Here is a 111,832-nt window from a genome sequence, read left to right as displayed (position 1 = left end):
TGCAGGCAGTCGGCGAGCGGACCGGCGGCGCTCGGGTCGCTGGCCACCCGGCCCTGGTAGACCCCGCGCACCATCCAACGCGGCCCGTCGATGCCGACGAACCGCAGGTCGGTCAGGCCCTCCGGGGTACGGACCCGGGCCCGCAGCTCGACGCCGTACTCGCCGTCGCTCTCCTCGGCCGCCGTCCCCTCCTTGAACAGGGACTCGCGGATCTCCTGGCGCACCTCGTCCCAGATGCCCTCGGACCGGGGAGCGGCGAAGACACCGAGTTGGAGGGCGTTCTCGCCGTGCAGGAGCACCACCTGCTGGACCACGCCCTCCGGGTCCGCCTGGACCCGGATCTCGACGTCGGCGACCGCGGGGATCTTCAGGCTGCCCAGGTCGAGACGCTCCACCCCGGCCGGGGCCTCGGAGATGTCGTACGGGCCCCGGTCACGAACCGGAGCGTCGGACGAGTCGTCCGCCGGCTGGTCGTCCGCCGGCCGCTCGGACCGACCGGCCCGCTCGTCACGGGCGTGCCGTCCGCCGCGTCCTCGGGAAAAGATCACCGTGCCGACCTTTCTGCCTGCTGCTCGCTTGCGTCGCGCGGCGGGACCAGAGCCGCGTGCCCGCCGGTCGAACCGTGTCCATTCTCGCCCCGCGCGGTGGCGGGCAGGTCGTCGACAAGGTGGAAGTGGGCGTGTTCCACCCGCTGCACCACGAGTTGCGCGATCCGGTCGCCACGAGAGATCTTGGCAGGGTTCGCCCGGTCAAGGTTGATCAGGTTCACCAAGATCTCGCCGCGGTAGCCGGCGTCGACCGTACCGGGCGCGTTCAGCACCGTCACACCCAGCCTGGCCGCCAGTCCCGAACGCGGGTGGACCAGTCCGACGAAGCCCTCCGGCAGGGCGATGGCGATCCCGGTGGGGACCAGTGCCCGCTCCCCCGGGGCCAGCTCGACGTCCCGCGCGGCCAGCAGGTCGGCGCCCGCGTCACCGGGATGGGCGTAGGCCGGCAGCGGCAGGTCCGGGTCGAGCTGTCGGACGGGTACGGGCACGGCCTGGGTCACGGTGTCACTCTTTCCGATCCGTCGGGTACGGGGCTGCTGGCCTCTATCCTGCCGGGTCACCCCGCCGCGCCGCGCCGTACCCTCACACTGTGGCACCAACTCGTCTCACCTCCGCCGCCGCGCCGGTCGTACCGGATGTCGACGGTTACCGCGAACGGCTCCGTCTGCCCTGGTGGTGGTGGCTGGCCGGCGGGGCAGCCGGCGCGCTGCTGGCGATGGAGGTGTGGATGGGCTCGGACGGCATGCGGGCCTGGCTGCCGTTCGCCGTGCTGCTGCCGCTGACCGCCGTCGGCCTCTGGTGGCTGGGCCGGATCAGCATCCGGGTACGCGACGGCGAGCTGCTGGTCGACGACGCCCGGCTCCCGGTCGGGTACGTCAGCGACGCGATCGCCCTGGACGCCGAGGGACGCCGCGAGGTGCTCGGGGTCGGTGCGGACCCGCTCGCCTTCGTGGTGCAGCGGCCGTGGGTGGCCGGCGCGGTCCAGGTGGTGCTCGACGACCCGGCCGATCCGACCCCGTACTGGGTGGTGAGTTCCCGGCATCCGGTGCGCCTCGCCGAGGCGATCATGACGGCCCGATCCGGGTCCGCGGCCGACGGGTCGACCGATGGTGGCCCGGCCGGGACGACCGGTCGGTCCGGTGCCGGCACCGCCGCCGACGCCGCTCCGACGGCCGGCTAGGCCCTGCCCGGCCGATCCGGTGCCGGTCCGGGTCCCTCGTCTCCGGTTCCCTCGTCGATGATCCGCGGGTCCGGCGGGCCGGTGATGGCCCGGAACTGCTTGCGCAGGTCGGTCCGGATCGCGTCGCCGAGTTGGAGGGTCGCCCGCCGGTTGAGGTAACCGGCCACCGCCGCGCCGGTCAGGAACGGGCCGAGGGTGGTCAGGTTGCGGCCGAACCGCCGCAGCAACGTCTCCCGGAGCTGCTTGCGGACCGCCGGGCCGAGTACGGCGCTCACCCCCATGCCGGGCAGGAACGGGTTCACCCCGCGCCGGCTCGCCCAGGACTGGATCATGGCGCTGGCCCGCTGGGTGGTGCTCCCCGGCAGCGGCACCCCGTACGCCTCGTGCAGTTCGCCGATCAGCTTGATCTCGATGGTCACCACCGCGACCGTCTCGGCGGCCAGCAGCACCGGCGCGGAGAGCAGGGTCGGCGTGACCGCCCATTCCACCGCCGCCACCCCACCGCCGGCCGCACCCACCCCGGCGGTGGCCCGGGCCGCGTTGCGGATCAACCGCTCGGCGAGCGCGTCGCCGTCGAGCCCGTCGTAGTGCCGCCGGAGTGTGTCCCGGTCCCGGATCGGGATGTGCGGAACCACCTCGCCGACCACGTCACTCATCCAGCGGATCGCCGCCCTGGGCCGGAACAGGTCGCCCAGACCACGGGCACGAACCTGGCCGACGAGCCGGCCCAGCAGCCGGCGACGCCGCGCCTGACCGATGTCGTCCTCGGTCAACGCGGCGATGGTCGCACCGAGGTCACCCTCGGCGCTCTCCAACTCGGTGTCCGGTGGATTTTCCACCGGACCAGTCCCCCCAGTCGGCGCCGGCACCCCCGCGGGGGTTTCCGGCGCCTGCTCGGAGCGGGTCATGCGCTGACCTCCAGCCGTGGCGATCCGTCCAACGTCGAGTCGGTCGGATCGAGTCAAGCAGGTCGGTGCCACCCGCGCATCTCGAATCGAACGCGGCCGCTACCCTCGCCGCGCCCCACCGCCGCCCCCCGGCGTCGGTGTCGAACTCAGGCGCACTCGCGGCAGATCAGCTCGCCGTTGCGCTCCACCGCGAGTTGACTGCGGTGGTGTACGAGGAAGCAGCGAGCGCAGCGGAACTCGTCCGACTGCATCGGCAGCACCTTCACCGTGAGCTCTTCGTCGGCCAGGTCGGCACCCGGAAGCTCGAAGCTCTCGGCGACTTCGGCCTCGTCGACGTCCACGGCGCCCGACTGTGAGTCGACGCGCCGGGCCTTCAGCTCTTCCAGGCTGTCCTCGCCGAGGTCGACCTCGTCGCGACGCGGGGCGTCGTAGTCGGTGGCCATCGGTTTCACTCTCCCATATCGATATAGTCGCTTCCGGTTGTAACGCCGGAAGACACTGTTTCGGTTCCCGCTGGCCGGTCATCTTTTTCCGGTCGCCGACCCGGGCTCGGTGCCTGGGCCACGGCCGCCAGGGGAACACCCCCGGCGAGCGCGGTACCTTACCCCCCATCGGGCGAGGCATGTATACCGCCCTCGCGGCATGCATGTACGCCCGAGCGGCCAGAGTTGTTCCCAATGTGACTCAGGCGACACGAAGATAGGGGTAGCGGTAGTCCGAACGGCGTCGGCACGCCGGCAGGTTTGCCGGTTTCCGCGCCGGGCCGGACAACGGCTAGCCTCACCGGCATACTCGGTAGCCAACGGCGGCCCGGTTCTCACCAGCCGACCGGCACCACCGGACCACACCTGTACGGGAGCCAACCAGATGAGTTTTGCCCGGGTGCGCGCGCTTGTCGTCGTCGGGGTACTGGCGGTGCTCGCCCTGGTCTTCGTCGGTACCGCCCTGCTGCGTGACACGCAGCGCGGCTCCGCCGCCGACGACGCCTGCCCGGCCGGGTTCAAGCGGGCGAACATCGCGCTGCGTGAGGCCAAGGACGTCAAGATCGCTGTCTACAATGCGACCGACACCCCCGCCCTGGCCGCCAACGTGGCGACGGACTTCAAGAACCGCAAGTTCCAGGTCGTCAAGCAGGGCAACGACCCCAAGCGCGTCGACTCGGTGGCGGTGCTGCGGTACGGCCCCAAGGGGATCGCCTCGGCGCACCTGCTGAAGGCGTACTTCCTGGACGAGGCCGAGCCGGAGTACGACCCCAACCGCGAGGACGACACCGTGGACGTGGTGATCGGCGCCAGCTACACCCAACTCGCCACCACAACGGAGGTCAACCAGGCCCTGACCGGGCTCGGGTCACCGAAGCTGGAGCCGGGCACCTGCCCGGCGAAGGAAGGGGAGAACTGACCCCGTACCCCCGGATCGTCACCGGCCCCGACCCCGCGACCTGCGGGTTCGGGGCCGGTTCGCGTTCCACCGAAGGGTGCGAAGGTCTCAGCCGTTCAGGTGGATTGATACATCCGGCAGGTCACGCTCCGCCACTGGTCACGCCCCCGGCGGCGCCGGTCACGGTCCCCCGGCGGCGTCGAGCCGGGCCAGCCGCTCGTGCAGGGGTGCGAACAGGGCCGGCGGTGCGGCGATGACCAGATCCGGTCCGGGAGCCGCGTCGGCCAGCCCGGCGACCCGCAACCCCGCCTCGGCCGCGATCAACCCGCCGGCCGCGTGGTCCCAGTGCTGGAGCCCCTTCTCGTAGTACGCGTCGACGGTGCCCTCGGCGGCCAGGCAGAGGTCGAGGGCGGCGGCGCCGAACCGGCGGATGTCGCGTACCGAGGTGATCAGTCCGGCCAGCACCCCGGCCTGGTGGGCGCGGCGGGCCGGGTCGTAGCCGAAGCCGGTGGCGACCAGCGCCTGGCCGAGATCGGTCACGGTCGAGCCGGCGAGCCGGCGGCCGTCCCGCCAGGCCCCGCCGCCCCGGGTGGCGGTCCACTCGTCCCCGGTCGCGGCGTTGCGCACCACCCCCGCGACGACCTCGCCGTCCAGCTCGGCGGCGAGCGACACGGCGTACTGCGGCAGGCCGTACAGGTAGTTCACGGTGCCGTCGATCGGGTCCAGGATCCACCGGACGGCGCCCGGACCGGAGGCGGTGCCGTACTCCTCGCCGAGCACCCCGTCGTCCGGCCGGGCCGCCCGCAGGGCCGCCACGACCTGCCGTTCGACCGCGCGGTCGGCGGCGGTGACGACGTCGGTCGCAGTGCTCTTGGTGGCCACCGCGGACACCCCCTCGGCGCGCATCCGGCGGGCCGTTGCGGCGGCCTCGCGGGCCACCTCCAGCGCCAGCTCCAGCAGTTCCTCGGCGGTCGGCCGGCTGCTACCCATCGCGTCCCCTTCTCGCACGGCTGCGACGTCCGCGCCGGACGCGAGTATCATCCTTACAAAGTCCACATGCGCTCCGAGTCGGCGGCCTCCAGCCGCCGTTTCGGCGTGCGGCGCGGGAGGAACCCCGCAGACGGCGTTACAATTCACGCCTGCCCACGCGCCACGGACCGCCGACACCGGCTGGCCCGGGACTCGGGGGTCCCTCAACCACATCGGTCCGGCACGACGCCTAGCGCTGCGCTGGCCGAATCGGCCGTGCTCGCTCATCGCCTCCGGAAGGTCATTCGTGACAGAACCCCGCCACACCGGCGCCGACGTACGCTCCCTCACCGACACCCTGATCGCCCACGCGCAAAACGCCGGCGGCCAGCTCACGTCGGCTGAGCTGGCGCGCACGGTCGAGTCCGCTGAGGTGACTCCGGCCCAGGCCAAGAAGATCCTACGGGCGCTCTCCGACGCGGGCGTGACCGTCGTGGTCGACGGCTCCGCGAGCACCCGTCGCCGGGTCGCCGCGGCCCGATCGGCCACTCCCGCCTCGCGGGCCACCACCGCCAAGGCCACGGCCAAGAAGGCGGCGCCCGCGCCCAAGCAGGCCTCGGCCTCGGACGAGGCCACCCCGGCCCGCAAGGCGGCCGCCGCCCCCCGCGCCGCCGGCGAGGCCGGAAAACCCGCTGAGACGGCCGCCAGGCCCGCGGCACGGCCGGGTAGGGCCACGAAGGCGGCCGGCGCCGCCACGGGCGCGACCGGGGCCGCGAAGGCCACCAAAACCGCGGTCAAGCCGAAGTCGGCCGAGGACGGCGGGGTCGATGGTGAGATCGATCCCGAGGAGCTCGCCGCCGAGATCGAGGACGTCGTCGTCGAGGAGCCGGCCGAGCTGGCCCAGGCGGCCGAGTCGGACGCGGCCAGCGCCGCCACCGACAACGACTTCGAATGGGACGACGAGGAGTCCGAGGCGCTCAAGCAGGCTCGGCGCGACGCCGAGCTGACCGCCTCCGCCGACTCGGTCCGGGCGTACCTCAAGCAGATCGGCAAGGTCCCGCTGCTCAACGCGGAGCAGGAGGTCGAGCTCGCCAAGCGGATCGAGGCCGGCCTCTACGCCGCCGAGCGGCTGCGCGCGGCGGAGGAGGGCGAGGAGAAGCTCGTCATCCAGATGACGCGTGACCTCGGCTGGATCTCCCGCGACGGGGAACGGGCGAAGAACCACCTGCTGGAGGCGAACCTCCGGCTCGTGGTCTCGCTGGCCAAGCGGTACACCGGGCGTGGCATGGCCTTCCTCGACCTGATCCAGGAGGGCAACCTCGGCCTCATCCGCGCCGTCGAGAAGTTCGACTACACCAAGGGCTACAAGTTCTCCACCTACGCCACCTGGTGGATCCGCCAGGCCATCACCCGCGCCATGGCCGACCAGGCCCGCACCATCCGCATCCCGGTGCACATGGTCGAAGTGATCAACAAGCTGGGCCGGATCCAGCGCGAGCTGCTCCAGGACCTGGGCCGCGAGCCCACGCCGGAGGAGCTGGCGAAGGAGATGGACATCACACCTGAAAAGGTGTTGGAGATCCAGCAGTACGCACGGGAGCCGATCTCGCTCGACCAGACCATCGGCGACGAGGGCGACAGCCAGCTCGGTGACTTCATCGAGGATTCCGAAGCGGTCGTCGCGGTCGACGCGGTCTCCTTCTCGCTGCTGCAGGACCAGCTCCAGCAGGTGCTCCAGACCCTCTCCGAGCGGGAGGCCGGGGTGGTGCGGTTGCGCTTCGGGCTCACCGACGGGCAGCCTCGCACCCTGGACGAAATCGGTCAGGTGTACGGCGTCACCCGCGAGCGGATCCGGCAGATCGAGTCGAAGACGATGTCGAAACTACGCCATCCGTCCCGTTCCCAGGTACTCCGGGACTATCTGGACTGAGCCAAAACGTCAACTAGTTGTGTCGCTTTGATCACCAGGTGTACAACACCCGATAGCGATGGGCCGGTTTCCCGGTTGTGATCGTTGACGTGGCACCCTTGGTGGACGGCACACTGTCTCTACCACGTGTGACCTCGGTCCCCCGCGGGCACACTGGGAAGGCCACACCCCGCCAGGGTGTTGCAGGATAGGTGAGCAACGACCGAAGAGAGTGTTCATCGGTGACGACCCGAGGAGGAAGGCGATGACCCCGACCCTCACGCCGCCGCCCGCAACGGTGGCTCCCCCAGCCGCCGATGAACGGTGCGACCGCTGCAACGCCGCCGGCAAGCTCCGGATCACCCTCGCGGGTGGGAGCGAGCTGGTGTTCTGTGGACATCACGCGAACAAGTACGCCGAAGATCTGGTGAAGATCACGGTCCGGTTCGCGGCTGACCCAGATTTCACGTGGCGTGGCGCCGATCTGATGGCGAACTGATACGAAACCCCATATAGACGACCGGAGGGGCCCCTGACGGGCACCTCCGGTCGTCTATCTCATCCCCGCCCGCGCCGGTACGACCGGCACGGGCGGGACACAGCACCCCACATCGTCTCCGGCTGCGCCCGTACCACCCGATCCGGGTGGTAGGGCCACGGCCGGCACGGTCAGAGGGTCTGGATCGTGGCGATCCGCTCCTCCAACTGCTCGATCGTGGCCTGCGCGCTCGGCGGGCCACCACAGAGCCGGCGCAGCTCCGCGTGGATCTTTCCGTGCGGCAGGTTGGTCCGGTGGTGGTGCGCCGCGACCAGGGTGTTGAGCTGGCGTCGCAGCGCGACCCGATGTTCCGCCGCGCTGCGGGGCTTCACCGGCTCGCGGGGCGCCGGCACCGGCTCCTGCGCCGCCCGCCGCCGCTTCGCCGCCAACTGCTCCGCCTGACGCTTGTTCAGCAGCACCGACACCTGGTCGGCGGTGAGCAGGCCGGGCAGCCCCAGGTACTCCTCCTCCTCCGGCGTACCGGCCTGGGCCGTGGTGCCGAAGGAGGCACCGTCGAAGATCACCTGGTCCAGGTGGGCGGTCGCCTCCAGCACCTCGAACCGCTTGTCCAGCTCACCGCTGGCCTTCTCCTCGCGCTGGGCCCGCTCCAGCAGGTCGTCCTCGAAGCCCTCCCGCTTCTTCGGCTCGCCGAGCACGTGGTCCCGCTCGGCCTCCAACTCGCTGGCCAGCCCCAGCAGGTGCGGCACGCTCGGCAGGAAGACCGAGGCGGTCTCCCCGGGCCGGCGGGCCCGGACGAACCGGCCGATCGCCTGGGCGAAGTAGAGCGGGGTCGAGGCGCTGGTCGCGTACACGCCGACGGCGAGGCGGGGGATGTCGACCCCCTCGGACACCATCCGGACGGCGACCATCCAGCGCTGGTCCGACTCGGCGAAGGAGGCGATCCGGGCCGACGAGCCCACGTCGTCGGAGAGGACCACGACGGCCTTCTCCCCGGTGACCCGCTCGATCAGCCGGGCGTACGCCCGAGCCGCCTGCTGGTCGGTGGCGATCACCAGCCCACCCGCGTCGGTCATCCCGCCGGCCCGGAGCACCTGGAGCCGGGCGTCGGCGGCCCGCAGCACCTGCGGCATCCAGTCGCCGGCCGGGTCCAGCACCGTCCGCCACGCCTGCGCGATCAGGTCCGGGGTCATCGGGTCACCCAGCCGGGCGGCCAGCTCGTCACCGGCGTTGGTTCGCCACCGGGTCTCACCCGAGTAGGCAAGGAAGATCACCGGGCGCACCACCCCGTCGCGCAGCGCGTCGGCGTAGCCGTAGACCGAGTCGGCGCGGGAGCGGGGCAACCCGTCACCGCCGCGCTCGTACGTCACGAACGGGATCGGGTTGTCGTCGGAGCGGAACGGCGTACCGGTGAGCATCAGCCGGCGTACGGCCGGTTCGAAGGCCGCCTTGACCCCGTCCCCCCAGGTACGGGAGTCACCGGCGTGGTGCACCTCGTCCAGGATGACCAGGGTGCGCCTGGTCATCGTCCGCCGCCGGTGCACCTGCGGCGCCATGCCCACCTGCGCGTACGTCACCACGGCGCCGTGGAAGTCGGTGGCCGAGTGCAGGTCGGCGTTGCGGAACGCGGAGTCGAGTTGGATCCCGACCCGGGCGGCGGCCAGCGACCACTGGGTCTTCAGGTGCTCGGTCGGGGCGACCACGGTGACCGCCTCGACGGTGCCGTCGGCGAGCAGTTCGGCGGCGATCCGCAGGGCGAAGGTGGTCTTGCCGGCGCCGGGCGTGGCGACCGCCATGAAGTCCTCGGACCGCCGTCGCAGGTACCCCACCAGCGCCTTGCGCTGCCAGTCCCGCAGCGCCGGGAAGGTGTCGATCGCCGGCAGTCGGGCACCCACGCGAGAATCTCCCCTTCGGCTACCGGGACCGTGCGCCCGTGGACCGGAAGGCCGCGGCGCGGCGGTGGCAGCGATGACGGTGGACCATGAAAACGCCTCCGCGACCCAGGTGGCGCGCGAAGGCCGCCCCAGCATAACCAGCGGACGTGGGTGGTCCCAGACGACACCACCGCAGGCGTTGGTCACACTCCCCGGTGCTCGACCCCGGGCTCGGACGAGGGCGCGCCGGCATCATCGCCCACGGGTCCGACAGTCTGCCCCGACGCCTCCACGGTAGGGGCGCGGTGTCCGGTTCGCGGCCCGTCGACCAGTGGGACCGGTGCCGACCAGCGTCGGCGCAGGGCCACCAGGCGCAGGCCGAAGACCAGCACCACCGCGGCGACCAGGGGCAGCGGTCCGGTCACCCCGGCGTGGTCCAGGGCGACCACCACGATCGCCCCGACCAGTGCCGCCACCGCGTAGATCTCCCGCCGCAGCACCACCGGGATCTCCCCGGTAAGCAGGTCCCGGCCGAGGCCGCCACCGATCGCGGTGAGCATGCCGATCAGCACCGCGCCGACCGGCGGCACGTCGGCCGCGAGCGCCTTCAGGGTGCCGGTGACGGTGAACAGGCCGAGACCGGCCGCGTCGAGGATCAGGACGGCCGTACGCAGTCGCGCCAGTTGCGGGTGCAGCCAGAAGACCGCCGCCGCGGTGAGTGCGGCGGTGACGGCGTACCGCCAGTCGGCGAAGGCCAGGGGTGGGACCTCGTCGATCACCAGGTCGCGGAAGATCCCACCGCCGAGCGCGGCGACGAAGCCGACAAAAACCACTCCGAAGAGGTCGAGTCGCTTCACCACCGCCGCCGACGCCCCGGAGGCGGCGAACACGGCCACACCGGTCAGGTCGGCCAGCAGCAGGGCGGTCGAGGTGGTCACCGCCGAATGTTACGCGCCGACGACGGCCGGGGCCGGCGGGTCAGTCACGCATCGACTCGTAGATCTCCTTGCACTGCGGGCAGACCGGCGAACCCGGCTTGGCCGCCTTGGTGACGGGGAACGTCTCGCCGCACAGGGCGATCACGAAGGTCCCCATGACCGCACTCTCAGCGATCTTCTCTTTCCGGACATAATGAAACATCTCCGGCCCGGTGTCCGCGTCCTTCAATTCCGGACGCTCGAGAACCTCGGTGCTCACGTCGGCATTACCTCCAAGAATGACCCCGCAACTTTCCAGTTTGGCAGGTCACTGTCGCAGGGTCCACCGGAACGCCCCCCAGCCGGACCCGTACCGTGATCAACGTGACCAAGTTCAACATCCGCTACGGCGCCGAGGTGGCCGACGCCCGACGCGACGGGCGCCCCATCGTGGCGCTGGAGAGCACCATCGTCTCCCACGGACTGCCCCGCCCCGACAACCTCCGGGTCGCCCGGGAGATCGAGGCGGCCGTCCGGGCCACCGGTGCCGTACCCGCCACCATCGGCATGGTCGAGGGCGAACTGGTCGTCGGCCTGGACGACGCCCAGCTCACCCGACTCGCCAGCACCGACGGGGTCGCCAAACTCTCCGTACGCGATCTCGCGGTGGCCGCCGCCACCGGCGCGGACGGCGCCACCACGGTCGCCGCGACCAGCGCCGTCGCCGCCGCCGCCGGGATCGGCGTCTTCGCCACCGGCGGGCTCGGCGGGGTGCACCGCGAGGCGGCGCAGACCTTCGACGAGTCGGCCGACCTGACCGCACTCGCCCGCACCCCGATCGCGGTGGTCTGCGCCGGGGTCAAGTCGATCCTCGACGTCGGCGCGACCCTGGAACGGCTCGAAACGCTCGGCGTCACCGTGCTCGGCTACCGCACCCGCCGCTTCCCCGGCTTCTTCATCACCGACAGCGGCTTCGACCTGGACTGGTCGCTGGAGACGCCGGAGCAGATCGCGGCCGTCCTCGCCGCCCGCAGCGACCAGGGCGTCCAGCCGGGCGGGGTGATCGTGGCGAACCCGCTGCCGGTCGACGAGCAACTCGACCCCGACCTGCACGACCGGACCCTGGCCGACGGGCTGGCCCTGATGGCCCGCGACGGGGTGACCGGCAAGGCCGTGACGCCATTCCTGCTCTCCCACTTCCACTCCTCCACCGCCGGCGCCAGCCTGGCGGTGAACGTACGGATCATCCTGCGCAACGCGACCCTGGCCGGCGAGATCGCGGTGGCGGCAGCGGCCCGGACCGGCACCAGCGCCGGATGAGCGGGGCGGCACGGATCATCGCGGTCGGCGACATCGTCACCGACGTACTCGCGGTGCTCTCCGGGCCGCTGGCGACCGGCTCCGACACCCCGGCCAGCATCCGCCTCGCCGGCGGCGGCCAGGCCGCGAACACCGCCGCCTGGCTGGCCGCACGCGGGCACCCGGTCACCCTGGTCGCCGTGGTCGGCGACGACGAGGCCGGACGTACGCGGGTGGCCGAACTGACCGCCGTCGGGGTCGACTGCGCCGTACGCCCTTGCGCCGAGGCGCCGACCGGCACGGTGATCGTGCTCGCCGGAGCCGGCGAACGGACGATGGTCAGCGAACGGGGCGCCAACCTGCGGCTGTCCCCCACCGACCTGGACGCCGCGCTGGCCGGTGCACCGGACGCCCGGCACCTGCACCTGTCCGCGTACACCCTGTTGGACGCCGGCTCCCGCGACGCCGGCCGGCACGCGCTGGCCGCCGCCCGCGAGCGCGGGCTCACCACCAGCGTCGACGCGGCCTCCGCCGAACCGCTGCGGCAGGTCGGTGCGGCGACCTTCCTGGACTGGGTACGCGACGTCGACCTGCTCCTCGCCAACGCGGACGAGGCGGAGGTGCTCGCCGGACCGTCGGGGGCCCGTGCCCAGGCCGAGGCGCTGACCGGGGTGGTCCGGCACGCGGTGGTGAAACGGGGCGGGGACGGGGCAGTCTGGGCCTCGCGCGGCGGTCCGACCGTGGAGGGGGTGGCCCGACCGGTTCGGGTACGGGACGCGACCGGGGCGGGGGATGCGTTCGCTGCCGGTCTGCTCGCGGCGTGGATCGGCGGTTTGGGTGTGGTGGAGGCGTTGGCTGCCGGTGGTGAGGTTGGTGCTCTCGCGGTGTCCGTTGTCGGTGCGCGGCCTGTTCGGGGTGGGGTTTCGGGGGCGGCGTACCCCGCTCTGGGCGATCAGGCTTGATCCCGACGCGGGGCACGCCGCCCCCGAAACCAAACACCCGCGCTCTTTCAGTGAATGAGTGGTTATCTCAGCGCGGATAGCCACTCTTTCTCTACATGAGGCGCACCCGGGTGGGCGGGGTGTCGGGTGTGCGAGGTTTTTGGGGTTGATCGACTCGGGTCGGGCGGGCGTCGGCGGAATGTTGGCGGGGCCGGGGCGGTTATACATCGCGTACGACCGGAGCAGCGCCGGGGCTTGATCCCCTCGCCTCGTGTGTGCTGTGGCCTCGTACTTCTTTCACCCGAGTGAGTCGCTTCGCCTACCCCCATGGGCGTGCGCGTCGGGTACCCCCGATTGAAAGGTGAGCCATCGTGAAGACGACGACTTTCACCACCTTCGTAGAGACTTCGTTTGTTCGTAAGACCGCTCTGGGTATTGCCGGCCTCGCGTTTATCGGTGGTGCGGTTGCCGGGCCCGCGTCGCACGCGTTCGCGTCTCCGGCCGAGCACACCGCCGCCGCCCCGGCGATGACCACGGTCGCGCAGGTGACCAGTGACAAGCCGGGCATGGACAAGCTCGTCCCGCACGGCACTCAGGGTGCTCAGTCGAGCATCGACCTGAGTAAGGAACAGCGTGACAACGCCAAGGCCATTACGGATACGGCGAAGAAGCTGGGTATGGGTGAGCGTGGTGCGGTGATCGCGGTTGCTACCTCCATGCAGGAGTCGAAGTTGGAGAACCTGGGTCATCTGGGTGACATGAACGACCACGACTCGCTGGGTCTGTTCCAGCAGCGGCCGTCGTCGGGTTGGGGTACTCCGGAGCAGATCACGGATCCGACCTACGCGTCGACGGCGTTCCTGAAGAGCCTGAAGCAGGTTGATGGTTGGCAGGACATGCCGTTGACGGATGCGGCGCAGAAGGTTCAGGTGTCGGCGTTCCCGGATGCGTACGCGCAGTGGGAGAACCAGGCCGCGCACATCGTGCAGGACGTCTGGACCAAGTAAGTAGAACGGCAGGAACGGAAGCCGGGTCCCCGTACACGGGGGCCCGGCTTCTTGTCGTGTGCGCGGGTTCAGGGTTCGGCGTCGATGACGGGGTGCGGACGCTCGGCGGGCAGGCTGCGCGGTGGGGTGTCGTCCAGGTGGCGCTGCCGGCGGCGGGCGCCGAAGCGGTGCTCTTCCTTGGGCGGCCGGTCGTTGGCGAGCAGTACGGCCAGCCACGGTACGAGAACCATGCCGACGGCGCAGAGTGGCAGCCAGAGCCAGAGCAGGGGTGCCTTGACGCCGACCAGGACCGCACCGGCGACGATGCAGACGACCCGGATCGACATCATCACCACGTAGCGAACCTGGCGACTGTGCAGTTGGTCCTGCTGGCTCCGTGACGCGTCGGTGATCAGGATCGGCTGGTACGCCTGGTGCTTCACCACGGTCCTCCTCGCAGGGGATGCCCACTCATCCTCGCACTTCATCGGCGTTGTCGACGAAAAGCAGACCGGACTTCTCCGTGTTACGTGCGTGGTACGCTGCCCGCGTGGGCAGCAGGTTCAGCTTCACCGACGAGGCGTTGGGCAACCTGAGGGTCTACGGCGTCACCCCCGGCGAGGTCTGGGAGGCCCTGCACAGTGCGCGGCGGGTCATCCGGCACCTCGGCGACGACGTGATGGTCATGTACGCGACCGCACGCCGTGGGCGCCGGTTGGCCATCCTGCTGGCCGAGGCGGACCACGGCGACAACGACTGGGACATCCTCTCCGCACGCGACCTCAGCGACAGCGAGTCCAAGCGCTACGACGAGGCGATCCGGGGATGGCGACGATGAGGAGGCGGTGACGATGAACCGACACGACGCGACCAAACACTTCCACGAGGGCGGCGACCGGCTCGCGGACCTGATCGACGAGAGCCAGCCGGTCGAGTTGCCCACGCCCGACACGGACGTGCCGATGGTCAGCCGGTCGGTGCGGCTGCCGCTGGAGACGTACGAGCGGGTCCGGGCCGCCGCCGAGGACCGGGGCATCGGGGTCACCACCCTGATGCGGCAGTGGATCGAGGCCGGCCTGGCCGATCTGGACGACTCGGCGACGGTGTCGCTGGCGGACGTACGCCGGGCGTTGGCCGCACTCGCCCACCCGACCGCCGCCTGAGCGCCGGCCCGACCGCTGGGCGGGCCGGGTCAGACCTTGGCGGCGGCCTTCATCTCCTTCTTGTAGGCGCGCACCTTCGCCAGCGAGTCGTCGTCGACGATGTCCGCGACCGACCGGTACGCCCCTTCCTCGCCGTAGCCGCCGGCCGCCTCGCGCCAACCGGTGGGCCGGACGTCGTACTGCTTGCCGAGCAGGGCGACGAAGATCTGCGCCTTCTGCTTGCCGAAGCCGGGCAGGGCCAGGATCCGCTTGAACAGGTCGGCGCCGTCCGTGACGTTGCGCCACAGTGCGGCGGGGTCCCCGTCGTACTGCTCGACGATGACCCGGCACACCTCCTGGACGCGAGCGGCCATCGCCTTCGGGAAGCGGTGCAGGGCCGGCGGCGTCGCGAAGATCGTGAGCAGTTCGTCCGGGTCGAAGTCGGCCAGCTCGGCCGCGGTCGGCTCGTGCCCGAGCCGCTGCACGAGTACGTGCGGCGACGTGAACGCCTTCTCCATGGTCACCTGCTGGTCCAGGGTCAGCCCGATCAGCACCGCCAGTGGATCCCGGTCAAGCAGCGCGTTCGCCTCGGGGACGATCGGCAACGAGAAGCTCATGCCCCCATCATGCCGGGTACGGCTTCGGCTGGACGGGCGGCACGGCCGGCTGGGCGCCGCCGGCCTTGGCCCGCCAGTAGGCGAGCCTGGTGCGGGTGCGATCCGTGTGCGGATGGTCGGTGCCCAGCATTCGGATCCGGTCGACGAGCAGTTCCTCCAGCTCGGCCACCGCGGCCGCCGGATCACCGGCCTCCCCGCGCCACCGGGCAAGGTTGTAGCGGGTGGTGAGCGTGCTGGGATGGTCCGGCCCGAGGACCCGCACCCGGTCGGCCAGCAACAGGGCGGAGGCGGCACGGGCACCGGCGGGGTCACCGGCCAGACCACGCCAGAAGGCCACGTTGTAACGCGTGTTGAGGGTGTTCGGATGATCCGGGCCCAGCAAGCTCGACAGCTCGTCCAGCAACTGCTCGAACGCCACCAGGGCACCGGCCGGATCCCCCGCCCTGCCCCGCCAGAAAGCCAGGTTGTGCCGCGCGTTGAGGGTGTCGAAGTGGTCCGACCCGAGCAGCCGGAGGAAATCGGCCAGCACCTCACCGAACTCCTGGGCGGCCCGCCACGGGTCACCCGCCGTGCCCCGCCAGTTGGCGAGGTTGCCCCGGCAGACCAGGGTCTCCCGGTCGTCCGGCCCACCCGTACGCAACCGGTCCGCCAACAGCCGCTCGTACGCGACCACGGCCGCCGCCGGGTCACCGCCCTGACCCAGCGCGTACGCGACATGGTGGCGCGCGGTCAGGGTGTCGGCGTGATCGGCACCGAGTCGCGCTTCGGCACGGTCGTGCAGCCGTCGCCAGTACAACAGCGCGTCGGCCGCGAGCCCGGACTCGCTGAGGCTCCGGCCGGCCCGCCAGAGCAGCGGATGCGGCTCGGGATCCCACAGCAGCGGGTCGGCGTGCCCGTCGAGCGTCTCCGCATTGGCCCGGAGTACCTGGCCGAAGGCGCTGTCCCGGTCGATCTCCGGCCAGGTCCGGTAGAGGGCGTCCGCCAGGGTGCGCGCCGCCCGCCGCAACTGTTCGGGGCGCAACTGCTCCCGGGTGGCCCGCTGCACGAGGCTGTGTACCCGGATGGCCCGACCGCCCTGGGCCGGATCGAAGGTGATCAGGTTGACGCGGTGCAGGCCGTACAGCGAGTCCCGGGCATCCTCGGCGTCCACGGCCCGTCCCCCCGCAGACTCCACCGGCCGGGCCTGCCGCAGGTGCTCCAGGGTCACCTCGGTGGTGAGCACCGGAGCCGGGATGCCGTTCGGATCGAGCAGACTGAGCAGGTGCAGCGTCGACCGCGCCAGACCGGGTGGGTGCAGCCGATCAGCGAGTTCGACGGAGAGCGCCCAGGTGGCGGCCACCGTCTCGCGGTGGTCATCCGGCAGCGCGCCCGGCTCCGGCAACAGTTCGGGCAGCCTGCGCCGGGCGTCGACAAGCCGCCGCCGGTAGTCGGCGAAGCCCAGTCCCCGGTCGGCCAGGTACGCGGCGGCCTGGGCCAGCGCCAACGGCAGAAAGCCCAGCTCGGCGGCGAGCAGCCGGGCCTGTGCCGACTCGTCGTCGCGACCGGTCTTCTCGGTCAGGTAGCGGGTGGCCTGGTCCGGGCTGAACAGACCGACCTCGACCAGGCGACGACCGGCCCCGCCCAGGGCCGTGTCCCGGCGCCGGGTGGTCACCACGGTGCGCCCGCCAACCGGCTGTGGTGGCCAGAGCCCGCGCAGATCGGCCGGGTCGGAAAGGTCGTCGAGCACGATCAGCCAGCGCCGCTCGGTCTGGGCCAACCAGACGAGGAAACGGCGGGCGTCGGCGTCGGCGCCGGTGCGTTCGCCGGGCAGCACCTCGGCCGCCGCACCGGCGTAACCGGCGACGATCGAGTCGCGGCTTCGGGCAGTGATCCAGACCAGCAGGTCCACCGTGCGCTGCTGCCAGGCATGCCGGGCCAGTTGCGCCGCGACCTGCGTCTTGCCCACCCCACCGAGGCCGACCAGCACCCGCACCCCGGCGACCGGCTCTCCGGTGCCGACTGAGTCGACCGCGCCGGCTGCGTCGACCGTATTGGCCGAGCCGACCGTGCCGGGTGGGTCGACGGTCCGGTCCTGGAAGCAGTCCGCCGCCGCCGGGACCACGCCGACCCGGAGGGGCCAGGTGACCGGCGGTCGGGCGGACACGAAGAGGTTCGTCTGGGAGCCGCCGTCGCCGACCTGTACGCCGAGCGCGGCGGCGGCATCGACGTCCCAGTGCGGCGTCGCCTGCGGACCGACGTTCACGTCCACCTCCCACGGCCCATCATGCACCGCCGGGCATTCAAGTGGGGGTTGCGAATACCGGTGGAGGGCAACGGCCCGTCAGTGCGGCGGTGGCCGGGCAACCGCCGCCCGATCCCGGCGCGCGGTGCGGACCAGGTGGGACCGTTTGGCGTACCCGAGCAGGTCGAGAGTGCCGCCGAGCCAGCTGGGAACCCGTCGGCACCGGGTTCCGGTCACGTGACGGCCAGCTAACCTCAGCTCGTCCGGTCGTGGCCACCCCGACCGGCACGTCCACCGCCGATCCGGCCGCAGGGGACGCGCCGGGTCGTGTCGCGGCGGACGGTAGTCGTACCCGGAGAAGGAGACCGACCCGTGAGCACGCCGCACCGGCCCGACCTGGCCGCGTTACTCGACCTCGTACCCCACCCCGAGGGCGGCTGGTTCCGCGAGACCTGGCGGTCCGCGCACAGTTTCCACCCCGAGGGGTACGCCGCGGCGCGCAGCGCGGCCACCGCGATCCTCTTCCTCCTCGCTCCGGGTGAGGAGTCCCGCTGGCACCTGGTCCGCTCGGACGAGCTGTGGTTCTGGCACTCCGGCGGGCCGCTGACGCTGCGGTTCGGCGGCACCGGGGCACAGCCGGCGACCGACCCGGACGAGGTGCAACTCGGCGCCGACGTGGCGGCCGGGCAGCGGCCGCAGGTGCTGATCCCCGGCGGGGTGTGGCAGGCCGCGGTGCCGGCCGGCGACGAACCGGTGCTGGTCAGCTGCGTGGTGGCGCCGGGCTTCGACTTCGCCGACTTCCAGTTGGGCTGAACGGCGGCCGGCTCGGGCTGGGCGGCGGCTGGCGCGCCTGGTCGGCCGGGCGGGTCGGCGGCACGCCGGGACCGGTTCTGCCGGGGTTGCGGTGGGCGGCTCGGGCCCAACCGGCAGGATGGCGGGGTGGACGAAAACGAGATGCTCCTCTCCCCGGCCGGCGTCGACCAGCTCCGTACGGCACTGACCAACGCCGGTTACACGTCCAGCGGCATCGCCGGACGGCTCGGTCCGCAGGCGACCAGCGGGATGGCCCGCAACGACTTCCGGGCGGCGCTGCGGATCACCGCGGACCGGGACCCGCTCGGCACGCTGATCAGGTTGTTCGTCTGCGCGCAGACCGAACCGGAGGCGGCGGTCGCGGCGGCCCTGGCCCCGCTGTCGTTGGCCGACGCCCTCGCCGCCGGCCTGGTCGAGCGCGTCGACGGCGGCCTGCGCCAGGGCATCGACCTGGAGCCGTACGGGGACGCCTGGTGGGCGCTGTCCGACGTGCCGGCGAGCGCCCGGCCGGGCCGTCCGCTCGCCGCCGACCATGTGCTGGGCATCGGTGGGGCGTCGACCACACTCGTCGGCGCCACCGTCCGGCGACCGGTCGACACCGCCCTCGACCTCGGCACCGGCTCCGGTGTGCAGGCGCTGCACCTGGCCACCCACGCCGGCCGGGTGACCGCCACCGACTTCTCCGCCCGCTCGCTGCGGTTCGCCGCGACCACCGCCGCGCTCAACGGCCAGCGGTGGGAGCTGCTGCACGGTGACATGACCGCGCCGGTCGCCGGTCGCCGGTTCGACCTGGTGGTGAGCAACCCGCCGTTCGTGGTCGGGCCGGGCACCACCACGCACAGCTACCGTGACTCGGGCCGGGTCGGCGACGGGATCGCGGCGGAACTGGCCGCCGCCGCGCCGGACCTGCTGACCGAGGGCGGGACCATGCAGTACCTCGCCAACTGGGTGCACGTCGCCGGGGAGGACTGGGGCGAGCGGGTCGCCGGCTGGTTCACCGGCACCGGGCTGGACGCCTGGGTGATCCAGCGCGAGGTGGCCGACCCGATGGCGTACGTCGACCTATGGTTGGCCGATGCCAGCGAGGCGACCGACCCGCACCGGATCGCGGCGTGGCTGGACTGGTTCGACGCGCAGAAGGTGGAGGCGGTCGGCTTCGGGGTGATCAACCTGCGCCGGGCCGGACACGACCAGCCGGTGGTCCGGGTCGAGGACCTGCGCCAGCCGGTGCAGCCGCCGATGGGGGACCAGATCGCCGCCTGGTTCGACCGCCAGGACTGGCTCCGGGCGCACGACGACGAGGCGCTGCTGGCCAGCCGCTACCGGATCGCGGAGGGGTTGCAGCTGCGCCAGGAGGCGACCATGGGCCCGGACGGCTGGGCGGTGGACCGTCAGGTGCTGGCCAATCCGCACGGGCTGCGCTGGAGCGAAGAGGTGGACCCGCTGGTGCTCGCCCTGGTCAGCGGCGCGGACGGGCGGGTGCCGCTGCGGGAGCAGCTCGCGGTGCTGGCGATCGCGCACGAGGTGCCGGCCGAGGATCTCGCCGAGGCGGCCGGGCCGATCATCGCGCACCTGGTGGAGCGGGGTCTGATCGCTCCCGAGACGGACTGATCGCCGGTGCGCGCGATGGTGCAGACGGTCAGCCGGGCGAGCGTGACGGTCGACGGTGAGGTGGTCGGCGCGATCACGGACGGGTTGCTGGTGCTGCTCGGGGTGACCCACACCGACACCCCGGCGACGGCCGAGACGATGGCCCGGAAGGTGCACGAGCTGCGGATCCTGGACGACGAGCGGTCGGCGGCTGAGGTCGGCGCGCCGCTGCTGGTGGTCAGCCAGTTCACCCTGTACGGCGACGCCCGCAAGGGGCGGCGGCCGAGCTGGGGCGCGGCGGCTCCGGCCGAGCTGGCCGAGCCGCTGGTAAAGGCGTTCGCCGAGGCGCTGCGGGCGCGCGGGGCGACCGTGGAGACGGGCAGGTTCCGTACGCACATGCTGGTCGAGAGCGTGAACGTCGGTCCCCGGACGGTGCTGCTCGACCTCTGAGTGGGTGCCGGAGTCCGTCCCGCCCGGCAGGTGTGCGGACGGGACGGACTGCGGCGGCGGTCGCCCGGACCGGCGCGGGGCCGGCAGAAGGGTCGCCGGGACCGGGGCGGATCGAGCCTAGAAGAACAGGCCGCGCTGCTGCATCGACTGGCGCAGCCAGCCGTCGAGCTGGGCGGACCAGTCGGTCCGGTCGGCGGTGGCGTAGTCGACCGTGAACCGGCCGAACGCGTCGCGGCCCTCGGAGAAGACCCCACCGCGCTTGTCGATCTCCAGCACGAGCTGGAGGTGCTGGGGCGTACCGACGAAGGTCAGTTCGAGCTGGTTGATGGCGCGGGCGTACTGCGGCGCCGGGTAGAACTCGATCTCCTGGTAGAACGGCAGCGTCTGCTGCACCCCGTAGATCCGGCCGCGCTCGACATCGGCCCGGGTGAAGCGGAAGCCGAGCCGCAGCAGGGCGTCCAGGATGCGCTCCTGCGCCGGCAACGGATGTACGGCGACCGCGTCGAGGTCACCCTTGTCCACCGCGCGGGCCACCTCCAGCTCGGTACGCAGCCCCATCGTCATGCCGTGCAGGTGCTGGCCGTAGACCTCGGTGATCGGGGTCTCCCACGGCACCTCGAAGCGGAACGGGATCTCGTGCCGTTGCCCGCTCTCCAGCCGGAACGCGCCGGTGGCGCGCTGGCGCTGGAACTCCTGGGTGGTGTCGTACTCGCCGTCGCCGCTCTCCACCTCGACCCGGGTGACGAGCCCGAGGGCGACGTACTCGATGTCGACCGGGTGGTCGCCGCCGCTGATCTGGATCCGGCCCTCAAGCTGGCCGCCCGGGCGGCAGTTCGGGTTGTTCAGCACGGTTTCCACGGATGGGCCGCCCACACCCATCGCCTGCATCAATCTTTTGAAGACCACGCCGTCCTCCCTGGCTTTCGTTCGCGTTCGTCGGTGGCCCGGTGGCCAATCGGTGGCACAGTAACCGGCCCCGGCAAGCCCGGTGGCCAACCAAACGCTCAGAACATTATCGACTTAACCCAACAAATCAGGTAAGCCGGCACGGACAACTCCCGGTTTCATGCCACCTGGACGATCGCCTCACCTCCGCTTCACGCCCCACCCGCCAAGCTGTTTCCATCGGCGCCACACGGCCGCCGGTACGCGCCACTTAGTCGACGCGGGGAGGCGACTGAAGATGGTCCTCGAAATGACCCAGAACGAACTGCACCCGGCCGCCGTCATCGGGCCCGATAACAGCACCATTGCCGACAGCTCGGTTGTCGACAGCAGCACCACCGACGCCCTGGTCGACCTGGACGCGACCGACGAGCGGGGTGTGTCTGCCGACCTGGTCCGCGCCTACCTCAACGGCATCGGCCGGACCAAGCTGCTCACCGCCGTACAGGAGGTCGATCTGGCCAAGCGGATCGAGGCCGGCCTGTACGCCGAGGAGAAGCTGGCCGGTGACCTGCCGGCGGCGCTGCGCCGCGACCTCGGAATCGTGGCCGAGCAGGGCCGGTTGGCCAAGAACCACCTGCTGGAGGCGAACCTGCGGCTGGTGGTCAGCATCGCCAAGCGCTACACCGGGCGCGGCATGGCCTTCCTCGACCTGATCCAGGAGGGCAACCTCGGCCTCATCCGCGCCGTCGAGAAGTTCGACTACACCAAGGGCTACAAGTTCTCCACCTACGCCACCTGGTGGATCCGCCAGGCCATCACCCGCGCCATGGCCGACCAGGCCCGCACCATCCGCATCCCGGTGCACATGGTCGAGCAGGTCAACCGGATGGTCCGGGCCCGCCGCGACCTCGCCACCACGCTCGGCCGCGAACCCACCGTGGCCGAGGTCGCCGTGGCGCTGGGCGTACCGGAGTTCCAGGTGATCGAACTGATCTCGTACGACCGGGAGCCGGTCAGCCTGGACCAGGCTGTCGGCGAGGACGGCGAGAGCGCACTCGGGGACTTCGTCGCCGCTGTCGACCCGCGCGAGGAACCGGGGGACGCGGTCTCCCAGGGCCAGTTGCGCAACGAGGTGGAGATCGTACTGGCCACCCTCTCCTCCCGGGAGGAGGCGGTGATCCGGCTGCGGTTCGGGCTCGACGACGGACGGCAGCGCACCCTGGACGAGGTGGGACGGGAGTTCGGGCTCTCCCGCGAACGGATCCGGCAGATCGAGAAGGTGACCCTGCTCAAGCTCCGTGACCCGTCCCGCGCCGACCGGCTGGAGGCGTACGCGAGCTGACCTCGCACGGCACCTGGAAGGACCCCGGTCGACAGCGGTTCGCGTCGAGCCGGGGTCCTTTGCCGTCCGTCCGTACCGACCGGGGTCGGGATCGGGGGGCGGGATGAGAGAGTGCGGGAATGAGGATCGCGAATCTCGGCCTGCGATTCCTGCTGGAACTCGGCGCACTGGTGGCGCTCGCCTACGGCGGCTGGCGGACCGCGGGGCCGGAGCTGTGGCAGCGGCTGCTGCTGGCCGTGCTGTTCCCGGTCGCCGCCGCGCTGATCTGGGGCCGCTGGGTCGCGCCACGATCGGACCGGAAGCTGGCCGACCCGGCCCGCCTGCTGCCGGAGTGGGTCGTCTTCGGCGGCGCGACGGCCGTACTGGTCGTCACCGCTCACCCGTACCTCGGGGTCGCCCTGGCGGTGCTCGCCGCCGGCAACCGGCTCGCGCTCTGGCGACTGGGCAGCGACACCGACGGCCGGGCGATCCGCTGAGCCGCCCGCGGGGACGATGGACGGGGGACGGGCGACGGTCAGAGGCGACGGGGGCCGGTGTCAGGGCGGGTGGTGGCGGCACCCAACCGGATCTCGGCGTGCAGGACCGCCACGCCGTCCGGGCGGGCCAGCACCGGGTTGAGGCGCAACGTCCGTACCCGTGGTTGCTCGTCGACCAGCCGACCGACCCGGGTGAGCAGGTCGACCAGCGCGGCCCGGTCGACCGGCGCCGCCCCCCGGTAGCCGTGCAGCAGCGGCGCGGCCCGTGGCCCGTCGATCAGCGCGGCGGCGTCCCGGTCGGTCAGCGGCGCCGCCCGCCAGGCCCGGTCACCGAGCAACTCGGTCGCCACCCCGCCCAGCCCGAACCCGACCACCGGCCCGAACACGGCATCCTCGGTCGCCTCCACCACGCACGCCACCCCCGGTGCCACCATCGACTGGACCAGCACCCGGTCACCGAACGCCTCGGCGATCTCCCGGTACGCCCGGCGTACCGCCTCGTCGTCGGCCAGGTCCAGCCGGACCGCCCCCAGGTCGAGCCGGTGCCGCAGCCCCTCGGTGGCCGCCTTCAGCACCACCGGGTAACCCCGGATCCGGGCCGCCGCCACCGCCGCCGCTGCCGAGTCGACGACCGTGGACGGCACGACCGGGATCCCGTACGCGGCGAGCAGCCGCTCGGCAGCGCCGGTCCCGCCGTCGCCCCCGTGCGGTCCGGTCCCGCCGTCGTCCCCGTCCGGTGCGATGCCGCCGTCGAGTGCGTCACGGGCCGCGTCCCGGTCGACACCGGCCGGTTCGGGCAGCTCACCCATGGGCTCACGTAACCAGTCGGCGTAGCCGACCATCCGGGCCAGGGCCCGTACCGCCTCCTCCACCGACGGGTACGACGGCACCCCGTCCGGCGGTCGGCCGACCGGGAAGGTCGCCACCGTCGGCCGGTCCCCGGCCAGCGCCACGCTCGCCACCGCCGAGGTGAAGTCGGCGTCGTCGCCGACGAGCTGGCCGGGCAGCGGTGGGGCGAAGTGCACCAGCAGGGCGTCCACCGCCGGATCGACCGCCGCGTCAGCCAGTACGTCGGCGAAGTCGTGCGCGGTCGCCTGCGGCTCGACGTTGCGCGGGTAACCGGCGCCGACGGTGAGCCCGTACGCCCGGCAGGCGATCGCGGCCAGGTCGGCCAGGGCGGTGGAGTTGCCGACGATCCCGACCCGTCGACCGGCCGGCAGCGGTTGCTGGGCCAGGAGCACCCCGACGTCGAAGAGCTCCGCCACGGTGTCCACCCGGATCACGCCGGACTGGGCGTACAGGGCGGTCACCGCGGCGACGTCCGGACCCGTGGGGGTGGTCGGGTCCGGTGGCGGGGTGCCCTGGGGCGCGGACAGGCGGGTCGGGGAGGCGAGCGCCACCACCGGTTTCGTCCGGCCGATCCGGCGGGCCAGCCGGGCGAACTTGCGCGGATTGCCGAAGGTTTCCAGGTAGAGCAGGATCACGTCGGTGCCGGGGTCGTCCTGCCAGTACTGCAACAGGTCGTTGCCGGAGACGTCGGCCCGGTTGCCGGCCGACACGAAACTCGACAGGCCCAGCCCACGGCGTTCCGCCTCGGCCAGCAACGCCACCCCGAGCACCCCGGACTGGCTGAAGAAGCCGACCCGACCGGGCGACGGCAGCCGGGGCGCGAGGGTGGCGTTGAGGCGTACCCGTTCGTCGGTGTTGGCCACTCCCAGGCAGTTCGGCCCGACGACCCGCATGCCGGCACCGTGCGCCGCCCGGATCAGGTCACGCTCGGCGGCGGCGCCGTCCGGCCCGGACTCGGCGAACCCGGCCGAGACCACGACCAGGCCGTGCAGCCCGGCGCGGGCCGCGTCGGCCACGACCGCGGGGACCGCCTCCGGCGGCACCGCGACGACGGCCAGGTCCAGCGGTACGCCCGCGTCGACCGCAGCCGGGTACGCGGGCAGCCCACCCACGCTCGCCGCGCTCGGGTGCACCGGTACGAGATGTCCGGTGAAACCGCCGTCGCGCAGGTGCCCGAGGATGGCGGCGCCGATGCCCTGCCCGGTGGCGCTGGCCCCGTACACGGCGATGCCGGTGGGGGCGAGCAGCCGGGCGATCGACCGGGCCTCGGTCAGGTGCTCGCGACCCCACTGGACCCGCAGTGTCTGCTCGGTGGGGGCGATCGGGAAGCTGAGGTGGACCACGCCGTCGGCGTACTGGCGTTGGACCAGGTAGCCGAAGTCGGCGAAGACCCGCAGCATGGTGGCGTTCGACGGCAGCACCTCGGCGACGAACCGGGTGATCCCCTCCCGGCGGGCCGCCTCGGCGAGGTGTTCGAGCAGCACCGGTCCGATGCCGCGCCCCTGGTGGGCGTCCTCGACCACGAACGCGACCTCGGCGTCGGTGGCCCCCGGCCCGAGCCGGTCGAACCGGCCGACGGCGAGGATCCGCTCCCCCGCGACCACCACGAACGCCTCGCGGTCGTGGTGGTCAACGGTGACGAACCGGTGCAGGTCCCGCTCCGGGATCCTCGGGTACGGCGAGAAGTAGCGCAGGTAGCGGGTGCGGTCGGAGAACCGGGAGTGCATGGCGACGATGCCGGCGGCGTCGTCGGCGCGGATCGGTCGCAGGTGGACGGTGGTGCCGTCGCGCAGCAGCACGTCTGCCGAGCGGTCCGCTGGGCCGTCGACCACTGAGCGCTCGCCTCCGATCACTGCTGGATCGTCTCCGACCACTGCGGGCTCGTCTCCGATCACTGCCTCGGGTTCTCAGTCCCTGGGGTCGTGCGGATCCAGGCCGTGCAGCGGGAAGACCGCCTTGCGGGTGGCCAGGATGGAGCGGTCCACCCCGTCCGGTTCGCCGGTCGGCTGCCACGGCTCGTACGCCGGGTCGACGTCGTCGGTCATCCGCAGCGGTACGTCCCGCTCGGGTCGCCGGGCCTTCGCCAGCGCCCGCCAGCCCGGTGGGGTGAGCGCGGCCGGCTCGATCGGGTCGCCGGTGGCGATCGCGAGCAGGTGGGTCCAGGCTCTCGGCACGACTTCGACCAGGGCGTACCCACCGCCGCCGGTGGCCACCCAGCGGCCGTCGCAGAGCTCGTCGGCGAGTGCCCGCAGGGCCAGGTAGCTGGCCCGCTGCCCGTCGACGGAGAGCCGCAGGTCGGCGAGCGGGTCGAGCCGGTGGCTGTCGGCGCCACACTGGGTGACCAGGATCTGCGGCTGGAACGCCCGCAGCACCGACGGGACGACCGCGTGGAACGCGCGCAGCCAGCCGGCGTCGCCGGTGCCCGGTGGCAGGGGCACGTTGACCGCGCTGCCCCTGGCGGCGGGGCCACCGGTCTCGTCGGGGAAACCGGTGCCGGGGAAGAGCGCGAGCGGGGTTTCGTGCAGGCTGATCGTGAGCACCCGGGGGTCGTCGGCGAAGATCTCCTGCACCCCGTCGCCGTGGTGGACGTCCACGTCGACGTAGCCGACCCGTTCGGCGCCGAGGTCGAGCAGGCGGGCGATGGCGACGGCGGGATCGTTGTAGACGCAGAATCCGGCGGCCCGGCCGGCCATGGCGTGGTGCAGGCCACCGGCGACGTTGACCGCCCGCCGGGCCTCGCCGCACCAGACCGCCTCGGCGGCGGCGAGGGTGGCCCCGGCGATCAGGGCGCTGGACTCGTGCATGTTGTCGAAGATCGGGTTGTCCGGGGTGCCGAGGCCGTACCCGGAGAAGAACGGGTCATTTGGTGCCGCCCGGACCGCGTCCAGGTAGTCCGGTCGGTGCACCCGGAGCAGGGCCGCCTCGTCGGCCGGGGTCGGGGCGACCACCCGCACACCTGTCCGGTCGAGGATGCCGAGTTCTCGCGCCAACGCGACGGTCAGCTCGACCCGGACCGGGTCGAGCGGGTGCTCACCCAGGTCGTAGGCGAGCAGGGACTCGTCCCACACCACCACCGTGCCATCCGACATGGCGCCATCGTCGCACGCGACGCGGCCCGCTCCCAGACGCATCCGCCCGGCGGGCGGCTGGTTCGGGTCCGGTCCGGGAGGGTGGGTCAGGCGCCGGTGGCGACCGGGCGGGCCGGGTCGGTGAGCCACTGGCTCCACGAGCCGACGTACAGCGCGGCGTCGGGGTGGCCGGCGAGGTGCAGGGCGAGCACCGTGTGCGCGGCGGTCACCCCGGAGCCGCAGTACGCGCCGACGCGTACGCCGGGCGCGACGCCGGCCTCGACGAACCGGGACCGGAGGGCGGCGGCGGACCGCAGCCGGCCGTCCGGGTCGACGTGCTCGGTGGTCGGCAGGTTGACCGCGCCGGGGACGTGCCCGGCGACCGGGTCGACGGGTTCGGTCTCGCCCCGGTAGCGGGCGGGTGCCCGGACGTCGAGCAGCACCCCGGCACCGGCGGCGAGCGCAGCCGCCTCGTCGGCGTCGAGCACCGGCAGGGCGCCCGGGGTGACGGTGACGTCTCCCGGCGGCGGGGTCGGCACGTCGGCGGTCACCGGTTGGCCGGCGGTGACCCAGGCGGTGAATCCGCCGTCGAGCACCCGGACGGCGGTGTGTCCGGCCCAGCGCAGGGTCCACCAGGCGCGGGCGGCGGCGAGCCCGTCACCGGCGTCGTAGACCACCACCGGGTGGTCGCTCCGCACCCCGGCGGCGCGCAGGACCCGCTGGAGCGCGGCCGGGTCGGGCAGCGGGTGGCGCCCGTCGGGACCGGGGGTGCCGCACAGCTCCGCGTCGAGATCGACGAAGACCGCTCCGGGCAGGTGTCCGGCGGCGTAGTCGGCCCGAGCGGGTGGGCCGGCGAGACGCCAACGCACATCCAGTACGGTCGGTCCGGTCGTGGCGGCCGACTCCGGATCGGCCAGTTCCCCGGCGAGGGTGGCGACGTCGACCAGAAGATCATCTGTGGCGGGCATGACACTCAGTCAACACCATCGGATCCGATCGGCACCAGCGTGAGACGCCCCGTTCGGGCTGCGGCTCCGGGTCGGTGACCCGGCATGGCAGCGACCACCGGGCGGGCGGCTGAAGTGATCGATTTGTGTACTTTCAAAAATGAAAAAGACCCCGCCACCTCATCAGGCGGCCGGGGTCTTTCTATTCGCTAGAACCTAGAACCTAGGACTGCCGGGCGAAGCCGACGAACGCGCGCCACGCCTGCGGTCCGAAGGTCAGCGTGCCGCCGTCACGGTCCTTGGTGTCCCGGACGAGCACGCGGCCGGGAAGATTGTCGGAAACCTCAACGCACGCGCCGCCGTTACCGCTGCTACGGGTGCTCTTGCGCCACTGGGCGCCGGTCAGGTCGTCCATGTTCCTGCCACTTCCGTCATCAGGTCGATTGACTGCCGGTGCGGCAACGCCTCACCGCGCACGGACTCCCACGACGCCTGGAGCGCCTCCATCTTGTCAGCGCTGTCGACCACCTGGCCATCAAGTTGCGTGTCCAGGTAACCGGTCAGCCGACCGCCGGGGCCTGCGGCAAGCACGAAGGGTCCGTTCAGGCCAGCGTACGCGCCGGCTGTCGACGGCACGATGTGCACACGGATGTGCGGCTCGTTGCACGCGGCGATGATCGCCCGGACCTGCTCCCCCATCACCTGAGGGCTACCGACGGCGCGATGCAGGACCCCCTCGTCCAGCACGGCCGTGAACTGCGGCGGCTTGTTCCGGGTGAGGATCGTGTGCCGGTCCATTCGGTTGCGCACGCGCAACTCCACATCATCCCGCGACCACAGCCCCGCATCGGTCAGCACCGCACGTGCGTACGCCTCGGTCTGCAGTAAGCCGGGCACTACCAGGGCTTCAAACCACCGCAGCGACATTGCCTCGCGCTCGGCCTGCGCCCAGGGGACGAACCACAGTGGATCGCGGCGGCGCCCGGTCTCCGGCCACAGATCGCTCACCTCCCGACCGAGGACTGCCGCCGCTTTGACGCGCGTACGCGCATGCGGCACACGGCCGGGGGACAGCCATCGACCAACGGTTTTACGGTCGACGCCGGTTCGCTGAGCAAGGGATTCCACGGTCAGGCCGAGTTCCGTCATCGCGGACCGAAGAGCCTCATTCACGTTCGACGCCTCCTTTGGGGACAGAGCGTGGATATCTCGGGGACATTACCATCGGCCGCTGCGTTGTCTGGTCCCGCACGACAAGCTGACTATCCAGTGCAACTGCTCGCACGGGCAGAACGATCGGGCCACTGGCGTCCTTTCAAAATGGCCCGACACCATTTAGAAGAGGTATCGACATGTCCCTACCCCGTCGCCACTGGTGGGTCTGCGTCTGGCCGTGGACTCTCGGGGCCGCTGCGCCGCAACCACCCGCCCGCCCGGCCCCGGCCGACGTACCGACAACGAACCTGGGGCCACTGCTCACGCTCGGGCAGCGCATGGGCAACCGCGTGCCCCGCAACGGTGGCCGTCATGCCCGATGAGCCGCTGGTCAAGGTCGGTGACGTGTTCACCGTCGATCCCACCGCCTACCTGCTCGGACATGGGCCGCACGACTGGGGCCACGGGCGCCCGGTGACCCTGCGGGTAACCCACCTTCCGATGCACATCAACCTCGGTCGTACCGACTGGATCGCGCTCGTCGGCGTCGAACTGGGACCCGACGGCGGCGAGGAGACGAGGTGGGTCGGCGTCATCCGTACCAGGTCCCTGCCCGGCTACCGCCGACCCCCGTGCGGGTTCGGGTGCGAGCCGCGTTGCCCGCCGTTCATCACGCCGGGCGGGCAGCTATGACCATTGCCCATGAGTGACGAATTGAGCACCGACACGTTGGCCTGGATCGCCCGGGCGGAGGTGGTGCGCCATCGAAGGGGACCCATCTGGCGGCCGGTTTGTCTCCACTGTACTCAGTACGGCTGTCCGTACATGGATCTGGCAATTGAGTTCCTTCGGGCCCTGCGGTGGACCACGAGCACCGGGGCACACGTGGGCGTTGCAGACAGAGACGAAGACGGGGACGAAGAATCGTGAGTAGACAGGATGAGCCGCTGACGAAGGCCGGGATCTGGTGGGCCGTCCGTACGACGCTTCAGGGCCACGTCAATGGCCGGCGCTGCCCGCAGTGCCTGACCGACGACGAATGTCGGCAACTCGACTGGGCGATCAAAGAGTGGTCCGCCAGCAACCCGACCTCTCCGGTGTCGGTACTGCTCGCCGGCTCGGGCGTGACCCCGTGACCGAGCCCGAGTCGACCGAACCCGAGTTGACCGCCGGCACAGAGAACAGCGGTCGATCACTGACGAAGGTCACCGTCAATCTGGTGCCGCGTGCGGTCCAGGCGCTCGACCTGGCTTGCGGGCGCACCAGGGACACCAAGACCGACACGATCAACCGGGCACTGGTCGTCTACAACCTCGTCCTTGAGCTGATGGAGCGCAACGGCGGGAGCCTCACCCTGCGCAACCCCGAAGGCAGCACCGAGCGAGTGCACCTGATCTAGCCGAGAGGTGGCGAAGCATGGATCACGACGAGGCGACCGAGGGCCAGGGCGCCCCGCATCGACCGGGCGCCGGTTGGCTCTGTGGTGACGACGGCGAAGCATGGCCGTGCATGACCTGGAAGCGCCGAATGTGGTCGTGGTACCCGCGTCCACGGGACCGCCGTCGGTTGTACGTGATCATGATGGGTCACCGCGACAACGCGATGGCGGACATGCTCGACATGACCCGCGAGGTCGCCGATGCCCGATTCGTCAACTGGGTGCTTGACCCGCCGGTCCGGCAGGTCAAGCGATCCATCTGACCGCCCGCCCCGAGACTGTCGTCTTCCCCCCCGTGGTCGGCAGTTTCGGGGCGGGCCCTCCTTCTCCGGACAATCGACGAAGACCGCTCCGGGCAGGTGCCCGGCGGCGTGGTCGGCCCGAACGGGTGGCGCGGCGAGCCGCCGCGCACATCCAGTACCGTTGGTACGGCCGTGGCGGCCGACTCCGGGTCGGCCAACTCTCCGGCGAGGGTGGCCATGCCGACCAGAAGATCATCTTCGGTAGGCACGACACCCGGTCAACACCATCACATTCGGTCGGTACCACCGCGAGACGCCCCGTTCGGGCTACGGCTCCGTGTCGGTGACTCGGGGTAGCATTGACCACCGGGAGGGCGGCTGAAATGAACGATTTGGTCGATACGACGGAAATGTATTTGCGCACCATCCTCGAACTGGAAGAGGAGGGTGTGCCGGCGCTGCGCGCCCGGATCGCCGAGCGGCTGCACCAGAGCGGACCGACCGTCAGCCAGACCGTGGCCCGGATGGAACGTGACGGGCTGTTGACCCTCGAAGACGACCGGCACCTGCGGCTCACCGCCTCCGGCCGGGGACTCGCGATCGCCGTCATGCGCAAGCACCGACTCGCCGAACTGCTCCTGGTCAACGTCATCGGCATGCCCTACGAGGAGGCCCACGAGGAGGCCTGCCGGTGGGAGCACGTGATGAGCGACGCCGTCGAGCAGAAGGTCTACGACCTGCTGAACCGGCCGACCCGCTCGCCGTACGGCAATCCGATCCCCGGACTTGAGGCGCTCGGCAGCGCCCTGGAGTCGGCGGCGGCGGAGAGCCCGGACGCCGAGCGCAACCTCGCCTTCCCCGGTCTGACCGGCCAGGTCGTGGTCCGGCGCATCTGCGAGAGCGTGCAGACCGACGGTGACGTGCTGCGTCAGCTCCACGCCGCCGGTGTCGACCCGGGCGCGACGGTGACCGTGGCGCAGGAGCGCGACGGCGTCACCATCGACCGCTCCGGTGACAAGATCCGGTTGCCACGCGAGGTGGCCTCGCGGGTCTTCGTCGCCGCGTCCTGATCTCCGGTCCGGCCCGACCGGACCCGGCTTCCGTGCCGGTCACCTCTCGGTGGCCGGCACTTTGCCGTCCGGGGGACGGCGGTCGGGGTTCGGCGGCCGGGGCCGGACATGGGACGTCGGGTGCGGCAGGTGTGGCGGTCAGGGCTTGGGGGTGGCGGGTGCGGCGGTTTCGATCTCCTTGGCCAGGGTGACCAGCTTGCTGGCGAGGCCGTCCGCCGCCGGCTTACCCTCGCCCGCCGGGAAGGTGTAGCGCAGGTTGATCATCTGACCGCCGGCGGAGAGCCAGGAAACCTCCACTCCGGCGCCGTGGTCCTTGCCGACCGGAAGCGTCAGCCGGTACGCGGACTTGCCCAGGCCCTTGACGACCTGTCCCCCGTCGGGCATCTCGCTGGCGAAGACGGCCGAGTCGGCGGCGGTCGGCGTCACCGACAGCGCCAGATCCGGGCGGCTGGCCTCCTCGGACTGGAGCACACAGGTCTTCGTCGTGCCCGAGGCGGTCGAGGCCGACACGTCGAACCGGGTGCCGATGACCTCTTCGATCGCCGGATAGTCGAGCAACGTACAGACGCCGCCGGCGGCCGAGGCCGGCAGTTTGACCACCGGCGGAATGGGCAGCGGATCACTCGGGGTCACCTCGGCCGACTCGCCGCAGCCGGACAGCGCCAGCAGTCCCGCACCGATCAGTAAGAGCCGCCCGCGCACAGTGACCTCCCGCCCGCCCCGGCCAAGGGCGGCCGGTGAGTCCGTCGGACACCGTACGGGGTCGGACGGTGAGGGCGAAACCCCCCGCCCGTTCGAGGCGCCCGGTGCACGGAAATTCGCCCGCCCGCAACCCGCGGATCCCCTCGCCGCAACGCCGCCCCCGGAACCGGAAACCCGCACTCTTTCAGTGAATGAGTGGTTATCCCGCCTCGGATAGCCACTCATTCTCTACATGAGGACCGCCGGCAACCACGGGTCTATACCGGCAGTCGGGCGACGATGTGCTTGGCGATCTCCAGGGAACTGGTCGCGGCCGGCGACGGCGCGTTGAGTACGTGCACCTGCCGGTGCGCCGCCACGATGAGGAAGTCGTCGACGAGCGACCCGTCCCGGGCGATCGCCTGGGCGCGTACGCCGGCAGCGCTGGGCACCAGGTCCCGCTCGGTCAGCTCCGGCACCAGTCGGGCCAGGCTGGCGGCGAACAGTTGCCGGGACAGCGAGCGGCGTACCTCGGTCAGGCCGTACCCGAAATGTTTTCGGCCCAGCCGCCACAGGCCCGGATAGCCGACCGCGTCGGCCAGCTCCCGCAGGTTGATCCGCCCCCACGAGTAGCCCTCGCGGGCCAGCGCCAGCACCGCGTTCGGGCCGGCGTGCACACTGCCGTCGATCATGCGGGTCAGGTGTACGCCGAGGAACGGGAACTGCGGGTCCGGCACCGGGTAGATCAGGCCACGGACCAGGTCCCGCCGCTCCGGTCGCAGTTCGTAGTACTCGCCCCGGAACGGGATGATCCGGGCGGACGGCGTGACCCCGGCCAGCCGGGCCACCCGATCGGCGTGCAGCCCGGCGCAGTTGACCAGTACGTCCGCGACCACCGCGCCGGCCGTACTCGTCACCACCAGTTCCTCGGCGCCGGCCGAACCGCCACGGCGGGTGCCGATGCCGGTGACCCGGGCGCCGAGCCGGATCCGGGCACCCGCCTTCTCCGCCAGGGTGGCCAGGGCGGCGCAGACCTCGGTGAAGTCGACGATGCCGGTCGACTCGACCCGCAGCGCCGCGACGCAGCGGACCGCCGGCTCGTACTCGGCGGCCTCGGCGGGAGTGAGCAGGTGGACCGGGAGCCGGTTGGCCAGCGCCCGTTCGTGCAGGGCCCGCAGCCGGGGCAGTTCCGCCTCGTCGGTGGCGACGATCAGCTTGCCGCAGCGCTGCACCGGGATGTCCTGCTCGGCGCAGAAGTCCACCATGGAGCTGCTGCCGGCCCGGCAGAGTTCGGCCTTGAGACTGCCCGGTTTGTAGTAGACCCCGGCGTGGATCACACCGGAGTTGTGGCCGGTCTGGTGGGCCGCCAGCCGGTTCTCCTTCTCCAGCACGGTCACCTCGGCGTCCGGCCGGTCCAGGAGAATCCGGTGGGCCGTTGCCAGCCCGACGATGCCGCCACCGATGACCACGTACCTCGCCATGGGCGCAGACGCTACCGGCTCGCGGCGCCACCGGGAGCCGGGTCACCGGCCGGCTCGTCGTCGACGTACGGACAGTGCCGGCACCCCCGACCGCAGCAGGTGCCCCGGCGGGCGAGGAAACCGGCGGTGAGGACGAAGAGTCCGGTCGCCGGGTCCGGATAGCCGGCCTGCCCGGCGGCGAGGGCGGAGGCGTGCGCGGCCAGGATCGTCGCCCGACGCGGGTGGTCCGGTGCCAGTCGGGACGGATGCGGCTGTTCCAGCGGCCGGGGCGCCAGCGGCAGTCGCCGCCCCCGCTCACCGTCACCCATTCCGCGAGGCTACGCCGACCGCGTACGCCCGCCGACCGCGACGGGTCCGGCTCCCCCGAGTGAGCCGGACCCGCGCCATCTACCAAACCGGACCCGCGCCATCTACCAGACAGGTCAGGGCGTCGCCCGGCGGATGGTCAGCAGCCCGACTCCGGCCAGTACCAGGGCGAGCAGCGCCGGCCAGCCGGCGAAGAGGGTGACCGCGGACTGGTCGCCGAACCACCGTCCGACCGCCGGCCACCAGCCCTGCCAGGTGATCAGGACGGCGAGCAGGCCGAAGAGGAAGATCAGCGCGATGCTCAGCGTGTAGAGGCCGCTGACGCCCCAGCGCTTCACCACCAGGGCCGCGAAGATCCCGACGAAGCCGAGCACCAGGAACGGCACGGTGTAGATCAGGATCTGCGCCACCGGGTTGTCGGTGCTCATGAACGACAGGGCGAAGAAGCGCATCGAGATGCCCCACCCGTCGGTCGCCCGCTCGGCCAGCTTGCAGAGGTAGAGCAGGACTCCGAAGAGCACCGACTCGCCGACCAGCAGCAGGGAGATTGCGGTGTAGAAGGTCCGCCGGGTCAGGCTCAGCCCGAGGGAGAACGAGAAGAACTGGGTGACCGACTGAGCGGAGCTGACCATCATCACGATGTAGATGCTGAGCAGGCCGCCGGTCTGCGGCCCGTCGGGAATCTCGTCTCCGATAGAGGCGAACAGGGCCAGGTTGATCACGAAGCTGGAGAGCAGGATGCCCCACGGCCAGGCGACCAGGGCCGGCCAGGTGAGCAAATGGATCCGGGTCGCGGACATGACGCGGTTCATCGGTTGGCTCCCTTGCCTGCCGTACGGACGTTCCCGGCACCGTTCGACGTGTTGGTGAGCCGGACCACCAGTTCCTGTAGCGGCACCGGCGCCAGGTCCACTCCGAGCCCGGCGAACCGGGCCTGCTCGCCCGGCTCGAACGGTCCCCGCACGGTGACCCGGGCCAGGTTGCCCATCTGCTCGCGGTGCAGTTCCTCGACGTTCGCGACCGCCTGTTCGACCGCCGCCAGCGGCCCGGAGACGGTGACCAGTTCGGTACGCAGTGACTCCGCGCTCTCGTCCAGCAGGATCCGCCCCCGGTCGATCAGCAGCACGTGCTCGATCAGGTTGCTGACCTCGTCGATCAGGTGGGTGGAGAGCACGATCGTGCGCGGGTGCTCGGCGTAGTCGGCGAGCAGCCGGTCGTAGAAGATCTGCCGGGCGGTGGCGTCCAGCCCGAGGTACGGCTCGTCGAAGAAGGTGAGCGGTGCCCGCGCGGCGAGTCCGATGGTGACGCCGAGCGCGGAGAGCATGCCCCGGGAGAGCCGGCGCACCTGTCGCCGCAGGGGCAGTTGGAAGTCGTCGACCAGGGCGGCGGCGAACTCCTCGTCCCAGCGCGGAAAGAGCAGGCGGCCGGCGGCGAGCGCGTGCCGTACCTGGAAGGTCTGGGGGTAGGTCTGGCTCTCCTTGATGAAGCAGACCTCCGACAGCACCTGACTGTTCTCGTACGGGTGCTGCCCGAACACCGACAGCTCGCCGGTGGTGGCGAAGTTCTGTCCGGTGAGGATCTGCATCAGGGTGGTCTTGCCGGCGCCGTTGCGGCCGAGCAGGCCGTGGATGGTGTTCTCGGCCAGGGAGAAGCTGACGTTGTCGAGCGCGGTCGTCCGGCCGAATCGCTTGGAGACGCCCCGCGCGGTCACCACCGGGTTCATCGTTCCCCCTCCCTGCGGTCGATCATCGACTTGAGTTCCTCGGCGTCGATGCCGAGTCGGCGGGCCTGTGCGAGCAGGGGTCGGACGTACTGGTCGGCGAACTCTTCGCGGCGCCGTTCCCGCAGGCGGGTGCGGGCGCCGGTGGCGACGAACATCCCGATTCCTCGTTTCTTGTATAGAACGCCGTCGTCGACGAGCTGGTTGACGCCCTTCGCGGCGGTCGCGGGGTTGATCCGGTGGAAGGCGGCCAGCTCGTTGGTCGAGGGGACCTGGGTCTCCTCGGCGAGGGTGCCGTCGATGATCGCGGTCTCCAGCAGCTCCGCGACCTGGAGAAAGATCGGTCGGCCTTCCTCCATCACCCGCACCTGCCCGATGAGGGGTCGAGCGGGTCGAGGTTAGCCGGTTCATTACTCATGTAACTAACCATGTAACCAAGCCGCCGGGATGTCAAGAACGGATCCCCGACACCGCCGTGACGGTCGCCACCCCCGACACCGCACCCTGGCACCGCCGGGCCGCCGTCGAGCAGGTGCGCAGCCGTGCGCCCGGCCGGATAAATGCGGTACCCCGCCGCTCGCGGTCGTCGGTAGGGTGCGACCCGGCCACCCCCGCACGACGGCGGGGGCCGCCCGTACCGGTCGACCACCCCCGCACGGATCGGCACCCCATCGATGACACGACACCTCGCCCCGGCCCCGGAGATCGACCCGGTGCGACCACCGTCGCTCTGGCGGAGCAGGAACTTCCTGCTGCTCTGGGGCGGTCAGACCGTCAGCGAGCTGGGCACCCGGATCGCCGGCATCGCGGTGCCGCTGCTCGCGGCCGAGGACCTCGACGCCACCGTCTTCCAGATCTCCCTGCTGACCTTCCTCGCCTGGCTGCCGTACCTGCTCTTCTCACTGCCCGCCGGGATCCTCGCCGACCGGGTCGACCAGCGGAAACTGATGATCGTCTGCGATCTGGGCCGGATGACGCTGATGCTGTCGGTGCCGCTGGTCGCGTACGCCGGCAAGCTGACGCTGTGGTACCTCTACCTCGTCGTGGGGCTCTGCGGGGTGCTGACCGTCCTGTTCACCGTCGCCTACCGCAGCCGGCTCCCCCGGCTCGTCGCACCGGACCAGCTCGTCGACGCCAACGCGAAACTGGGGATGAGCCAGGAGTTCGCCGAACTTGCCGGCGTGAGCATCGGCGGTGCACTGGTCGGGCTCGTCGGCGCAGCCCGGACCTTCCTCGGCAACGGCCTCGCCTTCCTGGTCAGCGCCGTGTCACTCGGGCTGATCCGGGAGACCCCGGAGCAGCGGAAACCGGCCGGACCGGACAACGGGCCGGACAACGGACCGGTCCCGCTGCGGGTCGCGATGACCGACGGGCTGACCTTCATCCGCCGCCAGCCGATCCTGACCGCGATCCTGGCCTGCACCACGACATCCAACTTCTTCGTCATGGCGGCGGGTTCCATCGAGGTCACCTTCATGGTTCGCGAACTGCACGCCCCACCACAACTGGTCGGCCTCGTCTTCAGCCTCAGCGCCCTCGGCGGCCTGCTGGCGGGCGCGTACGCGAGCCGGCTGTCCCGGTGGATCGGCTCCGCCCGGATCATCTGGGTGGCGATGGCCGCGCCCGGTCCGCTGTACCTGCTCATGCCCCTGGCGCAGCCCGGCTGGGGCGTGCTGCTCTACGGCATCGGGCTGGCCGCGTTCTCCGGCAACGCGGTCCTGTTCAACGTCGCGGGAATGACGTACCGACAGCGGATCACCCCGGCCGGACTGCTCGGTCGGGTCAACGCCGCGTTCCTGTGGATCTGCCTCGGGGCGGTCCCGCTCGGCGCCCTGTTCGGCGGCCTGCTCGGCAGTCAGCTGGGCCTGCGGCCGACACTGTGGATCTGCGTACTCGGCACCTGGAGCGCGGCCCTGTTCGTCTTCTTCTCCCCGCTGCGGCGCATGCGCGACATGCCGGCGGCCTGACCCCGCCGCCCGGCACGGCAGCGCCGGAACCTCACCCGAACCAGGTCATCGCCTGCCCGTGTCCCCGCGTCCAGGCGAGCGGCTTCCCGTCCAACGCCAGCACGTTGTACAGCGCCCCGTCCGGCGGCTGCGGCAACGCGTCGTGGGGCAGCACGTCCGGCGCCTCGTTCGAGATCCAGTGGCCGGGCAGCCCGCGTACCAGCTCGACGAACGCCTCCCGGCGGGGCACCGGCACCTGGTACAGCACGGAGGTGTGGAACACCACCAGCGTCGCGTCGGCCGGTGCCCGCGCGGCCAGCGCCGGCAGGTCGTCCACCAGATCACCGCGTACGAGGGTCGGCGGCTCGGCCGAGGCGACGGCGGCCGCCGCCCGGAGCCGGTCCCGGCGGTGCGTGTGCTCCGGCCAGATCAGCGCGTCGAGCCAGCCGACGTCGTTCGGGTCGGTCACGTCGAGCGGGTTCAGGTCCAGCCCGCCCCGCCACACCACCTCGGGCAGCTCGGCCGGAAGCGGCACCCCGGTCGCCTCGCAGTCGAGCAGCGGCTCGCCCGTACCGAGCAACCGGTCGCCGTAGCGGTAGGCGTACCGGTCCGGGTAGAGGTTCAGCCCGGCGGACGCGCCCACCTCCAGCAGCGCGAGTGGCTGTGGCAGCGCGGCGAGCACCGGCAGCAGTACGGCACACCGTCCGGCCTCGTTCGTCTGGGTCGCCCGCACCCGTATCTCGGCCTCGATCGCCGGCCAGTTCCGCACCGTGTACCCGTGGAACGCGGCCGGATCGTCGACCGGGCCACCGAGCAGCCGTACGACCCCGAACAGCAGGTTCGGCTGCCGCTTGGCCGGCGGGAGCGTGTCGAGCAGGGCGAGCAGCTTCTCGTCACGGGAGACCGCAAGGGACAACCGCTCGTACACGGGCGACACCCCGCGCGCCTCGCGGATCGCGAACTCGGCGTACCTCTCGGAGATCGTCATCTTCCGATGATCGAGGATCCGCCTCGTCCGGCGCCATGTGATCTGACCCTCGGGCGATCCCACCGGCACCACATCGACCACCACTTCGTACGCCCCTCAGCACTCGGATGCCATCTCGTAACGGGTGGCGATCTCGGCGGCGCGGTTGCGCAGGGCGGTACGCAGCCACTGCGGGGCCAGGGCCTCCGCGTTGGTGGAGAGCTGCCACAGCGCCCATTCGGCATGTTCCGCCTCGCCGAAGGTCACCTCCAGCCGCAGCCAGTTGTCCGTGTCGGGCTCCTCGGAGCGGACGGCGAGCGCGTTGCGTACCAGGTCCTCCCGACGCGCCACGTGCACCCGTACCAGCACGGTGACCGGGTCGCCGCCGGCCAGCAACCGCGCGCACCGTTCCCGCCAGGCCCGATCCAGATCGATCTGGTGTGGTCGCTGTGCCGGTTCGGGGAGTTCCTCGGCAGCCAACACCCGCGACAACCGGTAGGTGCGGTCCGCGCCGGACCTCATGGCCAGCAGGTAGCCCCGGTCGCGCACGGTGACCATGCCGATCGGGTCCACCGTGCGCCACCGCGGTGCCTGGTCCGCGGCCGCGTAGTGGATGCGCAGCTTGTGGCCGGCGAGCACCGCGCGCCGGATCTCGGTCACGACGGGGTCGGGGACCTCCTCGGTGACCAGCCGCTGTGACAGCAGGTCGGTCTCGGGGTCGACGAGTAGTCGCCGGGCCGCGCCGGTCGCGATCTCCCGGTGGCCTTCCGGCAGGGCGTCAACCACCTTGCGCATGGCCGAGGCGAGCGCCGGGCCGAGGCCGAACGCCTGCTCGGCGCGGCGCGATCCGACGATCAGCAGGGCAAGTGCCTCGTCGTGGTTCAGTCCGGTGAGTTCCGTCTGGAAACCGGGCAGCAACGCGAACCCGCCGTGCCGACCGCGTTCGGCGTAGACCGGAACGCCGGCTGCGGAGAGCGCCTCGATGTCGCGCAGCACGGTGCGGGTGGATACCTCAAGCTCGCGGGCCAGGGTGGCGGCGGACAGCCGGCCGCGCTGGCGTAGCAGCAGCACCAGCGCGACCAACCGGTCAGCTCGCATGCGGAAATTGTGCCAGGAATACACGACACAGGATGTCGTGATTAGTTGAGAGGCTCACCAACGCGAGGGCGAGAGCCCCCGCGTACCCACACTCTCGACGAAATGGAGCTGAGATGACAGTGGATCGATCGGCGGTCAACCCGTGGACGTGGTCGGTGGAGTTGGGGTACAACCAGGCTGAGATCGTCTCCGGACACACCCGGACCCTGTACTGCGCCGGGCAGACCGCCATGAGCGGCGACGGCAAGCCCCAGCATGCCGGTGACATGGCGGCACAGTTGGCGCTGAGCATCGACAACCTGGAGGCCGTTCTCGGTGCGGCCGACATGTCCCTGGCGAACCTCGTCCGGCTCAACGTCTACACGACCGACGTCGATCGGCTCTTCGCGCACTACGGCGTGCTGGCGTCGCGGTTGGGCGCCGCCGGGGTGGCACCGACCAGCACGATGCTCGGAGTGACCCGGTTGGCGATCCCCGACCTGATGGTCGAACTCGAAGGGACCGCCGTCGCGTGATGCCACCTCGTGGCTGGTCCGTACGAGGAGAAGGGGAGCCGGCTTGTGCCCGGCTCCCCTTCTCCTCGCAACGATCTTCGGCCTGGCTAGCCCATGCCGAATGTCGCAGCCGATGCGGTCCTATCCGATATCAGCTGCAACCCGAGGTGGAGCCGCAGCCCTCGCAGACGTAGCAGCTGCCGGCCGGGCGCATCTTCGTGCCGCAGGTGAAGCAGAGCGGTGCGTCCGCCGCCTTGCCGAGCACCGATTCCAGCAGCTCGGTCGAGGAACCGATCCGGACCCCCAACTGCTTGGTCCCGACCACCTCGGGTGCGGCCTCGGCCGACACCGGCTCGGTGACCGGCGCCGCCGCCGGCTCCGGCTTCGCCTCGGCCGGTGCCGCCACCGGGGCGGACGAGGCCATCACGGACAGCTCCAGGTTGTTCTCCGCCTCCGCCTCGGCCCGCAGCTGCGCGGCCCGCTCGGTCGCGGTGAAGATGCCCAGTTCGGCCCGGCGCTCGTACGGCAGGAAGTCCAGCGCCAGCCGGCGGAAGATGTAGTCCATCACCGAGGCGGCCATCCGGATGTCCGGGTCGTCGGTCATCCCGGCCGGTTCGAACCGCATGTTGGTGAACTTGCTGACGTACGTCTCCAGCGGGACGCCGTACTGCAAACCGATCGAGATGGCCACCGAGAAGGCGTCCATCACTCCGGCCAGCGTGGAGCCCTGCTTGGACATCTTGAGGAAGACCTCGCCCAGGCCGTCGTCCGGGTACGACGACGCGGTGAGGTAGCCCTCGGCGCCGCCGACCGAGAAGGAGACCGTCTCCGACGGGCGCTTCTTCGGCAGGCGCTTGCGCACCGGCCGGTACTCGATGACCTTCTCGACGATCTTCTCCGCGCTGACCGGCGCGACCTCGGCCGGGGCGGAGGCGGTCTCGACGGCCTTGTTCGGCTTGGCCACCGAGAGCGGCTGGCCGACCTTGCAGTTGTCGCGGTAGATCGCCAGCGCCTTGAGGCCGAGCTTCCAGCCCTCGAAGTAGATCTCCTCGACGTCGGCGACGGTGGCCGCCTCCGGCATGTTGACCGTCTTCGAGATGGCGCCGGAGATGAACGGCTGTACGGCGGCCATCATCCGGACGTGCCCCATCGGGGCGATGGAACGCTCGCCCATGGCGCAGTCGAAGACGGCGTAGTGCTCCGGCTTGAGGCCGGGCGCGTCGACGACGTGGCCGTGGTCGGCGATGTGCTCGACGATCGCCTCGACCTGCTCCTCGGGGTAGCCGAGGCTGCGCAGGGCGCGCGGCACGGTCTGGTTGACGATCTGCATCGAGCCGCCGCCGACCAGCTTCTTGAACTTGACCAGTGCCAGGTCGGGCTCGACGCCGGTGGTGTCGCAGTCCATCATCAGGCCGATGGTGCCGGTCGGGGCGAGCACCGACGCCTGGGCGTTGCGCCAGCCGTTGCGGTCACCGAGCTTGTTGCCCTGGGTCCACTGCTTGGTGGCCTCGCGGACGATCGCGGTGGCGACCGTACCGGAGGGCTTGATCTCGTCGTTGGCGGCGGCGTGCTTGCGCATGACCCGCTTGTGCGGCTCGGCGTTGCGGGCGTACCCGTCGTAGGCGCCGACGACACCGGCCAGTTCGGCCGAGCGGCGGTACGCGGTGCCGGTCATCAGCGAGGTGATCGCGGCGGCGACCGAGCGCCCGGTCTCCGAGTCGTACGGGTGGCCGGTCGCCATCAGCAGCGCGCCGAGGTTGGCGTAGCCGATTCCGAGCTGCCGGTAGGCGCGGGTGGTCTCGCCGATCTTCTCGGTCGGGAAGTCGGCGAAGCAGATCGAGATGTCCATCGCGGTGATCACGAACTCGACCGAGCGGACGAACTTCTCCACCTCGAAGCCGCCGTCGGCGCGGAGGAACTTCATCAGGTTGAGCGAGGCCAGGTTGCACGAGGAGTTGTCCAGGTGCAGGTACTCCGAGCACGGGTTGGAGGCGGTGATCCGCCCGGTCTCCGGGCTGGTGTGCCAGTCGTTGATGGTGTCGTCGTACTGGAGGCCGGGGTCGGCGCACTCCCAGGCGGCCTGGGCGATGGTCCGGAACAGCCCCTTGGCGTCGATGGTGTCGATCACCGCGCCGTCGAGCCGGCCGCGCAGGTCGAACGTGCCGGCGCCCTCGACCGCCCGCATGAACTCGTCGGTGACCCGGACCGAGTTGTTGGCGTTCTGGTACTGCACGCTGACGATGTCGGAGCCGCCGAGGTCCATGTCGAACCCGGCGTCCCGCAGGGCGCGGATCTTGTGCTCCTCGCGCGCCTTGGTGGTGACGAACTCCTCGATGTCCGGGTGGTCGACGTCGAGGATGACCATCTTGGCCGCGCGCCGGGTGGCGCCGCCGGACTTGATGGTGCCGGCGCTGGCGTCCGCGCCGCGCATGAAGCTGACCGGGCCGGAGGCGGTGCCGCCGCTGGAGAGCAGTTCCCGCGAGGACCGGATCCGGGAGAGGTTGACCCCGGAGCCGGAGCCGCCCTTGAAGATCAGCCCCTCTTCCTTGTACCAGTCGAGGATCGAGTCCATCGAGTCGTCGACGGCCAGGATGAAGCAGGCGCTGACCTGCTGCGGCGAGGCGGTGCCGACGTTGAACCAGACCGGCGAGTTGAAGCTGAACACCTGGTGCAGCAGCATCCAGGTCAGCTCGTGCTCGAAGATCTCCGCGTCACCCGTGGTGGCGAAGTAGCCGTGCTGCTCCCCCGCGGCCCGGTAGGTCTTCACCACCCGGTCGATGAGCTGCTTGAGCGACCATTCCCGCTCCGGGGTGCCGACGGCGCCGCGGAAGTACTTGGTGGTCACGATGTTGGCCGCGTTGACGCTCCACGAGTCGGGGTACTCGACCCCGCGCTGCTCGAAGTTGATCGAGCCGTCCCGCCAGTTCGTCATGACGACGTCCCGGCGTTCCCAGGTCACCTCGTCGTAGGGGTGAACCCCCTCGGTGGTCCAGACCCGCTCGACCTTCAGTCCGGCCGTGGTAGCCGCCCGTGACCGGCTCTTGTTCGCTGTCATACCTTCCCCCGCCATCTCATCCGCCCCCTTACCGGCACGGTCCGCCGCCGCGCCACTGGCATGATCAAAAAAACAGAAAGCTAACTGGTACGGCCGCCGGCCGGTTCCGCCTCGGCCGGAGTCGCCGACTCCGGGGCGGCACCGGTCCGCGCCGCCGTCCGGGCGGCCGCCGCCGCGCGCAGTGACTCGATCTCGCGCTCGAAGTCCCCCAGGGAGTCGAACGAGCGGTAGACGCTGGCGAAGCGGAGGTAGGCCACCTCGTCCAGCTCCCGCAGCGGCCCGAGGATGGCCAGCCCGACGTCGTGGCTCGGGATCTCGGCGGCGCCCTTGGCCCGGACGGTCTCCTCCACCCGCTGGGCGAGCAGGGCGATCCTGTCCTCGTCGACCGGGCGGCCCTGGCACGCCTTGCGCACCCCGCCGATGATCTTCGTACGGCTGAACGGCTCGGTCACCCCGCTGCGCTTGACGACCGCGAGGACCGCCTCCTCGACCGTGGTGAACCGCTTACCGCACTCCGGGCACGACCGCCGGCGGCGGATCAGTTGGCCGTCGTCGGCTTCGCGCGAGTCGACGACCCGGGAGTCGGCGTGCCGGCAGTATGGACACCGCATGGCCGACCTCCTTTCACCGCACTGTGGGGTGCCCGCCATCCCCCGGACACCCGAACAGCCGGCGGGAGCCACTGCGAGGTGGCCGCCGCCGTGCTGGTGAGTGGGGAGCTGCGGGTAGCCGAACCCAACCTGTGGGCGACTCACACCGTTGTCACTACTACATCTAGGGGTCGACCGTATGCCGCAGAGCGGCCGTGGTCAAGTTACGGAAGGCCCGCGCGCGTCTCGCGTTATCTTCCCAACACCACCGGTCTGCCGGCGGTTACCGACCCCCGACGGACGGTCAGCCGACCACCCCGTGTCGCCCCCGAATCCCCGGAGAGTCACTCCTCGCGCGGCAGGATCAGCCGCTGCCCCGGATGGATGATGTAGTCGTCCATCCCGTTGAGCCGGCGGATCTCGTCGATCACCCGGAACGGCTGCCGGGCCGGCCGGTGCCGCTGCGCCACCGACCAGAGCGTGTCACCGGGAAGCACCTCGGCGGTGGGCGCCGGACCGGGCGGATCGGCCGCCCGGGAGGAGGGGGCGAGCGCCACCGCCAGCCCGGCCACGAGGACCAGGAAAAAACCGACCAGCACCACCCGACCGCGTCGGGTCAGCCGGAGCCGAGCGTTCGGCGAGGGCCGGGAGATGTCCGGTGCACCCACGCTGACCTCCAAGATCGTACGCCAGTTCGATAGAACAGACGTACGATGGTGTATCAGAACAGGCGTACGGATGTCGAGCGTACGGGCACGACACGCCGACGCCACGTCGTACAGATGTTTGAAACTGTCTGATCTCACCTATACGGTCGTGAACAACCGATCCCGGCCGGCACACGGCCGTGCCGGATCCGGGCCCATGCGCACCACGTGCCATACCGGCACCACCGCCGAGCAGGGAGGACGGACGTGTCGACCGACGACCGGACGAACCGGCAGCAACATCCGCAAGAGGCCGCCGCTGGATCCGGCGCCACCTCGGCCCGTCGCCGCGGCCCGGCCCGCGCCCGCGCCGCCGAGCAGCCGACCCTGCGCGCCGTCACCTCGGTGGTGAGCCACTTCCCCGACCTGGTCAGCGCGGACCTGACCGCCCGGCAGCGGCGGATCCTGGAGTTCATCCGGGACTGGGTCGAGCGCTACGGCTACCCGCCGAGCGTGCGCGAGATCGGTGAGGCGGTCGGCCTGGTCTCCCCGTCCAGCGTCGCCTACCAGCTCAAGGAACTGGAGCGCAAGGGCTTCCTGCGGCGCGACCCGAACCGCCCCCGGGCGGTGGACGTGCGTCCGCCGAGCGACCTGATGGACGACGAGGCGGCCCGCGCCCAACGCCCCACCCCGGCGTACGTGCCGATGCTGGGTCGGATCGCGGCCGGTGGCCCGATCCTGGCCGAGCAGGCCGTGGAGGACGTCTTCCCGCTGCCCCGCGAACTGGTCGGCGAGGGCGAGGTCTTCATGCTCAAGGTCAAGGGCGACTCGATGCTCGACGCGGCGATCTGCGACGGCGACTGGGTGGTGGTGCGCCAGCAGCCGACCGCCGACTCGGGTGAGATCGTCGCCGCCATGCTGGACGGCGAGGCGACGGTGAAGACCTACCGCCGACGGGACGGGCACGTCTGGCTGATGCCGGCGAACTCGGCGTTCGACCCGATCCCCGGCGACAGCGCGTCGATCATGGGCCGGGTGGTGGCCGTACTCCGCCGGATCTAGTCTCCCGCACCGACGACGAACAGCGGCACACGCTCAGCCGTCGCGGCGTCACGGGGCCCCGTCGCCCCGGCCGCGACGGCTTCGACGTCTCCAGACCCGTCCAACGGCCGGTGTCGGCTCAGCGCCGACCCTGCTCCGGATAACCCTGCTCGGGGTAGCCCTGTTCGGGATAACCCTGCTCCGGGTAGCCGTTTGCCGGGTAGCCGTTGCCCGGGTGCCCCTGCGGAGCCGGCCGTCCCGGCCCGTACTGGCCGCCGCCACCCGGCTGGCCGTAGCCGTTCACCGGCGGCTGGCCGTTGCGGCGATCACCGGCCTGTCCGCGTGGGTCGGCCGGCGGGTAGCCACCCCGACCGCCACCGTAGACCGGACCCGGCGCACCGCCACCCGACGGCCGGGGACCGGCACCGCCACCGGGCGGCCGGGAGCCGGCACCGCCGTACACCCCCGGGCCGGGCGCACCGGCCGGGGGTCGGGCCGCGCCGCCGTAGACCCCGCCGCCGCCACCCTGCTGGCCACCGTAGACACCCGCCTGGGGCCGACCGGACGGCTCGTAGTCGGCACCGGTGTGCGGGTAACCATTCGCCCCGGCGGCGCCGGGCGCCCCGGTCCAACCGCCGTCCTGGGCACCCCCACCGTAGGTGGTGCCGCGCGACCGCCCCGGCGGTTCGGCCGGGAGATCACCGGCGCCCTGCCGGCCGACCCGCGGCCCGTCGCCGTCACCGGGTGAGCCGTCCAGTTCCGCCGGCTCGGCCGCCCGCCTGCGCCGGGACCGGACGATGCCGAAGATCCCCAACCCGACCAGCAGTGCACCGAGCACCCCCACGGCCCCGATCAGGTACGTGATGTCCGACAGGGTGAGCTGGGAGGTCCAGGACTTGCCGCTCTCGGTCGCCCCCTTGGCGTTGTCGTTGCCCGCCGCCGCCGGCGCCTCGGCGACCTTCGCCGACGGCACGTAGCTCTGGACCACGACCTCGGCATCGTCGGCGAGACTGCCGACGTCCGAGACGGTGACGAACGACTTGCCGTCCGGGGTGTACGAGATCGACTCGCCGAAGGCGTCGGCCAGCGGCGTCATCCGGGGCTTGCCGGTGGTCAGCGCCTTGACGATGTCGCCGTCGGGTACGTCCCACTCGAACGCGTCGGCGTACGTCCGCAGCGCCACCCGGCTGCCGTCCGGCGAACGGGCCGCACCGGTGATCATCAATCGGCCGGTCACCGTGAGCAGGTTCTCCGTGGTGCTCTTCGGCAGGGTGATCTCGCCGGCCAGCTCCATCGGCACGCCCGTGGCGTTGTCCTTCGGCAGCGGCGCCGGTGCCCGGTAGATCTCGCTCTTCTCGGTGCCGGTCTTGGTGATCACGTACGCCGAACCGTCCTCGCCGAGCAGCAGCGCCTCGGCGTCGTGCGGCTTATTGCCCGGGTAGGCCAGCCGGTGCAGCACCGGCTTGCCCGACCCGTCCACGGGCAGGCTCCAGAGCACCACGTTGGGGCGCCGTTCGGCGGCGTCGGCGTTGTCCCCGATGTCGGCCACCCAGAGGGTCTCGCCGTCGGCGGAGAGCGCCAGGTCCTCCGGATCGCGCGATCCCCGACCGGTGTACGGGACCGTGTCGGTCACCTTGCACTTGCTGTTCAGGAAGAAGATCTGGTCGTGGCTCTGCACGTCGGTGCTGTCGTTGATCACGACGTAGCCGGTCTTCGTCGCGACCATGCCGGAGAGCTCGTTCGTCCGGTTGTCGTCGATGGTGCAGACCTTGGCCGGTGCGGCGAGCGCCGGGGCGGCGGACAGCCCCAGGCACGCACCGACCACACCACCGACTACCACGACCGAGGAGAGGACACGCCGCATCGGCCAAGTGTCGCACGTCGCAGACGCACGGCGGGAAGGCCGTGATCCTTTGACCCGAAGCCGCCGTTCGGGTGGTTCCAAGCTACTCCCCGGCAGCCCGATATGGGGTTAATTCAGCCGCCAACGCCTCATCGACCCGCACGTGCAGCAGAGTCCCCTCGGCGAGGTGTGTGGTGCCGAGTACCTCCCCGCGCCGGTGCACCCGGGCGACCAGGTCACCCCGGGCGTACGGCAGCACCGCCCGCAGCTCGACCGCCGGCCTCGGCAGCCGGGCCTCGATCGTGGCGCGAAGCTCGTCGATCCCCTGCCCGGCCCGGGCGGAGACGAAGACGGCGTCCGGCCACTCCCGCTTGAGCCGCAGCAGCGTCTCCTCGTCGGCGGCGTCGGTCTTGTTCACCACCAGCAGCTCGGGCAACTTGTCCGCGCCCACCTCGGCGAGCACCTCGTGGACCGCCCGTACCTGCTCCTCGGGGTCCGGGTGCGCCCCGTCGACCACGTGGACGACCAAGTCGGCGTCGGCCACCTCCTCCAGCGTCGAGCGGAACGCCTCGACGATCTGGTGCGGCAGGTGCCGGACGAAGCCGACCGTGTCGGAGAGGGTGTAGACCCGCCCGTCGGCGGCTTCGGTCCGGCGGGTGGTCGGGTCCAGGGTGGCGAAGAGCGCGTCCTCGACCAGGACTCCCGCCCCGGTCAGCCGGTTGAGGATGCTGGACTTGCCGGCGTTGGTGTAACCGGCGATGGCGATCGCCGGAACGGCGTTGCGGCTGCGCCGGGCGCGCTTGGTCTGGCGTACGGTGCGCATTGCCTTGATCTCGCGCCGCAGGCGGGAGATGCGGTGGCGGATCCGGCGCCGGTCGGTCTCCAGCTTGGTCTCACCGGGACCACGGGTGCCGACACCGCCGCCGGCGCCGCCGCCACGGCCGCTGCCGCCGGCCTGCCGGGACAGGCTCTCACCCCAACCACGCAGCCGGGGCAGCAGGTATTCGAGCTGGGCCAGCTCGACCTGCGCCTTGCCTTCCTTGCTCTTCGCGTGTTGGGCGAAGATGTCCAGGATCAGCGCGGTCCGGTCGACGACCTTGACCTTGGTCCGCTGTTCCAGGTTGCGCAACTGGGACGGGGAGAGCTCCCCGTCGCAGATCACCGTGTCCGCGCCGGAGGCGAGCACCTCGGCGGCCAGGTCCTCGACCTTGCCGCGGCCGATGTACGTCGCCGGGTCGGGCCGGGTACGCCGCTGGATCAGCCCTTCCAGCACCTCGGAACCGGCGGTCTCGGCGAGCGCGGCCAGCTCGGTGAGCGAGTTCTCCGCGTCGGTCATGGTGCCCTCGGTCCAGACCCCGACCAGGACCACCCGCTCCAACCGGAGTTGCCGGTACTCGACCTCGGTGACGTCGGTGAGCTCGGTGGAGAGCCCGGCCACCCGGCGCAGTGCCGCGCGGTCCTCCCGCTCCATCTCACCGGTGGTGACCTCCTCGCCGAGCAGGGCGTCGAGGTCCTGGTCGGTCAGCGGAGCGAAGCTTTCCTGATTTCGCAAGCGGGTCTCCTGTCCGTTTGATCCCTGACCTCAATCGTGACACGCTCCGCCGACGATCGCACCGCCATAATCCGTCACCCCGGCTGATCGGTCCGTCCGACGTGACGGGTACGTCACCGGCCGAAAAGGGTCGTTTGTGTGCGCAGGAGGGTCGTTTACGACACCCGTGGGGGATGCGCCGGAAGCGGCCCGGAGTCGAACGGGTAAGAATGCGAATGCGGCGGCCGACCGGTCGCACCCGCCAACGACGGAGGGACCCCGTGACCACCACCCGCCTGCCGAGTGCCGGATTCTCGATCACCATCCGGATCGGCGTCACCGCTGACGCCTCGGCCATCGGCCGGCTCACCACCTGTGTCGGCGAAGCCGGCGCGATCGTCACCGCCCTGGACGTGGTCGACTCCGACCCGACCACGGTCATCGTCGACCTCACCTGCGACACCGCCGACGCGAACCACGCCGACCAGGTGGTGAAGTCGCTGACCGCGCTCGACGGCGTGGACGTCCGCAAGGTCTCCGACCGTACGTTCCTGCTGCACCTCGGGGGCAAGATCGAGGTCACCCCGAAGGTCGCGCTGCGCAACCGGGACGAGTTGTCCCGCGCGTACACCCCGGGGGTGGCGCGGGTCTGCCTGGCGATCGCGGAGAACCCGGCCGACGCGCGCCGGCTCACCATCAAGCGCAACACCGTCGCCGTGGTCACCGACGGGTCGGCCGTACTCGGGCTGGGCAACCTCGGGCCGGCCGCGTCGCTGCCGGTGATGGAGGGCAAGGCGGCGCTGTTCAAGCGCTTCGGCGGGGTGGACGCCTGGCCGGTGGTGCTGGACACCCAGGACGTGGACGAGATCGTCTCGATCGTGCGGGCGATCGCACCGGCGTACGGCGGGATCAACCTGGAGGACATCGCCGCCCCGCGTTGCTTCGAGGTCGAGGCCAAGCTGCGTGACCTGCTCGACATCCCGGTCTTCCACGACGACCAGCACGGCACCGCGATCGTGGTACTCGCCGCGCTGACCAACGCGCTGCGGGTGGTGGGCAAGCGGCTCGCCGACGTCAAGGTGGTCGTCTCCGGAGCCGGCGCCGCCGGTACGGCGATCATGAAGCTGCTGCTGCGCCAGGGTGTCGGCGACATCATCGCGTACGACCGGGCGGGTGCCCTGCACCGTGGGTTGGCCGACACCAACCCGGCCTGGAAGTGGCTGGCCGAGAACACCAACAAGGAGAACTACAGCGGCGACCTGCCGGGCGCGATCCGGGGTGCCGACGTCTTCATCGGGGTGAGCGCGCCGAACCTGCTCACCGGCGACGACATCGCCGGCATGGCGAAGGACTCGATCGTCTTCGCGCTGGCCAACCCGGACCCGGAGGTCGACCCCCGGGAGGCCCGCAAGTACGCGGCCGTGGTCGCCACCGGCCGGTCCGACCAGCCGAACCAGATCAACAACGTGCTCGCCTTCCCGGGCGTGTTCCGGGGCATGCTCGACGCGCACGCCGAGGAGTTCACCGAGGAGATGGCGCTCGCGGCGGCTCGGGCGATCGCCGACGTGGTGGGCGAAGACAAGATCAACCCAACGGTGATCGTGCCCAGCGTCTTCGACGCGCGGGTGGCCACCGCCGTCGCCGCCGCCGTACGCGCCGCCGCCCAGCAGCCCACCCCGCCGCCGGCCGCCGACCCCGGCCCCGCCGACCTCCCCGAGATCGCCGCCACCGCCGCCGCCCCCACCGCCCCCCTAGCCACCACCAACTAACCCACCCCACCCCACCCCCCACCCCACCCCCCGTCCCCACCCCACACCTCGTCGATCTAGGGCAAATACAGGTGAGTTGATCTTCAACGGCCACCATTTGCCCTAGATCGACGAGTCGGGTGGGTGGGGGCGGTTAGGGGAGGAGGGTGCCTTCGGCGGTGAGGAGGGCGGGGCCGGTGAGCCAGGCGCTTTCGCCGTCGAGGGTGATGGTGAGGCGGCCACCGGGTACGTCCACCGTGACCGCGCCACTGGTCAGGCCGGCATCGCGCAGGGCCACCGCGGCCACCGCCACCGCGCCGGAACCGCAGGAGAGGGTCTCCGCCGAACCGCGCTCGTAGACCCGCATCAGTACGTGCAGGTCGGTGCCGGCCACCGGCTCGGCCGGGACGACGAACTCGACGTTGACCCCGGCCGGGAAGAAGTCGGGATCGAATCCGGGCGCCCGGGTCAGGTCCAGCGCGGAGAGCTCCACGCCGGCCGGCAGCACGCAGACGAGGTGCGGGTTGCCGCAGTCCACCGCCGTGCCGGTGAGGGTCGACCGGGCGTACCCGTCGAGCCCGCCGGAGTCGCTCGGCCCGACGGAGTCGCTCGGCCCGACGGAGTCGCTCGGCCCGACGGAGTCGGTCGGGTGTTCGACGGTGGCGGTGCTGTCGCCGTACAGCCGGGGGGCGCCGAGGTCGACGGAGATCTCCCGGTCCGCGACCAGCGTGCCGGCGACGGTGGCCGGCCCGGCCACGGCCCGGACGACGCCGGACCGGGTGGCGATCGGCAGCCCGCCGTCGGCGGGTTCGGCGAGACCGGTGTCGAGCAGGTAGCGGGTGAACACCCGGACCCCGTTGCCGCACATCTCGGCCAGTGACCCGTCGGCGTTCCAGTAGTCCATGAACCACTCGGCCTCGCCCGCGTACGCGGTGCCCTCCGGATGCTTCGCCGCCCGGATCACCCGGAGTACGCCGTCCGCCCCGATCCCCCGCCGCCGGTCGCAGAGCGCGGCGACCAGGGCCGGAGTGAGCGCGAGCTCGCCGTCCGGATCGGCGAGGATGACGAAGTCGTTGCCGGTGCCATGACCCTTGGTGAACTTCACCAGCCCATCATTCCCGATCATCGGCGCAATCATCCCCGAGCCCGCTCCCGAGCGGTCTCGACCACCTTCAGCCCCGCCTCGACCAGGTCCGACCGGGCCGCGTCGAGCCAGCCAATCCGGGGGTCGCGGCGGAACCACTTGCGTTGGCGGCGGACGAACCGGCGGGTCGCCTGGACCGTCTCGGCGCGTGCCTGCTCCTCGGTCAGCTCTCCGTCGAGTTGGCGCAGCGCCTGCTGGTAGCCGAGCGCCCGGCCGGCGGTCCGGCCGTCGCGCAGGCCCCGCCCGGCAAGTTCGCGTACCTCGTCGACGAGGCCGGCCGCCCACATCAGGTCGACCCGGGTGGCGATCCGCTCGTCTAGGAGCGCGGTGTCCCGGTCGACGCCGAGTTGCACCGATTCGTACCAGGGTTTCGGTTCCGGGAGGGCGGCGGTGAACGGGCCGCCGGTCAGCTCGATCACCTCCAGGGCGCGGACGATCCGCCGACCGTTGCCGGGCAGGATGCTGGCCGCCGCGTCCGGGTCGACCGCCCGCAGCCGGGCGTGCAGCGGGGCCGGGCCGGTGTCGGCCAGTTCCGCTTCCAGCCGGGCCCGCAGGGCCGGGTCGGTGCCGGGGAACTCGAACTCCTCCAGGACCGCGCGGACGTACAGGCCGGAGCCGCCGACCAGCAGCGGCACCCGGCCCCGGGCGAGGATGTCGTCGACCGCGGCGCGGGCCAGCCGCTGGTACTCGGCCACGCTGGCCGGCTCGGTGACGTCCCAGATGTCCAGCAGGTGGTGCGGCACTCCGGCCCGCTCGGCCGGGGTGAGTTTGGCGGTGCCGATGTCCATGCCCCGGTAGAGCTGCATCGAGTCGGCGTTGACCACCTCACCGCCGAGCGCCTCGGCGAGCGCGATGCTGAGCGCCGACTTGCCGGCGGCGGTCGGGCCGACGACGGCGACGACGAGGCTCATGAGCGCTCCTCCCGCTGCCAGCCGGCCACGAAGTAGCCGACACCGTACGGTGCCGCGTGGTAGCCGATCGCACCGGTCCAGCCGGGTCCGGCCGCGCCGGCGAGCACCTGCCACGGCGCCCGCCCGGCCACCCGCAACTCGGTGGAGAGCATCGGGTCCAGGTCGAGCAGGGCGTCGGTGTCCGCCCCGGCGAGGGCCGAGGCAACCCCCTCGTCGTACGCGACGGCGCGCGGGTCGTCGTAGCCGGGTGACTTCTCCCCCCGGCAGGCCGACCCGTCCCCGAGTACGAGCAGCGCGACCCTGGGCCGGCGGTCGGCCAGCCCGGCACCGAGCGCGGCGCACTCCCCGGCGGTCGCGGCGGTGTCGACGCAGTCCAGGCTGAGTTCGGCCGCCCCGAGGTCGTGCCGGCTGAGCAGCCAGCCACCGACCAGCAGGCTCAGTGGCCCGGTCCGCCGCTCGGACCGGTCCCCGGTCCCCGCCGACCGCTCGCCGAGGACGAATCCGGTCTCCACTCCCCAGGGCGCGAAACTCCCCGCGTACGGGCCGGGCAGGGTTTCGGTACGGTCGCCGCCGCCGAGTACCACCAGCAGATCGGGGGCGACGGAAAGTAGTTGTGCGATCGCCGCGTCGGCGGCGTACCGTAGGTCGTCGAGTTCGACGGCGGCCGAACCCGCGATCTCGGGCACGATCATCGGCGGGTGCGGGCAGACGGCGGCGGCGATCAGAGACACGCCACCACCGTAGCTGGGTTCGGACCTTACACCCGCTTGCATACCGATCGGCCATGGTCAAGGACACCGTATGGTCACGGTCGACCACAGGCGCTCGACGCGGACCCGGTGGGACCTGTGACAATGCCGGGGAGAAACTTCGCTGCAATATGACTGCGCCGTGGCGGCGACCCCGGGGGACCTCTTTCTTCGGTGGCGCCGGGAGAACGAGGATGGGCACATGAGCGACTGGACGGCCTTCGGACGGGTGGACGCGGACGGCACGGTCTACGTCAAGACGGCCGAGGGCGAGCGGGTGGTCGGTTCCTGGCAGGCCGGGGCACCGGAGGAGGGGTTGGCGCACTTCGCCCGCCGCTTCGCCGACCTGGTCACCGAGGTGGACCTGATCGAGGCGCGGCTCAACTCCGGCGCCGCTGACGCGGCGCACTCACTGGCGAGCGTGCGGCGGCTGCGCGGGTCGTTGGCCGAGGCGCACGTGGTGGGTGACATCGACGCGCTCGCCGCCCGGCTGGACAAGTTGGCCGGTGTCGCCGACGAGAAGGCGGGTGAGGCACGGGCGGCTCGCGAGTCGGCCCGGACCGAGGCACTGGCTCGCAAGACCGCGCTGGTCGAGGAGGCCGAGAAGCTGGCCGCCGAGTCGACCGGCTGGAAGACCGCCGGTGACCGGCTCAAGGAGATCCTGGACGAGTGGAAGAGCATTCGCGGGGTCGACAAGAAGACCGACGGTGAGCTGTGGAAGCGGTTCGCCGCCGCGCGGGACGGGTTCACCCGTCGCCGCGGGGCGCACTTCGCCACCCTGGACGCCCAGCGCAAGCAGGCCCAGGGCGCGAAGGAGGAGTTGGTCGCCGAGGCCGAGACGCTGGCCGAGTCGACGGACTGGGCGGTCACCGCGAACCGGCTCAAGGACCTGATGACGCAGTGGAAGGCGGCCCCCCGCGCGTCGAAGGAGGCCGAGCAGAAGCTCTGGGACCGGTTCCGGGCCGCCCAGGACGCGTTCTTCTCCCGCCGCAGTGAGGTCTTCTCGGCGCGGGACAACGAGCAGCGCGGCAACCTGGAGCGCAAGCAGGCGTTGCTGGCCGAGGCCGAGGCGTTGGACGTGGACGGCGACCCCCGGGCCGCGCAGGCCAAGCTGCGGGAGATCCAGGGGGCGTGGCACGACGCCGGGCGGGTGCCGCGCGAGGCGGCCGCCGGGCTGGACCGCCGGCTGCGGGTTGTCGACGAGAAGGTACGGCAGGCGATGGACTCGGCCTGGCGGCGTACGGAGCCGTCGGCCAATCCGTTGCTGGTGCAGATGCGCGAGCAGGTGGCCGAGGCCGAGCAGCGGCTGGCTCGGGCCCAGGCGGCCGGGGACGCCAAGCGGATCCGCGAGGCCGAGTCGGCGCTCGCCGCCAAGCGGCAGTTCCTCCAGTTGGCGGAGCAGGCGAGCTGACCGGACCGATTCGCCGGTTGGCGAAGCAGGCGAACTGATCGGGCCCCTCCCGCCGTAGTCCGGTGGGGTGGGGCCCTTTCGTCTGTTCGGTCCGGGGTGAGGCTTTACATCGATTCACATCCATGGTTGCCTCAGGAAAGCGCTTGCCCCGGGCAAGCGAACGCGGGAGCCAGACACTTCGACCACGGTTCGATCCGTACGGCAAAAAAAGCCGGACGATGTCGACCCGGCGGGATCACCGGCGCCGACCAGGGCACGGCCACCGGAGGTGAACCGCCGCCCGGCGCCGCCTCCCCGCCGGTGACCAAGGTGTGCGAGGGGTCCCGCCCTGCGGCTCAGCGGTCGCAGGCGCTGGCGGCCGGGGCGAGCGGCGGTGCGCCGAGCGTCGGCAGGCCCAGCGACACCGCCGACGTACGCGGAACCCGGCCCGCCTCGTACGCGTCACCGGCCCGCGTCCGGCGGTGAGCCAGTGGCGCGGAGTCGGCGTTGAGGTGGTGCGGCGCCGCGTAGGTCACCACCGTGTGCACGATGTCGCCGGGGCGGACCGACGCGCCGTCCGGGCCGGCGTCGAAGTGCACCAGCCGGCCGTCACGGGCCCGCCCGGACATCCGCCCGGTACGTTCGTCCTTGCGCCCCTCACCGACCGCGACCAGCAGCTCGACGGTTTCGCCGACCAGCTTCGTGTTCTCCGCCCAGGTGATCTCCTCGACGCATGCGATCAGCCGCTCGTAGCGCTCCTGCACGACCTGCTTCGGCAGCTGGCCGTCCATGGTCGCGGCCGGGGTGCCGGGGCGCTTCGAGTACTGGAACGTGAAGGCGGAGGAGAACCGGGCCTCGCGCACCACGTCGAGGGTCCGCTGGAAGTCGGCCTCGGTCTCGCCGGGGAAACCGACGATGATGTCGGTGGTGATCGCCGCGTCCGGCATGGCCGCCCGGACCTTCTCGATGATCCCCAGGTAGCGGTCCGACCGGTACGAGCGCCGCATCGCCTTGAGCACGTCGTCGGAGCCCGACTGCAACGGCATGTGCAGCGAGTGGCAGACGTTGGGCGTCTCCGCCATCGCCGCGATCACGTCGTCGGTGAAGTCCTTCGGGTGCGGGCTGGTGAACCGGACCCGCTCCAGCCCGTCGATCTCCCCGGTGGCGCGCAACAGCTTGCCGAACGCGAGCCGGTCACCGAACTCGACCCCGTACGAGTTGACGTTCTGCCCGAGCAGCGTCACCTCCAGTACGCCCTCGGCGACCAGGGCGCGCACCTCGGCGAGCACGTCGCCGGGGCGCCGGTCCTTCTCCTTGCCCCGCAGCGACGGCACGATGCAGAAGGTGCAGGTGTTGTTGCAGCCGACCGAGATCGACACCCAGCCGGCGTAGGTCGACTCGCGCCGGGCCGGCAGCGTGGACGGGAAGACGTCCAGCGACTCCAGGATCTCCACCTCGGCACTGGAGTTGTGCCGGGCCCGCTCCAGCAGCACCGGCAGCGAGCCGATGTTGTGGGTGCCGAAGACGACGTCGACCCAGGGCGCCTTGCGGACGATCTCGCTGCGGTCCTTCTGCGCCAGGCAGCCGCCGACCGCGATCTGCATGCCGGGGCGTTTGTCCTTCACCGGGCGAAGGTGGCCGAGGTTGCCGTAGAGCCGGTTGTCGGCGTTCTCGCGTACGGCACAGGTGTTGAAGACCACCACGTCCGGCTCGTCGACCTCGGCGGCACGTACGTAACCGGCCTGCTCCAGCAGGCCGGAGATCCGCTCCGAGTCGTGCACGTTCATCTGGCAGCCGTAGGTCACGACCTGGTAGCTCTTCGACACAGTCGGATGCCCCTCTCCCACGGCCACCAAGCGTAGCCGTCCGTCTCGTCCCGACCGGGACGGGTGGGGCCGGGCCGGAACCCCGGTACGCCGCTGACCCGCCGGTGGCGGGTGACGCGGCACCGCCGGATGCCCGCGTCGGTGGCAGAGTGAACGGGGCAGCGCGCTCGGCCGACCGACCGGCGCCACCATCCGGGTCCGGCTCGACCGGGCTCCGGGCAACCGGAGAACCAGGAGGAAGCATGTGCCGCAGCATCAAGACCCTGCGTGAGCCGTACGCCGAGGAGGTCACGGTGGCCGACATCGAGGCGGCGGCGTTGCAGTACGTCCGGAAGATCTCCGGGTTCCGCAGCCCGGCGGCGCACAACGCGGCAGCGTTCCAGGCCGCGGTCGACGCGGTGGCCGAGGCCACCCGGACCCTGCTCGACCAGCTCGTGGTCCGGGGCAGCGGTACGGCGCAGGCCGGTGCCGGTGACGCCCGGACCGCGACGACGAGCGCCGGCTGACCGGCCGCCGCCTCCCCACCCCGGACCGGACCCGCCCGTGACGCCCCTCGGGCCACGAGCGGTCCGGTCACCCCCGGTCCCCCGGACGCGCGGCGGGCCGGTCAGCCCATCCGACGCTCGGCGGGCCGAGACGGTCAGGCCGACGGTCGGCGAGCCGGGGCGGTCAGGCCGCGGCGAGTGCCGGGATGACCGAGTCCGGCCCCCACTCGGACTGGTGGCACTGCGACCAGGCCCGGCACCGTGGACTGTGCGCGCTGCACAGCCGCAGGTCGCTGAGGATGTCGCCGTCGTCGTCCTCGGTGACGTCGAGGTGCACCGGACGGATCGTGCCGTCCGATCCGACCAGCAGGTGCCGTCCGGGGTCGAGGGTGTCGTCCGCCAGCAGGCACGGTCGGCCCAACCGCCGGGCGAAGGCCGCGATCACCGTCACCTCGGGCAGCCCGTCCGGGATGCCGTAGAAGTCCACCGAGGTCGGGAACTCCCCGGGCCTGTGCCACACGTCGCAGACCACCGCGTCGTGCGGTAGGCGGGCCGGGTCGGCCGTGCTCAACGGCACCACCGCCAGCCCGAGTACGTCGCCGAGCGCGGAGCAGACCTCCGCGACGGTCGAACGGTCGTCGATCTTCCAGTTCCACAGCTCGGTCACGCCGCCTCCTCGCTGTGCGCAGCCACGGCCGCAGCAACGGCCCCTACTGACGATGGTGACCGGCAGCCGACGCCGCGCGGGGCTAAGTTACCGGTCTGTGACCATATCTGCCGAAATCCGCCTATCCCATTACCTACCGTAATCGAGTGGTGACACTCTACCGCTCCCGATTTTCGGCCGCACTCACTTAGCGTATTCCACCGGCAGCAGTAGGTTTACCGACACTCGGCGGAGTCGTACCGGTGTCGGCCGGGGAGGCGGACGGAGCCGTGGAGACGGGCTCTCGACGGATCGAGGCCGATGGCCGCGTTTCAGCCGTACCCCATCGATCGTTCTGAGCCTGCACCGTCCGAAGTGGCGGCCTGCTGGGGTTGGGCCCGGTGTCCTCCCTATCTGGGAGGCACCGGGGGCACGCGTAGTTGATCCGTCGTTCCCCGCGCGAATGCGTCAGCTCCGCGCCGACCGGAGCCTGTCGTTACGTGACCTGGCCAAGTTGACCTTTCACTCCAAGTCCTACGTCCATGAGTTGGAGACGAGGCTACGCAGTGGGCCCAGCAGCGCCGACTGATCGCCGGAGCCACTCCAGGTACTCCGTAGAACCCGCGACGATCGGTGTGGCGATGATTTGGGGATTGCCCCAGGGGTGGTGCTCCAGCAGGTGCGCTTCCAGGGCGTCGTACCGGTCGGCCATGGTGTAGAGCACCAGCCGCCATTCTTCGCCGGTGCCCTGCTTGCCGAGGTGCCAGAACACGCTGACGACCGGGCCGATGACCTGGGCGCCGCCGGCCAGGCGGGCGGCTACGGCGGACTGCGCGAGGTCGACGGCTACGGCACTCGTCTCGGTTGCCGTGACCACCTGGAGGTAGTCGCTCACTGCCGGAGCCTATGCGGTCCGCGGACGAATTCGGCGAGGTGGCGAAGGCGAAGTAGCCCAGCCTCCTGTTCTCCAGAACAGAAGGCTGGGCGAGCCGGCCCGGACCGCGATGGTCCGGGTTGGCGGCGTCTCGGTCCCGCTCCCTCGATCGTTCTGACGGTGTACCGTCCGAATTGGCGGCCCGCCGGGGTAGGGCCTGGCGTGCCGCCGCCCCCAGCCCTACCTGGGAAGGTTCACCCCTATGCCTCGTCGGCCCGTGCCGTCCGACCCGTCCATCGGGGAACGCATCCGCCACCGTCGTGAACTTCACGGATGGAGCGTCCGCCACGCGGCCAGCCGGGCTGGCATCTCACACACGTCGTGGTCGCGCATCGAGCGTGGGCAGCAGCGTACCGATCGATACATGATCGTTGACCTGGCTGCCGCTCTCGAATGCTCCGTGGTCGAGCTGACCGGCCAGCCGTACACGTCGGCGGACCGACAACTGGAGTCCGCCCGCATCGACGCCGAGCGGGTCTGGCGGACGATGATGAGCCACCCGCTCACCGAGCCGGTCACGCGGTCCCCGGTGCCCGCCGGTGCGCTGCTGCGGGAATCCGCGCTCGTGCGGGATCTCTACGGCCGGTGCGACTACGCCGGGGCGTTGCACCGCCTCGTGACCCTGATCCCCGCGTTGCATGATCTGAAGGAGCAGCGGGAGACACTGAAGGCGATGGTCCCGGTGTACGGGGTAGCGATGGGCTGTCTGCTGAACGTCGGCTACCCGGCGCAGGCGTGGCTTGCCGTAGACCACTGCGAGGAAGCCGCGCGACGGCTTGAGGACCCGGTGGCGCTGGCGGTGGCCGCCGCGAACAGGGCTCGGGTTCTGTCGTACTCGGGAGCGTACGGCCCGGCTCGTTCCACCGCCGAGAGGGCGACCGAGGACCTGGAGCACCATCTCAACGCGCCGGCCGCCCTGGACCTGCTCGGCTTCCTGCACCTGGCGCGGGCACACCACTCGGCGGGCGTCCGCGACGCCGCCGCAGCGGAAAGCCACCTGGCCGAGGCGTCCCGGATCGCGCAGCGGACCGGGGAGACGACGAGCTGGGACATGACGTGGGGCCCCCGCAACGTGGCGTTGTGGCAGATGGCCAACCAGCTCGACACGGGACGGTCGGGCGAGGCGATGGAGACCGCAGCCCGGGTGCGAGTCGACGGGCTTCCCGCGCAGCGTCAGGTGTACTTCTACATGGACATGGCCCGGGGCCACACCGACCTGGGCCGTGACCGGGACGCGGTGCGGTGGCTCCTGACCGCCGAGCGGGTTGGTCCTCAGCATGCCCGATCGTCCTCATCGACCCGGGAGACCGCGAGAGCGCTGCTACGCCGGGGCGCGGGGGGATCCGAGCTACGGGGGCTGTGTGAGCGGATGGGCGTCGCCGTCTGAGGTAGTGGTGCGTAAGCGTTCCACTCGCACCGGTTGCGATCAGTAGCGTCCTGATCACGGACGTGGCGACTCTTGCCTGATCAGTGGCGATGCGGGCTGCCAGTGCGTCCACCAGCGGGGCACCGGACCCAATTTTCCCGTGTCGGGTCCCGTGCTCCACCTGACTTGGAGGTGAGCAGTGGCGATCAACAGCACTCGGCGGAAGTGGTTCGCCGACGGACCCGACCCCGGTTCGATCGAGCCGGCGGCTTCCCGGCCGGCACCCGACTCGGAACCGGAGGCCGTCCAACCCGAGCGGATCCTCGTGACCCTGATCGTGGGCGCGGTGGCGATCGGCGGCCCGCGCCGGACCGGTACCCGTGTCCGCCCGGCGCGCGGCAACCGTGGGCGGTGGCTGTGAGCAGCGAGGCGGAACAGATGATCCGGGACGCGCTGCGGATCGCCGCCCAGCACCGTGAGAGCACGTGCGAGCGGTGCACCGAGGACGGCTGCCCGGCCCTCGACAAGGCGCGGGCCCTGGTGGAACTGCCGGGCGAGTGGTGACGGCCACCGGGCCCGGCGGTGAGGTGGTGAGGTGGTGCGAGCATCGCTGCTGGATGGCCTGGTCGTGACCTTGGAGCCGGGCGAGTGGTACGCGAAGTCCGGGGTGCTGGCCGCCACCCGCAAGACGATCCGGCTGGTCGGCGCCGACCGGATCCACGGCCGACAGGTCGGCGAGGGCGGCAGGCATCACGAGATCTGGGTGTCCGGCCACCAGGACGCGTGCGATGCCCACCCGTCGCACCCGCCCTGCGTCGCGGAGTACGTCGCGGTGGCTGCGGTGGAACGGGCCATCAGGGCGCACGGAAGCTGGAGCGGGCCGTGAGCCAGGACGAACCGCTCACCCCAGCGGCGCTCTGGTGGGCGGCGACCCGGACCATCGACGGGCACCTCGGTGAGCGCCGGTGCCCGCAGTGCCGGCCGGACGGGTGTGAGCAGTTGGCCTGGGCGCTCCGACAGCGGGCCGGCGGCAAGGCGGGCGAGATGGTACCGATCCTGCTCGCCGCCGCGACCCCGTGACCGCCGCCGAGCCGGACCGGACGCTGACGAAGGTCACGGTCAACCTCAACCCACGCGCGGTCGACGCCCTGGACGCGGCGTGCGCGCGAACCAGGGACACGAAGACGGACACGATCAACCGGGCGCTCGTCGTCTACCACCTGGTGCTCGACCTGGTGGAACGCGGCGGCGGGAGCCTCACCGTACGGAACACCGACGGTGACACCGAACGGGTGCACCTGCTCTGACCGGTCCGGCCGGCGGCAACCGGCACCGGACCGGATGAGGCCCCGGGGGGGGACCACCGTGGTCCGGGCCGTGTTCCAACTGTTACCCGGCGGCCGACGTGGGACGGTCCGAGGGCGCGGCGCAGCCAGCAGACGTGACGAGTGCGACGTTCGGCTGGATGGTGGGTCGTTACCAAGGCTGTGACCAGGGCGAACGCTAAGGTGCTGAAGATGGAGGCGGGCGGGTGCCTGGTGGTCCTCTCGGTCTTCAAAACCGATGCGGTCGAGCAACTCGGCCGGGCGGGTTCGATTCCCGTACGCCTCCGCCACAAGTTTTCGCAGGCCAGGCCCGTACGCCGGTGGTCTGAAGCGAACCGGACGGGCGGACCGCAACCCGCCGACGTCCGGGCCGTGTTACCGCCTCGTGACCAGATCGTTTGCGTCGCCGCACGTCAGGTCCCCTACAGTTGCGTAACCAAAGCAGACTGGGGCCCACACAGGGGGCCACAGACCAGACAGGTGGGGGCATGACCGCGGCGACCGACCAACCGCTCATCAAGCTTGACGGGGTCAACAAATGGTTCGGCCCGCTCCATGTGCTGCACGACGTGAATCTCTCCGTCAACCGCGGTGAGGTGGTCGTCGTGATCGGGCCGTCCGGCTCGGGCAAGTCGACGCTCTGCCGTGCGATCAACCGCCTGGAGCCGATCAACTCGGGCACCATCGTCTTCGACGGCCAGCCGCTGCCGGCCGAGGGTCGGGCCCTGGCCCGCCTGCGCAGCGAGGTCGGCATGGTGTTCCAGTCGTTCAACCTCTTCGCGCACAAGACGATCCTGCAGAACGTCACGCTCGGTCCGGTGAAGGTACGCAAGGAGAAGCCGGCCGCCGCGCGCGAGCGCGCCCTGGCACTGCTGGACCGGGTCGGCATCGCCAACCAGGCCGACAAGTACCCGGCGCAGCTCTCCGGTGGACAGCAGCAGCGCGTGGCGATCGCCCGCGCCCTGGCGATGCAGCCCAAGGCGATGCTCTTCGACGAGCCGACCAGCGCCCTGGACCCGGAGATGGTCGGCGAGGTGCTGGACGTGATGACCTCGTTGGCCCGGGACGGGATGACGATGGTGGTGGTGACCCACGAGATGGGCTTCGCCCGGCACGCGGCGAACCGGGTCATCTTCATGGCCGACGGCCAGCTCGTCGAGGACGCTCCCCCGGAGGAGTTCTTCGCGAACCCCCGCAGTGAGCGGGCCAAGGACTTTCTGTCCAAGATCTTGACGCACTAGGGCGTCCAGTGTGGAGCGCCCCGGCCGGGGGCGACCGCTTCGTCGAAGAAGGAGATGTACATGCGTATCTCGCGAGTGGCCACGCTGGCCGCCGTCGCAGCCCTGACGCTGGGTGTTGCCGCGTGCGGTGGCGACGACAGTGACGGAACCGGTGCGGCACCGGAGGCGAAGAGCTTCGCCGCCGGCACCACCATGGAGAAGCTGAACAAGGCCCAGAAGATCGTCATCGGCACCAAGTTCGACCAGCCCGGCTTCGGCCTGAAGGGTCTGGACAACAAGCCGGCCGGCTTCGACGTGGAGATCGGCAAGATCATCGCGGATGAGCTCGGCATCCCGGAGAGCAAGATCGAATACATCGAGACCCCGTCGGCCGTCCGCGAGGAGGTCCTGGAGCAGGGCAAGGCCGACATCGTGGTGGCGACGTACACCATCAACGACAAGCGCAAGGAGCGGATCGACTTCGCCGGTCCGTACTACGTCGCCGGTCAGCACATCATGGTCAAGGCGGACGACACCAGCATCACCGGCCCGGACTCGTTCAAGACCAGCGGCAAGAAGGTCTGCTCGGTCGCGGGTTCGACGCCCGCCGCGAACATCGAGAAGTACCTGGCCGACAAGGTCGCCCAGCTGGTGGTCTTCGACGTCTACCAGAAGTGCGTGGACGCCCTGACCGGCGGCCAGGTCGACGCCGTCACCACCGACAACGTCATCCTCACCGGCTTCATCGCCAAGAACGAGGGCAAGTTCAAGCTCGCCGGCCAGAAGTTCACCGACGAGCCGTACGGCATCGGGGTCAAGAAGGGCGACACCGCCTTCCGTGACTTCATCAACGACACCCTTGAGAAGATCTACACCGACGGCCGTTACGCCAAGGCGTGGACCGACACCGCGGGCAAGTTCGACTCGGCCGTACCGACCGGCCCGAGCATCAACCGGTACTGAGTTTCCCCTGGTACCGCGTTACGGCCGGTACTGAGTTTCACCGCTGGAGCTGGAGGGTGACCATGAGAGAGGCCTGTCCGTGAGTGTGCTCGTCGACAACTTCGACGTCTTCGCCGGAGGACTCTGGGTCACCCTCCAGCTCTGCGTGTTTTCCGCGATCGGTGCCCTACTGATCGGCACCCTCGTGGCGGTCCTGCGGATCTCGCCGGTGCCACCTCTGCAGTGGATCGGCACGGCGTACGTGACGGTGTTCCGCAACTGTCCGCTGACGATCGTGCTCTTCTTCTCCGCCTTCGTCCTGCCGGCACTGGGATCGAACGGCGACTTTCTCCGGATTCCGGGGCTGAGCTCGATCTCCACCCGGCTCGGCAACGAACTGCCGTACTTCCGGTTCGTGATCATCGCGCTGAGCCTCTACACCGCCGCCTTCGTCTGCGAGGCGATCCGCAGCGGCATCAACGCGGTCTCGCCCGGCCAGGCCGAGGCCGCCCGGGCGATCGGCCTGACGTTCACCCAGAACCTGCGGCTGGTCGTCCTGCCGCAGGCGTGGAAGTCGGCGATCGTGCCGCTGGGCAGCGTCATCATCGCAATGATCAAGAATTCCGCGCTGGCCGGCTTCTTCGGCGTGACCGGCGACCTCACCAGCTCCGGCACGAACCTGACCAGTCAGGCCGGTGAGGCGATCATCCCGGTCTTCATCGGCATCAGCATCGGCTTCCTGCTGCTGACCGTGCCGCTCGGCCTCCTGCTGGACCGGGTCGAGCGACGACGGGCGGTCGGCGTCCGATGAACGAGCGAAACATCGAGCGGTACGCGACGCACGGCGAGGACGCGGCATGAACCAGCAGCAGTCGGTGCTCTACGACAACCCCGGCCCCCGGGCCCGACGGTTGACCCTGATCGGCAGCGTCATCGCCGTCATCGGCGTCGCCGCCTTCGCCTACTTCCTCGTCTACCGGCCGCTGGACGAGAGCGGCCAGTTCACGATGGAAAAATGGGGACCGCTGGTCGACCCGGAGAACGAGGTCTTCTCGCTGGTCTGGGCCCGGATCCGGGACGGCTTCATCGCCACCCTCACCGCCGCCGGCCTGGCGATCGTCGGCTCACTGGTCGTCGGCCTCGCGCTGGCCGTCCTGCGGGTCCAGCTCAAGGCACTGCGCGAGCGGCGCTTCGTCGGCCTGCCCGCCCCGGCCGCGCTCGGACTGCGGGTGCTGAGCTGGGTGCTCAACACGATCACCCGGTTCTGCGTCGAGGTCTTCCGGGGCCTCCCGGTCGTGATCACCATCTTCTTCGTGGCGACCGCCCTGCCCGACGTCGGCGTCGACCTCGGCGACCGGCTCTGGTACCTGGTGATCGGCCTGACCATCTACAACAGCGTGGTGATCGGCGAGATCATGCGCTCCGGGATGGAGGGGCTGCCCGGCGGGCAACGCGAGGCGGCCCTGGCCTGCGGCCTCAGCTCGTTCCAGATCACCCGCATGATCCTGCTGCCGCAGGCGCTGCGGATCATGCTGCCGGCGCTGATCAGCCAACTGGTGGTGGTCCTCAAGGACACCTCGCTCGGCTTCATCATCGGCTACGAGGAGGTGCTCCGGGTCAGTGCGTTCCTCATCGGCAACCTGGAGAACCCGATCCAGGTGTACGCCGTGGTCGGCGCCATCTACATCCTGCTCAACTACCTGCTCTCCAAGCTCGCCGAGTACGTCCAACGGCGACTCGCCCGGGGCCGCAAGACCAAGGGTCTGCCCCCGATCAACATCATGACGCCGGCCCGTGCCGGCGCCGACGGGAGCGCGGGAGCCGCCTGAGCGGGATCACCCACCACCGAACCCGGGTCCAGCCCTCCGGCTGACCCGGGTTCGTTCGTATGCCGGGGTGGTGCCCGTCCGGTCAGCGGGCGATCTCGGTGACCCGGGACTCGCGTACGACGGTGACCCGGATCTGACCCGGATAGGTCAGCTCCTCCTCGATCTGCTTGGCCACGTCACGGGCCAGCACCGCCGCACCGATGTCGTCGACGTCGTCCGGCTTCACCATCACCCGGATCTCCCGACCCGCCTGCATGGCGAAGACCTTCTCCACCCCGGACTTGCCGCCGGCGATCTCCTCGATCCGCTCCAGGCGCTTGACGTACGCCTCCAGGCTCTCCCGGCGCGCACCCGGCCGACCACCGGAGCAGGCATCCGACGCCTGGGTCAGCACCGCCTCGATGGTCTGCGGCTGCACCTCGTTGTGGTGCGCCTCGATCGCGTGCACGACCTCGTCGGACTCCCCGTACTTGCGGGCCAGGTCGGCGCCGATCAGCGCGTGGCTGCCCTCCACCTCGTGGGTGAGCGCCTTGCCGATGTCGTGCAGGAACGCACACCGCTTGATCGTCGGGGCGTCCAGCCGCAGCTCGGCGGCCATGATGCCGGCGATGTGCGCGGTCTCGACCAGGTGCTTGAGCACGTTCTGCCCGTACGACGTCCGGTAGCGCAACCGACCGAGCAGGGTGACCAGCTCCGGGTGGATCTCGGTGATGCCGACCTCGACCAGGGCGTCCTCGGCGGCCCGCTGACAGAGCCGCTCCACCTCGTGCTTGGCGGTCTCGAAGACCTCCTCGATCCGGTGCGGGTGGATCCGGCCGTCCAGCACCAGCTTCTCCAGGGTGAGCCGGCCGATCTCCCGGCGTACCGGGTCGAAGCAGGAGAGCAGTACCGCCTCGGGGGTGTCGTCGATGATCAGGTTGACCCCGGTGACGGACTCGAAGGCGCGGATGTTGCGCCCCTCGCGGCCGATGATCCGGCCCTTCATCTCGTCGCCGGGCAGGTGCAGCACACTGACCACGCTTTCGGCGGTCTGCTCGCTGGCCACCCGCTGGATCGCGTCCACCACGATATGCCGGGCCCGCTGGTCGGCGGTGTTGCGCGCGTCGGCCTCGATGTCCCGGACCAGGAGCGCCGCCTCACGCTTGGCCTGCACCTCGATCGCCTCGACCAGCTCACCACGGGCCGCGTCGGCGGTCAGGCCGGCCACCCGTTCCAGTTCCCGTCGCCGCTGCTCCTCGGCCTCGACCAGGGTGGTCTCCCGGACGGCCAGCGCGGCCTCCCGTTCGGCCAGCTCGGTCGCCGCGGTGGTCAGCCGGCGTTCCCGCTCGGTGAGCCGCTCGACCTCCTCGGTGTGCAGCCGCTCCCGCTCGTCCATCCTGGCCGCCCGTCGTTCGAGCTCGACGGCCTGTTCCTTGATCGTGGCGGCGAGCGAGGCGATCTCCCGCTCGCCGCTGCGCCGGGCCGCGGTGCGGACCTGCTCGGCGTCGGTCTCGGCCTGACGGTGTGCCCGGTCGAGTACGGTGTCCGCCTCGACCCGGGCGGCGTCCAGCACCCGGCGGGCCTCGGCCCGTGCCGCGCTCGCCTCGGCCTTCGCGGCGGCGGCCTCGGCCCGTGCGGCGGCGGCAGCGGACTTCGCCGTGTCGACGGTCGTGTACGCCTCGTCGGCGGCGGACCGCAGCGCCGCGAGCGACTGCTCCTGGCGGTCCTTCTCGGCGACGAAGGCGGAGTCGTCCGGAGCCGGGCCGGTCCCGGTGAGACCGATCCGGCGCAGTGCCCGTGCGCCCAGCACCAGAGCGGCCAGTACGAGGACGGCGAGCACCGCGATCGCGACGAGCAACCCCCATTCGAGCGCGCTCATGCCGACGCCCCACAGCGACTCGTACCGATGTCCCCGCGCCGCCCGGTCATGGCCGCCTCCCCTCACCGCCCGGCGCCGGAGGGTCCGCCCTCCTGATGACGCGCCCTACGGCTGTCGAGACGCCCGACCGAGGCGGCTGGCCGAGGATAGGTTCCATCGGCGGTGTGTTGGTACACCGCCGATGACCGGGAACCGTGTTCGTGACGTCACCGGAACCGGCCTGTCCGGTGACGCGCTATCTGGCCCCTGAACTGGCCAAAGTGATGCCGTACTGTTACGCGATCTATGTTGTGCGTTTAGCCTGCGATGGTCGGGCAGTCTCACCTGTAACGCGAGGCTAGGTCGCGAGGGGCCCTTCGGTCAAGGACTCATGATCCAGCATGAGTCGGACGTACGGCACACGGATGCCTACCCGCAGCTCATGACGGGTGGGGCATACCCGGACGAGCCGGCCGGCCGAAGGCCCTCGGGAAGCCCGGCCCGGCGGTTGCCGCCGCCGGGCGGGACGTCCGATGCCGCTACTCCCCCGCGCGGCTGTCCCGGTCGAGCTCGGACTCGGCGTCGGCGAGCGCGTCCGGGTCGATGTACTCGGCGAACTCGGCCGCCTCGGCGCTCTGCGCCGCCAACGCGTCCTTCACCGCCCGGATCGCCACGCCGGGCGGATAGCCCTTGCGGGCGAGCATGGCCACCAGCCGGCGGAACACCGCGTCCGGCGTGCCCCGTGCGGTCCGCAGCTTGCGATCCACCAGCGTGCGGGCGGTCTCACCCTCGGTCGTCTCGTCCAGCTCACCGAGCGCCTCGATGGCGATGTCACGGTCGACGCCCCGCTGGCGCAGCTCGTTGGCCAGCGCCCGGCGGGCCAGACCCCGTCCCTGGTGGCGACTGGTGACCCAGGCCCGCGCGAAGGCGGCGTCGTCGATGATGCCGACCTCGTCGTACCGGTCGAGCACCTGGTGGGCGACCTCCTCGCTGATGCCCCGTCGGGCGAGCGCGGTCGCCAGTTCGGCCCGGGTACGCGGGCGCACGGCCAGCTGACGCAGGCAGATCTCGCGAGCCACCTCCCCCTCGTCGCGGGGCGGCCCGGCAGCGGCGGCGTCCCCGCCGCGCCCACGCCGTCGGCCGTCGGCCCCACCCGGCCGTTCCGAGCCGGACCCGGTGCCGGTCTGTCCTGGCGACGCCGAGGCGCCCTCCGGCCAGCCCTGGTCGTCCTCGGACCAGCCGGCCGGACCGGCGTCACCGATCGACTCGAAGCCACCGGTCGAATCGGCGTTCGCGGCACGCCCCCGCCGCGAACGCCCCACGGTCCCGCCACCCGATCGGGGCGGTGCGGCATCCCAGCCACGCCCCGACCTGGCCCCTCGTCGTCCCACCATGATGAAGAGGAAGACTCAGCGACCGGTCAGAAATCCACCGGCGGCAGCTCCGGGCCACCAGCGGCGTCGCTCGCGCTGACCCCGACGCCGAGCTTCTCCAGGATCTTCTTCTCGATCTCGGCCGCCACGTCCGGGTTCTCCTTGAGGAACTCCCGGGCCTTCTCCTTGCCCTGGCCGAGCTGGTCACCGTCGTAGGTGTACCAGGCGCCGGACTTGCGGATGATCGTCTGCTCCACGCCGACGTCGATCAGCGAGCCCTCGCGGGAGATGCCCTTGCCGTACATGATGTCGAACTCGGCCTGCTTGAACGGCGCGGCGACCTTGTTCTTCACCACCTTGACCCTGGTCCGGTTACCGACCACGTCGGTGCCGTCCTTGAGGCTCTCGATCCGGCGCACGTCGAGCCGGACCGACGCGTAGAACTTCAGCGCCCGGCCACCGGTGGTGGTCTCCGGGCTGCCGAACATGACACCGATCTTCTCCCGGAGCTGGTTGATGAAGATCGCGGTGGTGTTGGTGTTGCTGAGCACACCGGTGATCTTCCGCAGCGCCTGGCTCATCAGCCGGGCCTGGAGGCCCACGTGGCTGTCGCCCATCTCGCCCTCGATCTCGGCCCGGGGGACCAGTGCGGCCACCGAGTCGATCACGATGATGTCCAGCGCGCCGGAGCGGATCAGCATGTCCGCGATCTCCAGCGCCTGCTCACCGGTGTCGGGCTGGGAGACCAGCATCGCGTCGGTGTCGACCCCGAGCGCCTTGGCGTATTCCGGGTCGAGCGCGTGCTCGGCGTCGATGAAGGCCGCGATGCCGCCGGCCCGCTGGGCGCTCGCCACCGCGTGCAGCGCGACGGTGGTCTTACCGCTGCTCTCCGGGCCGTAGATCTCGACCACCCGGCCGCGCGGCAGACCGCCCACGCCGAGTGCCACGTCAAGTGCGATCGAGCCGGTCGGGATAACGGCCATCTGGATCTGCGGCCGTTCGCCCAGCCGCATCACCGAGCCCTTACCGAACTGCTTGTCGATCTGAGCGAGAGCAAGGTCTAGAGCCTTCTCCCGGTCAGGTCCTGGCGCCATGGTTGCCACCCCTGCCTTCGCCGGCTTTGCTGAACTTTTCGTCACGCGGACACGCTAGGCGCTAGGTCCGACAGAAAACAGCCGACCGGCCGTGAGCTGTGGACGAGCACCTCGCTGTGGACAATAGCCGAACAGGTGTACGACTGCGCCCACGACACGCCACAAGGCCGTAACAGCAGCTCAGCGTAGTCGGGCCGGCACTCGATCGGGGTACGCGGCGACCACCGCGCGCCAGACGACCACCGTCGCCTCACCCTCGGCGAGCGCCTGCTCGACCGTCCGGCCACCCAACTGGGACAGCACCTGATCGGCGGCGATGCTGGTCGCGTACGCCGGGCCGAACACCTGCTCCAGCCGCGTCCAGAAATCCGTCAGCCGCACCGACCCGACCCCCTCGCGTCCACCGGACCCGACGCGGACGCCGGATCGCCGCGCCACCACCCGCCGGCGCCGACCGCCAACGCTAGCGCCACCGGTACCGCCACCGCGAACGGGTGCGACCCGACACCGGCTGCCGACGCAGGTGCCCGCTCAGACGAGCGCCCCGGCGGCCACGGTCAGGTCGGCGACCAGGCCGGCGTACGCGTCGTCCCGGTCGTCGGCGCGCAGCACCGCCGACGGGTGGATGGTGGCCAGCAGACGGGTCGGTCCGACCGGCCCCTTCGCGGTGGCAGGCGAGCGGGTGAAGTCCTCCGGCCGCTGGGCCGACTCGGGCCACGGCAGCAGCACCCCACGGTCGCGGGTGACCCGGAACGCCGGGCCGAGCAGCGACTTCGCCGCGATCGCGCCGAGCACCACGACGACCTCCGGGCGCAGTACGGCGAACTCGGCGACCAGCCAGGGCCGGCAGGCGACGATGTGCACCTGGTCCGGTGTCTGGTGCAGCCGCCGCTTGCCGCGCATCGTGAACCGGAAGTGCTTGACCGCGTTGGTCAGGTAGAGCTGTCCCGGGTCCAGGCCGGCGTCGTCGACCGCCCGGCGCAGCACCCGGCCGGCCGGACCGACGAACGGCACCCCTTCCTTGTCCTCGACGTCGCCGGGCTGCTCACCGACCATGACCATCCGGGCGTGGGCGGCGCCCCGGCCGAAGACCGTCTGGTTCGCCTCGTGGAACAGGTCGCAGCCCTCGCAGGAGGTCGCGGCCGTACGCAGCGCGGTCAGGCTCTTCGCGCCGGTCGGGATGAACTCCCGTGCACCGGGGGCGGTCCGGGTCTGCGCCATGCAACCTCTTCTACCCCGGCCGACCGCGCTCATGCGCCGGGTCCCGCACACCCGTGGGCGGGTCAGGCACCGGGTCCCGCACGCGCGTGGGCGGGTCAGGCGCCGAACGGTGCGGGTGCGCCGGGGTCGGTCACCCGCAGCAGCGCGTCGGCCAGCGGCTCGATGTCGCCGTCGGCGAGCGGGCTGATGGTGATCCGGACGGCCGGTCCGGTGGCGAGCCGGTAGAGCGAGCCGGGCGCGACCGCGTAACCGGCGTCGCGCAGACCGGTCACCGCGCGGATCTCGTCCGGCACCGGCACCCAGACGTTGATCCCGCTGCGGCCGTGCGCGGTCAGCCCCCGCCGGGCCAACGCCGCCCGCAGGCCCTCCCGCCGCCGCTGGTAACTCTCGCCGGCCTCGGCCACCCCGGCGGCCACCTCCGGATCCCGCCAGAGCCGGATGGCGAGCCGTTGCAGCAGGGTGGAGACCCAACCGGCACCGACCCGCATCCGGCCGGCCACCCGGGCCACCGTCGCCTCGTCCCCGGCGAGCACCGCCAGGCGCAGGTCCGGGCCGTACGGCTTGCTGGTCGATCGGACGAACGCCCAGCTCCGGGTCGTCCCGGCGAGGCTGTGCAGCGGCGTCGCGGCCAGTTCGGCGGCGTGGTCGTCCTCGATCAGCAGCAGGTCGTGGTGGGCAGCGAGCAGGTCACGCAGGATCGCCGCCCGGTCTGCGGTGACCACCGCCCCGGTCGGGTTCTGCGCCCGGCTGGTGACCACCAGCGCCCGTACGCCGAGGGTCAGCGCGGCCCGTACGCCGGCCGGGGTGGGGCCGTCGTCGTCGACCGGTACGCCGACCGGCCGGAAGCCCAGCGCGGCGACCAGGTCGAGCAGGTTGGCCCAGCCCGGGTCCTCGACCCCGACCGGGTCACCGGGGCGCAGGCGGGCGGTGAGCAGCCGTTCGATGCCGTCGAGGGCACCACTGGTCACGGTGATCGAGTCGGTCGGCACCCCGTCGGCGCCGAGCCGCCGCCCGGCGAGGTCGACCAGTTCGGGCAGTACCCCGGCGTCGCCGTAGCCGATCGGGGTGCCGCCGACGTGGGCGAGGGCGGCCAGGTGCGGGCCGAACGCGGGCAGCAGTCGGTGGTCGGGCTCGCCGGTGGACAGGTCGAGCGCCCCGGCCACCGGGGGCAGCCGGAACGCCGAGCGGGACGCGGCGACCGGTGGGCGGGGCCGGATCCGGGTGCCGTTGCGTCCGGCGGTCTCCACCAGCCCGCGCTGGCGCAGCGCCTGGTACGCCTTGGCGACCGTGGCCGGGCTGACGGCGAGTTGTCCGGCCAGGGTCCGGACCGCCGGCAGGGCGGCACCGGCGGGCAGGGCTCCGACGCGTACGCCGGTTTCGACGCTGGCCGAAATCTCGGCTGCCGTACCACCCTCGATCTGATAATGTGCTGCCACAGTTTTTGGATTGTACTAGAACAATTGGGGAGGCGCCAGGTGTACCAGCCGACGGAACGGACCACGCCCAACCGGAACCGTGACCGGATGAACTACCAGCGGGACACCGTGCACGCGATCCTGGACGAGGCGTACCACTGCACCCTCGCTTTCACCGTCGACGGCGAGCCGAGACTCCTGCCCACCCTGCACGTACGCGTCGACGACACGGTCTACCTGCACGGCTCCACCGGCAGCCGGCCGCTGCTCGCCGCCCGGGGACCGGACGGGCTGCCGGTCTGCCTCGGCGTCACCCTGCTCGACGGGCTCGTCTACGGCCGGTCCCAGTTCCACCACAGCGCCAACTACCGCTCGGTGGTCGCGCACGGCACCGCCCACCTGGTCACCGACGCCGCCGAGAAGCTGGCCGCGATGACCGCGCTGGTGGAGAAGGTCGGCCGGGGTCGGGCCGCCGACAGCCGCCCGCCGACCCGACGGGAACTGGCCGAGACGGCGGTGCTGGCGCTGCCGCTGCGAGAGGTCTCGGTCCGGGCCCGGACCGGGCCGGTGATCGACGAGCCCGAGGACTACACCCTTCCGCACTGGGCCGGGGTGCTGCCGCTGCGGCAGGTCGCCGGGCCGGCCGAGCCGGACACCGGGGTCACCGCGCCGGTCCCCGACTACCTGCGCCCGCCCCGCTCGCCCTGGCACACCGCGACCCCGATGGCCGGCTCGCACGTACGGCTGGAACCGCTCGACCTCGCCCACACCGACGACCTGTACGCGGCCACCGACGACGCCGAGGTCTGGCGCCACCTGAGCAGCCCGCGCCCGGCGCACCGCGACGACCTGCGCGCGATCATCGCCGAGGCGCTGCACGCCCAGCACGCCGGAACCCGGGTGCCCTGGGTGCAGCGCGACGCCCGGACCGGCCGGATCGTCGGCAGCACCTCCTACTACGAGATCGACGAGGCCCGGCGGACGGTGGCGATCGGGCACACCTTCCTCGGTCCGGCGAGCTGGCGTACCGGGATCAACACCGAGGCCAAGCTGCTCCTGCTCGGCCGGGCCTTCGACGAACTGGGCGCGGAGCGGGTGGTCTGGCACACCGACATCCGCAACGAGCGCTCCCAGCGGGCGATCGAACGCCTCGGCGCGCAGCGCGAAGGGGTGCTGCGGCGGCACCGGCAACGGCCGGACGGCTCGTGGCGGGACACCGTGGTCTACTCCATGATCGCGCAGGAGTGGCCAAAGGCACAGCTCACGCTCCGGAATTCGCTTCGCCCGCCGGCACCGCTGGGGTGATGATGACGCCCGTGCTGGGGATCACCGACATCTGGACCTATGTGCTGGGCACCGTCGCCATCGTGCTGCTGCCCGGACCGAACTCGCTCTTCGTGCTCTCCTCCGCCGCCAAACGCGGGGTACGGGTCGGCTACCAGGCGGCCGCCGGGGTGTTCCTCGGCGACACCGTACTGATGGTGCTCTCCGCCGCCGGGGTGGCGTCGTTGCTGAAGGCGTACCCGCCGATCTTCATGGTGATCAAGTACGGCGGTGCGGCGTACCTCGGTTATGTGGGGTTGACCATGCTGCGCGGCGCGTGGCGACGCTGGCGGGTCCGCAACGACCCGGGCGCACCCCGGCTGATCGACGGGGCCGAGTCGGCCCCGGAGCGCAACCCGTTCCGGCGGGCGGCCGTGATCAGCCTGCTGAACCCGAAGGCGATCCTCTTCTTCATCTCCTTCTTCATCCAGTTCGTCGACCCGACCTACCCCTACCCGGCGCTCTCCTTCCTGCTGCTCGGGGTGATCGCGCAGGTCGCCAGCGTGCTCTACCTGACCGTGCTGATCCTGACCGGCACCTACCTGGCCGCCCAGTTCCGCCGTCGCCGCCGGCTGGCCGCGGCGATGACCACCGGCGTCGGTGTCCTCTTCCTCGGCTTCGGCCTCAAGCTCGCCACCGCCAGCGGCTGAGCCGCACTGTCGGCGGACTGCGCCACCGGCGGCGACCGGCGCAGGGCTCAGATGCCGCCCTCGCCGCCGGCGGTGCCGCTGATGCCCTCACCCTCGGGCGGCAGGTCCGGGGGACGGCTCGTGTCCACCGACTCGGGCAGCACCGGGCCGTCCTGGGCACCCGAGCGGACCGCCGCGTGCCGAGCCACCGCGTGCCGGACCCAACTGTCCACCAGCTCGACCCAGTTCATCCGGTCGACGTCGGCGTGCCGAACCCGGAACCGGGTCAGGCTGTAGTGGCTGGCTCCGGCGAGCGCCAGCCGCCGGTCCAGCGCGAAGACCACGTCCAGGCCCCGAGGACCGGCCAGGAAGGTCAGCTCGATCTCGGTGAACGGGCCCGCGTAGAGCGGCGCCGCCCAGTAGCCGATCTTCTGGTGGAACGGCAGGGTCTGCGCCACCCCCGGCAGCTGCCCCTGTTGCAGGCCGACCTGGCGCAGCGTGAAACCGAGACTGTCGAGGGTCGACATGATCCGCTCCTGGGCCGGCAGCGGATGGACGAAAACCCCGGTCAGGCCGCCCCGGTCCAGGTCCGGGCCGAGCGCCACCTCGGTCCGCAACGCCATCGGCAGGTTGAGCCGGGGATGCCCGTTCACCACCGTCACCGGAAGCTCCCACGGCATCGGTACGGCGAACGCCACGTCCCGCCGCTCCCCCGGCCCGAGCACGACCGCCCCGGCGACCGGCACCCGACCGAACTCGAACTCCAGGTAACCGTCCCCGCCGTCCGCCGGCTCGGCCCGGGTGACCAGCCCCAGCACCACGTGCCCGATCGGCACCGGGCGATCGCCGCCGACCATCCGTACCCGCCCCGGCAGGTCGAGTCCCGGCCGGGTGCTCGGATTGGTCAGCACGGTACGGACGGCGAAACCCGTACCGGGTGACACTCCGCCGAAGAGCACCGTCGGCCGTCCCTCCACGCTGGGGCCCTGCCCTGCCGATCCTGCCGCAAACGGCACGGGCGGGGCGGTCGATTCGACCACCCCGCCCGGTCACCCGCGCGAATGACGGATCAGCGCAGCCGACGGCCGCGCGGCACCTGGTCGGTCTCGTCGTCGAACTCGCCGATGACCTCCTCCAGGAGGTCCTCCAGGGCCACGAACCCGATCGGCCGGCCGGCACCGACCCGATCGGTGACCAGGGCCAACTGCGCCTGCCGGGCCCGCATCGCGGCCACCGCCTCGGTCACCGTCGCGGTCGCCGCCAGGCTGAACACCGGGGTCATCAGCTGCTCCGCCGTCGCCGCCCGGCCCGCCGTGGTGGCGCGTACGGCCTCGCGGACGTGCACCATCCCGGCCACCAGGCCCGAGCCCTCCAGCACCGCCAGGCGCGACCGGCCACTGTCCCGGCTCACCGCCTCGATCCGGTCGGCGGTGTCCCCCCGGCGGACCGACACGATCCGGTCCACCGGCTCCATCACGTCGGCCACCGTGGTCCCCTGCAACTCCAGCATGCTGGTCAGCAACTGCTGCTGGTCGGCGGCGAGCAGCCCGTGCTCGGCCGACTGTTCCAGCAGCATCCGCAGCTCCTCCGGCCCGTGAGCCTGGGCCAACTGGTCCTGCGGTCGTACGTTGGCCAGCCGCAGGACCACGTTGGCCAGGCCGTTGAGCGCGGTGAGCACCGGCCGGGCCACCCGGGCGAAGCCCCGGAACGGCAGCGCCAGCAGCACCGCCGACCGCTCGGCGTCGGTGATCGCCCACGACTTCGGCGCCATCTCGCCGACCACCAGATGCAGGAACGTCACCAGCAGCAGCGCGAACAGCAGGGCGATCACGTGGCTGGGCGCGTCGGGCAGACCCACCGCGTGCAGCACCGGACTGGCCAGGTGCTCGATCGCCGGCTCGGCGAGGGCACCGAGGCCCAGGGTGCAGACGGTGATGCCGAGCTGCGCGCCGGCCAGCATCAGGCCGAGTTCGCGTACCCCGTCCAGGGCCGCCTTCGCCGCCCGGCCGCCGTTGGCCGCGACCTGTTCGAGCCGGTACCGCTTGCTCGCCACCAGGGCGAACTCGGCCGCCACGAAGAAGCCGTTCAGGGCGAGCAGGAGCAGCGAGATGAGCAGCGCCCAGGTCGTACTCATGCGGTCACCTCGGGGTGTTCGGAGCCGGCGCCGGCCGCGTTCTGGCCGACCAGGGCGAGCCGGACCGAGTCGGCGACGTGCCGGTCGACCGCCAGCACCTCGACCAGGGCCTTCGGGTGCGGGCGGGGGTGTTCGGACTCGGCCGACAGGTTGATCTCCAACCGGTCGCCGACCTCCGGCACCCGGCCCAGCTCCCGCATGACGAGCCCGGAGAGGGTGTCGTACTCGGGCGCCTCGGGCAGGGCGATGCCGGTGCTGTCGGCGACCTCGTCGATCCGCCAGCGGGCGGGCACCACCCACGAACCGTCCGGCTGCCGGATCGGGGTCGGCTCCGGCGGGTCGTCCTCGTCCCGGATCGGGCCGACGAGTTCCTCGGCGATGTCCTCCAGGGTGATCACGCCGGCGAAACCGCCGTATTCGTCGACGACGCAGGCGAGCTGGCGGTGCCCGGCCCGCAGCCGGTCCAGCACCGTCGGCAGCGGCAGCGTGGTCGGCACCAGCAACGGGGGTACGGCGACCTCGGCGACCCGTACGGTCGACCGCCGCTCCGGCGGCACCCCGAGTACGTCGGCGATGCCGGCGACCCCGATCACGTCGTCCACGCCCTCGGTCCCCCGTACGGGGAAACGGGAGTGGCCGGTGTCGAGCAGTTCCACCAGCCGGCTCACCGGTTCGTCGGCCTGTACGGTGTGCACCGCCACCCGGGGCACCATCGCCTCGGCGGCGGTGAGCTGCCGGAAGTCGAGCCCCCGGTCGAGCAGGGTGGACATGGCCACGTCGAGCTGCCCCTCCTGGCGCGACTCGGCGATGATCTGTTCCAGGTCCTCCGGGGTGGCACCGCTGGGCAGTTCCTCGATCGGCTCGATGCCGACCCGGCGCAGCAGCCGGGTGGCGGCGGCGTCGAAGAGGCGGATCACCGGGGCGGCCACGGTCAGGTAGATCAGGGTCGAGCGGCTGAGCTTCAGCGCCAGCATCTCGGCGCGGGCGATGGCGAGGTTCTTCGGTGCCAGCTCGCCGAGCACCATCTGGACGATGGTGGCGATGACCAGCGACAGCGCGATGGACAGCGGCATGGTGATGCCGTCGGGCACCCCGGCGACGCCGAACAGGTCGGCTAGCCCGTCGCCGAGGAAGGGCTCGGCGACGTAGCCGACGAGCAGGGCGGTGAGGGTGATGCCGAGCTGCGCGCCGGAGAGCATGAACGAGAGCCGTCCGGTGACCTTGAGGGCGCGTTCGGCGGCGGGGTCGCCGTCGTCGGCGAGTTGTTTGAGTTTGCCGCGGTCGACGGCGACGTAGCCGAACTCCTGGGCCACGAAGTAGCCCGTCGCGGCCGTGAGCACGATGATCAGAAGAAGGCCGATCGCGATCAACACGGAGGGCTCAGGGCTCCCCGGTTCGTCGGTCGGTGGGAGGGGCGCCGGGTCGGACCCGGCTGGCTACTACTGCCCTCCTGGGCAGTGGAGTCGATCATGCCGATCAGTTTATCCGGAGGTCCCGGCGAATCGGCCGAACCCTCGCTAGTCAGTCCCGAACCCCGACCGGTACGGAAGGGCCCCTCGTTAACGTCATTTGTGCGGGAAGGGGCCCTTCCCATCTCGTCTGCCCGGATTCAGCTCTGCACGATCTTCACGTCGTCGACGGCGGCCTCGACCAGGCTGGCGCCGCTGGCATCGGCCGCGTCGACCAGGATCCGTACGCTCTGCCCGGCGAAACCGGACAGGGTGGCGGTCGCGGTCTGCCAGGCGGCGGCCCGGTTGCTGGCCGCCCCGGTCACGTTCAGCACCGTCGCGGTGCTGGCGCCGACGACGCGTACGCGCAGGTAGTCGGCGCTGCTGGAGTTGTTCAGGTGGGCCAGGTAGTAGGAGAACGACAGGGTCAGGGTGCCGCTCGCCGGCAGGGCGATCAGCGGTGACTGGATGCTACTCACCCCGCCGTCCAGGTCGAAGTCCCCGGCCGAGGTGCCGGCCGCCGCCCCGGTGACCAGGTCGAAGCTGCCGCTGACCGTGGTGCCGAGCTGGGTGGCCACCCCGGAACTGGTCGCCGCCGGGTCGCCCCGGACGAACTGGCCGGCGGTCGCGGTGTCGGTGCCGGCCGGGTTCGCGGCCCAGCCACCGGCGGTCTCGAAGGTGTCGCTGTAGACGGTGGTGCCGGCCGGCGGCGCGGTCGCGGCCAGCTCCCACACCGTGTACGCGATCGCGTCCGCGTTGCGGTCGAGCGCGCTGTCGTTGATGTTGGTGGTGGTGTCGCAGGCCCGGTGGTAGCACGGGTCGAACGCGCTGCCCGCGGTCCCGCCCCAGAGGGTGGCCTGGGCGCTGGACTTGGTGCCCTCGGCACCGGTGAAGGTGCCACCGGCGGGGATCCCGGCGGCGATGAACGGACCGTAGTCGCTGCGGCCGTCGAAGTCGGTGCCCCGGGTCGGCACCCCGATCGAGGTGAAGTACGCCTGGATGGTCTGCTCGATCTGCGCCGACCCGGCGGGTCCGGGGCCCGAGCCGACACCGTCGGAGTTGTCGCCGTCGTACACGAAGTAGCCGGCGTTGGGCGAGCCGACCATGTCGAAGTTGAGGTACTGCTTGATCCTCGTCCGCTCGGCGCTCGGCAGGTTGTTGACGTAGTACTGCGACCCGCGCAGCCCGAGTTCCTCCGCGCCCCACCAGCCGAACCGCAGGTGCTTGGCCGGTGTCGGGTTGGTCCGGGCCACCGCGAGCGCCACCTCCAGGATCGCCGCCGACCCGGAGCCGTTGTCGTTGATGCCCGGCCCGGCGGTGACGCCGTCCAGGTGTGCCCCGGTCATCAGCACGTTGTTCGGGTCACCGCCCGGCCAGTCGGCGATGAGGTTGTAACCGGTCGCCCCGCTGTACGTGAACGACTGCACGGTGGTGACGAAGCCGACCGCGTCGAGCTGCGCCTTCACGTAGTTGACCGAGGCGAGGTAGCCGGGCCGGCCGTGCGCCCGGTTGCCGCCGTTGGCGGTGGCGATCGCCTGCAACTGGGTCAGGTGCGCCTTGACGTTCCCCAGCGGGATGTCGGGTGCGGCGAGCGCACCGACCGGGCCGGCGGCGACCGGCGCGATCCGGTGCGGTGTGGCCGACGCGGCCGGCGCGACACCGGCCGACGCGAACGCGGTGGCGACGATCAGGGCCGGGATGCCGACGGCGCGGAGCGGACGGAGTCTCACATGTCCTCCTGGGGGTTGGTGGGATCGACGATCACCGCTGGATACGTTGTCGATCCCACCCCCGGCCGGCAATACGCAACTGCCCAATTCGTCACCTGCCCCGAATTGGGACGCACCCGCTCCCGTCCTGCCCCGCGTCCGTTCAGCGGTCCGGTCCGGAGCCGGACCCGGACGCGTCGGCGAGTTCGTCGACCACCAGCAGGTCGGCCCGGTGCCGGTGGGAGCGGTACGCGGCCCGCCCGACCATCTGCGCGGCCACCGGCGCGGTCGCCAACTGGAACACCCCGACCAGGACCAGGGTGGCGATGTCCGCGCCGGTCCGCAGCCGCAGTCCCACCCCGATCAGGATCAGCAGCAGCCCGAGGATCTGCGGCTTGGTCGCCGCGTGCATCCGGGTGAGCACGTCGGGGAACCGCACCACGCCGATGCCGGCGGCGAGGCTGAGCAGCGCACCGGCGATCAGGAAGCCGGCCGAGAGCAGGTCGGCGACGCCGGTCACGAGTCCTCCCGGGCGGCGAACCGGACGATGCCGACCGAGGCCACGAAGCCCAGGATGGCGAGCACCACCAGGATCGGCAGCGTGGTCGCGTGCCGGTTGATCGCCGCCTCGGTGCCGACCGCGCCGACCAGGACGGCCAGCAGCAGATCGGTGGCGACGACCCGGTCGAGCAGGGACGGGCCGCGGACGATGCGGTACAGCGCCAGCAGCGCCGCCACCGACAGCAACGCGGTGACGATCACGACGACGACGTTCATCCGGTCACTCCTTCATTGGTACGGGCGACGGCACTCATCCGGTCACTCCTTTCGATCGGTCGGGGTGGAGGACGGTGGTCCGTCCGGGGTGGACGGTGGCTGGTCGGGTGCCGACGGGCCGGGTCCGGTGAGCAGGCGCAGTTCGGCGGCGGAACCGGTGGCCCGGACGATCCGTTCCTCGACCGCGAGGACCTCGCGCCGGGCCCGGTCCACGTCGGCCGGGTCGCGGACGTCCAGCACGTGCACGTAGAGGGTGCCGGTGTCGCGTACCGCCTCGACGATGAGCGTGCCGGGGACCAGGGACAGGGCCTCGGCGGTCAGGGTCAGGTTCAGGTCCGAGCGCACCCGCAGCGGCACGGCGATGATCGCGCTGTGCCGTACGCCGCCCGGCCGCAGCGCGATCCAGGCGACCTGCACGCTGGCGGTGAGCAGTTCGGCGACGAACCGGGCGGCGAACCGGAGCAGCCCCAGCGGCCGGATCCGGCCGTCGAAGGTCACCCTCGGCAGCGGGAAGAAGACCAGGACCAGCAGCGCGACCAGTGTTCCGCCGAGCACGTTGCCCCAGGTGAACTCGCCCCAGAGCAGGTTCCAGACCAGCACCAGCCAGATCACGGTGACCAGCTGGTCGCGCCACCGTCCCCGGGTCGTCACGGGTCGGCTGGTGGTCGCCTGCGACGGCCCGGTCACGGGGTGCCCACCGGGAAGACGGCCTCCACGTACGGCGTACGTTGGCGCAGGTCCTCGGCGGCGTCGCCGCTGAGCTGGTAGAGCGGCCCGGCGATCACGGTCAGTCCGATCCCGAGGGCGACCAGGGCTCCGGTGGCGCCGACCATGATCGGCGAGAGTCCGGGCGGGGCGTGCGGGTCGGCCAGCTTCGGTGCCCGCCAGAAGGCCAGGTTCCAGACCTTCATCGTGGCGTAGAGGGTGAGCAGGCTGGTCAGGGTGCCGCCGATGACCAGCAGCCAGGGCAGTGCCCCGCCTTCGACCACCCCGGCCTGGAGCAGGCCGAGCTTGCCGAGGAAGCCGGAGAACGGCGGGATCCCGGCCAGGTTGAGCGCGGGTACGAGGAACAGGATGCCGAGCAGTGGCGCCACCCGGGCCAGCCCGCCGAGCCGGTCCAGGTTGGTGCTGCCGCCCCGGCGTTCGACCAGCCCGGTGGCGAGGAAGAGGGTGGTCTGCACGGTGATGTGGTGCACCACGTAGAAGATCGCCCCGGAGAGTCCGGCCAGTGAGGTCAACGCCACCCCGAAGATCATGTATCCGATGTGGCTGAGCAGGGTGAAGGAGAGCAGCCGTTTGATGTCGGACTGGGCGACCGCGCCGAGGATGCCGATCACCATCGTGAGCAGCGCGACGATCAGCAGCAGGTCGTCGACCTGCCCACCGGGGAAGAGCAGCGTCTCGGTACGGATGATGGCGTACACGCCGACCTTGGTGAGCAGGCCGGCGAAGACCGCGGTGACCGGTGCCGGGGCGGTCGGGTAGCTGTCCGGCAGCCAGGCCGACAGCGGGAAGACCGCCGCCTTGATGCCGAAGGCCAGCAGCAGCATCAGGTGCAGGACCAGCCGGAGCTCGGCCGGGAGGGCGTCGAGCCGGCCGGCGAGTTGGGCCAGGTTGAGGGTGCCGGTGGCCGCGTAGATCAGCCCGATCGCGCTCAGGAAGATCATCGAGGAGAGCAGGCTGACCACCACGTACGTCGTACCGCCTCGGATCCGTACCCCGGTGCCGCTCAGGGTGATGAGCACGTAGCTCGCGGCGAGCAGCATCTCGAAGCCGACGAAGAGGTTGAACAGGTCGCCGGAGAGGAACGCGTTCGTCACACCGGCGGTCAGCACCAGGTAGGTGGGGTGGTAGATGGCGACCGGGGTGGCCTCCGCACCGTCCGCCCGGCCCTCGCCGATCGAGTAGAGCAGCACGCAGAGGGTCACCGCGGCGGAGACCACCAGCATCAGCGCCGAGAGCTGGTCGGCGACGAGCACGATGCCGACCGGTGCCGGCCAGCCGCCGACGTAGACGACCAGCGGGCCCTCCCGGCTCGCCTGCACCAGCAGGGCGACCGCGACGCCGAGCGTGCCGGTGAGCGCGGCGACGCTGACCAGCCGCTGGACGACCGGGTACCGGGCCAGGACCAGCGTCAACGCGGCCGCCAGCAGCGGGATCACCACGGGCAACGGGACCAGGTACCTCATCGGGCACCGCCGGAGCCGTCGCGACCCGCGGACGCGTCGGGGCGGGTGAACGGCCCGGCCGGGCCGGGCACCTGTTCCGGGTCGGGCCCGTCGTCGGTGCTCTCGTCGACCTGCTCGTCGGCGTTGGTCACCTCGTCCCGCTCGGCCAGCACCATGATCCGCTGGTCCTCCAGGTCGTCCTGGACCTCGTCGTGCCCGAAGAGTTGCCAGCTGCGGTAACCGACGGCGAGCAGGAACGCGGTGATGCCGAGGGTGATGACGATCGCGGTGAGCACCATCGCCTGCGGCAGCGGGTCACTCATCCGCGCCTCCGGCGTGACGCCGACGATCGGCGCGTGACCGACGACGCCGCCGAGCAGGATCATCAAGTTGACCCCGTTGCCGAGCATGATGACGCCGAGCAGCACCCGGGTCAGGCTGCGTTCGAGCAGCAGGGTGACACCGGCACCGACGAGCACACCGACGGTCAGCGCCTGGACCAGGTTGGGGGTCATGTCGGCTCCCGATCGGGTTGGGGGGTCATGTCAGCTCCCGCTCTCGCAACGGTTCGAGTTCGATCTCGGGCCCCTCACCGGCCTCGATCTGCCGGTCCACCTCGGCGCCGAGGCTGCGCAGGATGTCCAGCACCAGGCCGACCACGATCAGGTACACGCCGACGTCGAAGAAGAGCGACGTGACCAGGTGCACCTCGCCGATCACCGGCAGGTACAGGTCGAGTACGGCGCTCTGCAACACCTCGGCCCCGGCCAGCAGGGCCAGCGCCCCGGCGCCGACCGAGACGAACAGTCCGGCGCCGAGAACCAGGCCGGCGTCGACCGGTGCGGCCTCGTCGAGTTCGTACCGGCCACCGGCGAGGTAGCGCACGGCCAGCGCCAGCCCGACCACCAGGCCGCCGCTGAACCCGCCACCGGGTGCGTTGTGTCCGGAGAAGACCAGGTAGAGGGAGAAGAGCACGATGGTGTGGAAGATCAGCCGGGTCACCACCTCGAAGACGATCGAGCGGCGCCGGTCGCGCAGGGTCGGTCCGGCCCGCAGCCAGACCCGTTCCCGGCGGCGCTCGGGGCGGCTGCGGCGGGCGACGTTCGGCCGGCGGGGACCGGGGCCGGCGCGGGGACGCTGGAAGATCAGGCTGGCCACCCCGGTCGCCGCCACCACCAGCACCGCGATCTCGCCCATGGTGTCCCAGGCCCGGATGTCGACCAGCGTGACGTTGACGATGTTGCGGCCGTGGCCGTACGAGACGGCGAGTTCGGCGAAGTCGACCGAGATCGGCACCGCCTGGCGGCCACCGGCCGCGGCGAGCGCCAGCCCGGCCGTCACCGTACCGACGGCGGTGCCGATGGCGAGGCGCAACCACCGGCTGCGGCGCAGCGGGCGGGCCGAGAAGTTGGCCGGCAATCGGCGCAGGACCAGCACGAACATCACGATCGAGACGGTCTCGACGAGGAACTGGGTGAGCGCCAGGTCGGGGGCGCCGTTGAGGATGAACAGCATCGCCGTGCCGTAGCCGGTGACCCCGACCAGCACCATCGCGGTGAGCCGGCGGCGGGCCCGTACGGTGAGCACGGCGGCGGTGGCGAGCACCACCGCGATCACCAGTTGCACCGGGCTGTGCCAGAGCGCGACCCGGTCCGGCCACGGCCACCCGATCAGCAGCGCGCCGCCCGGCACCACCACCAGGACGACCAGGATGGTGCCCAGGTACTGCGGCAGCGACCCGCGCTGGGTGGCGCCGGTGACCTCGACCGCCACCCGGTCCAGCCAGTAGGTCACCCGCTCGTAGGCGGTGCCGCCGTCGAACGGGGCGCGCAGCCGCCCGACCACCCGGGCCATCCGGTCGCGTTGGGCGAAGAGCAGCCCGCCGCCGGCCAGCGCGACCAGGGTGAGCCCGACCGCCAGGCCGGGCCCGTGCCAGAGCGCCAGGTGATAGTCCCCCGGACCGAACTGCCCGGCGTACGGGACCAGCAGGTCGTCCACCGGCCGGGCCAGTACGCCGAGCGCCAGCCCGGCCACGGCCAGCAGCCCGACCGGGGCGAGCATGGCAACCGCCACCGGCTCGGTCGGGGTCGCCGGCAGGGCCGGTTTGGTGGCGAACGCCCCCCAGAGGAAACGCAGGCTGTACGCCACGGTCAGGGTGGTGCCGACGACCAGGACGGCCAGCAGCAGCGGGTCGTCCCGGAACGCCTCGAAGACCGCCTCCTTGGCGACGAAGCCGAGCAGCGGGGGCAGCCCGGCCATCGACGCCACGGCGAGTACGGCGGCGGCGAAGACCAGTGGCATCCGCCGCCACAGCCCGGACAGCGCGGGCAGTTCACGGGTGCCGGCGCTGTGGTCGACGATGCCGACGACCAGGAAGAGCGCGGATTTGAACAGGGCGTGGGCGAGCAGCATGGTGAGCCCGGCGAGCTCGGCGTCGCGGGTGCCGGCACCGGTGAGGACGAACAGCAGCCCCAGTTGGCTGACGGTGCCGTACGCCAGCAGTAGCTTCAGGTCGGTCTGGCGCAGCGCGGCCCAGCCGCCGAGCAGCATGGTGACCGCCCCGGTGACGAGCAGCAGTGGCCGCCACGGCCCGTCGTCGGCGAACAGTGGGGCGAACAGGGCGACGAGGTAGACCCCGGCCTTCACCATCGCCGCCGCGTGCAGGTACGCGCTGACCGGGGTGGGTGCGGCCATCGCGGCGGGCAGCCAGAAGCTGACCGGGAAGATCGCCGACTTGGTGAGCGCGCCGATCAGGAGCAGGACGACCAGGGTGGCGAGGTAGCCGTCGGTCGGCAGCGGTGCGCTCGCCAGTTCGGAGATCCGGTAGGTGCCGGCCCGCTGGCCGAGCATGATCAGCCCGATCAGCATGGCCAGCCCGCCGACGGTGGTGACGACGAGGGCCTGGGCGGCGGCCCGGCGGCTGGCCCACTTCTCCGGGTTCTGGCCGATCAGCAGGTAGGAGCAGACCGTGGTCAGTTCCCAGAACACGTAGAGCAGGATCAGGTTGTCGGCCACGACGAGGCCGAACATGGCTCCGGCGAAGCCGACGAAGGTGGCGGCGAAGCGGCCGACGCCGGTGTCGTCGGCGCTGAAGTAGCGGGCGCAGTAGACCAGCACCAGGGCGCCCACGCCGGCGACCAGGAGCACCATCAGCCAGGACAGGGTGGTGAGCCGCAGGTCCAGGTCGAGGTGGAGTTGCCGGACCCAGCCGTACGTCTGCGCCACCGTGCCGCCGTCGCGGACCGTACGGGTCTGGGCGACCGCCCAGCCGAGGACGGCCGCCGGGGCGAGCGCCAGCAGGTAGCAGGCGCGGCGACCCCACCAACGGACGAGCAGTGGCGCGATCAGCGCCAGCGCGAGGTGGAGGCTCAGCAGCACCAGCATGCGTTCTCCAGGTAGGTGTCATCGCAGGCCCTTGTCCAGGGTCTGTGGCTGCGGGGGATCAGGCGGCATAAACGTCGATAATGCCGGCAAATAACGAAAGTCGGACTAAACCCGGTCAGCGGCGACGACACCGGGCCACCGGGCCGGGTGGCCGGGCGGCACGACGTACAGCTGGCGGGTGAGGGTGGGTGGGCCGGACCGGGACCGACCGGCGGAGATCAGCCGGCGGCGCGGCGACCGGAGCGGACGGTGAAGTCAGCCGGCGGCGCGACGGTGCCGGTCACACGCCGACCCGGGCGGTGCCGGTGACGCGGACTCAGGCCGGCGGTGCGCGGCTGGACGGCCCGGCGACGGTCCGTGACCGTGGGGCCGTCCGGTCCCCGGTGACCGGCGCGGAGACCGCGACCGGTACGACCGGCGGGGCGACGGCCCGCACTGGCAGGGCGAACTGAACCGGGGCGGGCGGGCGCAGTTCCGAGCCAGCCGCCGCCCTTACGGCCGAGCGACCGGACCTGGCTTCCGCCTCGGTCCGGCCGTGCACCTGGTGCGGGTGGTGCAGCGCGGCGCCGATCGACGCGTTCGGTGTGGCCAGGGCCCCGGTCGGGGTGTCGGCGGAACTGGCGCCGTGTACGGCGGTGAGCGCGAGCAGGGTGAGCAGGACCGCGACGACCAGCCGACCGATCGGTTCGGTGGCGGCCGGTGCGGTGCCGTGCGTGAACCGGCGGATCGGGCGTCCGTCCCACATCGTGTGTCGCCCCCCGTCCGGTCGGTGTCCCCGCCGTCGGCCGCGTCCCGCGCGGCGTCCACCTCGTCGGCGGGTGCAGTCTACCGGGCGCCGCCGGGGTGCCACTCAGTCCACAGTGGATCGGACCAGCAGGTCCGGCCGGCCGAGCTGGAGCACCACCCGGTTCACCAGGTGCTGGGCCGCGGCCAGCGAGCGCACCGGGACGAGGGAGCCGCGCCCCTCGCGGCGCAACACGAAGTAGTGCACGGCGACCCGGACCCGGGCCCGGTCGGCCGCGCTGGCCTGGGCGGTGTCGAGTACCAGTACGCGCAGGCAGGCGCCGACCCGTTCGGCGAGTTCGAGGTCGGCGCCCCGCAGCCCGAGCCGGAGTGCGGCCAGGTGCCCGTCGACCTTCCGGATGAGGACGTCCGTGCCACGCTCGGCGGGATGCTGTTCGGCGGTCCGGTGCTGATCGGTGCCGGGCTGCGCGGCGGTGCGGTGCTGTTCGGCGGTGCGGTGCTGTTCGGCGGTCATCCGGCCCCCTCCGTACCGACCTCGGGCTGCCGGAGAAGTTACTTTATGTCGCACTACATCAGCAAGCAGTTAAGTGACACTTAACGTAGGAACCAGCCTTTAAGGGTACAAGCCTGGCATTCCGTCACCGCGGTACACCGATTGTCGTAACCACGGGGCAGGATTGGCGCCATGGCGGACGTCTTGGAGCGGTTCGGGCTGGCGACCCGGGAGTGGTTCGCCGCCGCCTTCGCCGCACCCACCGCCGCCCAGGCCGGAGCCTGGCAGTCCATCGGTGCCGGCCACAACGCCCTCGTCGTCGCGCCGACCGGATCCGGCAAGACCCTCGCCGCCTTCCTCTGGTCACTGGACCGGCTGGCCCGCGAGCCCCGCCCGGAGGACCCGAAGCAGCGCTGCCGGGTGCTCTACGTCAGCCCGCTCAAGGCCCTCGCCGTCGACGTCGAACGCAACCTGCGCGCCCCGCTCACCGGCATCCGGCAGGCGTCCGCCCGGCTCGGGCTGCCGCCACCGGAGATCACCGTCGGGATGCGTACCGGGGACACCCCGGCCGACGAGCGGCGGGCGTTCGCCCGTACCCCGCCGGACATCCTGATCACCACACCCGAGTCGCTGTTCCTGCTGCTCACCTCCGCCGCCCGCGACTCCCTGCGCGGGGTGGAGTCGGTGATCGTCGACGAGGTGCACGCCGTCGCCGCCACCAAACGCGGCGCCCACCTGGCCCTCTCCCTGGAACGGCTGGACGCGCTGCTGCCCCGGCCGGCACAGCGGATCGGCCTCTCCGCCACCGTACGGCCGATCGACGCCACCGCCCGCTTCCTCGCCGGGGCCCGACCGGTGGACGTGGTCCAGCCCCGCACGCCCAAGACCATCGAGGTCAGCGTCGAGGTGCCGGTGGAGGACATGACCCGGCTCGACGAACGCGACCCACCCGCCGACGACCTCGGCACCCCCCGCCGCGCCTCGATCTGGCCGGCGGTCGAGGAACGGGTCTACCAGCTCATCCGGGAACACCGGTCGACGATCGTGTTCACCAACTCCCGGCGGGGCGCCGAACGCTTCTGCGCCCGGCTCAACGAACTCGCCGCCGACGAGCAGGCCGGGGTCGTACCCGAGGTGGTCGTACCCGAGACGGTCGCGGCCCGGACCGGGACGCCCGACCGGCTGCCGGCCGAGATCATGGCCCAGTCCGGCGCCGCGACCGGCGCCGCAGCGGTGATCGCGCGGGCGCACCACGGCAGCGTGTCCCGCGAGGAACGCAAGCACATCGAGGAGGCACTCAAGTCCGGCCAGCTTCCCGCCGTCGTCGCCACCTCCAGCCTCGAACTCGGCATCGACATGGGCGCGGTCGACCTGGTGGTCCAGATCGAGGCACCGCCGAGCGTCGCGGCCGGGCTGCAACGCGTCGGCCGGGCCGGACACCAGGTCGGGGCGATCTCCCGGGGCGTCGTCTTCCCCAAACACCGGGGCGACCTGATCTCCTGCGCGGTGGTCGCGCAACGGATGGGCGACGGGGCGATCGAGGAGCTGCACTACCCGCGCAACCCGCTCGACGTACTGGCGCAGCAGATCATCGCGATGGTCGCGCTGGACGAGTGGCAAGTGCCCGACCTCGCCGCCCTGGTCCGCCGGGCCGCGCCCTTCGCCGAGCTGCCCGACTCGGCCCTGCACGCCGTACTGGACATGCTCTCCGGGCGCTACCCGTCGACCGCCTTCGCGGAACTGCGCCCCCGGCTGGTCTGGGACCGGGGCACCGACCTGCTCACCGGCCGGGCCGGCGCCCAGCGCCTCGCCGTCACCAGCGGCGGCACCATCCCCGACCGGGGCCTGTTCGGCGTCTTCCTCGCCGGGGCGACCCGCGCCGCACGGGTCGGCGAACTCGACGAGGAGATGGTCTACGAGTCCCGGATCGGCGACGTCTTCCTGCTCGGTTCCTCGTCCTGGCGGATCGAGGACATCACGCCGGACCGGGTGCTGGTCTCCCCCGCCCCCGGCCAGGCGGCCCGGATGCCGTTCTGGAAGGGCGACAGCCTCGGCCGCCCGATCGAGCTGGGCCGGGCCATCGGCGCCCGACTGCGCACCCTGGTCAAACAGGACGACGAGGCGGCCACCACGGCACTGCGCGACGGCGGGCTGGACGCCTGGGCGGCCGGCAACCTGATCGCGTACCTGCGCGAGCAGCAGGCGGCGACCCGGTCGCTGCCGGACGACCGGACCGTGGTGGTCGAGCGCTTCCGCGACGAGTTGGGCGACTGGCGGCTGACCGTGCACTCGGTCCTCGGGGCCCGGGTCAACGGCCCGTGGGCGCTGGCCATCAACCGCCGGCTGGCCGAACGGTACGGGGTGGACGCGCAGGTCGTACCGAGCGACGACGGCATCGTGGTGCGGCTGCCCGACACCGCCGACGAGCCGCCCGGCGCGGACCTGGTCGGCTTCGACCCCGACGAGATCGCCCAGATCGTGCAGGACGCGGTCGGCGGCTCGGCGATGTTCGCCGCCCGGTTCCGCGAGTGCGCCGCCCGCGCCCTGCTGCTGCCCCGACGCGACCCCCGGCGCCGCCAACCGCTCTGGCAGCAGCGCCAACGCGCCGCCCAACTGCTCGACGTGGCCCGCGAGTACGCCGACTTCCCGATCACCCTGGAGGCGGCCCGCGAATGCCTCCAGGACGTCTTCGACGTACCGGCACTGGTCGGGCTGATGCGCGATCTCGCCGCCCGGAAGATCCGACTGGTCGAGGTCGAGACCAGCCAGCCGTCGCCGTTCGCCCGGTCGCTGCTCTTCGGGTACGTCGGCGCCTTCCTCTACGAGGGCGACGCCCCGCTGGCCGAGCGCCGGGCCGCCGCGCTCGCCCTCGACTCGGCCCTGCTCGGCGAACTGCTCGGCCGGGTCGACCTGCGGGAACTGCTCGACCCGGCGGTGGTCGCCGAGACCGAGCGGCAGTTGCAGTGGCTGACCGAGCAACGCCGCCCCCGCGACGCCGAGGACGTGGTCGAACTGCTCCGGCTGCTCGGCGACCGGACCGAGGCGGAACTGGTCGAACGCGGCGCCCGCCCGGAGTGGCTGACCGACCTGGAGGCGAGCCGGCGGATCCTGCGGGTCCGCATCGCCGGGCAGGAGCGCTGGATCGGGGTCGAGGACGCCGGCCGGTTCTCCGACGCGCTCGGGGTGGCGCTGCCGGTCGGCATCGCGCAGGCGTACCTGGAGCCGGTGGTCGACCCGCTCGGCGACCTGGTGGCCCGCTACGCCCGTACGCACGGGCCGTTCCCGGCGGCCACCTGCGCCGCCCGGTTCGGGCTCGGGGTGTTCGTGGTGGAGCAGGCGCTGCGCCGGCTCGCCGCCACCGGTCAGGTGGTCTCCGGCGAGTTCTCCCCGGCCGGCACCGGCACCGAGTGGTGCGGCGCGGAGGTGCTGCGGCTGCTGCGCCGCCGTTCCCTGGCCGCGCTGCGCCGGGAGATCGAGCCGGTGCCGCCGCAGACGCTGGCCACCTTCCTGCCCCGCTGGCAGCAGGTCGGCGGCAACGCCAGGGGCATCGAGGCGGTGGCCGCCGCGATCGAGCAGTTGCAGGGCACGGCGGTGCCGGCCTCGGCACTGGAGAGCCTGATCCTGCCGGCGCGGGTGGCCGACTACTCCCCCGCGTACCTGGACGAGCTGTGTGCCAGCGGCGAGGTGACCTGGGCCGGGACCGGTGCGATCGGCGCGGCCGACGGCTGGGTCAGCCTGGCGTACGCCGACTCCGCGCCACTGCTGCTGCCGCCGCCCGATCCGGCGCTCGCCCTCACCCCGCTGCACCAGTCGGTGCTGGACGCGCTCGGCGACGGGCAGGCTCTCTTCTTCCGGGCGTTGGCCGACCGGGTCGGCTCCATCGACGACGATTCCCTGGTCGCCGCCGTCTGGGAACTGGCCTGGGCCGGCTGGTTGACCAACGACACCATCGCCCCGCTGCGGGCGCTGCTCGGCGGCCGGGGCGCGCACCGGGCCCGCCCCGCCGCCGCGCGCACCCGTTACCGGCGCCCGGGTCGGCCGGCACTGCCCGCGCGGGGTGGGCCACCGGCGGTCGCCGGTCGCTGGTCCCGCCTGCCCGAACGGGACACCGACCCGACCCGGCGGGCCGCCGCCCTGGCCGACCTGCTGCTGGAGCGGCACGGGCTGGTCACCCGTGGGGCGGTCGCCGCCGAGGGGGTGGTCGGCGGGTTCGCCGCCGTCTACCCGGTACTGGTGGCGATGGAGGAACGCGGTGCCGCCCGGCGGGGCTACTTCGTCGAGGGGCTGGGGGCGGCGCAGTTCGCCGTACCGGGGGCGGTGGACCGGCTGCGGGCGCTGGCCGAGCCGGACGACGGCCGGCGACGCACCGGCAGCGCGCTGGTGCTGGCCGCCACCGATCCGGCGAACCCGTACGGCGCAGCCCTGCCCTGGCCGGAGCGGGCGATTGACTCCGGCAACGGTGAACGTGAAGCGAGCGGGCACCGGGCCGGTCGCAAGGCGGGTGCCCTGGTGATCCTGGTCAACGGCGACCTGACCCTGTACGTCGAACGCGGTGGCCGCACCCTGCTGTCCTTCGTGGACGACGAGCAGACGCTGTCCCTGGCGGCGAAGGCACTGGCCGACGCGGTCCACTCCGGCGCTCTCGGCCCGCTGTCGGTGGAACGCGCCGACGGCGAGGCCGTGCAGTCCTCGCCGCTGGGCGCGGCCCTCACCACCGCCGGCTTCCGCCCCACCCCCCGAGGCCTCCGCCTCCGCGGCTGACCCCGACCCCGACCCCGACCCCCGACCCGGTCGTTGATCATGAAGTTAGCGCAGGATTTTCGCTCCCGGAGCGCGCTAAGTTCATGATCAACGAGAGGTTTCGGGGTTGGCGGGGCCGAGGAGGACGGTGCCGGTGGGGGTGACGGACCAGCCGGGGTTGTGGGCGATCTCCCAGAGCAGGCCGTTCGGGTCGGCGAAGTGGCCGTGGTAGCCGCCGAAGGCCGCCGGCTGGCCCAATTTGCGGATGGCGGCACCGGCGGCCGCCGCCGCGGCGAGCACCCGGTCGACCTCCTGCGGGCTCGACACGTTGTGCGAGAGGGTGACACCGCGCGGCGTGGCGTCGGCCGGTGCGGCCGCGCCGAGATGGGCGGCGCCGAGATCACCCGGGCCGAGGTCGGCGGTGAACTGCGCCGCCTCGTACAGGCCGAGCATCATCCCCGGTCCGATCTGGAAGAAAAGGATCTCCCCGGGTACGTCGAGCGTCGGGCTCCAGCCGAGTCCGTCGACGTAGAACCGCCGCGCGGCGTCGAGGTCGGCGGTCGCCACCGTCACGAAGTGCACCTGTTGTTCCATGGTGACGAATTCTCCACCAGCGGTGTCCACCACCCCCGCACGAGCCCAGAAACCGGCGGCCCTGCCTGGTCACATCGCATGAGCTGGAAACCGGTAGACACGCCCGGTCGTATTGCCGGCATTCACCGTGCTGCCTATGGTCAGGAACATGGCGGTTGCTTTCCGTGATCCGTTTCCGATCGTCCTAAGCGACGATCCGGCCCGGCTGACCCGGTTATATCGAGAGCGTTTCGGATTCGAGGAGTCGTACCGTTTTCCGGCCGAGCAGGACGACGAGCCGGAGTTTGTCGTGCTCGGTCTCGGCGCCGCCCGGTTCACCTTCGGTCGGGCGGACGACAACGGTCTGCACGGCACTCCCCGTGGAACGGACAACGGCCGCCGGACGGAGGTGTGCGTCTACACCGATGACGTCGACCGGGCGATCGAGGACCTGCGCGCCGCCGGGGTGCCGGTGTTGTTCGAACCGGCCGACCAGCCTTGGGACGAGCGGGCCGCGTACGTCGCCGACGCGGACGGGAACCCGGTCCTGATCGTGGCCCCCTCCCCGTCGCCCGGCGTTTCGGCCCGGTCGTGACCGGCCCAGCGGACCAGCCAGAGCCCGGCGGGCGGCCGTTGGCGGTGGAACTCGTCGAGCGGATGGACCGGGACCAGGAGGCCCGCAACAGGATCCCGACCCGTGGCGCCACCCGCGCCATGTGGGCCGCGGTCGAGTCGGTCGACGCCGAGAACACCACCTGGCTGAAGGTGGTGCTCGACCGGCACGGCTGGCCCCGCCGCAGCGATGTCGGCGAGCAGGCGGCGCGAGCGGCCTGGCTGCTGGCCCAGCACGCCGACCGTGACCCGGACTTCCAGCGCGAGTGTCTGGCCCTGCTCGACCGGGCGGTACGCGACGCTGAGGCGAGCCCGTCGCACCTGGCCTACCTCACCGATCGGGTCCGCCGGGCGCAGGGCAGACCCCAGGTGTACGGCACCCAGTTCTGGTACGGGCCGGAGAACTCCGAGCGGCTGACTCCCCAACCGATCGAGGACCCCGACGGTCTCGACGAACGTCGGCGCAGCGTCGGCCTCGGCCCGTTCGCCGAGTACGAGGCGATGATGCGCGAACGCGAACGCGAAAACGAACGCGAAAACGAACGCGAAGACGAACGCGAAGACGAACGCGAAGACGAAAACGAGGACGAGGACGGGCTCACGCGCGACGGGTCATGATTCGCAGGGTGATGGCGAGTCCGAGGGCGAACCAGGCGGCGAGTACGGCGAACGGCAGCGCGCTGACCCCGTCCGGCGGGGTGACCAGGGTGTCGCGTACGGCCTCGGCCATGTACTGGAACGGCAGCACCCGGTGCACGGTCTGGAGCCAGTCGGGCAATCGGTCGGTGGGAAAGTTGATCGGGGAGAACATCAGCGCGACGAAGACGATCAGTTGGGCGATCAGGTTCGCGACCGTCGGCGAGGTGCCGTACGCGATGGCGTACCCGATCGCGGTCGCGGTCAGCGCGACGAGCAGGACGGCCGCCACGACCAGCGGGCTGACATCGAGGGTGAGGTCGAACCGGATGGTGGCCGCGAGCAGGGCGAGGACCAGTCCGGGCAGGGCGGTGGCGAGCCAGGTGCTGAGGTCGGCGGCGAGGATCGCGGAGCGGGGCACCGGCAGGGTGCGGTTGTAGTCGAAGGTGCCGGCGGTCTTCGCCTCGGCGACCATCTGCGGGGCGAGCACCATGCCGACGGTGATCAGGCCGAGGGTGGGTGCGCCGGTGGCCAGGTAGAGCGCGGTGTTCTGGTCGATCGCCGGCAGCAGGAACGAGAAGCCGATCACGATGCCGACCGCCAGCATGGTCTGGATGATGACCATCAGCGGGAGGGTGTGCCTGAGCCGGATGCCGCTCCAGCGGACCAGCAGCAGGTAGCTACGCAGCCAGGACCGCATCGCCGGCCTCCTTTCCGGCGCTGGTCAGGCCGATGTAGACGTCTTCGAGGCTGACCGGGTGCAGGGCGAATTCGGTGATGGTTCCGGCGGCGCGTTGGCCGAGCGCCCAGGCGACGGCCCGTTCGGTCTGCGCGGTGTCGACCGGCAGCACGATCCGGCGGTCGGTGACGGTCGCGGTGCCGGCCCAGGGTGGCGGCGGTGGCGGCGGCAGGCCCGGCGTACGGGTGAGTTCCAGCCGCAGGTCGGCGGTGACCCGGTGGCGTAGTTCGGCCGGGGTGCCGCTGACCACCGTCCGGCCGTGGTCGAGCACGACGATCCGGTCGACGCTCCGCTCGGCCTCGGCCACGTTGTGGGTGACCAGGATGACCGCGCAGCCGTCGGCGGCGAGGTGGCGTACTGACTGCCAGAGCAGGCGGCGGCGGACCGGGTCGACGTCGTTGGTGGGCTCGTCGAGCATGACCAGCCGGCCGGGTTCGACCGCCGCCATGCAGAACGCGGTCAGCCGGCGGACACCGCCGGAGAGGCTTTCTCCGGGTACGTCCGCCCACTCGGCGAGGTCGAGCGCGGTCAGCAGTTCTTCGGTACGTTGCCGTACCCGTTTGCGTCCGCCGCCCCGGATCCGGCCGACGATCTCGATCGCCTGCCTCGGGGTGACCCCGGTCAGTGGTGCCTGTGCCTGGAGTTGGACCGAGCAGACCGCCCGCGCGTACGCCGGGTCGGCGACCGGGTCGCGCCCGTCCAGCCGGAGCGTGCCGGAGGTCGGCCGGACCAGGCCGGCGACCTGGTTGAGCAGGGTGGTCTTGCCGGCTCCGTTGTGTCCGAGCAGACCGAGCACCTCCCCGGGGTGGACGGTGAGGCTGAGGTCGTCGTTGGCCCGCAGGCCCCCTCGGTAGATCTTGGTCAGTCGTTCGACGTGCAGCACCGGCACCACTCCTTCACATACCGACTGGTATTCGGATACCGTTGAGTATCCGGATACCAACAAGGATGTCAACGGACGGAGTGTGGCAGGATCACGACATGAGCGAGCGACTCACCCGCGCGCAGCAGCAACAGCGCACCCGCCAGCACCTGCTGGACGCGGCCGAGACGCTCTTCGGCGAGCGGGGCATCCACCCGACCTCGCTCGACGAGGTGGCGGCCGAGGCCGGGCTGACCAAGGGCGCGATCTACGCCAACTTCGAGGGCAAGAACGGGCTGGTGGCGGCGATCCTCGACCGCCGACTCAGCGAGGAGCACCCGGCCAACGGCGCACCCGAGGTCGATCCCGAGGTCTCGCTGGCCGGCTGGCTGCACCAGCTCGGCAGCGGCTACGACTCAGCCCTCGGCCTGCCGGAGGTACGCCGCTTCGCCATGGCCTTCGTCGAGTTCTGGCTGTACGGGATGCGCACGCCGGCCGCCCGGGAGTCGATCGCGCAGTGGCTGCGCACGGTCCGGGCGGCGAACACGAAGGAGATCATCGAACGGACCGGGGGGCGACCACCCCTGCCCGCCGACCAATTGGCCGCCCTGATGACCGCACTCGACGTCGGGGTGGCCTTCCAGCACCTGATCGACCCCGACGCGGTCCCCACGGAGGTCTACACCCACGGCCTCAACGCCGTCCTCGGCATCGACCGGGAGCCGCCGCCCGAGGATCCGGTCGGCGACGGCGGCCCCACCGGTTAGTCGCCGTCGCGCTGGGCGGGTACGCAGACCGTGATCGCGGACGGCACCACCCGTACCTTCAACCGCTTCTCGGTGCCGCACGCACCACCGTCGAGCTCGTACGTCTGCGGCGTGCCGAACCGCACGTCGACCTTCCGCCCCTGGGTGATCTCCAGCAGCGGCGAGTTCTCGGACCGGCCGACGGCCATCCGGCCGAGCGTACGGGCCCAGTCGATCACCCCGTGCCCGGTGGCGACACCGACCTCCAGCCGGCCGTCGTCGGGGCGGGCGTCGTCGAACGCCTCGATTCCGCCGGTGATCGTGCTGACGTTGCCGAACAGCACGCAGCTCGCCTCGCCGTCGAACCACTTCTCCCCGTCGACCTTGATCGTCACCGGGACGACCTCGTCGCGTACGTGCCGCAGGCCGGTCCAGACGTAGGCCAGTTTGCCCATGTTGTCCTTGAGCTGCCGGTCCGCGTCCGAGATCATCTCGGCGTCGAATCCGGCCCCGGCCATCACCGCGAAGTGCTGACCGTTGACCCGACCGAGGTCGATCCGGCGGCGCTCGCCGTGCAGGGCGATCCGGACCGCCTCTTCGAGATCCTGCGGGATGCCGAGATTGGTGGCGAGCAGGTTGGCCGTACCGGCCGGGATGATCCCGGTGGCACCGTCCCAGCCGGCGAGGGTGTCCACACAGTGCTGGACCATGCCGTCCCCGCCCCAGACCAGGATCAGTTCGGCTCCCTTGCCGACGGCTTTCCGTACCTTCTTAGGCGCTTTGCGACTCTTGGGCACCTCGTACCAGAGCAGGTCGGTGACGCCCTCGTCGGTGAGCCGCGTACGCAGCTCGTCCAGGCCCCCGCCGAGCGTCTTCTTGCGGTGGGCGACCACCGCGACCCTGGTCATCGGCCCACCGGTCGCACATCGGAGTACGTCATGGGTCAGGTCATACCCAGCGGGCACCCCGATCCACACCCGCCCCGGGGGTGGCTCCGGCCCGCTGGGTTACCGTGCGGGCATGCCAGTGCGATCGGTACGCCGCGACGGTGCCCAGTCGCGCGAGCGGGCGCCGGTGGAGCCGAAACACCCGGCGACGGTTGACCCGGCCACCATCGGGGAGCACGACCTCGACCACGAGGCGTCCTACCGCCGGCTGGGTTTCGCGGACCTCGACCTCTCCGGCCGGTCGGCGGACGCGGTCGAGTTCGAGCAGTGCCGGTTCCGGGGCACCGACCTGAGCGGCACCTCGCTCGACGGGGCGCGGTTCACCGACTGCCTGGTCGAAAGCTCCAACCTGGCCAACCTGCGGGCGGAGAAGTCGAGCCTGCTGCGGGTACGCCTCTCGACGGCCCGGATGACCGGGCTGCACTGGGTCGGCGGCACCCTGCGCGACGTGACGTTCTCGCAGTGCCGGCTCGATCTGGCGTCGTTGCGCTTCTCGATCTTCCAGCACGTGGCGTTCGAGGGGTGCAACCTGACCCGGGCGGATTTCTCCGGCGCCGACCTGCGCGGCGTACGGTTCACCGACTGCGACCTGAGCGGTGCCCAGTTCAGCCACGCGAAGACGGCCGGCACCCGGTTCGCCGGCTGCTCCCTGGCCGGCATCGGCGGGGTGACGAGCCTGGCCGGCGCCACCGTCGCCCGGCACGACCTGATCGCGTTGTCGTACACGCTGGCGCACGCGCTCGGCATCCGAATCGAGGACGGCGACGGGGACGGGCACGCCGAGCCGGCCTGAGTCACCACCGGTCATGGGCTGCGGTGCCGGGGCAGGTGGGGTGCCGGGGCCGCCACGGCGGATCACCCCGGCCCGCGCTCTGACAGGATCAGCGGGTGCCACTCACCGCCTCCCGCGCCCTGGTCCGGCAAGCCGAGCGCTGGTTCGTCCGCCACGGCGTACCCCAGATGATCGCCGGGTACGACTTCGACCGGCACATCCTCCCCCGGATGCTGCCGTTCCTCGCCGTGGTCGTGGTGGCCGACCTGGTCTGGGTGATCCTCCAGGCCGGCACCGGCACCGCCCGCTGGGTACTGCTCACGATCGTGGTCGCGGCCGGACTGGCCGGCTGGTCCGGGCTGACCAGGTTCGGCCGGCGGCTGCCGCACTTCTCCCGCCGCGCCATGATCACGATCCTGGTCGCGTACGCGGTGGTGCCGGTGGTCGTACCGCCGCTGGCGCTCTGGCTGCACGACGGCCAGGTGAAGATCACGGTCACCTCGATCGCCGCGTTCGCGCTGCTGTTCAGCGGATCGTGGCTGGCCACCAGCTACGGCGTGGTGCCGCTGCTGCGCCGGGCCGTACGGCACGCGGTCGACGACATGCGCAACAGCGTCCGGCTCCAGGGCCGGGCCCTGCCGCTGCTGCTCTTCGTCACCCTGTTCTTCTTCTTCACCGGCGAGCTGTGGCAGGCGATGAACCGGCTACCCTGGCACCGGCTGGGACTGGTGCTCAGCCTCTTCACCGCAGTCACCATCCTGGCCGCCGCCGGCCGACTGCGCGACGAGATCGGCCGGGTGGAACAGGACCTCAGCGCCGAACGACTCTCCTCGTCCTGCAAGCGCACCCCGCTGAGCAGCCTGCCGATCGAGGAGGTCGCCCCGGACGGTCCGCTGCGGCCGGTGCCGCTGAACGCCCGGCAGGTCGGCAACCTGCTGCTCATGCTCGCCACCCGGCAACTCGTCCAGGCGCTGGTGGTCGGGATCGGGCTGTTCTGCTTCTTCCTGCTGCTCGGCCTGATCGTGGTCCAGCCGGAAACCGCCGAGCAGTGGATCGGCGAGCCACCGGCGATGCTCGCCGACGGGCTGCCGGTGCCGCTGGCGCTGTTGCGCAACGCCGCCCTGCTGGCCGGGTTCGGCAGCATGTACTTCGCCGTCACCTCGATGAGCGACGTCGAGCACCGGCGTCAGTTCTTCGCCCCGATCCTGGACGAGGTCGAACGGACGCTCGCCGTACGCGCCGTCTATCTCGCCGTACGCGACATCGTGCTGCCGACCCAGCCCGTACCGCTCCAGCCGGCCCCGGAAACCCCCGCCCCGGTGGTCGACGCGGAGCGGTAACACCGCCGATGTCACTGACATCCGTGTTACTAACACTGACGTTAGTAACACGGATGTTAGTGCCGATCGGCGGTCAGAGCTGCGGGGCGACCTCGGCGGCGATCAGGTCGAGCTGATCCAGGTCGGCGAGGTCCAGGAACTGGAGGAAGAAGCGGGACGCGCCGCCCTTGGCGTACTCGTGCAGTTGCTCGACCACCTCGCCGGGCGTCCCGACCACACCCGGCCCGGCGCGCAGCTCGTCCAGGTCCCGGCCGATCGCGTCGGCCCGGCGGCGCACCTCGGCGTCGTTGCGCCCGCAGACCACGGTGACCGCGGCCGAGAGCGTCAGCGGGGCCCGCCCGGCCGCGTCCCGACCGATCCGCTCACAGGCCTCGACGACCGCCTCGAAGTTCTTCGCCGCCGCCTGCGCCGACTGGAACGGGACGTTGTACTCGTCGGCGAACCGGGCGGCCAGCACCGGCGTCCGCTTCAGCCCGGTGCCACCGACGATGACCGGCGGTCCCGGCTGCTGCACCGGCTTCGGCATCGCCGGGGAGTCGTAGAGGTCGTAGTAGCCGCCCCGGTAGGTGAAGGTCTCCCCCGGCGGGGTCCCCCACAGCCCGGTGACCACCTCCAACTGCTCGGTCAGCCGGTCGAACCGCTCCTTCAGCGGCGGGAACGGAATGCCGTACGCCCGGTGCTCCGCCTCGAACCAACCCGTGCCCAGGCCCAGTTCCACCCGCCCACCGCTCATCTCGTCGACCTGGGCGACCGAGATGGCCAGCGGGCCGGGCAGCCGGAAGGTGGCCGAGGTGACCAGGGTGCCGAGCCGGATCCGCTCGGTCTGGAGGGCGAGCCCGGCCAGGGTCAGCCAGGCGTCGGTCGGGCCGGGTGCCCCGTCCCCGTTCATGTGCAGATAGTGGTCGGAGCGGAAGAAACCGTCGAAGCCGAGATCCTGCGCGTGCCGCGCCACCCGGAGCAGGTCCCGGTACGTCGCGCCGTCCTGCGGCTCGGTGAAGATGACCAATCGCATGCCGACCAGCTTGCCAGTTCCGCCACCCGACCCTGCCGGCGGAGGGGCCGTCGCCGCCGCCGACCACAGCCGTTAACGTGCTGGTCATGCCCGGCTATGACTGGATCAGCCTGACCACCGACTACGGACTCTCCGACGGGTTCGTCGCCGCCTGCCACGGGGCGGTCGCCCGACTCGCCCCCACCGTACGGGTGCTCGACGTCACCCACCTGGTGCCGGCCGGGGACATCGGACGGGGTGCGACCGTACTCGCCCAGACGGTGGTGGACCTGCCACCGGCGGTGCACGTGGCGGTCGTCGACCCGGGCGTCGGTACGGCTCGGCGCGGAGTCGCCCTGCGAACTCCCGGCGGGCTGCTGGTCGGACCGGACAACGGGCTGCTGTGCCCGGCGGCCGACGCGCTCGGCGGCACCGAACGCGCGGTGGAGCTGACCAACCCGGCCTGGCTCGCGGCGACCGTCTCGCCCACGTTCCACGGCCGGGACGTCTTCGCCCCGGTCGCCGCCCGGCTGGCGCTCGGCGCCGAGTTGGCCGACGCCGGACCGGCGGTCGACCCGGCCACCCTGGTCCGGCTCCCCGATCCGGTGGTGGACAGCGGGCCGGGCTGGCTCACCGCCGAGGTGGCGTCGGTGGACCACTTCGGCAACGTGCAGCTCGCCGCCCCCGCTGCCACGCTGGACGGGCTGCGGCCGGCGCTGCTGGTGGACGGGGTGCCGGCCCAGCGGGCGACGACGTTCGGTGACGTACCGGCCGGGGCTCTCGCCGTACTCGTGGACTCCGCCGGTCGGGTGGCGCTGGCGGTGAACGGCGGCCGTGCGGATGCCCTACTTTCGCTGGTACCGGGGCAGGTACTACGGATAGCGGACGCTAGCTGATCTACTTCCGCATCGCGGACACGGAGCTGCGACGGATGGACCACTATGGAATGCTTGACCGGTGGGGAAGCATTCGATCGATGTACAAGCATGTCCATGCTGCGGCTTTTTCACCGGAGAAGGTGGGACCTGTCCGGTCTGTTTCTGGACCAACGACGGCCGGCAGGGGGGTGAGGACGTCGTCCTTGAGGACAGCCCGAACGGCGACCTGAGCCTGGCCCACGCCCGACTCAACTACGCCATCTACGGCGCCAGCCACCCCCGCTACCAGGACATGGTCCGCGCCCCCCGGCTCGAAGAGCAGCCCTGACACCGCGCTAGCGGGCAGGATGGACGGGTGCCCGAAGGCGACACGGTCTGGAACACCGCTCGCGCGCTGCACCGCGCGCTGGCCGGTGGCCGGCTGACCGCGTCCGACTTCCGCGTGCCCCGACTCGCCACCACCGACCTGGCCGGCTGGACCGTCCTGGAGGTGGTCAGCCGGGGCAAACACCTGCTCGTCCGGCTCGCCGCCCCGCCCGGCACCCCGCACACCAGCACCAACGCCGACCCGTCCGGCACCAGCGGCGGCGACGGGGGCGAGCCGCGCCTCACCGTGCACTCGCACCTGCGGATGGACGGGGCCTGGCGGGTCTACCCGCCGGGTGTTCGCTGGGCCGCCCGGCCGGCGCACCTGATCCGGCTGGTGCTGCGTACGGCGGACGCGATCGCGGTCGGCTACCACCTGCACGAGGTCGCCCTGGTGCCGACCGGCCGGGAGGACGAACTCGTCGGCGGGCTCGGCCCCGACCTGCTCGGCCCGGACTGGGACCCGGCCGAGGCGGTACGCCGGCTCGCCGCCCACCCGCAGGAGAGCATCGCCGAGGCGCTGCTCGACCAACACAACCTGGCCGGCATCGGCAACCTCTACAAGTCGGAGCTGCTGTTCCTGCGGGGCGTGCACCCGTGGACACCGGTGGCGGCGGTGCCGGAGCTGACCGGGCTGGTGACGCTGGCCCAGCGGCTGCTGGCGGCGAACCGGGGACGGTGGACCCAGAGCACCACCGGCTCGCTACACCGGGGCCAGACCAGCTACGTGTACGGCCGGCGCGGCCAACCCTGTCGCCGCTGCGGCATGCTGGTGGAGAAGACCGAACAGGGCGACCGGGTGACGTACTGGTGCCCGCGCTGCCAGCCCGCCCCGGACTGACCCCGCTCGTACCAGGCACGTTCCGGGCGAACCGACGCCGAGCGGCCCGTATCCAATCGTCGCTTGGCGCGGTTAGTTGCTTACGGATCGTCAGCGATGGCCGACTGATCGACTCGACCGGCCCACTGGCGGAACCTCCGGTCGAGCAGGCAACCGGGGAGGGAGCACGGTCATGTTCAAGAAACTCGCGGCGCACCGCCTGGCCCGCAGGGCGAAGCAGGACACCGAAACCACCGGGACCGCCGCCCCCGCCCAGGCACCGGAGGAATCCCGGCCCGACATTCCACAGCAGACCCCGGCGCAGACCCGGCCGGCGGGCCCGGCGCCGCTGCCGACCCCGGACTATTTCGGCTTCGTCCCCAACTACGCGAACAGCCCGCTGCCCCGCCTCGACCCCGCCGGTCAGGTGGTGCCCGGCACCGGCCTGCGGAAATTCGTCGACTCGCTGCCCGGTGTCGGCGAGGGACGGCACAACAACCTCGGCAACCACCTGCCCGTCGCCGTACCGGACACGGTCAGCTACCCCGGCTGCGACTACTACGAGATCGGGTTGGAGCAGTTCACCCAGCAACTGCACCGGGATCTCGGCCCGACCCGGCTGCGCGGGTACCGACAACTGAACAACGGCACCGACGCCAACGGGCGCAACACGGTCAGCCCGCCGACCCGGCCGTACCATCTCGGGCCGGTGATCATCGCGGACCGCAACCGTCCGGTCCGGGTGAAGTTCGTCAACGGGCTGCCGACCGGCGCCGCCGGGCGGCTACCGCTGCCGGTCGACCCGACCGTGCGCGGCGCCGGACCCGGCCCCCTCGGCGGGGCGGAGCACTATCCGCAGAACCGGGCCGTGCTGCACCTGCACGGCGGGACCACGCCCTGGATCAGCAACGGCGGCCCGGACCAGTGGCTCACCCCGGCCGGCGAGCCGACGCCCTACCCCACCGGTACGGGCCTGGTGAACGTGCCGGACATGGCCGACCCGGGACCCGGCGCGGTGACGCTGTACTACCCGAACCAGGCCGGCGCTCGGCTGCTCTGGTACCACGACCACACGCTCGGCATCGCCCGGCTGACCGTCTACTCCGGGCAGCTCGGCCTCTACCTGCTCCGCGACGAGGCGGAACGACAACTGGTCGCCGACGGGGTCGTCCCGGCCGACGAGATCCCGCTGGTGATCCAGGACAAGACCTTCGTGCCCGGCGACGCCCAGCTCGACGCGCAGGACCCGACCTGGGACCGGACCACCTGGGGCGGTCGCGGGAACCTCTGGTACCCGCACGTCTACATGCCGAACCAGAACCCGTACAACGAGTCCGGGACCAACCCGATGGGGCGCTGGGACTACGGGCCGTGGTTCTGGCCGCCGTACACCGGGACGGCGCACGGGCCGGCACAGAACCCGCACCACGATCCGGCCCACGCACCCTGGCAACCACCGGTGATGCCCGGTACCCCGAACCCGTCGGTGGTACCGGAGGCGTTCCTGGACACCCCGCTGGTCAACGGCTGCGCGTACCCGTACCTGCGGGTGGAGCCGAAGGCGTACCGGTTCCGGATCCTCAACGCCTGCAACGACCGCAGCCTCAATCTCCAGCTCTACTACGCCGCCTCGCACGGGCCGATGTGGCATCCGGACGGCACGCTCGGCGACGGCGCGGCCGGCGAGGTGCCGATGGTCGACGCCACCGCCCACCCGGACCACCCGCCCACCTGGCCGACCGACGGCCGGGCCGGTGGCGTCCCCGACCCGGCCAGCGCCGGGCCGGACTGGATCCAGATCGGCACCGAGGGTGGCCTGCTGCCCGAGGTGGCGGTGATACCCAACCAGCCGATCAACTACGTCTACAACCGCCGGGACATCGCCGCGCTGAACGTCTCCGAGCACGCGCTGCTGCTCGGCCCCGGCGAGCGGGCCGACGTGATCGTCGACTTCTCCGCCGCCCCGCCCGGCTCGAAGATCATCCTGTACAACGACTGTCCGGCACCGATGCCGGCCTTCGACACCCGGTACGACTACTACACCGGCGACCCCGACCGGACCAGTGCCGGAGGTGCCCCGACCACCCAGCCCGGCTACGGGCCGAACACCCGTACGCTGCTCCAGTTCCAGGTGGTGGGCGAGCCCGCAGCGCCGTACGACCTGGACCCGCTCCGGGCCCGGCTGCCGCTGGCGTACGGGGCCAGCCAACCGCCGCCGATCGTGCCGCAGCCGGCGTACGACACCGCCTTCGGCACCCGCACGCCGAAGAACACGCACGTGCCGATCCACAGCAACACGATCACGTTCACGCCCGCCGGCCGGACCGCCCCGGTCACCATGCCACTGCGGGCAAAGGCGATCCAGGAACTCTTCGAACCCGAGTACGGCCGGATGAACGCCACCCTCGGAGTGGAACTGCCGAAGGTCAGCGCGCTGGTCCAGACGACCACACCACTGACGTACGTCGACCCGCCGACCGAGATCCTCGCCCCGGCCGACCCCGCCATCCCGGTCGGCGCCCCCGGTGACGGCACCCAGATCTGGAAGGTCACCCACAACGGGGCCGGGACCCGCGCCATCCACTTCCACCACCTGGTGGTGCAGGTGATCAACCGGGTCGGCTGGGACGGCGCGATCCGACCGCCGGACCCGAACGAACTGGGCTGGAAGGAGACGGTCCGGATGAACCCGCTGGAGGACACCATCGTCGCCGTCCGGCCGACCGTGCCGGATGCTCTGCCGTTCAAGGTCGGCGACAGCGTACGGCTGCTCGACCCGACCCGCCCGGCCGGTACGACCAGCGGCTTCACCCAGGTCAACCCGCGTACCGGGGAGCCGGCGGTGGTGACGAACCAGCTGTTCAACTTCGGCTGGGAGTACGCCTGGCAGGGGCACCTGGTCGGGCACGAGGGCAGTGAGCTGAGCCGCCCGCTGGTGCTGCGGCTCTCCCCGGCGCAGCCGACCGGGCTGACCGCGACGGCGGCACCCGGCTCGCCGAGCGTGCCGCCGTCGATCGCGCTCGCCTGGACGAACAACGCGACCCGTCCGGCGGCCACGAACCATCTCGTCGAGCGGGCCACGAACGCCGCGTTCAGCACCGGCGTCACCCGGTTCACCCTGCCCCCGACCGTCAGTACGACCAGCGACTCGACCGTCACGCCCGGCACCACGTACCACTACCGGGTCCGTACGGAGACCGCCGTCGGCTACTCCGGCTGGTCGAACACCGCCTCGGCGGTCGTACGCCTGATCGCGCCGAGCGGCCTGACCGCCTCGGTGGCCCCGTCCGCGCCGGTCCGGGTCGACCTGGCCTGGCGCAACCGTTCGTTCGCCACCGGGGTCGAGGTCCAGCGGGCGGTGAACCCGACCTTCACCAGTGGGCTGGTCAGCGTCTCCGGGCCGTTGACCGCCGCCTGGACGGACAGCACGGTGAGCCCGAACACGACGTACTACCACCGGGTGCGGACCAGTTACCTCGGTGCCCCGTCACCGTGGTCGACGGTGTCGGTGGTGACGGTGCCGACCATACCGGCGGTGCCGCACAGCCTGTCGGCGACGGCCTCGGTCACCGCCCCGGACTCGGTCAGCGTGCAGCTCAACTGGTTCGAGAGCGCGGGCAGCACGGTCAGTGGCTTCACCCTGCAACGGGCCAACGACGCCTCGTTCAGCACCGGTCTGGCCAGCTTCACCATCGCCGGTACGGCCCGCTCGTTCACCAACACCGGGCTGCCTGCGGGCACCGTCTTCCACTGGCGGATCCAGGCCTTCAACGCGGTCGGCACCTCCGCCTTCACCACCCCGCTGGTGGTCCAGCCGCCGGACTGACCGCGCTCGGCGTGGCCGGCCGCCACCGGCCGGGGCGCCGGCCAGCGGCGGAGACCGACCGCTCGGCGCGCGCTGGCGGTCCGGCCGCCGAGCCGACCCGTCTAGCGCCCGGTGGCGGTGCCGGGGTCGCGCAGTTGGGCGAGGCCGGCGGCGACGCCGTGCAGCAGGTCGGTCGCCTCGGTGAGCCGGTCCGCCGCCGGGTGCACGCCGGTGGACCGGGTGTCCTCGGCCAGGTAGCCGGCTGCCGCGACGACCAGCGCCTCGTAGGCGGCGACGCCCCGGTCGAGTTGCCGGAGCAGGTCCCGGTGGGCCGACTCCAGCGCCGGGCGGGACTGGACCGGTGCGGACCGCCTCGCCTTCTCCAGGCCGGCCACCTGGTGCGCCAGGTCGTGCAGCGAGCGCTCGGCCGCGGTCGCCTCCAACACCGCCGGCCCGGCCAGGGCGGGCAGCCGGCCGGCGAGCCCGGTCAGGGTGGCCGAGGCGCGGGAGAGCCGTTCCCACGGCGCGGCCGCCGCCGAGCCGCGCAGGGCGATCCGGGCCCGCTGGCGGCGTACCTCCGCCACCATGCCGGGCCCGGCGGGCAACCGTTCGACGGCGGCGATCAGCCGGGCGCGGGTCTGCTCGGCCGCGACGGCCGGGTCGAGCGGCGGCGGTGCCGGCTGGGCCGCCAGCCGGCGCAGGTCGGCCCAGCGCCAGACGGCGAGCACGGTGGTGCCGCCGGCACCGGCGACCCAGGCCGCGTCCGGCAGACCCAACCCCTGGTACGGGGTGAGGACCGCCGCCGCGCCGCCCAGTGCGCCGGCCCAGACGCTCCACCAACGGGCGGAGCGGCGCAGGCCGCGCAACCGCCGGAAGTAGCGGGCTCGCTCGTCTGCCATGGCCGCCCTCTCCCTGCCCGCCCGCTCAGCCGGCGGCGCTCTGGTCGCCGGTCGGCTTCTCCTTGGCCATGCTCCGCCGGATCTCGTCGAGTCGGGCCACCCCGGCGTTGTCCGCCGCCCGGTTGGCCTGGTCGACCGCCGGCTGGCTCTGGCCGCCGAGCTGTTCCCCGGCCATGCTCGCCCGGATCTGCTCCAGCCGGGCCGAGCCGGCCAGGTCCAGGCTGCTCTTCTGGATTTCGAGCATCCGGCCCTCGACGGAGTTGCCGGCGAGTTCGGCACGGCCCATGGCGTTGGCGTAACGGCGTTCGATCTTGTCGCGGACCTCGTCCAGCGAGGGGGTGGTGCCCGGCGCCGACAGCGTCGACATCGACTCCAGCGACTTCGCCACGCTCTCCTGCATCTTGGCCTGTTCGAGCTGGCTGAGCAGCTTGGTCCGCTCGGCCAGCTTCTGCTGGAGAATCATGCTGTTGTTCTCGACCGCGCGGCGGGCCTGCCCGGCGGCGGCGAGCGCCTGGTCGTGCAGAGCCTTGAGGTCCTCGGTCGACTGCTCGGCGGAGACCAGTTGGGCGGCCAGGGTCTGCGCGGTCTGCTCGAACTTCTGCGCCTCGGCCTCGTCGCCGCCGGCCCGGGCCCGGTCGGCGAGGACCAGCGACTGGCGGGCCATCCCCTGCAACCGCTCGACCTCGGACATCTGCCGGGAGAGTTTCATCTCAAGCTGGTGCTGGTTGCCGATGACCGCCGCCGCCTGCTGCACCAGCGCCTGGTGCTGGCGCTGGGACTCCTCGATGGCCTGCTGGATCTGCACCTTCGGATCAGCGTGCTCATCGATCTTGGCGCCGAACAGCGCCATCAGGTAGCGCCATCCCTTGACGAACGGACTCGCCATCTTCGCGTTATCCCCTCGGTGTCATCCGCTTCGGCCAGCCGTCGCCCACCCGGCCTGGACCGGTGAACGCGGCACGATCACCATCGTCCCAGTCCGGCGCCACACCGGCAGACGACCGTGGGGATATCGGCCGGCAGACGCCGCTGGAACTGCCACCCTACGCCGAGGTGAGCGGGCCGAGCACCGCTCAGGCGGCGCGAACGATGTCCCGGCCCCGGTCGGTCGTGGACCGGACCCGGCGGGTGGTACGCAGCGTGGCCTTGAGCGGCGAGTCCTGGCGCACCGAGACGGAGACGTTCCCGTCGGTGGCGACCTGCCGTACGCCGGAGTCGGTCACCGTACGCACGCCGGAGTCGGTGAGCACCGTGCGGGCCGGGACGTCGACCGTCGACCGTTCCTGCACCGGTGCCAGCACCCCGGACATCTGCTCGCCCAGCGCGACCGTGTCGCTGACCTCGCGCAACAGCTCGGAGAGGCGGGCACCGAGGGCGTCACAGATGGCGGCGAGCAGCTCGCTCGACGCCTCCTTCTGGCCACGCTCGATCTCAGAGAGGTAACCGAGGCTCACGTTGGCGGCCGAGGAAACCTCGCGCAGGGTGCGGTGCTGACCCTGCCGGCGAGCACGCAACGCGTCACCGATCACCCGGCGTAGCAGGACCATCGCACCTCCCCCTCACGTGGGACCGTTGCTCCGGCGGCAGTCAGCACAACGCCGCGTGGAGCGACTCCGACCCCCAATCCCGGCCGCTGCCGGGACCTTCCCGCAACCGTACCCGTTGCCGGCCCGCACGACATCCCACCCCGCCGGTCCGGATTCCCGCCGGCATCCGACAGCGGTCCCGCTCAACCCCGCACCGGCGGCGGCTGTACGCCGTGCACCTGCTCCGCGAGCAGCCGCAACGCCTCGGTGACCGTGTCCCTGCGGATCTGGTCCCGACCGCCGCCGAGGCGCAGTTCCCGGACCTCGGTGCCGACCGGTCCGGCCGCCGCGACAAAGACCAGCCCGACCGGGCGCCCGTTCTGCGGCTCCGGGCCGGCGACCCCGGTGGTGGCCAGGCACCAGTCGGCGCCGCACCGCCAGCGCCCGCCCTCGGCCAGCGCGCCGGCCACGTCCGGATCGACCGGACCCCGCGCGGCGAGCAGTTCGGCGGGTACGCCGGCCAGGGATTCCTTCAGGTCGGTGGCGTAGACCACCAGCCCGCCGCGGAAGACGGCGCTCACCCCGGCGATGTCCACGATCGTGGCGGCCAGCAGCCCGCCGGTGAGCGATTCCACCACGGCCAGCGTCTCGCCCCGTTCGGCCAGCGGGTGCACCACCGCCGCCGCCTCGGTCAGCGCGGCCCGTGTCCGGGCATCGCCAGTCATCCCGCCTCCCACCCGTCTCACCGACCAACCCGCGCCGACCGCTCCCGGTGACGGCCGGCTGCGCGCCAGCTGGCCCGGCGGTGCGCTAGCTGGCCCGGCGCCGCAGCCGCAGTGCCCGTACCACGTAATCGAGGCCAGTGATCATCGTCACCACCAGGGCGATGCCCATGATCCACGGGCCGACGAAGGTCGCCTGCTCCGGCACCGGCCAGAGATACCAGACGATCGCGAGGATCTGCAACGCCGTCTTGGCCTTCCCGCCCCGGCTGGCGGCGATCACGCCGAACCGGATCACCCAGAACCGGATCAGCGTGACGCCGAACTCCCGGGCCAGGATCAGCAGGGTGACCCACCAGGGCAGCAGGTCGTACCAGGAGAGCAGGACCAGGGCGGCGCCGGTCAGCGCCTTGTCCGCGATCGGGTCGGCCACCTTGCCGACCGCCGTGACCAGCTTGAACCGGCGGGCGATCCAACCGTCGAGCAGGTCGGTCGCGGACGCCACGGCAAAGGTCAGGCAGGCGGCGATCCGCCAGGCCGGGTGGGTCATCTCCGAGACGACCGCCAGCACCACGAAAACCGGCACCAGAACGAGCCGCAGGGCGGTGAGCGCATTGGCCGCGTTGACGACGGGCACCGGCTCGACCGTGGCGGCCGGGGCGGAAGGCTCCGACGCCTCCGTCACCTCGCGCCGCCCGGCGGGCTCGCCGCCGCGGACACCAGCTCGACCGGTACGGCGACCAGGTCGACCCCCTCGGTCCCGGTGACGGTGGCCCGGACCAGGTCGCCGGGGCGCAGCGCGGCCAGGTCGACCCCACCGCCCACCGGAGCCACCAGCGTCGTCGAACCGTCGACCTCGGGCGCCTGGTGCTCGGCGCGTCCCTCGACGATCCCGCCGTCGATCGTGTCGACCAGCACCTCGACGGTCGAGCCGAGCCGTTCCTCGGCCCGCTGCGAGCAGAGTTCGTCGGCGAGCGCGCTCAGCCGGTCGTACCGCCGCTTGATCGTCGCCGCGGCGACCTTGCCGGGCAGGCCGGCGGCCTCGGTGCCGTCCTCGTCGCTGTAGTCGAACATGCCGATCGCGTCGAGCCGGGCCTCGGAGAGGAACCGGACCAACTCGTCCACGTCGGCGCGGGTCTCACCGGGGAAGCCGACGATGAAGTTGCTCCGCGCCCCGGCGGCCGGGGCCAGCTCGCGGGCCGAGCCGAGCAGTTCGAGGAATCGGGCGGTGGACCCGAAACGCCGCATCCGGCGCAGCACCGGCTCGCTGGAGTGCTGGAACGACAGGTCGAAGTAGGCCGCCACCCCGGGGGTGGTGGCGATCGTCTCGACCAGCCCCGGCCGGGTCTCCGCCGGTTGCAGGTAGCTCGCCCGGACCCGGACGATCCCGTTGACGGCGGCGAGCTGCGGCAGCAGCTTCTCCAGCAGGCGCGGGTCGCCGAGATCCTTGCCGTACGAGGTGGAGTTCTCGCTGACCAGCACCAGTTCGCGTACGCCCGTGCGGGCCAGCCACTCCGCCTCGGCCAGCAGCTCTTCCGGCGGCCGGGAGACGAAGGCGCCCCGGAACGCCGGGATGGCGCAGAACGCGCACCGCCGGTCGCAGCCGCTGGCGAGCTTGAGCGAGGCGACGGGACCCGAGTCGAGCCGGTGGCGCAGCACCGGCCGCAGGTGCGCCGGGGTGTGCTCGTCGGTGACCAGGGCACCACCGGTCGGTCTGGAGGCCTGCGCGTGACCGGGCAGCACCACACCGCTGCCGTGCCGGTCGACCGGGGTCAGCGGGAGCAGCTCGCGCCGGTCCCTGGGGGTGTGCGCGACCACCTGCTCACCGGCGAGCACGGCGTTCAGCCGAGACGAGATGTCCGGGTAGTCGTCGAAGCTCAGCACGGCGCCGGCCTCGGGCAGGCTGTCGGCCAGCTCACGGCCGTAGCGCTCGGCCATGCAGCCGGCGGCGACCACCTTCGCCCCGGTGTCGGCGGCGGCGAGCAGCGTCTCGATCGAGTCCTGCTTGGCCTTCTCGACGAACCCGCAGGTGTTGACGAGGACCACGTCGGCGCCCTCGCCGTCGGTGGTCACCTGCCAGCCGTCGGCGTCGAGGCGGGCCGCCAGCTCCTCCGAGTCGACCTCGTTGCGGGCACAGCCGAGGGTCAGCAACGCCACCCGGCGGCCGGTGGTCGAGGAAGAGGAATTGGCAGACACCATCCGAGGGTACCGGGCCGCTCCGGAAGCCCCGCGCCCGCTAGGCGTGCAGTGCCGCCCCGACCCGGTCGTCGGCGTGCGGGGCGGCAACGCGGCCCATCGGGTCGAGCCGGGCCAGCCGGTCGAGCAGGAAGACCTCGGCGCCGGCCAGCCCCACCGAGCAGAACAGGGTCACCTGGTCGGCGGCGCCCCGACCCGGGGGGGGGGGGGGGGGGGGGGGGTGGGGGGGGGGGGGGGGGGGGGGGGGGGGGGGGAGGGGGGGGGGGGGCGGGGGGGGGGGGTG

General features: G+C 71.7%; 113 protein-coding genes, 1 tRNA gene and 1 pseudogene (1 of these 115 cut by a window edge). 48 read left to right on the top strand and 67 right to left on the bottom strand.

The window, feature by feature from the left end:
- Together ACZ6QQ_RS06790 and dut are read right to left on the bottom strand one after the other, a co-directional pair.
- A pseudogene (locus ACZ6QQ_RS06790) lies at nt 1-548 on the bottom strand (DUF3710 domain-containing protein) (its annotated part extends 121 nt beyond the left edge of the window); the annotation flags it as partial.
- Nucleotides 545-1,048: a dUTP diphosphatase gene (dut, locus tag ACZ6QQ_RS06785; protein WP_465874868.1), complete on the bottom strand. Its 504-nt coding sequence runs from the start codon at nt 1,046-1,048 to the stop codon at nt 545-547. The gene dut and the pseudogene ACZ6QQ_RS06790, both read right to left, overlap by 4 nt.
- Nucleotides 1,049-1,137: 89 nt before the next feature.
- Between dut and ACZ6QQ_RS06780 the strand changes: the two genes are divergently transcribed.
- Nucleotides 1,138-1,728 carry a DUF3093 domain-containing protein gene (locus ACZ6QQ_RS06780; RefSeq protein WP_465874867.1) on the top strand — a complete coding sequence of 197 codons (591 nt, stop codon included), beginning with the start codon at nt 1,138-1,140 and terminating at the stop codon, nt 1,726-1,728.
- Here the strand turns inward: ACZ6QQ_RS06780 and ACZ6QQ_RS06775 are convergent.
- Together ACZ6QQ_RS06775 and ACZ6QQ_RS06770 are read right to left on the bottom strand one after the other, a co-directional pair.
- Entirely contained in the window at nt 1,725-2,636 is a 912-nt protein-coding gene (locus ACZ6QQ_RS06775) for a hypothetical protein (protein WP_465874866.1), read from the bottom strand. The two genes, ACZ6QQ_RS06780 and ACZ6QQ_RS06775, sit on opposite strands and share 4 nt — an antisense overlap.
- Nucleotides 2,637-2,782: 146 nt before the next feature.
- Nucleotides 2,783-3,079: a DUF4193 domain-containing protein gene (locus tag ACZ6QQ_RS06770; protein ID WP_121159124.1), complete on the bottom strand. Its 297-nt coding sequence runs from the start codon at nt 3,077-3,079 to the stop codon at nt 2,783-2,785.
- Between the two features lie 439 nt (nt 3,080-3,518).
- Here ACZ6QQ_RS06770 and ACZ6QQ_RS06765 point away from each other — a divergent pair, with 439 nt between their 5' ends.
- Entirely contained in the window at nt 3,519-4,037 is a 519-nt protein-coding gene (locus tag ACZ6QQ_RS06765; protein WP_465875035.1) for a LytR C-terminal domain-containing protein, read from the top strand.
- Nucleotides 4,038-4,196: 159 nt separating this feature from the next.
- Here the strand turns inward: ACZ6QQ_RS06765 and ACZ6QQ_RS06760 are convergent, their stop codons facing one another.
- The gene (locus ACZ6QQ_RS06760) at nt 4,197-5,006 is read right to left on the bottom strand and encodes an inositol monophosphatase family protein (protein ID WP_465874865.1); all 810 of its coding nucleotides are present in this window, start codon (nt 5,004-5,006) and stop codon (nt 4,197-4,199) included.
- 286 nt (nt 5,007-5,292) lie between these two features.
- Between ACZ6QQ_RS06760 and ACZ6QQ_RS06755 the strand changes: the two genes are divergently transcribed.
- Nucleotides 5,293-6,915 (top strand): RNA polymerase sigma factor, encoded by a 1,623-nt coding sequence (locus ACZ6QQ_RS06755; RefSeq protein WP_465874864.1) that lies wholly within the window; start codon nt 5,293-5,295, stop codon nt 6,913-6,915.
- A 244-nt stretch (nt 6,916-7,159) separates the two neighbouring features.
- A complete protein-coding gene (locus tag ACZ6QQ_RS06750) occupies nt 7,160-7,393 on the top strand; it encodes a DUF7455 domain-containing protein (RefSeq protein ID WP_326560202.1) in 234 nt (77 codons plus the stop codon).
- A gap of 170 nt (nt 7,394-7,563) precedes the next feature.
- Here ACZ6QQ_RS06750 and ACZ6QQ_RS06745 read toward each other — a convergent pair whose 3' ends face one another.
- From ACZ6QQ_RS06745 to ACZ6QQ_RS06735, 3 genes are all read right to left on the bottom strand, one after another.
- Nucleotides 7,564-9,285: a DEAD/DEAH box helicase gene (locus tag ACZ6QQ_RS06745; RefSeq protein ID WP_465874863.1), complete on the bottom strand. Its 1,722-nt coding sequence runs from the start codon at nt 9,283-9,285 to the stop codon at nt 7,564-7,566.
- A 182-nt stretch (nt 9,286-9,467) separates the two neighbouring features.
- Nucleotides 9,468-10,202: a trimeric intracellular cation channel family protein gene (locus tag ACZ6QQ_RS06740; protein ID WP_465874862.1), complete on the bottom strand. Its 735-nt coding sequence runs from the start codon at nt 10,200-10,202 to the stop codon at nt 9,468-9,470.
- A gap of 40 nt (nt 10,203-10,242) precedes the next feature.
- The gene (locus ACZ6QQ_RS06735; protein ID WP_326560204.1) at nt 10,243-10,461 is read right to left on the bottom strand and encodes a DUF3039 domain-containing protein; all 219 of its coding nucleotides are present in this window, start codon (nt 10,459-10,461) and stop codon (nt 10,243-10,245) included.
- Nucleotides 10,462-10,565: 104 nt separating this feature from the next.
- On the opposite strand from ACZ6QQ_RS06735, the gene ACZ6QQ_RS06730 reads away from it, so the two are divergent.
- From ACZ6QQ_RS06730 to ACZ6QQ_RS06720, 3 genes are all read left to right on the top strand, one after another.
- Nucleotides 10,566-11,501, top strand: coding sequence for a pseudouridine-5'-phosphate glycosidase (locus tag ACZ6QQ_RS06730; protein ID WP_465874861.1), 936 nt, complete (start codon nt 10,566-10,568; stop codon nt 11,499-11,501).
- Nucleotides 11,498-12,442 carry a carbohydrate kinase family protein gene (locus ACZ6QQ_RS06725; RefSeq protein ID WP_465874860.1) on the top strand — a complete coding sequence of 315 codons (945 nt, stop codon included), beginning with the start codon at nt 11,498-11,500 and terminating at the stop codon, nt 12,440-12,442. The genes ACZ6QQ_RS06730 and ACZ6QQ_RS06725 overlap by 4 nt, the downstream gene beginning before the upstream one ends.
- Nucleotides 12,443-12,792: 350 nt before the next feature.
- On the top strand, nt 12,793-13,428 hold the full coding sequence (locus tag ACZ6QQ_RS06720) for a hypothetical protein (protein ID WP_465874859.1): 636 nt from the start codon (nt 12,793-12,795) through the stop codon (nt 13,426-13,428).
- Nucleotides 13,429-13,496: 68 nt separating this feature from the next.
- Here ACZ6QQ_RS06720 and ACZ6QQ_RS06715 read toward each other — a convergent pair whose 3' ends face one another.
- Nucleotides 13,497-13,853, bottom strand: a complete 357-nt coding sequence (locus ACZ6QQ_RS06715) for a DUF3099 domain-containing protein (RefSeq protein ID WP_465874858.1) — start codon at nt 13,851-13,853, stop codon at nt 13,497-13,499.
- A 104-nt stretch (nt 13,854-13,957) separates the two neighbouring features.
- On the opposite strand from ACZ6QQ_RS06715, the gene ACZ6QQ_RS06710 reads away from it, so the two are divergent.
- Nucleotides 13,958-14,245 (top strand): hypothetical protein, encoded by a 288-nt coding sequence (locus ACZ6QQ_RS06710; RefSeq protein ID WP_465874857.1) that lies wholly within the window; start codon nt 13,958-13,960, stop codon nt 14,243-14,245.
- A 13-nt stretch (nt 14,246-14,258) separates the two neighbouring features.
- Nucleotides 14,259-14,570, top strand: a complete 312-nt coding sequence (locus ACZ6QQ_RS06705; RefSeq protein ID WP_465874856.1) for a hypothetical protein — start codon at nt 14,259-14,261, stop codon at nt 14,568-14,570.
- Nucleotides 14,571-14,599: 29 nt separating this feature from the next.
- Here ACZ6QQ_RS06705 and ACZ6QQ_RS06700 read toward each other — a convergent pair whose 3' ends face one another.
- The 3 genes from ACZ6QQ_RS06700 to ACZ6QQ_RS06690 form a co-directional block, all read right to left on the bottom strand.
- A complete protein-coding gene (locus tag ACZ6QQ_RS06700) occupies nt 14,600-15,166 on the bottom strand; it encodes an HhH-GPD-type base excision DNA repair protein (RefSeq protein ID WP_465874855.1) in 567 nt (188 codons plus the stop codon).
- A gap of 7 nt (nt 15,167-15,173) precedes the next feature.
- Nucleotides 15,174-17,408 (bottom strand): tetratricopeptide repeat protein, encoded by a 2,235-nt coding sequence (locus ACZ6QQ_RS06695; RefSeq protein WP_465874854.1) that lies wholly within the window; start codon nt 17,406-17,408, stop codon nt 15,174-15,176.
- A gap of 78 nt (nt 17,409-17,486) precedes the next feature.
- Nucleotides 17,487-17,624 carry a hypothetical protein gene (locus ACZ6QQ_RS06690; protein WP_465874853.1) on the bottom strand — a complete coding sequence of 46 codons (138 nt, stop codon included), beginning with the start codon at nt 17,622-17,624 and terminating at the stop codon, nt 17,487-17,489.
- 135 nt (nt 17,625-17,759) lie between these two features.
- On the opposite strand from ACZ6QQ_RS06690, the gene ACZ6QQ_RS06685 reads away from it, so the two are divergent.
- The 3 genes from ACZ6QQ_RS06685 (at nt 17,760) to dtd (ending at nt 20,240) form a co-directional block, all read left to right on the top strand.
- Entirely contained in the window at nt 17,760-18,200 is a 441-nt protein-coding gene (locus tag ACZ6QQ_RS06685) for a cupin domain-containing protein (RefSeq protein ID WP_465874852.1), read from the top strand.
- A gap of 126 nt (nt 18,201-18,326) precedes the next feature.
- Nucleotides 18,327-19,811, top strand: coding sequence for a DUF7782 domain-containing protein (locus ACZ6QQ_RS06680; RefSeq protein ID WP_465874851.1), 1,485 nt, complete (start codon nt 18,327-18,329; stop codon nt 19,809-19,811).
- A 6-nt stretch (nt 19,812-19,817) separates the two neighbouring features.
- Nucleotides 19,818-20,240, top strand: coding sequence for a D-aminoacyl-tRNA deacylase (gene dtd / locus ACZ6QQ_RS06675; protein WP_465874850.1), 423 nt, complete (start codon nt 19,818-19,820; stop codon nt 20,238-20,240).
- A gap of 117 nt (nt 20,241-20,357) precedes the next feature.
- Here the strand turns inward: dtd and ACZ6QQ_RS06670 are convergent, their stop codons facing one another.
- Nucleotides 20,358-21,146 carry a sporulation protein gene (locus tag ACZ6QQ_RS06670; RefSeq protein WP_465874849.1) on the bottom strand — a complete coding sequence of 263 codons (789 nt, stop codon included), beginning with the start codon at nt 21,144-21,146 and terminating at the stop codon, nt 20,358-20,360.
- Nucleotides 21,147-21,423: 277 nt separating this feature from the next.
- Here ACZ6QQ_RS06670 and sigB point away from each other — a divergent pair, with 277 nt between their 5' ends.
- Nucleotides 21,424-22,470, top strand: a complete 1,047-nt coding sequence (gene sigB / locus ACZ6QQ_RS06665) for an RNA polymerase sigma factor SigB (RefSeq protein WP_465874848.1) — start codon at nt 21,424-21,426, stop codon at nt 22,468-22,470.
- Between the two features lie 119 nt (nt 22,471-22,589).
- Nucleotides 22,590-22,946, top strand: coding sequence for a YrdB family protein (locus ACZ6QQ_RS06660; protein WP_465874847.1), 357 nt, complete (start codon nt 22,590-22,592; stop codon nt 22,944-22,946).
- 38 nt (nt 22,947-22,984) lie between these two features.
- Here ACZ6QQ_RS06660 and ACZ6QQ_RS06655 read toward each other — a convergent pair whose 3' ends face one another.
- The 5 genes from ACZ6QQ_RS06655 to ACZ6QQ_RS06635 form a co-directional block, all read right to left on the bottom strand.
- Nucleotides 22,985-25,648, bottom strand: a complete 2,664-nt coding sequence (locus ACZ6QQ_RS06655; RefSeq protein ID WP_465874846.1) for a bifunctional acetate--CoA ligase family protein/GNAT family N-acetyltransferase — start codon at nt 25,646-25,648, stop codon at nt 22,985-22,987.
- 54 nt (nt 25,649-25,702) lie between these two features.
- Nucleotides 25,703-26,884: an acetoin utilization protein AcuC gene (locus ACZ6QQ_RS06650; protein WP_465874845.1), complete on the bottom strand. Its 1,182-nt coding sequence runs from the start codon at nt 26,882-26,884 to the stop codon at nt 25,703-25,705.
- An 86-nt stretch (nt 26,885-26,970) separates the two neighbouring features.
- Nucleotides 26,971-27,831, bottom strand: coding sequence for a sulfurtransferase (locus ACZ6QQ_RS06645; RefSeq protein ID WP_465874844.1), 861 nt, complete (start codon nt 27,829-27,831; stop codon nt 26,971-26,973).
- A 202-nt stretch (nt 27,832-28,033) separates the two neighbouring features.
- On the bottom strand, nt 28,034-28,216 hold the full coding sequence (locus ACZ6QQ_RS06640; protein ID WP_465875034.1) for a DUF397 domain-containing protein: 183 nt from the start codon (nt 28,214-28,216) through the stop codon (nt 28,034-28,036).
- Nucleotides 28,213-28,983 (bottom strand): helix-turn-helix domain-containing protein, encoded by a 771-nt coding sequence (locus tag ACZ6QQ_RS06635; protein WP_465874843.1) that lies wholly within the window; start codon nt 28,981-28,983, stop codon nt 28,213-28,215. The genes ACZ6QQ_RS06640 and ACZ6QQ_RS06635 overlap by 4 nt, the downstream gene beginning before the upstream one ends.
- Before the next feature lie 354 nt (nt 28,984-29,337).
- On the opposite strand from ACZ6QQ_RS06635, the gene ACZ6QQ_RS06630 reads away from it, so the two are divergent.
- The 5 genes from ACZ6QQ_RS06630 to ACZ6QQ_RS06610 all read left to right on the top strand — a co-directional run bounded on the left by ACZ6QQ_RS06630 (nt 29,338) and on the right by ACZ6QQ_RS06610 (nt 31,715).
- On the top strand, nt 29,338-29,658 hold the full coding sequence (locus ACZ6QQ_RS06630) for a hypothetical protein (protein ID WP_465874842.1): 321 nt from the start codon (nt 29,338-29,340) through the stop codon (nt 29,656-29,658).
- A gap of 233 nt (nt 29,659-29,891) precedes the next feature.
- Nucleotides 29,892-30,101 (top strand): hypothetical protein, encoded by a 210-nt coding sequence (locus tag ACZ6QQ_RS06625; protein WP_465874841.1) that lies wholly within the window; start codon nt 29,892-29,894, stop codon nt 30,099-30,101.
- On the top strand, nt 30,098-30,364 hold the full coding sequence (locus ACZ6QQ_RS06620; RefSeq protein ID WP_465874840.1) for a hypothetical protein: 267 nt from the start codon (nt 30,098-30,100) through the stop codon (nt 30,362-30,364). The genes ACZ6QQ_RS06625 and ACZ6QQ_RS06620 overlap by 4 nt, the downstream gene beginning before the upstream one ends.
- Before the next feature lie 17 nt (nt 30,365-30,381).
- Complete coding sequence (locus ACZ6QQ_RS06615; RefSeq protein WP_465874839.1) at nt 30,382-30,666, top strand: hypothetical protein; 285 nt, start codon at nt 30,382-30,384, stop codon at nt 30,664-30,666.
- Nucleotides 30,667-31,028: 362 nt separating this feature from the next.
- Nucleotides 31,029-31,715 (top strand): metal-dependent transcriptional regulator, encoded by a 687-nt coding sequence (locus tag ACZ6QQ_RS06610; RefSeq protein WP_465874838.1) that lies wholly within the window; start codon nt 31,029-31,031, stop codon nt 31,713-31,715.
- Between the two features lie 138 nt (nt 31,716-31,853).
- On the opposite strand, the gene ACZ6QQ_RS06605 is transcribed toward ACZ6QQ_RS06610, so the two are convergent.
- The 6 genes from ACZ6QQ_RS06605 to ACZ6QQ_RS06580 form a co-directional block, all read right to left on the bottom strand.
- Nucleotides 31,854-32,417, bottom strand: coding sequence for a hypothetical protein (locus ACZ6QQ_RS06605; protein WP_465874837.1), 564 nt, complete (start codon nt 32,415-32,417; stop codon nt 31,854-31,856).
- 257 nt (nt 32,418-32,674) lie between these two features.
- Complete coding sequence (gene lhgO / locus ACZ6QQ_RS06600) at nt 32,675-33,877, bottom strand: L-2-hydroxyglutarate oxidase (protein WP_465874836.1); 1,203 nt, start codon at nt 33,875-33,877, stop codon at nt 32,675-32,677.
- 11 nt (nt 33,878-33,888) lie between these two features.
- On the bottom strand, nt 33,889-34,185 hold the full coding sequence (locus ACZ6QQ_RS06595) for a DUF5522 domain-containing protein (protein WP_465874835.1): 297 nt from the start codon (nt 34,183-34,185) through the stop codon (nt 33,889-33,891).
- 114 nt (nt 34,186-34,299) lie between these two features.
- Entirely contained in the window at nt 34,300-34,995 is a 696-nt protein-coding gene (locus tag ACZ6QQ_RS06590) for an ABC transporter permease (protein ID WP_465874834.1), read from the bottom strand.
- Entirely contained in the window at nt 34,992-35,906 is a 915-nt protein-coding gene (locus tag ACZ6QQ_RS06585; protein WP_465874833.1) for an ABC transporter ATP-binding protein, read from the bottom strand. The genes ACZ6QQ_RS06590 and ACZ6QQ_RS06585 overlap by 4 nt, the downstream gene beginning before the upstream one ends.
- Nucleotides 35,903-36,262: a GntR family transcriptional regulator gene (locus tag ACZ6QQ_RS06580; protein ID WP_465874832.1), complete on the bottom strand. Its 360-nt coding sequence runs from the start codon at nt 36,260-36,262 to the stop codon at nt 35,903-35,905. The genes ACZ6QQ_RS06585 and ACZ6QQ_RS06580 overlap by 4 nt, the downstream gene beginning before the upstream one ends.
- Nucleotides 36,263-36,577: 315 nt before the next feature.
- On the opposite strand from ACZ6QQ_RS06580, the gene ACZ6QQ_RS06575 reads away from it, so the two are divergent.
- Complete coding sequence (locus tag ACZ6QQ_RS06575; protein WP_465874831.1) at nt 36,578-37,870, top strand: MFS transporter; 1,293 nt, start codon at nt 36,578-36,580, stop codon at nt 37,868-37,870.
- 31 nt (nt 37,871-37,901) lie between these two features.
- On the opposite strand, the gene ACZ6QQ_RS06570 is transcribed toward ACZ6QQ_RS06575, so the two are convergent.
- A complete protein-coding gene (locus ACZ6QQ_RS06570; RefSeq protein WP_465874830.1) occupies nt 37,902-38,837 on the bottom strand; it encodes a DUF2332 domain-containing protein in 936 nt (311 codons plus the stop codon).
- A 96-nt stretch (nt 38,838-38,933) separates the two neighbouring features.
- Nucleotides 38,934-39,914, bottom strand: coding sequence for a helix-turn-helix transcriptional regulator (locus ACZ6QQ_RS06565; RefSeq protein ID WP_465874829.1), 981 nt, complete (start codon nt 39,912-39,914; stop codon nt 38,934-38,936).
- Between the two features lie 113 nt (nt 39,915-40,027).
- Here ACZ6QQ_RS06565 and ACZ6QQ_RS06560 point away from each other — a divergent pair, with 113 nt between their 5' ends.
- Entirely contained in the window at nt 40,028-40,429 is a 402-nt protein-coding gene (locus ACZ6QQ_RS06560) for a RidA family protein (RefSeq protein ID WP_465874828.1), read from the top strand.
- Between the two features lie 130 nt (nt 40,430-40,559).
- Here the strand turns inward: ACZ6QQ_RS06560 and ACZ6QQ_RS06555 are convergent, their stop codons facing one another.
- The 3 genes from ACZ6QQ_RS06555 to ACZ6QQ_RS06545 all read right to left on the bottom strand — a co-directional run bounded on the left by ACZ6QQ_RS06555 (nt 40,560) and on the right by ACZ6QQ_RS06545 (nt 44,721).
- On the bottom strand, nt 40,560-43,478 hold the full coding sequence (locus ACZ6QQ_RS06555) for a vitamin B12-dependent ribonucleotide reductase (RefSeq protein ID WP_465874827.1): 2,919 nt from the start codon (nt 43,476-43,478) through the stop codon (nt 40,560-40,562).
- 65 nt (nt 43,479-43,543) lie between these two features.
- The gene (gene nrdR, locus ACZ6QQ_RS06550; protein ID WP_465874826.1) at nt 43,544-44,074 is read right to left on the bottom strand and encodes a transcriptional regulator NrdR; all 531 of its coding nucleotides are present in this window, start codon (nt 44,072-44,074) and stop codon (nt 43,544-43,546) included.
- 323 nt (nt 44,075-44,397) lie between these two features.
- Nucleotides 44,398-44,721: a LysM peptidoglycan-binding domain-containing protein gene (locus ACZ6QQ_RS06545; protein WP_465874825.1), complete on the bottom strand. Its 324-nt coding sequence runs from the start codon at nt 44,719-44,721 to the stop codon at nt 44,398-44,400.
- Nucleotides 44,722-44,967: 246 nt separating this feature from the next.
- Between ACZ6QQ_RS06545 and lexA the strand changes: the two genes are divergently transcribed.
- The gene (lexA, locus tag ACZ6QQ_RS06540; protein WP_465874824.1) at nt 44,968-45,762 is read left to right on the top strand and encodes a transcriptional repressor LexA; all 795 of its coding nucleotides are present in this window, start codon (nt 44,968-44,970) and stop codon (nt 45,760-45,762) included.
- A 118-nt stretch (nt 45,763-45,880) separates the two neighbouring features.
- Here the strand turns inward: lexA and ACZ6QQ_RS06535 are convergent, their stop codons facing one another.
- Both ACZ6QQ_RS06535 and hflX read right to left on the bottom strand, forming a co-directional pair.
- Nucleotides 45,881-47,605 carry a hypothetical protein gene (locus ACZ6QQ_RS06535; RefSeq protein WP_465874823.1) on the bottom strand — a complete coding sequence of 575 codons (1,725 nt, stop codon included), beginning with the start codon at nt 47,603-47,605 and terminating at the stop codon, nt 45,881-45,883.
- A gap of 82 nt (nt 47,606-47,687) precedes the next feature.
- Nucleotides 47,688-49,136 carry a GTPase HflX gene (hflX, locus tag ACZ6QQ_RS06530; RefSeq protein ID WP_465874822.1) on the bottom strand — a complete coding sequence of 483 codons (1,449 nt, stop codon included), beginning with the start codon at nt 49,134-49,136 and terminating at the stop codon, nt 47,688-47,690.
- Nucleotides 49,137-49,351: 215 nt separating this feature from the next.
- Here hflX and ACZ6QQ_RS06525 point away from each other — a divergent pair, with 215 nt between their 5' ends.
- The gene (locus ACZ6QQ_RS06525) at nt 49,352-50,884 is read left to right on the top strand and encodes an NAD-dependent malic enzyme (protein ID WP_465874821.1); all 1,533 of its coding nucleotides are present in this window, start codon (nt 49,352-49,354) and stop codon (nt 50,882-50,884) included.
- A gap of 133 nt (nt 50,885-51,017) precedes the next feature.
- Here ACZ6QQ_RS06525 and dapF read toward each other — a convergent pair whose 3' ends face one another.
- The 3 genes from dapF to ACZ6QQ_RS06510 are packed head-to-tail and all read right to left on the bottom strand — an operon-like array spanning nt 51,018 to nt 53,610.
- Entirely contained in the window at nt 51,018-51,968 is a 951-nt protein-coding gene (dapF, locus tag ACZ6QQ_RS06520; RefSeq protein WP_465875033.1) for a diaminopimelate epimerase, read from the bottom strand.
- A gap of 29 nt (nt 51,969-51,997) precedes the next feature.
- Complete coding sequence (gene miaA / locus ACZ6QQ_RS06515) at nt 51,998-52,918, bottom strand: tRNA (adenosine(37)-N6)-dimethylallyltransferase MiaA (protein WP_465874820.1); 921 nt, start codon at nt 52,916-52,918, stop codon at nt 51,998-52,000.
- On the bottom strand, nt 52,915-53,610 hold the full coding sequence (locus ACZ6QQ_RS06510; protein WP_465875032.1) for a class III extradiol ring-cleavage dioxygenase family protein: 696 nt from the start codon (nt 53,608-53,610) through the stop codon (nt 52,915-52,917). The genes miaA and ACZ6QQ_RS06510 overlap by 4 nt, the downstream gene beginning before the upstream one ends.
- Before the next feature lie 259 nt (nt 53,611-53,869).
- Here ACZ6QQ_RS06510 and ACZ6QQ_RS06505 point away from each other — a divergent pair, with 259 nt between their 5' ends.
- Nucleotides 53,870-55,078, top strand: a complete 1,209-nt coding sequence (locus ACZ6QQ_RS06505) for a DUF349 domain-containing protein (protein WP_465874819.1) — start codon at nt 53,870-53,872, stop codon at nt 55,076-55,078.
- A 335-nt stretch (nt 55,079-55,413) separates the two neighbouring features.
- Here ACZ6QQ_RS06505 and miaB read toward each other — a convergent pair whose 3' ends face one another.
- Nucleotides 55,414-56,844: a tRNA (N6-isopentenyl adenosine(37)-C2)-methylthiotransferase MiaB gene (gene miaB, locus ACZ6QQ_RS06500; RefSeq protein ID WP_465875031.1), complete on the bottom strand. Its 1,431-nt coding sequence runs from the start codon at nt 56,842-56,844 to the stop codon at nt 55,414-55,416.
- Nucleotides 56,845-57,125: 281 nt separating this feature from the next.
- On the opposite strand from miaB, the gene ACZ6QQ_RS06495 reads away from it, so the two are divergent.
- Nucleotides 57,126-57,389 carry a DUF2277 family protein gene (locus tag ACZ6QQ_RS06495; protein ID WP_465874818.1) on the top strand — a complete coding sequence of 88 codons (264 nt, stop codon included), beginning with the start codon at nt 57,126-57,128 and terminating at the stop codon, nt 57,387-57,389.
- Nucleotides 57,390-57,552: 163 nt separating this feature from the next.
- On the opposite strand, the gene ACZ6QQ_RS06490 is transcribed toward ACZ6QQ_RS06495, so the two are convergent.
- Both ACZ6QQ_RS06490 and cutA read right to left on the bottom strand, forming a co-directional pair.
- Nucleotides 57,553-58,035, bottom strand: coding sequence for a hypothetical protein (locus ACZ6QQ_RS06490; RefSeq protein WP_465874817.1), 483 nt, complete (start codon nt 58,033-58,035; stop codon nt 57,553-57,555).
- Nucleotides 58,036-58,573: 538 nt separating this feature from the next.
- Nucleotides 58,574-58,909 carry a divalent-cation tolerance protein CutA gene (gene cutA, locus ACZ6QQ_RS06485; RefSeq protein WP_465874816.1) on the bottom strand — a complete coding sequence of 112 codons (336 nt, stop codon included), beginning with the start codon at nt 58,907-58,909 and terminating at the stop codon, nt 58,574-58,576.
- 274 nt (nt 58,910-59,183) lie between these two features.
- Between cutA and ACZ6QQ_RS06480 the strand changes: the two genes are divergently transcribed.
- The 11 genes from ACZ6QQ_RS06480 to ACZ6QQ_RS06430 all read left to right on the top strand — a co-directional run bounded on the left by ACZ6QQ_RS06480 (nt 59,184) and on the right by ACZ6QQ_RS06430 (nt 65,630).
- Entirely contained in the window at nt 59,184-60,335 is a 1,152-nt protein-coding gene (locus ACZ6QQ_RS06480; protein ID WP_465875030.1) for a helix-turn-helix domain-containing protein, read from the top strand.
- Nucleotides 60,336-60,513: 178 nt separating this feature from the next.
- The gene (locus ACZ6QQ_RS06475) at nt 60,514-60,735 is read left to right on the top strand and encodes a hypothetical protein (protein ID WP_465874815.1); all 222 of its coding nucleotides are present in this window, start codon (nt 60,514-60,516) and stop codon (nt 60,733-60,735) included.
- The gene (locus tag ACZ6QQ_RS06470; RefSeq protein WP_465874814.1) at nt 60,732-60,878 is read left to right on the top strand and encodes a hypothetical protein; all 147 of its coding nucleotides are present in this window, start codon (nt 60,732-60,734) and stop codon (nt 60,876-60,878) included. The genes ACZ6QQ_RS06475 and ACZ6QQ_RS06470 overlap by 4 nt, the downstream gene beginning before the upstream one ends.
- Nucleotides 60,879-60,909: 31 nt before the next feature.
- Nucleotides 60,910-61,200, top strand: coding sequence for a hypothetical protein (locus tag ACZ6QQ_RS06465; protein ID WP_465874813.1), 291 nt, complete (start codon nt 60,910-60,912; stop codon nt 61,198-61,200).
- The gene (locus ACZ6QQ_RS06460; protein WP_465874812.1) at nt 61,197-61,394 is read left to right on the top strand and encodes a hypothetical protein; all 198 of its coding nucleotides are present in this window, start codon (nt 61,197-61,199) and stop codon (nt 61,392-61,394) included. The genes ACZ6QQ_RS06465 and ACZ6QQ_RS06460 overlap by 4 nt, the downstream gene beginning before the upstream one ends.
- A complete protein-coding gene (locus tag ACZ6QQ_RS06455) occupies nt 61,391-61,621 on the top strand; it encodes a hypothetical protein (RefSeq protein WP_465874811.1) in 231 nt (76 codons plus the stop codon). Before ACZ6QQ_RS06460 ends, ACZ6QQ_RS06455 begins: the two co-directional genes overlap by 4 nt.
- Nucleotides 61,622-61,833: 212 nt before the next feature.
- Nucleotides 61,834-61,929: transfer RNA gene (locus ACZ6QQ_RS06450), tRNA-Sec, on the top strand.
- 198 nt (nt 61,930-62,127) lie between these two features.
- Nucleotides 62,128-62,880 carry an amino acid ABC transporter ATP-binding protein gene (locus ACZ6QQ_RS06445; protein ID WP_465874810.1) on the top strand — a complete coding sequence of 251 codons (753 nt, stop codon included), beginning with the start codon at nt 62,128-62,130 and terminating at the stop codon, nt 62,878-62,880.
- 60 nt (nt 62,881-62,940) lie between these two features.
- Complete coding sequence (locus tag ACZ6QQ_RS06440) at nt 62,941-63,822, top strand: glutamate ABC transporter substrate-binding protein (RefSeq protein WP_465874809.1); 882 nt, start codon at nt 62,941-62,943, stop codon at nt 63,820-63,822.
- A 79-nt stretch (nt 63,823-63,901) separates the two neighbouring features.
- Nucleotides 63,902-64,612: an amino acid ABC transporter permease gene (locus ACZ6QQ_RS06435; protein ID WP_465874808.1), complete on the top strand. Its 711-nt coding sequence runs from the start codon at nt 63,902-63,904 to the stop codon at nt 64,610-64,612.
- Nucleotides 64,613-64,658: 46 nt separating this feature from the next.
- Nucleotides 64,659-65,630 (top strand): amino acid ABC transporter permease, encoded by a 972-nt coding sequence (locus ACZ6QQ_RS06430; protein WP_465874807.1) that lies wholly within the window; start codon nt 64,659-64,661, stop codon nt 65,628-65,630.
- 82 nt (nt 65,631-65,712) lie between these two features.
- Here ACZ6QQ_RS06430 and rny read toward each other — a convergent pair whose 3' ends face one another.
- From rny to ACZ6QQ_RS06400, 6 genes are all read right to left on the bottom strand, one after another.
- The gene (rny, locus tag ACZ6QQ_RS06425) at nt 65,713-67,488 is read right to left on the bottom strand and encodes a ribonuclease Y (protein ID WP_465874806.1); all 1,776 of its coding nucleotides are present in this window, start codon (nt 67,486-67,488) and stop codon (nt 65,713-65,715) included.
- A gap of 518 nt (nt 67,489-68,006) precedes the next feature.
- Nucleotides 68,007-68,861: a regulatory protein RecX gene (locus ACZ6QQ_RS06420; RefSeq protein WP_465874805.1), complete on the bottom strand. Its 855-nt coding sequence runs from the start codon at nt 68,859-68,861 to the stop codon at nt 68,007-68,009.
- 26 nt (nt 68,862-68,887) lie between these two features.
- The gene (recA, locus tag ACZ6QQ_RS06415; RefSeq protein WP_465874804.1) at nt 68,888-69,934 is read right to left on the bottom strand and encodes a recombinase RecA; all 1,047 of its coding nucleotides are present in this window, start codon (nt 69,932-69,934) and stop codon (nt 68,888-68,890) included.
- 180 nt (nt 69,935-70,114) lie between these two features.
- Nucleotides 70,115-70,315 (bottom strand): DUF3046 domain-containing protein, encoded by a 201-nt coding sequence (locus tag ACZ6QQ_RS06410; protein ID WP_465874803.1) that lies wholly within the window; start codon nt 70,313-70,315, stop codon nt 70,115-70,117.
- A 150-nt stretch (nt 70,316-70,465) separates the two neighbouring features.
- Nucleotides 70,466-71,155 (bottom strand): UdgX family uracil-DNA binding protein, encoded by a 690-nt coding sequence (locus tag ACZ6QQ_RS06405; RefSeq protein WP_465874802.1) that lies wholly within the window; start codon nt 71,153-71,155, stop codon nt 70,466-70,468.
- 95 nt (nt 71,156-71,250) lie between these two features.
- Entirely contained in the window at nt 71,251-72,591 is a 1,341-nt protein-coding gene (locus ACZ6QQ_RS06400; RefSeq protein ID WP_465874801.1) for an aminotransferase class I/II-fold pyridoxal phosphate-dependent enzyme, read from the bottom strand.
- Between the two features lie 39 nt (nt 72,592-72,630).
- On the opposite strand from ACZ6QQ_RS06400, the gene ACZ6QQ_RS06395 reads away from it, so the two are divergent.
- Both ACZ6QQ_RS06395 and leuE read left to right on the top strand, forming a co-directional pair.
- Nucleotides 72,631-73,875 (top strand): bifunctional pyridoxamine 5'-phosphate oxidase family protein/GNAT family N-acetyltransferase, encoded by a 1,245-nt coding sequence (locus ACZ6QQ_RS06395; protein ID WP_465874800.1) that lies wholly within the window; start codon nt 72,631-72,633, stop codon nt 73,873-73,875.
- Entirely contained in the window at nt 73,875-74,543 is a 669-nt protein-coding gene (gene leuE, locus ACZ6QQ_RS06390; RefSeq protein WP_465874799.1) for a leucine efflux protein LeuE, read from the top strand. Before ACZ6QQ_RS06395 ends, leuE begins: the two co-directional genes overlap by 1 nt.
- A 47-nt stretch (nt 74,544-74,590) precedes the next feature.
- Here the strand turns inward: leuE and ACZ6QQ_RS06385 are convergent, their stop codons facing one another.
- From ACZ6QQ_RS06385 to ACZ6QQ_RS06330, 12 genes are all read right to left on the bottom strand, one after another.
- Nucleotides 74,591-75,499, bottom strand: a complete 909-nt coding sequence (locus ACZ6QQ_RS06385) for a sporulation protein (RefSeq protein ID WP_465874798.1) — start codon at nt 75,497-75,499, stop codon at nt 74,591-74,593.
- A gap of 92 nt (nt 75,500-75,591) precedes the next feature.
- Nucleotides 75,592-76,656, bottom strand: coding sequence for a hemolysin family protein (locus ACZ6QQ_RS06380; RefSeq protein ID WP_465874797.1), 1,065 nt, complete (start codon nt 76,654-76,656; stop codon nt 75,592-75,594).
- On the bottom strand, nt 76,653-78,029 hold the full coding sequence (locus tag ACZ6QQ_RS06375) for a hemolysin family protein (protein WP_465874796.1): 1,377 nt from the start codon (nt 78,027-78,029) through the stop codon (nt 76,653-76,655). Before ACZ6QQ_RS06375 ends, ACZ6QQ_RS06380 begins: the two co-directional genes overlap by 4 nt.
- Before the next feature lie 236 nt (nt 78,030-78,265).
- Nucleotides 78,266-79,792: a M28 family metallopeptidase gene (locus tag ACZ6QQ_RS06370; protein WP_465875029.1), complete on the bottom strand. Its 1,527-nt coding sequence runs from the start codon at nt 79,790-79,792 to the stop codon at nt 78,266-78,268.
- A 184-nt stretch (nt 79,793-79,976) separates the two neighbouring features.
- The gene (gene mnhG / locus ACZ6QQ_RS06365; RefSeq protein ID WP_465874795.1) at nt 79,977-80,333 is read right to left on the bottom strand and encodes a monovalent cation/H(+) antiporter subunit G; all 357 of its coding nucleotides are present in this window, start codon (nt 80,331-80,333) and stop codon (nt 79,977-79,979) included.
- Entirely contained in the window at nt 80,330-80,590 is a 261-nt protein-coding gene (locus ACZ6QQ_RS06360) for an MrpF/PhaF family protein (RefSeq protein WP_465874794.1), read from the bottom strand. The genes mnhG and ACZ6QQ_RS06360 overlap by 4 nt, the downstream gene beginning before the upstream one ends.
- Nucleotides 80,591-80,632: 42 nt before the next feature.
- Nucleotides 80,633-81,241, bottom strand: coding sequence for a Na+/H+ antiporter subunit E (locus tag ACZ6QQ_RS06355; RefSeq protein ID WP_465874793.1), 609 nt, complete (start codon nt 81,239-81,241; stop codon nt 80,633-80,635).
- 32 nt (nt 81,242-81,273) lie between these two features.
- Nucleotides 81,274-82,779, bottom strand: coding sequence for a Na+/H+ antiporter subunit D (locus ACZ6QQ_RS06350; protein ID WP_465874792.1), 1,506 nt, complete (start codon nt 82,777-82,779; stop codon nt 81,274-81,276).
- Nucleotides 82,776-83,273: a Na(+)/H(+) antiporter subunit C gene (locus ACZ6QQ_RS06345; protein ID WP_465874791.1), complete on the bottom strand. Its 498-nt coding sequence runs from the start codon at nt 83,271-83,273 to the stop codon at nt 82,776-82,778. The genes ACZ6QQ_RS06350 and ACZ6QQ_RS06345 overlap by 4 nt, the downstream gene beginning before the upstream one ends.
- A 25-nt stretch (nt 83,274-83,298) precedes the next feature.
- Nucleotides 83,299-86,142 carry a Na+/H+ antiporter subunit A gene (locus ACZ6QQ_RS06340; RefSeq protein WP_465874790.1) on the bottom strand — a complete coding sequence of 948 codons (2,844 nt, stop codon included), beginning with the start codon at nt 86,140-86,142 and terminating at the stop codon, nt 83,299-83,301.
- Nucleotides 86,143-86,458: 316 nt separating this feature from the next.
- The gene (locus ACZ6QQ_RS06335) at nt 86,459-86,887 is read right to left on the bottom strand and encodes a hypothetical protein (protein WP_465874789.1); all 429 of its coding nucleotides are present in this window, start codon (nt 86,885-86,887) and stop codon (nt 86,459-86,461) included.
- 105 nt (nt 86,888-86,992) lie between these two features.
- On the bottom strand, nt 86,993-87,400 hold the full coding sequence (locus tag ACZ6QQ_RS06330) for a hypothetical protein (RefSeq protein ID WP_465874788.1): 408 nt from the start codon (nt 87,398-87,400) through the stop codon (nt 86,993-86,995).
- A 171-nt stretch (nt 87,401-87,571) separates the two neighbouring features.
- Here ACZ6QQ_RS06330 and ACZ6QQ_RS06325 point away from each other — a divergent pair, with 171 nt between their 5' ends.
- Nucleotides 87,572-92,140, top strand: coding sequence for an ATP-dependent helicase (locus ACZ6QQ_RS06325; protein WP_465874787.1), 4,569 nt, complete (start codon nt 87,572-87,574; stop codon nt 92,138-92,140).
- Between the two features lie 87 nt (nt 92,141-92,227).
- On the opposite strand, the gene ACZ6QQ_RS06320 is transcribed toward ACZ6QQ_RS06325, so the two are convergent.
- Nucleotides 92,228-92,713, bottom strand: a complete 486-nt coding sequence (locus tag ACZ6QQ_RS06320; RefSeq protein ID WP_465874786.1) for a VOC family protein — start codon at nt 92,711-92,713, stop codon at nt 92,228-92,230.
- Between the two features lie 148 nt (nt 92,714-92,861).
- Here ACZ6QQ_RS06320 and ACZ6QQ_RS06315 point away from each other — a divergent pair, with 148 nt between their 5' ends.
- On the top strand, nt 92,862-93,287 hold the full coding sequence (locus ACZ6QQ_RS06315) for a VOC family protein (RefSeq protein WP_465874785.1): 426 nt from the start codon (nt 92,862-92,864) through the stop codon (nt 93,285-93,287).
- On the top strand, nt 93,284-93,922 hold the full coding sequence (locus tag ACZ6QQ_RS06310; RefSeq protein WP_465874784.1) for a DUF6624 domain-containing protein: 639 nt from the start codon (nt 93,284-93,286) through the stop codon (nt 93,920-93,922). Before ACZ6QQ_RS06315 ends, ACZ6QQ_RS06310 begins: the two co-directional genes overlap by 4 nt.
- Here the strand turns inward: ACZ6QQ_RS06310 and ACZ6QQ_RS06305 are convergent.
- Both ACZ6QQ_RS06305 and ACZ6QQ_RS06300 read right to left on the bottom strand, forming a co-directional pair.
- Entirely contained in the window at nt 93,903-94,640 is a 738-nt protein-coding gene (locus ACZ6QQ_RS06305) for an ABC transporter permease (RefSeq protein WP_465874783.1), read from the bottom strand. The two genes, ACZ6QQ_RS06310 and ACZ6QQ_RS06305, sit on opposite strands and share 20 nt — an antisense overlap.
- Nucleotides 94,621-95,562: an ABC transporter ATP-binding protein gene (locus ACZ6QQ_RS06300; protein WP_465874782.1), complete on the bottom strand. Its 942-nt coding sequence runs from the start codon at nt 95,560-95,562 to the stop codon at nt 94,621-94,623. The genes ACZ6QQ_RS06305 and ACZ6QQ_RS06300 overlap by 20 nt, the downstream gene beginning before the upstream one ends.
- A gap of 98 nt (nt 95,563-95,660) precedes the next feature.
- On the opposite strand from ACZ6QQ_RS06300, the gene ACZ6QQ_RS06295 reads away from it, so the two are divergent.
- On the top strand, nt 95,661-96,308 hold the full coding sequence (locus tag ACZ6QQ_RS06295; protein ID WP_465874781.1) for a TetR/AcrR family transcriptional regulator: 648 nt from the start codon (nt 95,661-95,663) through the stop codon (nt 96,306-96,308).
- Here ACZ6QQ_RS06295 and ACZ6QQ_RS06290 read toward each other — a convergent pair.
- A complete protein-coding gene (locus ACZ6QQ_RS06290) occupies nt 96,305-97,195 on the bottom strand; it encodes a diacylglycerol/lipid kinase family protein (RefSeq protein ID WP_465874780.1) in 891 nt (296 codons plus the stop codon). The genes ACZ6QQ_RS06295 and ACZ6QQ_RS06290 overlap by 4 nt on opposite strands.
- Nucleotides 97,196-97,307: 112 nt before the next feature.
- Here ACZ6QQ_RS06290 and ACZ6QQ_RS06285 point away from each other — a divergent pair, with 112 nt between their 5' ends.
- Together ACZ6QQ_RS06285 and ACZ6QQ_RS06280 are read left to right on the top strand one after the other, a co-directional pair.
- The gene (locus ACZ6QQ_RS06285) at nt 97,308-98,027 is read left to right on the top strand and encodes a pentapeptide repeat-containing protein (protein WP_465874779.1); all 720 of its coding nucleotides are present in this window, start codon (nt 97,308-97,310) and stop codon (nt 98,025-98,027) included.
- Between the two features lie 95 nt (nt 98,028-98,122).
- Nucleotides 98,123-99,346, top strand: coding sequence for a hypothetical protein (locus ACZ6QQ_RS06280; protein WP_465874778.1), 1,224 nt, complete (start codon nt 98,123-98,125; stop codon nt 99,344-99,346).
- Nucleotides 99,347-99,419: 73 nt separating this feature from the next.
- Here the strand turns inward: ACZ6QQ_RS06280 and ACZ6QQ_RS06275 are convergent, their stop codons facing one another.
- Nucleotides 99,420-100,358, bottom strand: coding sequence for an LLM class F420-dependent oxidoreductase (locus tag ACZ6QQ_RS06275; RefSeq protein ID WP_465874777.1), 939 nt, complete (start codon nt 100,356-100,358; stop codon nt 99,420-99,422).
- An 86-nt stretch (nt 100,359-100,444) separates the two neighbouring features.
- Between ACZ6QQ_RS06275 and ACZ6QQ_RS06270 the strand changes: the two genes are divergently transcribed.
- From ACZ6QQ_RS06270 to ACZ6QQ_RS06255, 4 genes are all read left to right on the top strand, one after another.
- Complete coding sequence (locus ACZ6QQ_RS06270) at nt 100,445-101,233, top strand: SAM hydrolase/SAM-dependent halogenase family protein (protein WP_465874776.1); 789 nt, start codon at nt 100,445-100,447, stop codon at nt 101,231-101,233.
- A 61-nt stretch (nt 101,234-101,294) separates the two neighbouring features.
- Nucleotides 101,295-101,543, top strand: coding sequence for a CPCC family cysteine-rich protein (locus ACZ6QQ_RS06265; RefSeq protein WP_465874775.1), 249 nt, complete (start codon nt 101,295-101,297; stop codon nt 101,541-101,543).
- A 27-nt stretch (nt 101,544-101,570) separates the two neighbouring features.
- A complete protein-coding gene (locus ACZ6QQ_RS06260; RefSeq protein ID WP_465874774.1) occupies nt 101,571-102,422 on the top strand; it encodes a zinc finger domain-containing protein in 852 nt (283 codons plus the stop codon).
- A 172-nt stretch (nt 102,423-102,594) separates the two neighbouring features.
- Complete coding sequence (locus ACZ6QQ_RS06255; protein WP_465874773.1) at nt 102,595-106,227, top strand: fibronectin type III domain-containing protein; 3,633 nt, start codon at nt 102,595-102,597, stop codon at nt 106,225-106,227.
- A gap of 101 nt (nt 106,228-106,328) precedes the next feature.
- Here ACZ6QQ_RS06255 and pspM read toward each other — a convergent pair whose 3' ends face one another.
- The 7 genes from pspM to ACZ6QQ_RS06220 all read right to left on the bottom strand — a co-directional run bounded on the left by pspM (nt 106,329) and on the right by ACZ6QQ_RS06220 (nt 111,724).
- Nucleotides 106,329-107,105 carry a phage shock envelope stress response protein PspM gene (pspM, locus tag ACZ6QQ_RS06250; protein ID WP_465874772.1) on the bottom strand — a complete coding sequence of 259 codons (777 nt, stop codon included), beginning with the start codon at nt 107,103-107,105 and terminating at the stop codon, nt 106,329-106,331.
- A gap of 25 nt (nt 107,106-107,130) precedes the next feature.
- The gene (locus ACZ6QQ_RS06245; protein ID WP_465874771.1) at nt 107,131-107,991 is read right to left on the bottom strand and encodes a PspA/IM30 family protein; all 861 of its coding nucleotides are present in this window, start codon (nt 107,989-107,991) and stop codon (nt 107,131-107,133) included.
- A gap of 187 nt (nt 107,992-108,178) precedes the next feature.
- Nucleotides 108,179-108,652 carry a helix-turn-helix domain-containing protein gene (locus tag ACZ6QQ_RS06240; RefSeq protein ID WP_465874770.1) on the bottom strand — a complete coding sequence of 158 codons (474 nt, stop codon included), beginning with the start codon at nt 108,650-108,652 and terminating at the stop codon, nt 108,179-108,181.
- A 182-nt stretch (nt 108,653-108,834) separates the two neighbouring features.
- Nucleotides 108,835-109,356, bottom strand: a complete 522-nt coding sequence (locus tag ACZ6QQ_RS06235) for a CinA family protein (RefSeq protein WP_465874769.1) — start codon at nt 109,354-109,356, stop codon at nt 108,835-108,837.
- 85 nt (nt 109,357-109,441) lie between these two features.
- Entirely contained in the window at nt 109,442-110,038 is a 597-nt protein-coding gene (pgsA, locus tag ACZ6QQ_RS06230) for a CDP-diacylglycerol--glycerol-3-phosphate 3-phosphatidyltransferase (protein ID WP_465874768.1), read from the bottom strand.
- Nucleotides 110,035-111,552 (bottom strand): 30S ribosomal protein S12 methylthiotransferase RimO, encoded by a 1,518-nt coding sequence (gene rimO / locus ACZ6QQ_RS06225; RefSeq protein WP_465874767.1) that lies wholly within the window; start codon nt 111,550-111,552, stop codon nt 110,035-110,037. Before rimO ends, pgsA begins: the two co-directional genes overlap by 4 nt.
- A gap of 37 nt (nt 111,553-111,589) precedes the next feature.
- Nucleotides 111,590-111,724: a hypothetical protein gene (locus tag ACZ6QQ_RS06220; RefSeq protein ID WP_465875046.1), complete on the bottom strand. Its 135-nt coding sequence runs from the start codon at nt 111,722-111,724 to the stop codon at nt 111,590-111,592.
- Nucleotides 111,725-111,832: the final 108 nt, after the last annotated feature.

This window comes from Micromonospora sp. NPDC049529, from assembly GCF_055586685.1.
This window is presented reverse-complemented; position numbering and strand designations above follow the sequence as displayed.

Coding starts and splice junctions, on each gene's coding strand:
- ACZ6QQ_RS06440 (WP_465874809.1), top strand. CDS start 62,941: ATGCGTATCTCGCGAGTGGCCACGCTGGCCGCCGTCGCAGCCCTGACG.
- ACZ6QQ_RS06505 (WP_465874819.1), top strand. CDS start 53,870: ATGAGCGACTGGACGGCCTTCGGACGGGTGGACGCGGACGGCACGGTC.
- ACZ6QQ_RS06285 (WP_465874779.1), top strand. CDS start 97,308: ATGCCAGTGCGATCGGTACGCCGCGACGGTGCCCAGTCGCGCGAGCGG.
- ACZ6QQ_RS06255 (WP_465874773.1), top strand. CDS start 102,595: ATGTTCAAGAAACTCGCGGCGCACCGCCTGGCCCGCAGGGCGAAGCAG.
- ACZ6QQ_RS06335 (WP_465874789.1), bottom strand. CDS start 86,887: ATGTGGGACGGACGCCCGATCCGCCGGTTCACGCACGGCACCGCACCG.
- rny (WP_465874806.1), bottom strand. CDS start 67,488: ATGAGCGCGCTCGAATGGGGGTTGCTCGTCGCGATCGCGGTGCTCGCC.
- ACZ6QQ_RS06345 (WP_465874791.1), bottom strand. CDS start 83,273: ATGACCCCCAACCTGGTCCAGGCGCTGACCGTCGGTGTGCTCGTCGGT.
- ACZ6QQ_RS06495 (WP_465874818.1), top strand. CDS start 57,126: ATGTGCCGCAGCATCAAGACCCTGCGTGAGCCGTACGCCGAGGAGGTC.
- ACZ6QQ_RS06570 (WP_465874830.1), bottom strand. CDS start 38,837: ATGACGATCTCCGAGAGGTACGCCGAGTTCGCGATCCGCGAGGCGCGC.
- ACZ6QQ_RS06445 (WP_465874810.1), top strand. CDS start 62,128: ATGACCGCGGCGACCGACCAACCGCTCATCAAGCTTGACGGGGTCAAC.
- ACZ6QQ_RS06380 (WP_465874797.1), bottom strand. CDS start 76,656: ATGAGTACGACCTGGGCGCTGCTCATCTCGCTGCTCCTGCTCGCCCTG.
- ACZ6QQ_RS06775 (WP_465874866.1), bottom strand. CDS start 2,636: ATGACCCGCTCCGAGCAGGCGCCGGAAACCCCCGCGGGGGTGCCGGCG.
- leuE (WP_465874799.1), top strand. CDS start 73,875: ATGATGACGCCCGTGCTGGGGATCACCGACATCTGGACCTATGTGCTG.
- ACZ6QQ_RS06760 (WP_465874865.1), bottom strand. CDS start 5,006: ATGGGTAGCAGCCGGCCGACCGCCGAGGAACTGCTGGAGCTGGCGCTG.
- ACZ6QQ_RS06360 (WP_465874794.1), bottom strand. CDS start 80,590: ATGAACGTCGTCGTCGTGATCGTCACCGCGTTGCTGTCGGTGGCGGCG.
- ACZ6QQ_RS06315 (WP_465874785.1), top strand. CDS start 92,862: ATGGCGGTTGCTTTCCGTGATCCGTTTCCGATCGTCCTAAGCGACGAT.
- ACZ6QQ_RS06700 (WP_465874855.1), bottom strand. CDS start 15,166: ATGAGCTTCTCGTTGCCGATCGTCCCCGAGGCGAACGCGCTGCTTGAC.
- ACZ6QQ_RS06575 (WP_465874831.1), top strand. CDS start 36,578: ATGACACGACACCTCGCCCCGGCCCCGGAGATCGACCCGGTGCGACCA.
- ACZ6QQ_RS06660 (WP_465874847.1), top strand. CDS start 22,590: ATGAGGATCGCGAATCTCGGCCTGCGATTCCTGCTGGAACTCGGCGCA.
- ACZ6QQ_RS06275 (WP_465874777.1), bottom strand. CDS start 100,358: ATGCGATTGGTCATCTTCACCGAGCCGCAGGACGGCGCGACGTACCGG.
- ACZ6QQ_RS06565 (WP_465874829.1), bottom strand. CDS start 39,914: ATGCGAGCTGACCGGTTGGTCGCGCTGGTGCTGCTGCTACGCCAGCGC.
- ACZ6QQ_RS06770 (WP_121159124.1), bottom strand. CDS start 3,079: ATGGCCACCGACTACGACGCCCCGCGTCGCGACGAGGTCGACCTCGGC.
- nrdR (WP_465874826.1), bottom strand. CDS start 44,074: ATGCGGTGTCCATACTGCCGGCACGCCGACTCCCGGGTCGTCGACTCG.
- ACZ6QQ_RS06580 (WP_465874832.1), bottom strand. CDS start 36,262: ATGGAGGAAGGCCGACCGATCTTTCTCCAGGTCGCGGAGCTGCTGGAG.
- ACZ6QQ_RS06535 (WP_465874823.1), bottom strand. CDS start 47,605: ATGCGGCGTGTCCTCTCCTCGGTCGTGGTAGTCGGTGGTGTGGTCGGT.
- ACZ6QQ_RS06555 (WP_465874827.1), bottom strand. CDS start 43,478: ATGGCGGGGGAAGGTATGACAGCGAACAAGAGCCGGTCACGGGCGGCT.
- ACZ6QQ_RS06270 (WP_465874776.1), top strand. CDS start 100,445: ATGCCCGGCTATGACTGGATCAGCCTGACCACCGACTACGGACTCTCC.
- miaB (WP_465875031.1), bottom strand. CDS start 56,844: ATGAACGTGCACGACTCGGAGCGGATCTCCGGCCTGCTGGAGCAGGCC.
- ACZ6QQ_RS06420 (WP_465874805.1), bottom strand. CDS start 68,861: ATGGTGGGACGACGAGGGGCCAGGTCGGGGCGTGGCTGGGATGCCGCA.
- ACZ6QQ_RS06510 (WP_465875032.1), bottom strand. CDS start 53,610: ATGATCGTGCCCGAGATCGCGGGTTCGGCCGCCGTCGAACTCGACGAC.
- ACZ6QQ_RS06430 (WP_465874807.1), top strand. CDS start 64,659: ATGAACCAGCAGCAGTCGGTGCTCTACGACAACCCCGGCCCCCGGGCC.
- ACZ6QQ_RS06340 (WP_465874790.1), bottom strand. CDS start 86,142: ATGCTGGTGCTGCTGAGCCTCCACCTCGCGCTGGCGCTGATCGCGCCA.
- ACZ6QQ_RS06320 (WP_465874786.1), bottom strand. CDS start 92,713: ATGGAACAACAGGTGCACTTCGTGACGGTGGCGACCGCCGACCTCGAC.
- ACZ6QQ_RS06750 (WP_326560202.1), top strand. CDS start 7,160: ATGACCCCGACCCTCACGCCGCCGCCCGCAACGGTGGCTCCCCCAGCC.
- ACZ6QQ_RS06325 (WP_465874787.1), top strand. CDS start 87,572: ATGGCGGACGTCTTGGAGCGGTTCGGGCTGGCGACCCGGGAGTGGTTC.
- recA (WP_465874804.1), bottom strand. CDS start 69,934: ATGGCGCCAGGACCTGACCGGGAGAAGGCTCTAGACCTTGCTCTCGCT.
- ACZ6QQ_RS06645 (WP_465874844.1), bottom strand. CDS start 27,831: ATGCCCGCCACAGATGATCTTCTGGTCGACGTCGCCACCCTCGCCGGG.
- rimO (WP_465874767.1), bottom strand. CDS start 111,552: ATGGTGTCTGCCAATTCCTCTTCCTCGACCACCGGCCGCCGGGTGGCG.
- ACZ6QQ_RS06305 (WP_465874783.1), bottom strand. CDS start 94,640: ATGCGGTCCTGGCTGCGTAGCTACCTGCTGCTGGTCCGCTGGAGCGGC.
- ACZ6QQ_RS06585 (WP_465874833.1), bottom strand. CDS start 35,906: ATGAACCCGGTGGTGACCGCGCGGGGCGTCTCCAAGCGATTCGGCCGG.
- ACZ6QQ_RS06560 (WP_465874828.1), top strand. CDS start 40,028: ATGACAGTGGATCGATCGGCGGTCAACCCGTGGACGTGGTCGGTGGAG.
- ACZ6QQ_RS06705 (WP_465874856.1), top strand. CDS start 14,259: ATGAACCGACACGACGCGACCAAACACTTCCACGAGGGCGGCGACCGG.
- ACZ6QQ_RS06405 (WP_465874802.1), bottom strand. CDS start 71,155: ATGGCGCAGACCCGGACCGCCCCCGGTGCACGGGAGTTCATCCCGACC.
- pspM (WP_465874772.1), bottom strand. CDS start 107,105: ATGGCAGACGAGCGAGCCCGCTACTTCCGGCGGTTGCGCGGCCTGCGC.
- ACZ6QQ_RS06615 (WP_465874839.1), top strand. CDS start 30,382: ATGGATCACGACGAGGCGACCGAGGGCCAGGGCGCCCCGCATCGACCG.
- ACZ6QQ_RS06245 (WP_465874771.1), bottom strand. CDS start 107,991: ATGGCGAGTCCGTTCGTCAAGGGATGGCGCTACCTGATGGCGCTGTTC.
- ACZ6QQ_RS06630 (WP_465874842.1), top strand. CDS start 29,338: ATGCCCGATGAGCCGCTGGTCAAGGTCGGTGACGTGTTCACCGTCGAT.
- ACZ6QQ_RS06590 (WP_465874834.1), bottom strand. CDS start 34,995: ATGAACCGCGTCATGTCCGCGACCCGGATCCATTTGCTCACCTGGCCG.
- ACZ6QQ_RS06610 (WP_465874838.1), top strand. CDS start 31,029: ATGAACGATTTGGTCGATACGACGGAAATGTATTTGCGCACCATCCTC.
- ACZ6QQ_RS06525 (WP_465874821.1), top strand. CDS start 49,352: ATGCGGCGGCCGACCGGTCGCACCCGCCAACGACGGAGGGACCCCGTG.
- ACZ6QQ_RS06350 (WP_465874792.1), bottom strand. CDS start 82,779: ATGAGGTACCTGGTCCCGTTGCCCGTGGTGATCCCGCTGCTGGCGGCC.
- sigB (WP_465874848.1), top strand. CDS start 21,424: ATGGTCCTCGAAATGACCCAGAACGAACTGCACCCGGCCGCCGTCATC.
- ACZ6QQ_RS06295 (WP_465874781.1), top strand. CDS start 95,661: ATGAGCGAGCGACTCACCCGCGCGCAGCAGCAACAGCGCACCCGCCAG.
- ACZ6QQ_RS06650 (WP_465874845.1), bottom strand. CDS start 26,884: ATGTCGGATGGCACGGTGGTGGTGTGGGACGAGTCCCTGCTCGCCTAC.
- ACZ6QQ_RS06330 (WP_465874788.1), bottom strand. CDS start 87,400: ATGACCGCCGAACAGCACCGCACCGCCGAACAGCACCGCACCGCCGCG.
- miaA (WP_465874820.1), bottom strand. CDS start 52,918: ATGAGCCTCGTCGTCGCCGTCGTCGGCCCGACCGCCGCCGGCAAGTCG.
- ACZ6QQ_RS06240 (WP_465874770.1), bottom strand. CDS start 108,652: ATGGTCCTGCTACGCCGGGTGATCGGTGACGCGTTGCGTGCTCGCCGG.
- ACZ6QQ_RS06725 (WP_465874860.1), top strand. CDS start 11,498: ATGAGCGGGGCGGCACGGATCATCGCGGTCGGCGACATCGTCACCGAC.
- lhgO (WP_465874836.1), bottom strand. CDS start 33,877: ATGGCGAGGTACGTGGTCATCGGTGGCGGCATCGTCGGGCTGGCAACG.
- ACZ6QQ_RS06595 (WP_465874835.1), bottom strand. CDS start 34,185: ATGGGTGACGGTGAGCGGGGGCGGCGACTGCCGCTGGCGCCCCGGCCG.
- ACZ6QQ_RS06235 (WP_465874769.1), bottom strand. CDS start 109,356: ATGACTGGCGATGCCCGGACACGGGCCGCGCTGACCGAGGCGGCGGCG.
- ACZ6QQ_RS06290 (WP_465874780.1), bottom strand. CDS start 97,195: ATGACCAGGGTCGCGGTGGTCGCCCACCGCAAGAAGACGCTCGGCGGG.